The sequence below is a fragment of the Hymenobacter bucti genome, from assembly GCF_042681145.1.
GTDB classification, from domain to species: domain Bacteria; phylum Bacteroidota; class Bacteroidia; order Cytophagales; family Hymenobacteraceae; genus Hymenobacter; species Hymenobacter bucti.
Genome location: NZ_JBHUFD010000018.1, coordinates 847,875 through 963,217, shown reverse-complemented (window position 1 = coordinate 963,217; position 115,343 = coordinate 847,875). Strand labels below are relative to the sequence as shown.

Here is a 115,343-nt window from a genome sequence, read left to right as displayed (position 1 = left end):
GGGCGACGCGCAGCCGGAAGAAGTTATTCTGCTGGAAATCTATCCAGAAAAACAAAAAACCCGCGTCGATTTTGCCCTCACCAAGCAGTTTTGGGGCGTGGACGCGGTGTGCCTGACCAAAATTAAGAAGCTCGGTCGGGAGCTGTTTTACGAAAAGGACGGCCGTGAAATCCGCATCAAGCGCATCTATAACCGCATCATTTTTGATGAGTTGGACCGCTACCCCGACCTACAAACCGAGTATCACCTCACCGACGACGTAGACGTGCACTGGGTGGGCCATCCCAACTGGTTTTTCCGCATCAGCAAGTACACCTTACCGCTGATACAGAGTCAGTTCTCGCCACCAAGCTACTATTTAAATGAGCTTGAAACATACCCTACTGACCTCGAAAACTACGTACTCAAGCCGCTGTTTTCCTTTGCTGGCGCGGGCGTGCGCCTGCACATCACGGCGGCCGACCTCGACGCGCTGACCGATAAGCAGAACTACCTATTGCAGCGCAAAGTGGTGTACGCGCCCGCCATTCAGTCGCCCGACGGCATGGTGAAGTGTGAAATTCGCCTGCTCTACGCGTGGCACCCGGCTGATGCGCAGCCGCACCTGCTCACCGGCCTAGGCCGCATGAGCCGGGGCGAAATGATAGGCGTCGCCTTTAATAAGGACAAAGATTGGGTGGGTGGCACTTCCCCTTTATTCGAGAAATAAAAACTGATTTACAGCCTTTTGCCTAGGGCAGTATAACGTCTACCGTTGGCTCTGCGTAAAGCGGGGCCAACGGTTTTCTTTTTGCCTTTCCTATGTCAACGCTCGCCCAACGTGGCCTCCAAATCTCCAAAAACGCTCTTTTCAGCGCGTTCATCGGCCGCGCTTCCCGGCTGCTTACCAAGCCCCTCAAGATAGCGGCGGTGCTCAACGAGGCGGCCGATAAGCTGGTCGATAAGAATAGCAAGGACAATAAATTTGTGCAGCTGTTCCACACGGGGCATACCCTGGTGCGGCTCGTGCGCAACTATATCAGCGGCGAGTACCGCCAAATTCATACCACCACCATTGCATCGGGCCTGGGCGTACTGCTTTACGTAATCTCGCCCATCGACCTAGTACCTGATTTCATCCCGGCGCTCGGCTTTCTAGACGACCTAAGCCTGATAAGCTGGTTTATTGGTAAGTTCCACGCAGAAATTACCCGTTTCCAGGAGTGGGAACAGACGAGCGCACAAACCCTGACGCACGCCGATTCGGCCCAAGGCGACCGCTCGCTCCCTGCCGTAGCTGAGCTAGGTCACTCGTAGACTGATAAGCGCTGAAAAGCCCGTTACTTTCTGGTAGTCAGCGATATGGACTACTAGAAAGTAACGGGCTTTTTAGCGAAAGGTAGTTGGCCGCAAGGCGTAGATTCGCTCAATAATCTCGACTACTTTCATTCCATCCTGCGCATTGGTAGCGGCCGGGGCGCAGCGCAGCACGGTGTCCACCACGTTTTCAATTACGTGCCCGTGGTTGGCCGCAGAGCCCTTGTAGGTGCCGTAGTCGTTGGCAGCATTGGTAGCGGGTAAAAGCGGTAGCTCATATCCCTGCAAGTGGCAGTATTCGACTTTTTCCAGGTATTGCCCCCCTATTTTGAGCGTGCCGCGCTCGGCCACCACCGTTAGGGAGCTTTCGAGGTTACGGTCCCACACGGCAGTGCTGTAATTGAAAGCGCCGCTGCCGCCGCGCACCAGGTCAAACGTGACGAGTCCACTGTCTTCGAACTCGGTAACACCTTGATGGTTAAAGTTCTGGAACCGAGCGGCAATATTTGTGATATCACCAAACACCCAGTAGAGCAAGTCTACGAAGTGGCTGAATTGCGTGAAGAGCGGGCCGCCATCAAGGGCCTGGGTGCCCCGCCAGCCGCCCGGTTGGTAGTAGCGGGCGTCGCGGTTCCAGAAGCAGCTGAGCTGCACCAGAAATACTTGCCCTAGGTGGCCGGCCTCGTGAAGCTGCTTGAGCCACGCGGCGGGCGGCGAGTAGCGGTTTTGCATTACCCCAAATACCAGTTTACCAGTTTGTTGCGCCATTTGCAGCACCAGTTCAGCATCGGCGGCGCGCAGCGCCAGTGGCTTTTCCACCACCACGTGCAGGCCGTGGCGCAGGCCCACCAGGGCCTGGGCGGCGTGCAGGCCGTTGGGCGTGGCCACAGTGAGCACATCGGCCCCAGGACCATTTCGCAGGAATTCGTCTAGCGACGTGAAGAATGGCACATCGGTAAACTCGGCGGCCAGCTCGGACCCTAGGGCCGCCCGCTCGTCGATGAGGGCCACCAAGCGGGCGCCGGCCTGGCAGGCCACTAGCGCCGCGTGGCGCCGCCCAATATGCCCGACCCCGCAAATGGCAAAACGCACGGGTCCGGCCGCCGCAAGTTGGTCAGAACTATAAGATATTGACACAGACATAAATAGCTACCTAAATTACCCGGTGAGCCCAGTGCCATTGCAGCCAGCCGGCTACCCCGAGCAGCAACATTGTAGGCAGCAGCCCCAAAAATAGAACCCAACCCGACATCGGGCGGCTACCGCGCACCAGGGCCTTGCCGCCGGCTACCAGCGCAAACGCGCCGGAGTAAAACAGCAACAGCAGCATGGGCAGCACGACTAAGAAAGATGCTTCGCCTTCGTAGCCCCGCACGTTTTGCGCTGCTGCCTCAGCGTTAAAGACGTGCAGCTGAGCTATGTAGCCAGCCGTAATTAGCAGAAAAATGACGGCATGTACGGTATTGCGGTGAGTGTAAAGCAGACGGGCGACTTTCATGGTAATTTATCCGCCGCCCGCGGCGAAGTAACCCAGTTGCACCACCACATATTCTTGCTGCGCTTCGGTCAGGGCCGGGTGCACCGGCAAGGCCAGCACCTGCCCGCACAGGGCCTCGGCCACCGGAAACTGCCCTACTTGGTAGCCTAGGTAGGCATAAGCGGGCTGCGCATGCACTGGCAACGGGTAGTACACGGCACTCGGAATGCCCTTCGCTTTCAAATGCGCCCGTAAGGCATCGCGCGGGCCGGGGCCATCCATTCGAATAACATATTGATGGAACACGTGGCTGCTGCGCGGGTCGCGGGCCGGAATTTGCAGGCCCGGCAGGCCCGCTAGCGCCGCGTCGTAGCGGGCGGCCAGCGCCTGGCGGGCGGCCTGGGCGGTGGGCAGGTGCCGCAGCTTCACGCGTAGCAGGGCGGCTTGCAGCGTGTCGAGGCGCGAGTTGAGACCGATGCGCTGGTGGTAATATTTCTGGCTTTGGCCGTGGTTGGCGAGCTGGTGCAGGAGGGCCGCGCGGGCCGCGTCACGGGTAAATAGCGCCCCCCCATCGCCGAGGCAGCCCAGATTTTTGCCAGGAAAAAAGGACGTAGTACCCACCTCACCCACGGTGCCGGCGTAGGCCATTTCGCCCGTGGCAAAGGTGAAAGTGGCCCCTAGGGCCTGCGCATTGTCCTCTATCAGGAATACTCCAGCGGACAAGCACATAATTTTTAGGCTTTCTAAATCAGCACATTGCCCAAATAAATGCACCGCTATCACCGCGCCGGTGCGCGGTGTAATGGCCGCCCGCACGGCCGCCAGGTCTACGTTAAAGGTGTCGGGCCGCACATCGACCAGCACGGGGCGCAGCCCCAGCAGCGCCACGGCTTCCAGCGTGGCCACGTAGGTGAAGGCCGGCACGATAATTTCCGCGCCGGGCGGTAACTCCAGGCTCAGTAGCGCCAGCGTGAGGGCGTCGGTACCATTGGCGCAGGGCACTACGTGCGCATCGCCTAGCCAACTGCCCAGCTCGGTGGCAAAAGCCCGCACTGCCGGACCCTGAATAAAGGCGGCTTCCTGGACCGTGGCGCGCCAGGCGGTATCCAGCTCGGCCTGGTAAGGCGCGTGCTCGGCCGCGAGGTCAAGCAAAGAAATGGGGGTTAGCGGCAGCAAAATAGCGAATGGAAGCAACGAGCTACGCCAAAGATACCGGCCGGCTAGCGCCCTCCCCCCTCCCGTAGCAGCCAGAGCAGCTTAAGCGCATCGAGCGCCCGTAAGGACGGCCGCGCGCCGAGCAGATTACGCCGCAGCAATGGCTCGCCCAAGGCCAGCGCCGCCTGCGCGCCTGCGGCCAATCCGACACGCCGCAGGCGGCCGGCGGTTTGGGTCAAACTACTTTTTATGAGCAGGTTATCCTCGCGCAGCAAGCGCGCCAGATTGGCCACGGCTTGCTCCGACTTTTGCACGAAGGCGGCAGCTGTTTCCAGGCCAGCGTGCAAAATTGGGTTATCTAGGTGATGAATGGGCACCCCCGCCGCCGCTAGCTGCCAGCCCAGCTTCGTATCCTCGTGGCCATAGCCGCGCAGGCTTTCATTGAGCGGAAACCTCTCCAGTATTTCCTTCTTGAGTAGCAGGTTATTTACCAGCAGCTGGTCGTAGGGCGCGGCGCAGCGCGGCGCCAGCGACCGGGCTTCGCGTTGCCGGCCGTATAACCAGCGCAGCCGCAGGGCGGGTTCGGCCGGCACCTGGCTGGCGTAGCGCACGCCCCCGGCCAACACCGGCGCTTGACCTAGGGCCGCGGCGTAGCGCGCGAGGTACTGACCGTCTGGCACTTGGCTCGTATTGTCCAGCAGCAATACCCATTCTTGCTCAGCTCTGGCTACCAGCTGGTTACGAATTGCAGCACGTCCTACATTTGCTGGCAGCTCTTGGTAGAAGACCCTAGGCAACGCGGCCAGCGGCCGGTTTTGCACTCGAAACTCCTCCGCCGAATCATCGTCCAGCAGCCGGATTTCGGCCGGGCCGGGCCAGTCGGATAACTGCACCCGTAGCGAATGCACCAAGTGTGAAACCTCCCGGTTGAAAATCGGAATTAGAATGGACAAGCCAGCCATTTCGCGCGAGGTTTCGCCAAATTAGAAGCGTTTTTGCTGAAGAAGAAGCTCGGACTTTGCAACCCGAGCGCTCGCACAGCGAGCAGCAGCGTGAGATAGTGTGCTCAGCATTAACCAGATGTAAAATATTCGCTACGCGAGCGTTCGGGCTGCAAAGTCCCAGTTACTTGCGGCCAGAGTCCAATAACTGTCCGCCCTGGCAGGTGAGCACGCGGTGTGGATACCGCTCTATCAGCTGGAAGTTGTGGGTAGCCATGAGCACAGCCGTACCCGCGTGGTTTATCTCGGCAAATAGCGCCATAATCTCATCAGCTACTTCGGGGTCAAGGTTGCCGGTGGGCTCATCGGCGAGTAGCAATACCGGCTCGTTGAGCAGGGCGCGGGCGATGACTACGCGCTGCTGCTCACCGCCCGAGAGGCGATGCGGCATCCGGTTGCCCACGCCGCTGAGGCCCACTTGCGTCAGCACTTCCTGAATGCGCTGTTGCTTGCGGGCTTTGCCGCTCCAACCAGTCGCATTTAGCACAAAGAACAGATTTTCAGCTACTGAGCGGTCAGATAGTAGTTGAAAATCCTGAAATACAATGCCCAGCTTGCGGCGCAGGTAGGGCACTTTGCCAGCCGGCAGTTTGGCCAGGTTAAACCCCGCCACTTCGCCCGTACCCACCAGTAGTGGCAGGTCGGCGTACAGGGTCTTGAGTAGCGACGATTTGCCCGCGCCGGTGCGGCCCACCAGGTAGGCAAACTCGCTCTTGGCCAGCGCAAACGTGGCGCCCGTGAGCACGGCGCGCTCCTCCTGGGTCACGGTCGCGTCGCGTAGTTCAATTACCGCCTCGGTCATGGTATTTGCTTAGAGTTCGAGCTTGCGTAGCTTGCCAAATTCCAATTCCGCGATGACGGCCGCCAGCGGAATTTCCTGGCCTTCGAGCCCGTAGCGGTGCAAATCTTTGAGCGGCCGGTCGGCCCGGAAATAGGCAATTAGCACAAACTGCTCGTCGCGCAGCTGGATGTAATCCGGAATTTTGGCCTTGCCTTTTACTTTGATGATGTACACTTGGAGGAGTTATGAGTTAAAAGTTATGAGTTAAAAGATGCGAGTCACAAGATGCTTTACGCAAACTCATCACTCATAACTTTTAACTCATAACTCTACTAAGCGTTTACTTTTTTATGGTCGGCCAAAAAGGTTGCCAAGCCCTTGTCGGTCAGCGGGTGGTTGAGCAAGCCCATAATCACATTGAGCGGGCAGGTCACAACGTCGGCCCCTAGCTCGGCGCACTGAATGAGGTGCGGCACGTGGCGCACGCTGGCGGCCAGCACTTCGGTGGCGTAGCCGTAGTTGGCAAAAATCTCGATAATCTGGGCAATCAACCCCAGGCCGTCAGCGCCTATATCGTCGAGGCGGCCCACGAAGGGCGACACGTAGGTGGCACCGGCTTTGGCGGCCAGCAGGGCCTGGCCGGCCGAAAAAATTAGCGTACAGTTGGTACGAATACCTTTGTCGCTGAAGTATTTGATGGCTTTTACGCCTTCTTTAATCATCGGTATTTTCACCACTATGTTGGGGTGTAGGTCGGCCAGCGCCTCGCCTTCGCGGATGATGCCTTCGTAGTCGGTGGCAATAACTTCGGCCGACACGTCGCCGTCCACAATATCGCAGATGGCTTGGTAGTGCGCCATTACGGCGTCGGTGCCGCGGATGCCTTCCTTAGCCATCAGCGAGGGGTTGGTGGTCACGCCGTCGAGCACGCCGAGGTCTACGGCTTCCTGAATTTCGGCCAGGTTGGCCGTATCGATGAAAAACTTCATGTAAAAGAAGTAAATTATAACCGCCTGTTATTGCGAGCGTAGCGCAGCAATCGCACCTGGCGAGTGCCTGAACGGCTCGTTGTGATGCGATTGCTTCGCTGCGCTCGCAATGACAGACGAACTTTAACTAGCAGCCTAGTAGAACAAAACCGGCCCAAAGCTACGCGCCGACTGCCCAAAACCGGCAGGCAAACGCGGCTCGGGGCCGGCTGGAAAAGACAAAAAAAAGCGAGCCAAAATCGCACCGCTCAACCACCTACCCTTGCTGCCTTCCGGCCCTGGGGGAGTTCAGTAGGAGCTGGTCGTTCTGACTCGCCGGTACAAAGATAGACCGCAGATTTAACGGATTTAACGGATGGCGTAGATACGCCCCGCTACGCGGGGCTGACTAGGCTGGCTTTTAGGGGGTTATTGAGTGAAAATAATTTTTGAGAGCTGTGGCGCGGCAATAAAAAGCGGGGCTAGTTGTGCCAGCGGGGACGAAAGAGGGGTACTTTTGCACCCACTTTTACCCGGTTTGCAGAGCAAGCCAGCGCTAACTAAACCCAAAAAGTATAGCCAGCCTAGTCAGCCCGCCGCAGGCGGGCGTATCTGCGCAATCCGTTAAATCCGCTAAATCTGCGATTTTATGCAGCAAATTCTGATTCTGGACTTCGGTTCGCAATACACGCAGCTCATTGCCCGGCGCATTCGCGAGCTGCACGTTTTTTGCGAGATTCATCCCTACACCCACGCCCCCGAGCTGGCCGCGCGCATTGCCGCCGGCGACGACAGCTTGCGGGGCGTTATTCTTTCGGGCTCGCCCTGCTCGGTGCGCGACGCCGACTCGCCCAACCCCGACCTAGGCGGCATTTTGGGCCAGGTGCCCGTGCTGGGCATCTGCTACGGTGCGCAGCTACTAGCTCAACAGGGCGGCGGCGAGGTGCTGCCGGCCACCATCCGGGAGTACGGCCGGGCGCGGCTGACTTCGCTGGAGCAGGCCTCGCCCCTACTCACCGGCCTGCACCTCGATACGCAGGTCTGGATGTCGCACGGCGATACGATTAAGACCTTACCGGCTGAGTATAACATCATTGCCAGCACGCCCGAGGTGGCGGTGGCGGCCTACCAGCTGCCCGGCCAGGATACCTACGGCATCCAGTTTCACCCCGAGGTCACGCACTCGACCGAGGGCAAGCAGCTGCTCGAAAACTTCGTGGTGAATATCTGCGGCTGCGACCAAAGCTGGACGCCGGAGCACTTCGTAGACTCGATGGTGACGGCCTTGCAAAACACCATTGGCCCCGACGACCAGGTTATCCTGGGTCTGTCGGGCGGCGTGGATAGCAGCGTGGCGGCGCTGCTGCTGCACCGGGCCGTAGGGCCGCGGTTGCACGGCATTTTTGTCGATAACGGCCTGTTGCGGCAAGATGAATTTGTCTCGGTACTAAAGGCTTACGAAGGCCTGGGCCTGAACGTAACCGGCGTAAACGCCGCGCCCGAGTTCTACGCCGCGCTGGCCGGCATCTCCGACCCCGAGCTGAAGCGCAAGGCCATCGGCCGCACCTTTATTGAGGTGTTCGACCGCGAGGCGCAGAAGGTGGATGGCGCACGCTGGCTGGCCCAGGGCACCATTTATCCCGACGTTATCGAGTCAGTATCGGTGCACGGCGGCCCGGCCGTGACTATCAAGAGCCACCACAACGTGGGCGGCCTGCCCGAGAAAATGAATCTCAAAATCGTGGAGCCGCTGCGGATGCTCTTCAAAGATGAGGTGCGCGAAGTGGGCGCCACCCTAGGGCTGCCCGCCGACATTCTCAACCGCCACCCTTTCCCCGGCCCCGGCCTGGGCATCCGCATTCTGGGCGACATCACGCCCGAAAAGGTGGACCTGCTCCAGCGCGCCGATGCCGTCTTCATCAACCTCCTCAAAGAGCGCGGCCTCTACGCCACCACTTGGCAGGCCGGCGCCATGCTCCTCCCGGTGCAAAGCGTGGGCGTGATGGGCGACGAGCGCACCTACGAGCGCGTAGTGGCCCTGCGCGCCGTCACCAGCGTCGATGGTATGACCGCCGACTGGGCGCACCTGCCCTACGAGTTTCTGGCCGAGGTAAGCAACAAGATTATCAACCAGGTACGCGGTATCAACCGCGTAGTGTACGATATCAGCAGCAAGCCCCCGGCTACGATTGAGTGGGAATAAATCGCAGATTTAACGGATTTAACGGATTGCGCAGATACGCCTGCTAAAGCAGGCTGACTAGACTGACGCAGGACTGTTTCTTAGTCGGTCAACAACCCGTTTTTCGCAAAAAAGGCTGCCGCCTGCGGCAGCCTTTTTTATGTCTACACTTCTACATTTGCCAAGCCCAGCCAGCCGCGCTAGCGGCGTATCTGCGCAATCTGTTAAATCCGTTAAATCTGCGATTCTTGGTCTGGCACTGCCTCCAACATCTTCCCGACGAAGGCCCCGGCCACGCCGCTGATTGGCTGGCCGCGCATGGCCACCCGCTCAGCTACACGCGCTTATTCGAGCCGAACCCGGTTTTTCCGGCCTTGGCTGATTTTGATGGACTGCTCATCCTAGGCGGGGCGATGAGCGTGCACGACGAAGCGGCGTTTCCGTGGCTGGTCGAGGAAAAGGCCTTTTTGCGGAGCGCGCTGCGGGCGGGCAAAATTACGCTGGCCATCTGCCTAGGGGCGCAGTTACTAGCGCAGGCGCTGGGCGGCGAGGTGCGGTCGAACCCCGAGCCGGAAATCGGTTTCTGGACCGTGCGCTTCTCGGCCAAAGCCCTGACGCACTCGTTGCTGCGCGGCTGGCCCGACAAAGCCGCCGTGCTGCACTGGCACTTCGACACTTTTACGGTGCCGCCAGGCGCGCTACGGGTGGGCATGTCGGCCGGGTGCGCGGCGCAGGGCTTCGTGTGGGGCGATGGCGTCATCGGCCTCCAGTTTCACCCCGAAATGACGGAGGCCATGGTGGAAAACCTCATAGCTTTCGAAGGCCACGAAACGGCCGAGGAGCAAGAGTTCGTGCAAACGGCGGCGCAGATTCGCAGCAAGCTAAAATCAGTGTGGAAGGGACGGAAGCTACTGGAAACGCTGCTGGAAAACCTAGTGGCTCTGCATAATAGCGAGAGCGTAGCTTGACCGCAGATTTAACGGATTTAACGGATTGCGCAGATACGCCCGCCTGCGGCGCGCTGACTAGGCACTGAAAGTATGCGTAGACGATAAATTGACACGCTATTTCATACAACTATAAAAAGGTCGCCTTCTGGCGACCTTTTCCATTCCCACAGTCGCTTAGTCAGCGCGCCGCAGGCGGGCGTATCTGCGCAATCCGTTAAATCTGCGGTCTAAAAGCCCTTCGGCAAGTCAATCCCCTTAATGGTCTTATACAAGCTCAGTGCGTGCTGGTCGGTCATGCCGGCCACGTAGTCGGTGAGCAGCAAAATCTGCTCATACGCCGAGGCGCCGGCCTGCGGGCCGATGGCCCGGAACTGGTTGGGTAGCAGGTCGAGCAGCTTGCGCGAGCGGTGGTTCTCCTTCTTGTCGAAGATGGCGGACAGAAACACGTCGAGCAGGCCACCGAGCACTTCGAAGCCAGCGGCCTCAATCTCCAGCACCGGACGCGAGCGGTAAAGCTTATCGACGCTCAGCTGCTGGATTTCTTGCAAAAACTCGTAGCCGCTTAGCTCCTTAACTAGCGAGGCATCGTAGGTGCCGGCCAGGATGGCGGGCGCGTGGTGGGCAAAGCGGGTGGCCGTTTCATCGACGAGCTGGCCGATGAGCGTGGCGCGCAGGTAGCCCAGCTCCTCCTGCCAGTCGCGCCACTCCAGGCCGCTGCGGCCGCTGGTTTTGGGGCGGGCGTTGGGGGCAGCGGCGCGGAGCTCGCGCAGCAGATTTAGGCCGCGCTCGTGGTCGATGAGGCCGAGCTTGAGGCCATCCTCAAAGTCGATGATGCGGTAGCAGATGTCATCGGCGGCCTCGACCAGAAAAGCCAGTGGGTGGCGGTGGTAGAAGCCAGCCGCCACGTCTTTGGGCCGCAAGCCCAGCTCATCGGCTACCAGTTTGAAGCGGGCGTTTTCGGCCTGAAAATGGCCGTATTTTTTCTCGCTAGCCCCGTTTTGCTTTTTATCGGCATTGATAACCGACGGGCGTGGGTACTTGGTAAACGCGCCGAGCGTGGCATAGGTGAGCCCCAGCCCGGCCGAGCCGCTGCTGAGCGCCGGATACGTGTGCGTGAGGATGCGGAAACCCGCCGCATTGCCCTCGAAGTGCTGCAAATCGGCTATTTCCGCCGCCCCTAGATGCTTGATGAAACGTTCTGCTGCATCCGAGGCGAAGTAGGCCGAAATGGCGTCCTCGCCCGAGTGGCCGAAGGGTGGGTTGCCGATGTCGTGGGCCAGGCAGGCCGAGGCCACGATATCGCCGCAGTCCTGGGCGAAGTCGGGCAGCTCGTTGGCGATGCTCGGGTCGTTTTCGAGCACGCGGCGGGCCGAGAGGCGGCCTAGGGAGCGGCCCACGCAGGCCGTTTCGAGCGAGTGCGTGAGGCGGGTGTGCACGAAGTCGGTTTCGGGCAGCGGCATGACCTGGGTTTTGCGCTGCAAGCGCCGGAAGGCCGACGAAAACACCACCCGGTCATAGTCAGCGAGGTAGGGCGAGCGGCCGGGCATGGGCTGCTCGGCGGGGCGGTCGGGGTAGCGGCGGGTGGACAGGAGCTGGAACCAGGACATTTAACAATTATCAATTAACATTTAACAGCTGGCAGGAATCAGCGGCTAAATGAGTTCGTGGCCGAAGTAGCATTACCTACCGCTGAGGCAGCAAAGAACGTCAGGTAACCCGCCCTAATTTGGCAGCGTGACCGGCGGCCTCCTGTTAAATGTTAATTGATAAATGTTGAATGAAAAAGCCTCTGCTTTTCGCCTTTCTCAAAATCATTTCAGGCCTGCTGCTGGCTGGCTACGGCACCTACGAGCTCCAGCGCGATGAATACCTGTACCTCGACTACGGCCGGCACCTGGCCTGGGGCTACATCGAGGTGCCGCCCCTCACGGCCCTGCAAAGCTGGGTGACGCTGGCACTGGGCGGCGGCTTTTTTTGGGTGAAAGCCTGGCCGCTGCTCTGGGGCGCCGGCACGATATACGTGGTAGTGCAGCTGGCGCGGCGGCTGGGCGGCGGGCCGTGGGCGCAGGTGCTGGCGGGCGTGTGCTACCTCAGCACGGGCTACGGCCGCCTCAATCTACTATTTCAGCCCAATTCTTTTGAGGTGTTCAGCTTCACGCTGGCCACCTACCTATTGGTGCGGCACGCGCAGCCCGATGGGCGGCCCTGGCACCTGTACTACCTAGGGCTGGTGCTGGGCCTGGGCGTGCTCAACAAGTACACAACGTTCTTTTTTGGGGCGGCGGTGCTGGGGGCGCTGCTGCTCACGGCGCCGCGTATTTTTACCCAGCGGCCCATCTGGCGGGCGGCGGGGCTAGCGCTGCTGGTGGCTGCCCCTACCTTATGGTGGCAGGTGGCGCACGGCCTACCCTTCCGGCACCACATGGCGCTGCTGCACGACCAGCAGTTGGTAAACGTGACCCTAGGCGACTTCTGGAAAGACCAGCTGCTGATGAATCTGCCGGCGCTGCTCGTCTGGGTGCCGGGGCTGTGGGCGGCCCTGCGCGGCCGGCCCGCGCCCGCCGCCCGCGTGGCGGGGCTGGTGTACGTGGGCGGGCTGCTGATTCTGAATCTACTGCACGGCAAGAGCTACTACGCCCTGGGCTACTACCCGGCGCTGTTTGCAGTGGGCGCGGTGTGGTGGCAGGCCCGGCTGGCGGCGCGGCCCCGGTTGCGGGTGGCCCTGCTGGTACTGCCGCTGCTGCTGCTGGCCCCGCTGGTGGCGCTCATCTACCCCATCGTACCGCCGGCCCGCCTGGCGCAGCTCGGCCAAACGCCGTTTTACCAAAATCTGGAGGCCAACCGCTGGGAAGACGGCCAGCTGCACCCGCTGCCCCAGGATTTTGCCGATATGCTGGGCTGGCACGAGCTGGCCGATAAAACCTGGCTAGCCTACCAGGCCCTGCCCGACTCAACCCGCGCCCGCACGCTCATCAAGTGCGACAACTACGGCCAGGCCGGCGCCATCAACTACTACAACCGCCACCGCGCCCTGCCGGCCGCCACCAGCTTCAATGGCAGCTACTTGCACTGGTTTCCGGCCCTGCCGCCGCGCCCCTGGCGGCACCTGCTGCTCGTGGGCGAGGGCGACCCGGCGGAGTTGGCCAAGCACTTTCAGTCCTTCCGCAGAGTGGGCGAGATTACGAACCCCTACGCCCGCGAGCGGGGCATCACCATCTACCTGGGCACCGGCCCCAGCCCGGCGCTGCTGGCCCGCGTGCAGGCCGAGCGGCGGCAGGAACTGGCGGCTTGGGAAGGCGGGCTGGGGCGGTAGGGCTGCGGTGATTTTGTTTGGCTGGCTTGGCGAAGAGGCTTGCGCTTGGCTTACCCTAGTTCTGGCTGGATTAGTTTTCGAAGAATCCTACCCTGAGACCCCGCGGCCCCGTGGCGAAGGCCCAGCCCACCACGATACCTAGGCGCTGCCGCACCAGTGTGTGCATGTTTAGGTGCAAGGCATAGGCCAGCAGCAGACCATTCCGGGGACAGGATAGGATGAGGGCGAGGTCATACCAGCAGGGCACGCCGGTGCGGGGCTTAAGGTGCAAGAAGTCGGTGACGAGGTAATGCACATGGAGGAAGAACAGCCGCCACCCCGCGCCCACCGGCGGCCGCAGGCACGGCGGGCTTTTGCGCCGCCGAGGCGTTACCTATCGGTAGGGTTGCGCTGGCGCAGATGCTGTATGTTTAGCCCATTAGCGGCCTCCAGTGCTCCTAATGGCAGCCTAAGCCATTGCCCGGCTGCCGGCTACCCTAGGCAGAAGCCTGAACCATTACCCCCGCTAGCATTCAGAAAATGAACCTAAAAACCTTGCTCCTGACGGCCACGGCCGGCTGGCTGTCGCACACCGCCGCATTTGCACAATCGATTGAGTTGGTCAATCCCATCATGACCGGCTTTTACCCCGACCCCAGCATTGTGAAGGTGGGGCCGGATTATTACCTGGTCAATTCCACGTTTTCGTACTTCCCGGGCATCCCGGTGATGCACAGCCGGGACCTCAAAAACTGGCAGCAGGTGGGCAACGTCATCAGCCGGCCCTCGCAGATGAACTTCTTGGGCGACCGCATGACGCGCGGGCTGTTCGCGCCGGCCATTGAGTACCACAACGGTACGTACTACGTGACCTGCACGCTCATCGACCACAAGGGCAACTTTGTGGTAACGGCCAAAAACCCGGCCGGGCCCTGGAGCGACCCCACTTTCCTGCCCGAGGTGCGCGGCATCGACCCCTCGCTGTACTTTGAGGGCGACAAGGCCTACGTCATCTACAACAGCGACCCGCCCGGCACGCCGCTGTACTCGGGCCACCGCTCCATCAAAATTATTGAGCTGAACCCGCAGACGCTGCAAACCGTGGGCGAGGCCAAAATCGTGGTCAACGGCGGCGTGGACCTTAGCAAAAAGCCCGTCTGGATTGAAGGGCCGCACCTGATGAAGCGCAACGACTGGTACTACCTCTACGCGGCCGAGGGCGGCACGTCGGTCAACCACACCGAGGTCGTTTTCCGCAGCAAAGCGCCCCTGGGGCCGTTTGTGCCTTACGAGAAAAACCCCATCCTCTCGCAGCGCGAGCTGCCCAAGGACCGCAAAGACCCCATCACGTCGGCTGGGCACGCGCAGTTTGTGGAGGGGCCCGATGGCAAGACCTACGCCATTTTCCTGGCCGTGCGCCCCTACGAGGACAACTACTATAATACTGGGCGCGAGACGTTTATTGTGCCCGTAGAGTGGAAAGACGAGTGGCCCATGATGAACCCGGGGCCTAACGGCGTGCAGTACAGCTACAAGGCCAACTTCCCGGAGGTGAAGCAGCCCGGCGCCCGGCCCCAGAACGGCAACTTCGCCTACACCCTCACCTTTGAGAAACAGCTCGACCCGGCGCTGCTGTTCCTGCGCACGGTCGATAGCAGTAATTTTTCCCTAGGTAAAGCCAAGGGCCTCACTCTGAAGCTAAAGCCTGAAACGGTGGCCGAAACCGGCAACCCGGCCTTCATCGGCAAGCGGCAGCAGCACATGTACTGCACCACCGAAACGGAGCTGACTTTCGCGCCGAAAGCGGCTAATGAAAAAGCGGGCCTGGTGGTGTTTCAGGATGAGAAGCACTTCTACTACCTCTGCAAATCGGTGGAAAGCGGCAAGCCGATGCTGCAATTATTCAAGAGCACCGCGGATGAGAAGCAGCCGGAGCTGCTGGCGCAGGCGCCCCTTAAGTCGGCCACGGCTAGCGTGCAGCTGCGCATCAAGGCAGCGGGCGATACCTACGGCTTCGATTTTTCGGAGAATGGCAAGACGTGGACGGTGCTCAAAGACAAGGTCGATGGCAAGTTCCTGAGCACGCAGGTGGCGGGCGGCTTCATCGGCTGCCTGTTCGGGATGTACGCCACCTCGTCGGGCCAGCCCACCACCAATACCGCTTCCTTTAAGTACCTGAAATACGCGGGCAACGACCCGGTGTATAAGAAATAAGGCCCTAGGGGCGGGTAGCAGCGCACACCCGTGGCGGCCCGCCCCTTATCTATCCAATGAATTCCCATGCGTTTGTCTTTCTTTTTGGGTGCCTTTATACTCGCCGCCACTACTGCCCAGGCCGCCGGCCCCGTGCTCGTTAGCAGCCCCGACGGGGCCGTGCAGGTGACCGTGAGCGTCACGCCCCAAGGCCAGCCCACCTACGCCGTGCGCTACCGCGCCACCGAGCTGCTGCGCCCCTCGCGCCTAGGTCTGCAATTAGCCACCGCCGACCTCACGCAGGGCCTGAAATTGGCCAGCGCCGACCAGGTAACCGCCGTGGCCGACGACTACCAGCTGGCCACCGACAAGCGCGCCAACTGCCGCTACCGGGCCAACCGCCGGGTGGTGCACTTCGCGGGCCGGGCCGGGGCGCCCACGCTGAGCGTCGTGTTTCAGGTATCGAACGACGGGGTGGCGTTTCAGTATCTGATTGAAGGCAAAAGCGCCGACATCCAGCGCATTACGGCCGAAAAAACCAGCTTCCACCTGCCGGCCGGGGCCAAGGGCTGGCTGCACCCGCACGCCAAGGCCCAGACCGGCTTTGCCAATACGCAGCCCTCGTACGAGGAGTATTACCAGCGCGGCATTGCGGCCGGCACGCCGTCCACGTTGGGGCAGGGCTGGTCGTTTCCGGCCTTGTTTGAGGCGGGCGGGCGCTGGGTGCTGCTCACCGAGGCAGGCATGAGCCGCAGCTACTGCGGCACCCACCTAGCGCACACTTCGCCCGATGCCGATTACAGCGTCGCTTTCCCGCAGGCCCCGGAAAAAACGACCCCCGACGCGGCGCTGCTGCCCGAAAGCCGCCTGCCCTGGCGCTCGCCCTGGCGCGTTATCGTGGTGGGCAACTCGCTGGCGCCCATCGTGGAATCGACCTTGACCACCGACCTGAGCGCGCCCGCCAAAACGCCCCTGCTCGCCGAGGCGCCCGGCAAGTCGTCGTGGTCGTGGGTGCTGCTGGGCGATAAGAACACGACCTACGACGTGCAGCGCCGCTTCATCGACTACTCGGCGAACATGGGCTGGCGCTATTGCCTGGTCGATGCGCTGTGGGACACGCAAATCGGCTACGACAAAATGCAGGAGCTAGCGCAGTACGCCCGCTCTAAAAACGTGGGTTTGCTGGCCTGGTACAACTCGAATGGTAGCTGGAACGAAGCGCCGCAAACGCCCACCAAGGTGCTGTTTGAGGCCGAAAGCCGGCGTAAAGAATTCGCCCGCATCAAGCAAATGGGCATTGCCGGCATCAAAATCGACTTCTTTGGCGGCGATGGGCAGTCGTTTATGAACTACTACCAGGACCTGCTGACCGATGCCGCCCAGGCCGGCCTGCTGGTCAATTTTCACGGCACCACCCTCCCCAGGGGCTGGAACCGCACCTACCCCAACCTGATGACGATGGAGGCCGTGAAGGGTTTCGAATTTTTGACCTTCGACCAACGAAATACCGACCAGGAGGCCACGCACTGCGCCACGCTGCCCTTCACCCGCAACGCCGTGGGGCCGATGGACTTCACGCCCATGGCCTTTTCCGAAATCAACGGCAAGCAGCGCCGCACCTCCAACGCCTTTGAGCTGGCCTTGTCGGTGCTGTTTCAGTCGGGCATCCAGCACTACGCCGAGGTGCCCGAGGGCATGGCCGCGCAGCCCGCCTACGTGCAGGATTTCGTGAAAAAGCTACCCCCGCGCTGGGCCGACGTGAAGCTGCTCGACGGCTTCCCCGGCGAGTACGCCGTGCTGGCCCGGCAGGCGCCCGATGGCAAGTGGTACCTAGGCGGCATCAACGCCACCGACGCGCCCAAAACCATTCAGCTTGACCTCAGCAAACTCGGCCTGGCCAGCGGCACGCTCATCACCGACGGCGCCACCAACCGCAGCTTCAGCACGCGGGCGGTGGACGGCGCTAGCCTCAGCGTGACGCTGCCGGCGCGCGGCGGCTTTGTGGTGCAGCCCTAGGGTCTTGCCCGGCTCGCTACTCTAGCCCTGGGCCCGCTTTTGCTTTCTACTCGAAAACTGCTTTTATGAAACGCCCCCTGCTCGCCACCCTTTTTACCCTGCTGGCCTGCACCGGCCTGCGGGCGCAAAACCCCATTATCCGCGACGTGTTTACGGCCGACCCGGCGCCACTGGTGTACCGCGATACGCTGTTTTTGTACACCGGCCACGACACGGCTTCGGTGCAGGAAACGAACTACAAGATGCCCGACTGGCGCATCTACTCCACCACCGATATGGTGCACTGGAAAAGCTACGGCACGCGCCTCTCGCCCCGCACCTTTGCCTGGGCCACCGGCGATGCCTACGCGGCGCAGTGCGTCGAGCACAAGGGCAAGTTCTACTGGTTCGTGGCCACCTTCCACAAGAAGAACGACCAGAGCCAAGGCGGCGCGGCCATCGGCGTGGCCGTGTCGGACCGGCCTACCGGCCCGTTCAAAGACGCCCTGGGCAAGGCGCTCATCGTCAATGAAATGACCAAGGACCTGCCGCACGCTTGGGATGATATCGACCCCACCGTTTTTGTGGACGACGATAAGCAAGTGTACCTGTACTGGGGCAACGGCAGCTGCAAGTGGGTGAAGCTCAAGGATAATATGACGGAGCTGGCTGGCCCTATAACCACCTTCACACCCAAAAACTACATCGAAGGCCCCTGGGTCTACAAGCGCAAAAAGCTGTACTACCTCGTGTACGCCAGCAGCGGCACCAAGCCCGAAATGATAGAGTACTGCACGGCTTCCAGCGCGGCCGGGCCGTGGACGTACCGGGGCATCATCCAGGGCAACGTGCCCAACAGCTTCACGACCCACCCCGGCATCGCCGACTACAAGGGCAAAAGCTACTTCTTCTACCACAATGGCGCCCTGCCCACCGGCGGCAGCTACCGCCGCTCCATCTGCGTGGATGAGCTGCGCTACAACGCGGACGGTAGTATTCAGCCCATCGTGCAGACTACCAAGGGTGTAGGGCTAGCGAAATAGAAAAACCCCACCCCGCCACCCGCCGCCATCCCTTCTATATGAACTACTCCTATTTTGCCGACCTAGGCCGGCGGGCTTGCCTGCTGGCGCTTTGCCTAGGGTACCTAGGGGCCGGCAATGCGTCGGCCCAAACTCCGGCTAAAACGCGCCCAGCGGCCCCGAAAGGTGCCTTTTACACGAATAAGTACCCCAATTTGCTCCGCGAAGCGGGCTATAGCCAGGCTGACATTGACCAGAAGGTAGCGCAGGCCTACCACGACGTGTTTGAGGGGCCTAATAAGGTGTATTTCGAGGTGGGCGACTCGCTGGCCTACGTCTCGGATGTGAAGAACGAGGACGCCCGCACCGAAGGGCTGTCCTACGGCCTGATGGTGGCCGTGCAGCTCGATAAGAAGGAGGTGTTTGACCGCCTCTGGCGCTGGTCGAAGCAGCACTTGCAGCACCAGAGCGGCCCGCTAGCCGGCTACTTTGCCTGGAGCATCAACACGACTACCATGAAGCGCAATTCGGAAGGGCCGGCCTCGGACGGTGAGCTGTATTTCGTAACCAGCCTGCTCTTCGCCGCCAACCGCTGGGGCAACGACACGGGCATCAATTACTACCAGGAGGCCCGTCGCATCCTGGATGCCTCGTGGAAAAAGGACGGCACCGGCGATGTGTATAATCTCTTCAATACCAAGCACAAGCAGATAAGCTTCGTGCCCGTGGGCGAGATGTACAACTGGACCGACCCGTCGTACCACGTGCCGGCTTTTTTGGAGGTGTGGGCCGAATATGCCAAGGATGGGCACGCGCAGTTTTACCGCGACTGCGCCGATACGGCGCGCGTGTTTTTGCACCGCGCCTGCGCCGCGCCCACCGGCCTCAACTACGATTACACCGAGTTTAGCGGCCGGCCCCACGCTACCAAGTGGGCGCCGCCGGCGTTCCGCTACGACTCGTGGCGCGTGCCCATGAACATTGCCATGGACTACGTGTGGTTTGGCAAGGACCCGCGCTGGCAGCAGCAGTACGCGCAGCGCTTCCAGGGTTTTCTGCGGGCGAAGGGCCTCAATACCTTCGAGGACCAGTTCAACGTGGACGGCTCGCGGCCCGATTTTATTTTGCCGGCCGGCAAAGTGAAGAAGCTGCGGCACTCGCTGGGTCTGGTGGCTACCTCGGCCGCGGCCTCACTCATGAGCCCGGACGCCAAGCGCCTCGACTTCGTGCACGCCCTCTGGCAGGCCAAACTCGCGCCTTACGAGGACGGCTATTTTGACCCGTACTATGACGGGCTGCTGTACTTGTTCAGCCTGATGCACCTGAGCGGTAAATATCAGCTTATTAAGCCCCAAGCGGCTCGCTTACCTTCCTCGAAATGAAAAAGCTTCTCCTGCTGCTGCTGGCGCTCGGCGGCCCCTGGCGGCTACCCACTGCGGCAGGCCAGGCCCACAACCCGCTGGTGTATGCCGATGTGCCGGATTTGTCGATGATTCGGGTCGGCAAGACCTACTACATGAGCAGCACCACCATGCACATGAGCCCGGGGGTGCCCATCATGAAATCGACGGACCTAGTAAACTGGAAGCTCGTGAGCTACGCCTACGATACCCTATCCAGCGTCGATGCCATGACCCTGGCCCACGGCCAAAGCACCTACGGGCGCGGCTCGTGGGCCAGCAGCCTGCGCTACCACCGGGGCACGTACTACGTCAGCACCTTTGCCCAAACCACGGGCAAAACCCACGTGTACTCGACCAAAAACATTGAAAAAGGCCCCTGGAAGGCGGTTTCATTCCGGCCCAGCCTGCACGACCACTCGCTGTTTTTCGACGACGATGGCCGCGTGTACATGGTCTACGGCTCGGGCAAGCTCCAACTGGCCGAGCTCACGGCCGACGTATCGGGCCTGAAGCCGGGCACCACGCCCCAGGTCATTATCGAGAATGCTGGCACCCCGGCCGGCGCCACCGGTCTGCCGGCCGAGGGTTCGCAGCTGTTCAAAATCAAGGGTAAGTACTACCTCTTCAATATCTCCTGGCCGCGCGGCGGGATGCGGACGGTCATCATTCACCGGGCCGATAAAATAACCGGCCCCTACGAGGGCCGCGTGGCTTTACAAGACCTGGGCGTGGCCCAGGGCGGCCTCATCGACACGCCAGGCGGCGAGTGGTTTGCGTACTTATTCCGCGATTTTGGGGCGGTGGGCCGCATCCCCTATCTGGTGCCGGTGCAGTGGAAAAACGGCTGGCCGGTGCTGGGCAACCCAGCGGGCAAAGTACCCGAAACGCTGGCCCTGCCCGCCAACAAAAGCCTGCTACCGGGCCTGGTCGCCTCCGATGAGTTTGCGCGCCGGGCGGGCGAGCCGGCCCTGCCCCTCGTGTGGCAATGGAACCACAACCCCGACAACGCGCTGTGGTCCGTAACCGAGCGCCCCGGCTACCTGCGCCTGCGTACCGGGCGGGTTGATTCGTCGTTTCTAATGGCGCGCAACACGCTGACCCAGCGCACCATCGGGCCGGTGTGCGCCGGCACGGCGGCGCTGGATATAGCCCATTTGCAGCCCGGCGATTTTGCCGGCCTAGGGGTGCTGCAAAAGCGCTATGGCCTGGTGGGCGTGCAGGCCAGCCAGGGCGCGAAGGCCATCGTAATGGTCAGCGCCGAATCAGAAAAGCCGGTCGAAATCCAGCGACTGCCGCTGACCCAGGACAAGGTGTATTTCAAAATCGAGTGCGATTTTCGGGACCGCAAGGACGTGGCTACCTTCTTCTACAGCCTCGATGGCCAGCGCTGGCAGCCGGTGGGCGGGCCGCTCAAAATGGCCTATACGCTGCCCCACTTCATGGGCTACCGGTTTGGCCTCTTCAACTACGCCACCGAGCGGGCGGGCGGGTACGTGGACGTAGATTACTTCCGCATTGAGGACCACCTAGGGAAGTAGTAGGTAGCCCGCGCGTTAGGCAGCCGGCGGTCCCTAGGTACCAGTTCTTACTTCTCGCGTTCGGTTGCCGCTTCCACGCGCCCCAATAGCCGCACCGTGGCGTAGCCGATGAGCAGAAACGCCCAGAACACGACCGTGACGCCCCAGGTCTGCCAGTTGTGGAAGGGGTGCAGGAAGCGCTGCACGATGTCGTAGAACAGCGTGAACGGGTTGCTGAGGATATCCCAGGAATTGAAGCGCAGGTACCGCCCTAGGTACACCCCGAACGCGCTGAGGCCCAGCGCCACCGTGGCAAAGCCCCAGCCCGCCAGAAAGCCCAGCCGCTGCCGCACCAGCGTGTGCATGTCCATGAGCGAGGCGTAGGCCAGCATCAGGCCATTCCAGGCGCAGGACATAATGAGGGCCAGGTCGTACCAATACGGTACGCCAGCGCGGGGCTCGAGGTGAAAGAGGTCGGTGACGAGGTAGGGCGCGTTGGGGAAGAACAGCAGCCACACCACGCCCACCGGCAGCAGCAGCCGGGCCTTCGGCCGGTGGGCGGCCAGGTGGATGGCCGCGCTCAGGGCAAACGGAATGGCGGCCAGAAACAGATTCCAGAGCAGGAATACGAACGTCAATTGCTGCGTGAGCACCACTCGCACCGCAATGAGGACAAAGCTCAGGGCCAGCGACAAGCCCAGGGCCAGCAGCAGCGGCAGGCGGTGGCGCAGGGCGGGCAGCGAGAGGGGCATGGCGAGGGACATGAGCGCGGTACGGAACAGGAATACGCTAAAGTAAGCGGCCAGCGCGAGCAGATTGCGTTCGGGCCCCTCCCGGTGGCACGTACCTTTGCGGCAGCTAACGCGGCTACCTAGCCGTTTCAGTATCGCATGACTTACTTTTTTCGGGCCGCCCCTGCCTCGCTGCGGCGGCTCTTGCTGCTAGGGCCCTGGGCCCTGCTGCTGAGCCTGGGCGCCAGCGCGCAGGGCCAGCTCACCCGCTACCAAACGGCCAAAACCCAGCTCGACCAGGGCCGCTACGCCGTGGCCATGCAGCAATTGCAGCCCCTGACCCAGCCGGTTAATCACTTTGCCCAGGCCCCCGACGCGGCCTACCTCTACGCCGTGGCCGCCACCCGCCTTGGGCAGTGGGCCGAGGCCGAGCAGATGCTCAACCTCATCCGCAACCAGTACCCCACCTACGCGGGCCTCAACGAGGCGCTGTACCTGCAAGGCCAGGTTTCGTTTGAGCAGGGCGACTACGACACGGCCCTGCGCACCCTAGGGCAGCTGCCCGCCGAGCAGTACGCCCCGCTGCGCGAGGCCATGCAAACCAACTACTTAAGCAAGCTCAAGGACCGCGCCACCTGGCAGCGCCTGCGCCAGCGCTACCCCCAGAGCAAGCTCGTGGGCCGGCTCTACGCCGACTTCTTGCTGGCCAACGGCCCGCTGCCCGACCCCGACCGCCAGCAGCTCGACGCGCTCATCACGCAGTTTAAGCTCGACCGCAATCGCTACGCGGCGGTGCTGGCCACCGCGCCGGCCGCCCCCAAGGCCTTGCCGCGCAAGGGCACCTACAATATTGGCGTGCTGCTGCCCTTCGAATTGCAGGACAACACCTGGCAGACGCAGCGCAAAAACCAGTTCGTGACTGACCTCTACGCCGGCCTGCGCCTGGCCCAGGACTCGCTGCAGCGCGCCGGGCACCCAGTGCAGCTATTTGCCTACGACACGGGGGCTGATACGCTGACGCTGAAGTCGGTGCTGGCCCTGCCCGAGCTGGCGGGCATGGATATGCTCGTTGGGCCGGTGTATAAGTCGGGGGCCAAGCTGCTGGCCCGCTTCGCCCGCGAGCACCAGATAGTGTGCATCAACCCGCTCTCGCAGGATGCGGGCCTGGTGCTCGACAATCCTTATCACTATCTCTACATGCCCAGCGCGACCACCCAGGGCCGGCTTGCGGCGCAGTTTGCGGCGTCGGCCTTCGGCATCGGCCGCCCCGCCGTATTGCTGCACGAAGACGTGAAGGACGACAACGACTTTGCCCTGGCCTACCAGGCCGCCTACGAAGAGGCGGGCGGTAAAATCCTGGCCTCCCGCGCTTTCCGCGCCAATGACCCCGCCAGCCTCGCCGCCGCTTACACCGGCCTCGACCTGGCCGGGGCCAGCCACCTGGTGGTGGCTTCGGATGACCGTAAGGCTGGTCCGGCCGCTTTTGCGGCCCTAGGGGCGGTGCCCGGTGCCACCCGCCCGGCCCTGCTGGTGCCCGGCGAATGGCTCGACAACCCCAGCTTGGGCCTGGGCCAGCTCGGCGGCGGCAACGTGTACTACTACCACCCCAAGTATTTCGACGCGCAGCGCCCCAGCTTCCGCCGCTTCCGCCAGCTCTACCTGGCTAAGCAAAACCTGCCGCCCTCCACGTTTGCCAGCCAGGGCTTTGAGCTGCTATTGTTTTTCGGGTCGGCCCTCCAGCAGTTTGGGCCGGCTTTTCAGGGCGGGCTAGCCGCCGCGCCGCCGCTGCCGGGTGCCATCTTCGAGGGCCTCGCCTACCCCGGCGGCGCCCACGACAACCAAGTGGTGCCGATGGTGAAGCTCAGCAACCTGGAGTTTCAGTTGGTGCGGTGATTTCAGTGCTCAGTTATTAGTGTTTAGTACTTAGTCGACAAGATTCAACAAACGTTAATAACTCAGCACTAACAACTAAGCGTTAATAACTAAACACTATAAAATGACTACTTCCGAAAACCTCTTTGCCCGCGCCCAGGAGCTGATTCCGGGCGGTGTGAACTCGCCCGTGCGGGCCTTCCGGGCGGTAGGCGGCGCGCCCATTTTTATGCAGTCGGCCGCGGGGGCCTGGCTCACCGATGTCGATGGCAATAAGTACGTGGACTTCATCAACTCGTGGGGGCCGATGATACTCGGCCACGCGCCGGCCGTGGTGCTCGATGCCGTGCGCGAAGCCCTGCCGCACTCGCTTTCGTACGGCGCGCCCACTCGGCGCGAGGTCGAGCTGGCCGAGCTGCTCATCGAGATGGTGCCGAGCTTGGAAAAAGTGCGCCTCGTGAACTCGGGCACCGAGGCCACGATGTCGGCCATTCGGGTGGCGCGCGGCTACACCGGGCGCGACAAAATCCTCAAGTTTGAGGGCTGCTACCACGGCCACGGCGACTCGTTCCTTATCGCGGCCGGCAGCGGCGCCCTCACCCTAGGGGCCCCCGACTCGCCGGGCGTAACCGAAGGCGTGGCCAAGGATACGCTCACCGTTCCGTACAACGACGTGCCCGCCCTGAAGGCCGCCATCGCCGCCAACCCCGAGCAAATTGCCACCATCATTATCGAGCCGGTGGTGGGTAACATGGGCCTTGTGGAGCCTGCGCCGGGCTTTTTGGCCGAGCTGCGGGCGCTGTGTACCCAGCACGGCATCATCCTGCTCTTTGATGAGGTGATGACGGGCTTCCGCCTCGCCCCCGGCGGCGCGCAGCAGCTCTACGGCGTGACGCCGGATATGACGACCCTAGGCAAAATCATCGGCGGCGGCCTGCCCGTGGGCGCCTACGGGGGCCGCGCTGACATTATGAACCAGGTGGCCCCCGCCGGCAAGGTGTACCAGGCCGGCACGCTTTCGGGCAACCCGCTGGCCACGGCCGCCGGCATGGCCCAGCTGCGCTACCTGCACGAGCACCCCGAGGTGTACACGCAGCTGGAGGCTACCAGCGCCCACCTAGCCGACGGCACCCGCCAGATTGCCAAGGACTTGGGCCTGAACTACACCGTAAATCGGGTGGGTTCGATGTTCAGCCTGTTCTTTACTTCGGAGCCGGTCAACAACCTGGAGGACGCCAAGAAAGCCGACCTGCCGGCGTTCGGCCGCTACTTCCACGCCATGCTGAAGCGGGGCATCTACCTGGCGCCCTCGCAGTTTGAGGCGCTGTTTGTTTCGACGTCTATCACCGATGAGCTAGTGGAAAAGTACCTAGGGGCCTGCCGCGAGTCACTGCTGGAGGCGCACGGCCTTGCGGGTTAATTTCACACCGCGCCCTTCTTCACCTTTGAATTTCTGAGCTATGCGTTACCTGTGGCAACTGTTGCTTTTCCTTCCCTTCCTGAGCCTGGCTCAGGGCGAAACGCCCGCGCAGGCCAACAAAAAGCTGTTTGAACGCACCATCGACGAGCTGAACTTTCGCACGTTCGAGACAGTGTACGACAAGCACTTCACGCGCCAGAAATTCCCCGAAAACCTGCGCACCGCGGCCGCCCGGCGGGCGTTTACCAACTTCGAAGGCAATGCCGAGCTGCAAAAGCTGTTTCTGAACTACAACGGCGTGGCCGAGCGCTACAAAACGCACTTCGGCGGCGGCTCGCTCTCGCAGGCTGAGTTTGAGAAGCAACTCAACGGCGTGGTGCGCGACCGCAACTTCGAGTTTTTTATTCGCGGCCTACCGCGCGATGAGCGCTCGGCCCTCATCCGCACCGAGCAGCGCATCATCAAGCAGGCCGTGGCGCGCTTCAACGCCAGCGGCGACACGGGTCCGGCCAACGTGCCCGCCGCCGATGCCGAGCCCGAGCCCTCGCTGGCCTCGGCGCCGCTTACTACCAACGGCCCCGCCGCCGAGGCCGCCCCGGCCGCCGGCGCCAGCGAGCCCGAGCTGCGCAGCCCTGCTACCGACGCCGGGGCCGAACCCAGCACTGCCGGCCCCGGCTGGGTGGGCTACCTCACGCTGCTGAGCAGCCTAGCCACGCTGGGCCTGGGCGGCTTTGCCCTCCTAAGCGTGCTGCCCGAGCTGAGCCGCCTGCGCCGCCGCGTGCGCGAGCTAGAAGCCGCAGGCACCCAGCCCCCCGCCTACGCCGAAACCGACCCCGATGCCCCCGACCAGGCGCCGACCGAAGCGCGCCCCAGCTTCCTGAGCCGCCTGCGCGGCCCGGCCGGTGGCGAGCTGCTTACCGATAATTACGACGACGGCGATGAGGACGACGACGAGCCGGACCCGCGTCAGCCGTTGCGCTAATTACTTCCTCGTGCCTCACTACAGCGCCTGCTTGCGGCGCGCTACCCACTTATTTCCCCAGCGGGGCGGCCCCAAAACCCGCCTAATCCGCTAAAACCAGCGTAATCCGTGATTCTTACCGACCAGCAAATCCGCACCGAAATCGAGCGCGGTACCATTGTAGTTCAGCCTTATGACCCCAGCTGCCTGGGCACCAACTCCTACGACGTGCACCTAGGCCGCTACCTGGCCACCTACGACGACGCCGTGCTGGATGCCCGCCGCCACAACACCATCACCACCTTCGAGATGTCGGCCGAGGATGGCTTCGTGCTCCAGCCCGGCATCTTGTACCTGGGCGTGACGGAGGAGTACACCGAAACCCATGCCCACGTGCCCTTCCTCGAAGGCAAGAGCAGCGTTGGCCGCCTAGGTATCGATATTCACGCCACGGCCGGCAAGGGCGACGTGGGCTTCTGCAACCACTGGACGCTGGAAATCAGCGTGTCGATGCCCGTGCGGGTGTACCCCGGCATGCCCATCGGGCAGCTCATCTACTTCGGCTTGCAGGGCGACGTGCAGACCTTCTACAACCGCAAGCAGTCGGCCAAGTACAACGAGCGCACCGACCGGCCCGTGGAGAGCATGATGTGGAAAAACTCGTTTTAGCCACGGGCAGGCACTACCTAGGGGCTGCGAAGCGTTACCAGGGCCAACGCCGGCTAACCTCCACGGGGGCTCTTTCGTTAGTACGGGGGCCAGCAGTGCCCGGCTTGGCACACTAGTTGGCAATTAGAAAACCTCCATTTCTTCTCCGCATGACTTTGAAGCCTTTTTTTGCCGCCTGCTTGCTAATAGCGGCCCCCAGCGCAGCTTTTGCCCAGCAGCCCGCTACGCTTTCGGCCCCCAGCCCAGTGGCCGTGCAGGATAAAACGCAGGCCAGCCAGCGCCTCAACCCCATAATAGAGGCCCGCGCCGACCACCTAAGCACCCAGATGGTGCGCGACCTGCACCTCAACAACTACCAGGCTACCCGCCTGCGGTCCATCAACGCCGACAAAGTAGCCAAGCTCGATGCCCTTGAGCGCCAGTATGCCCGCAGCCCCAAGCAGCTCGAAGAGCAGTCGAAAGCCGTGGGCCGCGAGCGCGACAAGGAGTTGCAAGTGGTGCTTACCACCGACCAGTACACCGACTATTTCGACGCCCGCCAGCGCTACGCCCAGTTCGACAAGAACTACGCTGCTTCGGCTTCGTCGGCCATTCTCGTCAACTCCATTCAGAATCCGGCCCCGGTGCGGGCCAATGACGCCACCATCGGCCCGGCTCGTAAAACCACCCGCAACACCCAACCTACCGGGCGGCAGTAGCCAGCACTAACCATCGTGAAAACCGCTTCTGACGCTACGTCAGGGCGGTTTTCTCCTTTCTGGCCAGCCAAGAAGCTCGTGCTGCTCCTACCTGTTCAGAGCCGAGCCAATACGGTCTTGGCTAGCCAGCTCAGGCATTGGGAGGAGGTCAGGGTGAGCGTCGGGAAGTCTTCAGCCAAGTGACCGTTTGGGGCGACCTAGGCGGCGGCCCGTTGCCAGCGATTTCCTTCGGGGCCGACCTGCTCAGGTAGAGGCGGGGCCGCCCACTACTGGTTTGAGTTGCAACAACCGGTCGGCCAGCACGGCCAGCAGCACGCCGGCCAGCGGGGCCGCCACGTAGACCCAGGCGGCGGTGAAATTGCCGCTCAGCAGGGCGGGTGCCAGCGAGCGGGCCGGGTTCATGGAGGCCCCGCTGAGGGGGCCGCCCACCAGTGCTTCGAGCCAAACCGTGGCGCTGATGGTGAGGCCCACCAGCAAGCCCTGCTCGTAGTAGCTCGACGTAACCCGCAGAATAACAAGCATGAGCCAGAACGTAAGGCCCAGCTCAACGCCAAACGCCTGGCCGGCGCCGTGGGCCGGCAGCGTGGCCCCCAGCAACGAGCCGGGGCTGGCCAGCAGCCGCACTGCCCAGCTCCCGAGCCCGGCCCCCACTAGCTGCGCCAGCACGTAGGGCAGCACGCGGCGGCCCGGAAACCGGCCCGCCGCCCAAAAGCCAATGGTCACCGCTGGGTTCACGTGAGCCCCGCTCACGTGGCCGAGGCCCTGAATGATAATCAGCACAATGAGCCCAAAGGCGGCGGCCACGCCACCGTGGCCCAGGTTGTGGGCTTGCTCATCCACCACCACCGCGCCGGTACCAAAAATCAATAAAAAGGCGGTGCCGAGCACTTCGGCCAGCAAGCATTGGCGGAGGGTGGGAGTCATGCGGTGGCCAAGGGTTGAACCTAGGAGAGGCTATTTTGAGTTACTTCAAAATGGCCAGAAACAGCGGTTGTCCTTGCGAGCGCAACGAAGCAATCGTACCCAAACAGCTCGTTGTGACACGATTGCTTCGCTGCGCTCGCAAGGACGTGCGTTTTCTTATCAGCTGAAAAACAAGCGCCTACGCCACGGTGCCGCCGCAGCTGGAGCCGGCGCCCGCCGTGCAGCCGTAGCAGTGCTGATTGACCACGATGGGGCGCTGGGCCAGGGCCGCGGCGTCGAAGTCGCGGATGTGCTGGCTGGTGCTGGCCACGTGCAGGTCAAGCATCTGGTTGAAGTCGCAGTCGTAGAGGCCGCCGTCCCAACCCACCGAGATGGTGTCGCGGCACATCACGCCGGTGGCCGCCGTGGGGTTGAAGGCCGTCACGAGCTTTTCCATATAGCCTGCGTAGTTGCCCGACTCCACGAGGTAGTCGAGGAAGCGGCTCACCGGCAAGTTGGTGATGGCAAACAAGCTGTTGAACACAATGCCGTGGTCTTTGGCCAGCGCCTGCTTGAACTGCCGCTCCAGCGCCGCCTGCGGGCCGGGCATAAAGGCGCCGGCCGGGTTATACACCAAGTTCAGTACCAGGCCGCTACCGGACTGGCCGTAGCCCACCGCGTTCAGCATTTTCAGGGCCTTGATGGAGTCGTCGAAGACGCCATCGCCGCGCTGGCGGTCGGTTTTATCGGCCGAGTAAAAGGGTAGCGAGCTGACTACTTCCACGCCGTGCTTTTTGAAAAACTCGGGCAGGTCATAGTACTTTTTATTGGCTACGATGATAGTTAAGTTGCAGCGCACCAATACTTTGCGGCCCAGCTTGCTGATTTTCTCCACAAACCACCGGAAATCGGGGTTCATCTCGGGTGCGCCGCCGGTGAGGTCCACGGTCGGAATATCGGTCTGGGCCAGCGCGTCGAGGCAGAGCTGCATGGTGTCGCGGGTCATGATTTCCTTGCGGTCGGGGCCGGCATCCACGTGGCAGTGCTTGCACACCTGGTTGCACATTTTGCCCACGTTGATTTGCAGGACCGCCGGCAATACCGGCCGCAACGGAAACAGGCCCACCTCCTGCATTTTCTGGTGAAAGGGCGGCAGGTGCAGCACATCCACCACTTCCTGGCGCAGCACGGTAAGCTGAAAAGCCGAATTGGCGAGCTGGTTGCCGGTGGCCTTGAGGGATTTTATCATGGAAAGGAAAAGGCTGGCGGTAAGGCCCTAGGGTAAAAGCACGTCATGCAGAGCTGCGCTCCGCATGACGTGCTTTTGGCAATCATTTACATCGATAACTCTTTGACTTTATTCATCATCTGCACGCCGTGCACCAGCGTAGCGCCGCCGCGAATGGCAGCGGCCACGTGCACGGCCTCCATCATTTCGGGCTCGGTGCAGCCCTTTTCCAGCGTGTCGGCCGAGTAGGCGTCGATGCAGTAGGGGCACTGCACGGCGTGCGACACGGCCAGGGCGATGAGCGATTTTTCGCGAGCCGTGAGGGCGCCTTCGGCGAAAACGGCGCCGTAGTAGGCGAAGAATTTATCGGCAAATTCCTTCTGAAACTCGCCGATGTTGCCAAATTTCTTGAGGTCGGCGGGGTTGTAATACGTTTCCATGCGGGGCTTTTAAAAAAGTACGAAAAAGGACGATTTTTAGATTGCCGGCAGGCTACTCGTAGAAGTTGCGCAGCCGGCGCTGGGAAGTTAGCACCACCCAGTCGCCGAGGCGGGGCAGCAGCGCGTGCACCACCAGAATCAGGCGCCCTAGGGCCGAAATAACGGTGCGCCGCCGCCGCCGCCGCACGTGCCGCAGGATGATGGCTGCCACCTGGGCCTGCGATTTTTGCCAGCGCGGCGGGCGGTGCGCGATGGGCACAGGCTGGCCGGCCGCGTCGAGCACGCGCTTGTCGGGGTCGTTTTGGGTGAAACCGATGTGGACCACCCCGAAGTGCACGCCCGTGTCGGCTAGCTCCAGACGCAGGGTGTGGGCCAGGTTGGCCAGCGCGGCCTTGCCGGCGCAGTAGGCCGAGCCGCTCGGCATGCCGTTGAGGGCCGAGATGGAGGAGATAAACGTGACGCTGCCCCGCGCCCGAATGAGGTGCGGCAGCGCCGCCTTGAGCGGGTACACCGAGCCGTAGACGTTGCTGTCGAGCACCTGCTGAAACACGCCGGGCTGCATATCCACGAAGTACGCGCGCTGGGAAATACTGGCGTTGGTAATCAGAATGTCAAGCCGACCGAAAGCATCTATCGCCTTGGCTATTAAGCGCTCGCAGGCGGCGTAGTCGGTGACGTCGGCCACGCAGGCGGCTACTTGGTATCCCTCGGCGGCCAGGGCTTGGCGGGTGGCTTCGAGGCGCTCGGGCTGGCGACCATTTAGCACCACGGCCGCGCCCTGCTGGCAAAAGGCGCGGGCCGTTTCGCGGCCAATGCCCGACTCCGACCCCGTGATGAGGACGACCTGGCCTGCCAGCGGGCCGGCAGTTTTACTGAACATAGCCGTGGGTTTTAAACCAATCGAAGGCCTCGGCCACAGCTTGGATAATGGGTGTTTGGGGGAGCGACAATTCGTGGCGGGCTTTCTGGGCCGTAAAGTAATGGCCATCGTTGGCCACGGCCGTCATGGCCGAGTTGACCTGGGCGGCGCGGCCAGTAAAGAGAGCTCGGAGGTCGCAAATTGCCCCGTAAAAATTGGCCAGTGGCGGCGGTACGGGCCAGCGCGGCGGCGCCACCCCCAGCACACCGGCTATCAGGCCAAAAGCTTCTTTATAGCTCAGGTTCTCATTGCCCAAAATGTACGACTCGCCTACCCGGCCCTGGGTCAGGGCGTTGACGGTGGCCACGGCCACATCGCGCACGTGGACGTAGTTTTTGCCGCCTAGGGGGTAGCCGGGCAGGCGGCCACGGTGCAGCTCCAGCAGCAGGGCGCCCGAGGTGGGCCGGGCATCGCCGGGCCCCAGCATAAAGGTGGGGTGCACCAGCACGGCGGGCAGCTGCTCGCGGGCCACGGCTTGCAGCACGCGGTCGGTGGCGGCGCGCTTACCGTCCATGTAATCAAGGCCGTAGCGGCGGCCGGCGTAGGGCCGGGTTTCGTCGCCGGGCTGAGTTTTTGAGCCGAAGCCGAAAACGTTGGCCGTGCCCACGTACACGAAGCGCCCTACCCCTACGGTGCGGGCCAATGCGATAGCCTGCTCGGTACCGCCGAGATTGGCGGCGCGCACGGCCCGGCTGCGCGCCGGGTTCACCTGGGCCAGCGCGGCGGCGTGGATGATGGCTTCGCAGCCCCTGCCTACGTCGGCTAGAACCGCTCTACGGACCACACGCGCTAAGTCAAACTCGCATACTTCGATGGGCAACGACTGCAAGGGCGGCAGGGCCGAACTCGCCCCGCCGCCCGGCCGCACCAGCGCCCGCACGGGGTAGCCACGGTGCAGCAATTCGGCCACGAGGTGGCGACCTAAGAAACCGTTGGCTCCGGTTACGAGCACGCGCGGAAGTACTGGCAAGGGGCTAGCGATAGTTGAGCAGCGCCTTGTAGGTGCGGGCGATACGGGTGGGCGGCAGCTTGAGAAAGTACATGGCAAAGGCCGTGAGGTTGGCCAGCTGCACGCGCAGCCAGCCGTTGGTTTCGTACTTGCGGGCCGACACTACCACGTCGTGCGGTACGATGTAGAAGCTGGCCACCCGCCGAATGCGCTGGATAATCTCGAAGTCTTCCATGATGACGAAGTGCTCGTTGAAGCCGCCCAGCTGCTCAAATAGCGCCCGCGTCACGAACAGCGTCTGGTCGCCGCCCCGGCTCATAATACCCTTAAAACGAGTACCGTAGCTGTTAATGCGCAGCAGCGGGTGCATCGAGTCGAACCGGAAGCGGTAGCAGCCCGCCGCGTGGCCCTGCGCCACGGCCGCCGCAATGGTGGCCACGTAATCGGGGTGAATGCCCACGTCGGCGTGTACAAAGTAGAAGACGTCGCCACTAGCCTGGCGGGCACCGTGGTTCATCTGGGCGGCGCGGCCGGGCTTGGGTGAGTGCAGCACGGTGGCCCCGGCGGCGCGGGCGGCGGCGGCGGTGCCGTCGGGGCTATGAGCATCCACCACCAGGATTTCGACGGTGCAGGCCGGCGCGTGGCGGCGAAGGTCGGCCACGAGCCGGCCGATGTTGGTCGCTTCGTTGTAGGTGGGAATGATGATGCTGAGCATAGGGCAAAATTGCGACGGGGCGGCAACTTCCGGCATAATTTTCAAAAGGCTAGTACAACCTAGGGGGCGGTAACCTGCATTTTCTTTGCTTTGCCTACGAGATTGCAGCGGCCGCAGGATTGCCGGCCGGCAATCTTTAGTGCCGCTATTTCCCGTAGGTAGTCCCCAATGAACCAGTTTATGAAAACCTCGACCCTAGCCGCGCTGGTGCTGGCCGCCGGCGCGCTCACCGCCGTGGCCGTGGTGCTGCCCGGCCTCAACCCCGTGCCCACGCCCACCTACGAGATGGCGGTCACCAGCGCCCTTGTAGACCACAGTGCTTTCGACCGGCTGCTGCGTAAGCACGTCAACGCCCAGGGCTTGGTCAACTACGTGGGCTTCAAGGCCGATGAGGCGGCTTTCAACCAATACCTGGCGCTGCTGAGCAAGAACCCGCCGGCCGCCAACTGGCCCAAAGCCGACCAGATGGCCTACTGGATTAACGCCTACAACGCCTACACCATCCGCCTCATCCTCGACCACTACCCGGTGCAAAGCATTAAGGATATTGGTTCGAAAATCAAGATTCCGTTCGTCACCACGCCCTGGGCGGCCAAGTTTTTCAGCATTGGCGGCGAGAAAATGAGCCTCGATAATATCGAGCACGGCATCTTGCGCAAGAAGTTTGATGACCCGCGCATCCACTTCACGCTGGTGTGCGCCTCTATCTCGTGCCCTAGGTTGCGCAACGAGGCTTACACCGCTGCTCAGCTCGAAAAGCAGCTCGACGACCAGGGCCGCGACTTTTTGAATAACCCGGCCAAGAATAAAATCAGCAAGTCGGACGCGCAGCTCTCGAAGTATTTTGACTGGTACAAGGGCGATTGGGAAAAGAACGGGCAGTCAGTGGTGAAGTGGGTCAACCGCTACTCGACCACCAAAATCGACGCCAGCACCAAGATTACTTACCTGGAATACAACTGGAACCTGAACAAACAGTAGGCTAGCCAAACGTGAACCTCACCGCCCGGCCCCCTCTCCAAAAAAAGAGGGGGAGCCGACCGTAAATAGACGTTGTTAGACGTCAGGCTCCCCCTCTTTTTTGGAGAGGGGGCCGGGGGGTGAGGTTCCCCGCGATAGCAACAATATTTCCCTCCCCCAACAATACAAAATGAGTTACCTCGAAACCACCGCCGACGTGTACCGCCAGGCGGCCCAGGAGCCCCAGGTGGGCCTGTGCTGCACCACCAATCCCGTGTGGCAGCTGCCCGGCCTGAGCATTCCTACGCGGATGCTGAGCATGAACTACGGCTGCGGCAGCACCGTGAACCCGCGTGACCTCACCAACTCACCTACCGTGCTCTACGTGGGCGTGGGCGGCGGCATGGAGCTGCTGCAATTTGCGTACTTCAGCCGCCGGCCGGGCGCCGTAATCGGGGTAGATGTGGTGAGCGAAATGCTCGACGCCTCGCGTGACAACATGCAAACCGCTGAGCAGCAGAACGACTGGTTCCAGAGCGACTTTGTGGACTTGCGCGCCGGCGACGCCCTGCACCTACCCGTAGCCGACGAGAGCGTAGACGTGGCGGCTCAAAACTGCCTCTTCAATATCTTCAAGCTCGACGACCTCAAGCGCGCCCTGGAGGAAACCTACCGCGTGCTCAAGCCCCACGGCCGCCTCGTGATGTCGGACCCCACCTGCGAGCAGCCCATGAGCGACGAGCTGCGCGCCGACGAGCGCCTGCGCGCCCTCTGCCTCACCGGCTCGCTGCCCCTGCAGCAGTACCTCGATATGATTGCCGCGGTGGGCTTCGGCACCATTGAGGTGCGGGCCCGGCGCGCCTACCGCGTGCTCTCACCCCAGCACTACGCCACCGATGCGCTCATCTACATCGAGAGCGTGGAGGTGTGCGCCATCAAGGACCCCATGCCGGCCGATGGGCCGTGCATCTTCACCGGCCGCACCGCCATCTATTATGGTCAGGATGAATACTTTGATGACCACAAGGGCCACGTGCTGATGCAAAACCAGCCCCTGGCCGTGTGCGACAAAACCGCCGGCGCCCTGGCCGCCCTGGGCCGCGACGACGTATTTATTTCGCCCTCCACCTACCACTACGACGGTGGCGGCTGCTGCTAGCAGTTTGCTGATATAGCAAAAAACGTCCGTCATGCTGAGCGCAGCCGAAGCATCTCTACCGCTTCATCCAAGCCGTTCAACGGTGCGGTAGAGATGCTTCGGCTGCGCTCAGCATGACGGACGTTTTTTATCCTAGAATCTATTCAAGCCTATGAAATCCCTTGCCTTATTCCTCCTCGCCGCTCTACCCCTAGCGGCCGCCGCCCAGGGCCCCAAAGCCGCGGCGGCCGAGGTGCGGCGCTACGGCATCGAGGTGGCGGGCCTGCGGGTGGGCACGATGACGGCTACGCGCCAGGCCCCGGTGGGCGCCGACGTGACGTACTCGCTGGTGAGCGACGTGAAGGTAAATTTCCTGCTCTACCACCTCAAGATTTACTACCAGGTAATCAACCGCTTCCGCAACGGCCAGTTACTACTCTCGACCGTGGAAGCGCACACTAACCAGGGCGATTTTGCCTCCAAAGCTGAGTGGAAGGGCGACCACTACGACATCGTGGCCGACCAGTATAAGCACCACTACAAGGCCACCGAGAAGCAGCCCATTCGCTACGCGGTGACCAATATGTTTTTTGGCGAGCCCCCGGCGGGCCAGGCGCGGGCCTTTGCCGAATATTTTGGCGATTATTTCGCCTTGGCGCCGGGCCAGCCGGGCACGTACCGGGCCGCGCGCGATGGCCGCGAGGACGAGTACCAATACGCCAACGGGCAGCTGGTCACGATTATCAAGAAGAACCCGCTCAAAAATTTCATCATCCGCCTGCTACCCTAGCCCAGCAGCGCAAAGGCTCTAGCGGTACACTTTCTGGCCGCGTTGCAGCCAGATGCCCCAGCTCGGCGCGAAGGCGTGCACCTGCGCCGTGGGCTGATTATTAGCATTGTAAATCGGCTGACCCTCATTGATCCACTCGAAGAGGCCGCCGTAGAGGTTGCGCACGTTGGTGAAGCCGGCCTGCTGGAGCTGAGCCCCGATTTTTTCGCTGCGCGCCCCTACCGAGCAGTACACTACAATGGGGGCATCCTTGGGTAAATCGCGCACGGTGGCCAGCGAGAATTTATCGTAGCCCACCAGCCGCGCCCCGCGCAAGTGGCTGACGGCGAACTCCGGCGCCTCGCGGGTATCGAGCAATACGGGAGCCGGCTGCTGCCGCAGCTGGGCCACGCTTACGAAGGGCACCGACTGGTGGAGCAGCCCCCGCAGCATGGCCGAGTAGAGGACATTGGTGGTGGCGGGCGGCGCGGGCTTGTCAGGCTGGCAAGCTCCTAAACCCACCAACAGCAACACCCCTAGCCACCCAAAAAGCCGAGTCATAAGCAACTGATAAAATAGGCGAAACTTCCGGGTTGATTAACCGGCCATGGGTACTTGTGTGCTGTGCAACTATGGCCAAGTCATTTCAATTCCCGGCTAGCCGCTGCCGCAGGGCGTAGCCGGTGAGGGTACCAAAGCCTACCACCAGCAGCCCGTGAAACGGCAGCAGGCCGTAGCTGCCATAGTAAAGCCCCGCCGCCAGTCCCGCCAGAAAATAAAGCGTGAGCAGGCCCTCGGCCAGGGGGAGCTGGCCGGTTTCGCGCAGGCGGTAGCGGCGGGCGGGCAGCGTGGGCGAGTGGCTGGCCCCCAGCTTGGGCGTGCGCACGAAGGGCGAGGCCCGGCCTAGGAAGCCTTGCGAAACTGCCTGAGCATTACGCAACGCCAGGCCCATCGACAAAGCCAAAAACAGCCCGAACATGGGCCCAAACCAGCGGCCGGCGCGCGGCCCCGTCCGCTGCCAGGCCGTATAGTAATAATAGCCTAGGGGCAGCAGCGTGAGCACAAAGCTCGCCGCCAGCCGAAAAGCGGGCTCAAAAGCCGCCCGGTGGGCCCGCACCGCTACCAGCGGCACGCTCAGCAACGCCATCAGCAGGATAACGGCAAACACGGTGCTATTGAGCAGGTGAAACGTCGCGTGCAGCTTGGTCGCCACCGGCAGGGCCGGGGCGCGCCACACGTGGCCTAGGTGCTTGCGGGCGGTCTCGGCGGCGCCCTTGTTCCAGCGGTGCTGCTGCGATTGCAGGGCGTCGAGGTGGGCCGGCAGCTCGGCGGGCGCCACCACCTGCGGCAGGTAGCAAAAGCGCCAGCCGCGCAGCTGGGCACGGTAGCTCAGGTCAAGGTCTTCGGTGAGGGTGTCGGCGTGCCAGCCACCGGCATCCGCGATGCAGGTGCGCCGCCACACGCCGCCCGTACCGTTGAAATTGAGGAAGTGGCCGCCCGCCTGCCGGCCCACCTGCTCCACCAGAAAGTGCGCGTTCAGCCCAAAGGCTTGCAGGCGCGTCAGCAGCGAGGCGTTTTCATTCAGGTGGCCCCAGCGGGTTTGCACCATCCCGATGGCGGGGCTGGTGAAATACGGGACGACGCGCCGCAGAAAATCGGGCTCCGGAATGAAGTCGGCATCGAAAATGGCAATGAATTCGCTGTCCGTTTCGGCCAGGCCGTGGGCCAGCGCGCCGGCCTTGTAGCCCTGGCGACTGGGGCGGCGCACGTGGGTGATAGCGCACCCTAGGGCCCGGTGGTGCGCCACGCGGGCAGCGGCCAGAGCCACGGTTTCATCGGTCGAGTCGTCGAGCACCTGAATGCGCAGGCGCTCGCGCGGGTAGTCGAGGGCGGCGGCGGCATCGATAAGGCGCTCGACTACATTCAGCTCGTTGTAGATGGGTAGCTGCACCGTCACGAGGGGCCACGCGGCGGGCATGGGCGGCGGGGGCAGCGGGCTAGCCCGGCGCGCCAATCGAGTAAGCTGCCACTGCGCGAGGCTGAACCCGAGCATAAATACCAGGCACAAGCCGTAAATAACGACCAGCCCGGTTTCGAGAAAAAGCATTGTGGGTGGAGAGCTAGAGACGATAAAACGTCTGTCATGCTGAGCGAAGCCGAAGCATCTCTACCGCTTCATCCAACGGTGCGGTAGAGATGCTTCGCTCAGCATGACAGACGTTCTTTGATGTATGCAATGCAGAAGCAAGCCCTCGTTCCAAGTAAAAAGGCCGTTATAATGGCCTACAAAATTCGCAAGGAATCGGCGTGAATGAAGGCCGATGCGGCCAGCCGGCCCTCGTGCGGGCCATTCTCCAGGTTGAGCACGCCGCGGGGGCAGGCGGTGGCGCAGAGGCCGCAGCCCACGCAGGCCGCCCGCACGATGGGCTCGCCGCGCTGGGCGTACTGCTTCACGTCGATACCCATTTCGCAGACGTTGGAGCAGTTGCCGCACGAGATGCACTGCCCGCCGTTGGTGCTGATGCGGAAGCGCGAGAAGTGCTTTTGCAAGAGCCCTAGATAGGCGGCCATGGGGCAACCAAAGCGGCACCAGACCCGCGAACCCAGCAACGGGTAAAACCCTACTCCCACCACGCCCGAAAACACGCTACCAATCGCAAAGCCATAGAACTGCCCCAGCGGCCCCGTAACCACGCCCAGCGCCGGCACCGCCCCCGAGGCGCCCACCCACAGCAGCGCCGTGAGCAGCACAATCAGCCCCAGAATGGGGTACACCAGGCGCACCTCCCAGCGCCAGGCCGCACGGCTTTTGTCGGCGAGATGGCGGTAGGCGTCGCCGGCGGTTTCGGCCAGGCCGCCGCAGCCGCACACCCAGGCGCAGTACCAGCGCTTACCGTAGAAATAAGTGAGCACCGGCGTGGCCAGAAACGACATTACCACGCCCCAAAACACCATAAACACCCCTAGCCCGCCGCCGTGCAGCAGCTGCGCCACCGTGCCGGGAAAGAGGTAATCGTACTTCAGCGGCCAGAAGTAATTGAAGTAGTATTCAGGCTGCTGCAGGGCCAGCAGCAACCCCGGCAGCAGGAAGCTGATGCCCAGCTGGAAGAACATGACCGAGGCCGTGCGCGCCAGGTGGTAGCGCGAAAAGCGGTATTTCCACAGCGCCCGGCCGCCCAGCACCAGCACCGCAAGCGTGTAAAAAGTGCCGTATAGAAACCACTGGTCGGCCGCCCGGTGGCGCAGGTTTTGGCTGAACGGGTCCAGCGCCCGAATCAGGTTTTCGAGCAGCCACGGAAACCAGTACAGCACCACGTAGAAGCCCGTGAACGCGATACCCGTAACCCAGGCCACGGCGCCCCGGCTCGTGCTGGCCCGCCGCCACAAATCGTGCGGGTGCCAGCCGGCCTCGGTGCGCCCGAAAGCCAGCCAGGCCCAGGCCAGCGCGCCGCCGCTCAGCAGCACCAGCGCCAGGCCCAGGCTGAGCCGGGCGCGGCTGGCGTCGGCATCGGCGGTGGCCACTAGCAGCGCCAGCAGGCCTAGGGCTACGGCCGCTAGGGGTAGTTTTTCGCCGGGCGGCGCGGCAGCGGGCGGCGGCGGGGTGAGGGTGAAAGGTGGGAAATTAGGCATAGGATGGTGACAAGGAAAGCTTCTTCTTAAATCAGAAACTGATAAAATTTGGTCGTCATGCTGACCGCAGCGTAGCGAAGTCGAAACATATCTACCGCTTCATCCGGGCCGCTCAACAAAGCGGTAGAGATGCTTCGACTTCGCTGCGCTGCGCTCAGCATGACAGATGTTTTTTAGTCTAGGCAACTCGATAACAAGCTTAATAATCGTGCGGCCCCGCCTGCTCGCTGCGCTCGCGCTCGGACTCGCAGAGTCCAAGCTACAACCGCCCGAATAGCCCCTTGCGGCGCGGCTGGCCCACGGCGATATCCGGAAACTGCCGGGCAAACTCGCGCCGGATGGCCGGCTCGTGCTGGCGCGAAAACTCGGCGTCGAAATTGGCTGCGGCCAGTTGGGCCACCACGGTACCGATGGGCGTTTTTTCGCGCAGCCAGCGTTCCCACACGTCCTGGCGCTGGCGCAGACCTAGGGTATTTACGCCCGTTACGGCGTAGCTTTTGCGCTGAAAATTAAGGCGTAGTAGGTGCCTACCGTTGGGGTGCTGCCAGCAAAAGCTGGTGGTATCGGCGGCGGGCTGGGCAGGTACCCGGCCGTAGGTGTGGTATTCGAGGTTGAAGAATTTGGCCGAGTTGAACCACTGCCCGCGCCGGTAGGGCGTGGGCTGGCCGCAGAGGGTGTGGGCTACGGTTTCGCCCTGCATGCGGCCTGTGTACCAGAGCTGCTCTACGGCCACCTCGCCGGGGGCGGGCTGGCGGTGCTGGGCGCAGTCGCCGGCCGCGTACACGCCGGGCGCGCTGGTTTCGAGCAGCTCATTGACCAGGATGCCACGGTCGGTAGCCAGGCCGGCAGCCTGGGCCAGCGCGAGATTGGGCTGCACGCCGATGGCCAGGCCCACCCACTCGGCGGGCAGCGCCTGGCCGGTGGTCGTGACTACGGTTTGCACGCGGCCCTGGGCGTCGCCGCGCAGCTCGCGCACTTCGTTAGTCAGTTGCAAGTCAATATTTTGTCGGCGAATATGCGCTTCGAGTAGCGCCGATTCTTCGGGGGGCAGCACCGACTGCCAGTAGCGGCTTTCGCGCACCAGCCACGTCAGCCGGATGCCCCGCGAGTGCAGCATTTCGGCCAGTTCCACGCCAATGAGGCCCCCGCCCACCACCACGGCGTGGCGGATGCCGTGGGTATCGCGGGCCATCTTTTCGACATCGGGCAGGCCGACGAAGCTTTGCACGCCGCGCAGCTCCCGGCCCGGCCAGGCGGCGGGGCGCGCTAGTGAGCCGGTGGCCAGTAGCAGGCGGTCGTAGACCAAAGTCTGGCCGGTGGCCAGCTGCACGGTGCGGGCGGCAGTGTCCACGCCGGTGGCCTCGGCGTGCACCAGCTCCAGGCGGTTTTCAACCCAGAACCAGTCTTCGTAGGGCTTCACGTCGGCGTAGCGCAAGTGGCCCAGGTAGAGGTACATCAGGGCCGGGCGCGAGTAGTGGTGGGCGCTCTCGGCCGAAACCAGCGTGATGCGGGCCTCGGCCGCCAGCCGCCGCGCCGTAATGGCCGCCGTGACGCCCGCAATGCCGTTGCCAATAATAACGAGGTGCATAAGCTGCAAATGAACGCCCAAACGCGGCGCGAAGTAGCCCCACGGCCCCGGCACTTACGTAGCTACCCCGGCCCGCCGATTGCACGGCCCCGGCTGTTATTTTACATTTTCAATCCGTTTCGCTGCTTTTGCTGACTCCTTCCCCGCGCATTGGCGTGCTCATTCCGGCCCACAATGAGGCCCTATCCATTGCGCTAGTGCTGGGCGAAATTCCGGCCGGCCTGGCGCAGGAAGTGGTGGTGGTCGATAACGCCTCGACCGATGCCACGGCCGCCGCCGCCCGCGCCGCCGGGGCCACCGTGCTGGCCGAGCCCCGCCCCGGCTACGGCCAGGCGTGCCTGGCCGGGCTGGCCTACTACGCGGCCCAGCCCGCCAGCCGCACGCCGGACATCCTCGTGTTTCTCGACGGTGACCACTCCGATTTTCCCGAGGAGATGCCCGCCCTATTAGCTCCTATCCTGAGCGGCGCGGCCGAGCTGGTAATTGGCTCGCGGGCGCTGGGCCAGCGCGAGCGCGGGGCACTGCTGCCGCAGCAGCGCTTCGGCAACTGGCTGGCGACAAGACTATTGCGCCTACGCTACGGCGGCACCCACACCGACCTAGGGCCGTTTCGCGCCATCCGGGCCGATGCGCTGGCTCGCCTAGGCATGGTTGATACCAACTACGGCTGGACGGTGGAAATGCAAATAAAAGCCGCCCGCCTGGGCCTACGCGTGGCTGAAGTACCCGTGCGCTACCGCCGTCGCATCGGCACCTCCAAAATATCGGGTACCGTGCGCGGCACGCTGGGCGCGGGCTACAAGATTCTGTGGACGATTTTTAAGTATTGGTAGGCGGACGCCAACTACGCCCGACCGTTTCGTTTCAGAAGAATTCTTGGCTAACGCAAGCTGCTGCTCCGCGTAGTTTTTTGCCTCGGCCCGACGCAATCTCGGTTTATGCATTACATTTGTACCAATTAGTACAATTTTATTTCCACCCACCGCTAGCCATGACTGGCCGACCCAAAACGTTTGATGAGCACGAGGTAATCGAGCGGGCGCAGCGCGTGTTCTGGCAGCGGGGCTACTCGGCGGCCTCTACGGAGGAGCTGCTGGCCGCCATGGGCATTGGCAAAGGCAGCTTCTACCTGGCCTTTCCGGGCGGGAAGCGGGAGTTGTTTGAAAGAACAATGCAGCAGTTTCACCGCGATAGCCTGCACCAGCTGGCGCAGCGCGTGGCGGCGAGCGCGCAGCCGGTAGAGGTGGTGAAAGACTACTTTCGCCGCATCGCCACCGCCGCGCCCGACGCCCACGAAAAGGGCTGCTACCTGGGCAACACGGTGATGGAGATGGCCTCGCTCGACCCGCAGCTGCAGCAGGCCGCCGGCCAGATGCTCCAGCAGCTAGAGGCGCTGTTCTGCACGGTTATTCGGCAGGCCCAGGCCAGCGGCCAGCTCACCAACCCTACCGATGCGCGGCTGCTGGCCCGGCATCTGCTCACGCTCTGGAACGGCCTGAGCATTACCCGCCGCCTTTACCAGGATAATGCGCAGCTAAGCGAACTAATTGATTTGCAATTATCTGTGTTGACTTAATGTTTTTTTTGCTCAATTGTGTACCGATTAGTACACAATAATTGCTTGGCTTGTTTTTATTTCACTCACCCCAGTTTCTTTTGCTGATGACTCCTCAACCTCCCGTTTACTACCGCACGCTGGCCGTGGATGGCCTCGACCTGTTTTACCGCGAGGCGGGCCCGGCCGAGGCGCCGGTGCTGCTGCTGCTGCACGGCTTCCCCACCTCGTCGCACATGTTTCGGCAGCTGTTGCCGCTACTGGCCGACCGCTACCACGTGATTGCGCCCGACCTGCCGGGCTTTGGCTTCACCACCTCGCTGCCAGCCACGGAGTTTGCCTACACCTTCGGCCACTTGGCCGAAGTGCTCGACCGCTTCACCCAGGCGATAGGACTAGCCCGGTATGCGCTCTACATTTTTGACTATGGCGCGCCGGTGGGCCTGCGGCTGGCGATGGCGCACCCCGAGCGCATCACGGCCCTCATCACCCAAAATGGCAACGCCTACGAGGAGGGCCTGAGCGACGAGTGGGCCTCGGCCCGCACCTACTGGCAGCATCCCACGCCCGAAAACCGCGCCGCCCTGCGCGCCATGCACACCCCGGAGTTCGTCCAGTTGCAGTACCGCCACGGCACGCCCGACCCCGCGCAGGTGGCGCCCGAAGGCCCGGCGCTGGACCTCTGGGGCCTGGCCCGTCCCGGCCACGACGAGATGCAGCTCGACCTCATCCTGGACTATCGCACCAACGTGGCGCTGTACCCGCGCTTTCAGGAATATTTTCGCACCCATCGCCCGCCCACGCTGGCTGTATGGGGCGAAAACGACCCCTACTTTTTGCCCGCCGGGGCGCTGGCCTACCGCCGCGACAACCCCGCCGCCCAGGTGCACTTGCTACCCACTGGGCATTTTGCCTTGGAGACGCACGTGGTCGAAATCGCCGGCCTCATCCGTACTTTTCTGGCGCCCGTGCTGGGGTAGGGCGGACGGTGGACGTCAGCTAGTACTTGTTTCTAATTTGCTAATTCTCTTGTCTTTATGCAACTGCTCTCCGTAAACGTTGGCCGGCCTCAAACACTGAACTGGCACGACCGTGCCATTACGACGGCCATCTTCAAGCAGCCCGTGGCCGGGCCGGTGGCGCTGGCCGCGCTCAACCTGGTCGGCGATGCGCAGGCCGACCTGCGCGTGCACGGTGGCCCCGACAAGGCCGTGTACGCCTACGACGCCACCCACTACGCCGCCTGGCGCGCGCTGCTGCCCGCCTGGGCTGACTGGGCGCCCGGCTTGTTTGGGGAGAACCTGACCACGGACGGCCTGCTCGAAACGGCGGTGCGCGTGGGCGACGTATTTGGCCTAGGCACGGCCCGGCTGCGGGCCGTGCAGCCCCGGCAGCCCTGCCACAAGCTCAACGTGCGCTTCGACGACGCGGGCATGGCGGCGCGCTTTGCCCAGGTCGGCCGCCCCGGCATTTATTTTCGGGTTGAGACGCCGGGCCTGGTCCAAGCCGGCGACGCGCTCACCCTGCTCGAAGCGGCGGCTACTACCATCACCATTCAGGATATCTCGCAGCTGCTGGCGCGCACCGTCGAAGCCAGCCAGCTAGCCGAAGCGCTGGCGCTACCTCACCTGCCCGCCGAGGTGCGCCGGCAGCTCAGCGGCCGCTGAGTAAGCCAATAAATTGGTTTTCAGTCGAAAACAAGCTGATAAGAATTGGCAGGGTTGCCCACCCCAAATGTGGGGGCGCGACGCAACAAGCCGCCGCTTGAGTTAACCAGCCAAGCCGCTTCCCAGGTAGCTGCGGTGGCGTTACCTGAAATTTTGGGCGTACTCTTACGCTATCCCCGGTTTCAGTGTGCGGCAAATAGTGCCTGATTTTTTTATCCCCTTCTCCCGTCTCCGCACCACCCAGCTGCTAGCCCTGCTGCTGACGGGGACCGCCTACTGGGCGCTGGCCTACGCCACCCCGCGCCCGCATTTTGGGCAGTTGCTGGGGCTATTCGCGGTGGCTGGCGCGGCCTACGCTTGGTTGCTGCACACGCGGCTGCCGCTGCGCTGGGGGCTGGGGGCGGCACTGGTATTTCGGTTGCTCTGGCTGCCGGCCACCCCGGCGCTGAGCGACGATTTTTACCGCTTCCGCTGGGATGGCCTACTGGTGAGCCACGGCCACAACCCCTTCGCCGAAACACCTCGCCAGCTGCTCGCGCACCCGCCCGCCGACTCGGCTGCGCTGCCCATAACCGAGCTACGCCGCCTGCTACCGCAGCTTAATTCGCAGACCTATTTTTCGGTGTACCCGCCCGTGTGCCAGGCGCTGTACGGCGCGGCGGCGCGGGCTTTTCCCACCTCCCAAACCGGCTTTTTGGTGGTAGTGCGCCTGGCCCTACTGCTGGCCGATGCGGGCGCGGCGGCGCTGCTGCTCTGGCTGCTGCCGCTGGCCGGCTGGCCCGCCCGCCGCGCCCTGGGCTACTTGCTGCATCCGCTGGTAGTGGTAGAGGTAGCGGGCAACGTGCACATGGAAGGCGTAGTCGTATGCTTTTTGCTGCTAACGGGCGCCCTGCTGGCCCGCCGCCGGCTGGCCCTGGCGGCGGGCGCGCTGGCCCTAGCCGTGGCCACCAAGCTGTTGCCCCTGCTGGCGGTGCCGCTGCTGGCCCGGCGCCTAGGTTGGCCCCCAATGTGGCGCTTCGGGCTGGTGCTGGCGGGCAGCTTATTCCTACTGTTTCTGCCGTTTTTGTCGGGGCAGTTGCTGGGGCACCTCGGCCGTAGCCTAGGCCTGTATTTTCACAGTTTTGAGTTTAATGCCAGTGTGTTCTACGTGCTGCGGGCGCTCGGCAACTGGCTGGTGGGCTACGACCTGGTGGGCGGCCTAGGGCCACTGCTGGGGCTGAGCGCGGCCGGCCTCACGCTGTGGCTGGCGCGGCGGGCGGAGCGGCCCCCGCTGGCGGCGCTGCCGCATTGGCTGCTGCTCACACTCAGCGGCTACTTGGCCCTGGCCACCACCGTGCACCCTTGGTACCTGGTGCCGCTGGTGGCGCTGAGCTGCTTTTCGCCCCTGCGCTACGCTCGGGTGTGGGCGGGCCTGGCGGTGCTCTCCTACGCGGCTTACCGCACCCCGGCTTACACCGAAAGCCCTGCGCTGCTGCTACTTGAATACGGTGGCGTGCTGGCCTGGGCGGCCGGGGAATATTACCTAGGTCGCAGGCCTCGGGCGCAGCAGGCCAAACCCGCGGCTAGCGCCCGCGCCAGGTAGCCAGGTCCTGGGCCGAGTCTACGTCGTGCAGCGTGGGCAGCTGGGCCACGCGCAGGCCCAAGCGGGCCGCATCGGCTAGGGTATCGGGCAGCACGGTGGCGGTGCTCCAATTCTTATTGTCGAATAGCTCGGCATGTAGCTGGTTCATTCCCAGCAGGTAATAACCGCCATCATCGGCCGGGCCCACCACCAAGTCGTGGCGCAGCAGCTGGTCGAAAGCCTGGCGCAGCAGCTCGGCGCTCAGGTCGGGGCAGTCGGTACCGATAATAACCACCCGGCCTGCGCCCGCGCCAAAGGCCTCGGCGAAGGCCTGCGCCATGCGCGTGCCCAGCGAGTCGGCGGCGGGCTGCACGCGCCAGGGCAGGCCGGGCCACTCGGGCCGGGGCTTGTGCGGGTCGGCGCCGGCGGGCGCCTCGGCTAGCCACACCGTGGCCGGCACCTGAGCCGCGGCTACTGCGGCGGCGGTCAGGGCCAACAGCTCGCGGTACACGGCCAGCGCCGCTTCGGCCCCGATGCCCGCCGCCAGGCGCGTTTTCACGCGCCCCAGCACGGGCTCGCGGGCAAAGACCAGTACGTGCGAAGCAGCAGGAAGGGCAGGATTCATGCGAGCGCTTTTTAACTTGAACAACCAGAGCGGCAAGCTACGGCCGGCCCTGCAAACGCTGCCCGCCCCACCATAGCCGGCTACTATCTGCACCGCCGCCACGCCAATCCTGCCCGCCGACAAGCGTGGCAATGCCTTGCGGGCAAAAACCCCGTTGGTCAAGTACTTACGCACCAGGCTACTCACCGCGGGCGGCAATGCCCTACGCGGCCCTTATGCCCGTAGACGGCGCGCAGTTTTCCGGCCTTTCATCACCAGCCGGTCGGCTCGGCACCCCCCTAGGCGCTGCAATAATGCGCGGTGCAAACCAATGTAGATAGCCGCAGGCCAACTGAATTTAGAATGGGTCACTCCTGTCGGGCTCCCAAAATCGCGGCGTTAGCGGATAGCATTGCAGCACGGTGCCCGTAGGCAAAACGATGAACGCCATGCTATCCCGCTCGACTTTCCCCTTTTTGCTCGTCATCTGAAACGTGTGCCAGACCCGCCAACCAGTCGTCGTAACGGTTGCGGCTTTGGGATTGGCGTGCTGCACGCTGTCGAGCAGTCTACTGACAGTGAGGGCGCGCTTTTGGGCGCGGTGGTCCACCACGTCGGCCACCGCCGCCGCCTGCATCAAGGCCGCCTGGCTGTAGCCCTTCCGAATCAGGTCCTGGGCATTGATAATAGTATCATAAAAAGCGGTAGCGCGCTGCTTGTCTACTGCCCAAAGCGCTAGCTGCCGCTGCACGGCCAGCTCGCCCATGTCCTCGGCGCGCAAAGGCGTGGCGTCGGTCCACTTCAGCGGCTTATAGGTATAGTCTTCACCCGCAGTCTTTTGAATAAGCTGCGCGATGGCCGCGTGGGCGGTAGCCGGGCCAGCAGATTGGTCGCCAGACTTGCTTTTAGAACAGCCTGCTGCTACTGCTACGAGCAGAACAACGCGTAAAAAATGTTTCATCAGTGGTTAGAAATGCACCTCAGCCAGACCTAGGTGCGCCACGGCGAAGGTAGAAGCTGGGCGCCGCTCTAGCCACCGGCCCGCTAGCTCCCTTGCGGGCCGTCCGGCACCGCGGCCCCACCCATCGGAAAGACCAGGGTGAAGGCGGTGCCCTGCCCCAGCGTGCTGGCCACGGTGCGCTCGATGGCCAGCAGCTCGCAGGCCTTGGCCACGATGGAAAGCCCCAGGCCGGTGCCATCGATGTGCTTGTGGGCCAGCGCCTCGGAGCGGTAGAGCGGGTCGAAGATGCGCGCCAGGTCATCGGGCCGGATACCGATGCCCTGGTCGGTGATGGCGCAGCTCAGGTGCGAAGTACCTAGGGCCAAGGCCACGCCGATGGTCGAGCCGGCCGGCGAGTACTTGATGGCGTTAGCCAGCACGTTGTCCAGAATCAAATCGACCAGAAAGGGGTCCGAAACGATGGTCGCGCTCACCCCGTCCTCCACGTCCACCCGGATGCGCTTGGCGCTGAGGTCAGCCCGGCGGCGGTGCAGCACCTCGTGCACGCAGCTGAGCACGCTCAGCTCCTGGCGGCGCAGGCTCTTGGCGTGGTTTTCGAAGCGGGCCAGCAGCAGCAATTGCTCGACTAGGTGCGTGAGGCGGTCAATTTCGTGCATGCCCAGCGTGATGCTTTCGACGTACTCGGCCGCGCTGCGGGGCTTGCGGATGAGCACTTCGAGCGTGCCCCGCAGCACGGCCAGCGGCGTGCGCAGCTCGTGCGAGGCATCGGCCGTGAACTGCTTTTCGCGGGCCACGGCCTGCTCCACGCGGTGCAGCAGCCCGTTGATGGCGCTGGCCAGCGTGTGCAGCTCGTCGGGGCGCGGCGGTAGGGCAATGCGCTCGGCTAAGTTGCTGCGCGTGATGCGGTTGGTCGCCGCCGTAATCTGGGTAATGGGCGCAATGCTGCGCCCCGCCAGCAGCCGCGCGCCGCCAAACAGCGCCAGCAGCACCACCGGGTACGAGCCCAGCAGCACCAGGCGCAGGCTGGCCAGCACGTGCTGCGCGGCCTCCGACGAGATGGCCGCCAGCAGGTAGCCCGCCGGCCCGCCGCCCGCCGCCGCCAGGCGCACCTGCACCTGCCGGATGGCCGTGCCCCGCAGCTGCGAGTTGAAGGGCACCCGGCCGGCCGGCGTGGCATCGAAGGTGAGCTGCTCGCCCTTGAGGTTGGGCGAGCGGTCGAGCAACTGGCCCCGCGGGTCGGTTATCTGAATAAACACGGGGTCTACCTGCACCTCGCGGTGCTCGCGCTCCTCCCACTCATCTTTGTGCGCAAAGCGGATGGTGCGGCCCGCTAGGCTCACTTCCTGCCGGTGCTTGGCCACCTCGTAGCGCAGGTCGGCGTCGAGGTCGAGGTACACGCGGTGGTGCACCACTCCAAACACCACTAGGTAGGCCGCCGCCACCAGCGCGGCGGTGGCCAGCACGTAGTACAGGGCAATGCGGTCTTTAAAGCGAAGCGTCGTCATCTTGCTCTTAGTCGCGGGCGACATACCCAATGCCGCGAATGGTCTGTAAATAATCGTCGTCCTTGCTCAGGCCCAGCTTCTTACGCAAGGCGTTCATGTACACGTCGATTACGCCCGTGTTGTACTCGAAGTGAATGTCCCACACGTTCTCGATGAGCTGGCGGCGGCGGCACACCTTGCCCTTGTGGCGCAGCAGGTATTCGAGCAGCGCAAACTCCTTCTGGGTCAGGCTGATTTCCTCGTCGTGCTTGTACACCTGGTGGGTGCCCACGTCGAGCACAATGGGCCCCACTGCAAACCGCTCGGGCGGCTGCCCGGCCGGCCGCAGCTGCACCCGCACGCGCTCCAATAATTCCTCAAAATGAAACGGCTTCTTAATATAGTCGTTGGCCCCGGCCTGCAAGCCCGCCACGGTGTCGGCCACCGTGTCCTTGGCCGTCAGGAAGATGATGGGCGTCTGGTTGTGGCCGCTGCGCAGCTGGCGGCACACCTCCAGGCCGGTGAGGCCGGGCAGCATCCAGTCTACCAGCAGCAGGTCGTAGGGCTGCGCCTGGGCCTGGGCGAGCCCCTCGGTGCCGCTGCCCACCACGTCGACCAGAAAGGCTTCTTCCTCCAGGCCCTGCTTCAGGAACCGGGCAATGCCCGGCTCGTCTTCGATTACTAGTAAGCGCATGATATGCTAAACGGCAATAAGCCCCGCTTGGGCGCGGGGCCGCGCCAGGCCGCCTGCATTTTAAGCTGATTTTAAGCTTCTGCTAAGGTAGCGCTAAGGCTGCTGGGCGTTTTAGCCCCACCAAACCAATCGCCCCGCTATAGCGGCGCATATTTTCCCTTTTTATGAAAGCCTACCTTTTGGCGGCCGTAGTGGCCCTGCTCACGGCCGCCGCCCCCCACGCCCACGCCCAAACCCGCCGCGCCGCCCGCAATGCCGCCGCGCCAGCCGCCGGCCCGGCCCAGGTCCTGCCGCCCGGCAGCGCCACGGCGCCGGTAAATACCCCTACCCCCCCAGCCGACCCCAACGGCAAGCTCGACTACCGCAACCCGGCCGCCGACCAGCTCATTCCGGTGGAGGCCGACAAGCGCAAGCCCATCACCGACGACCTACAAGCCACGGTAGTAGAGCTGCTGGAGCTCTACCACGACTCGAAGCAGAGCCACTGGAACCTGCGCGGCCCGCTCTACCTGCCCCTGCACGAGCAGCTCCAGGACAATGCCGATGCCTACCTCAAATACGCCGACCTGCTGGCCGAGCGCGTGCTGCAAGTGGGCAACCCCATCGACGGTCGCACCGGCGTGGTGGCCGCCACGGCCAACCTAGGCGAGTTTCTCGGCGGCTACCTCTCCGATAAGCAGGTGCTCATCCTCATGACCGAGCGCATCACGACCGTGGCCAAGCGCGTGCGCCAGCGCATCGACCACCTCAGCAAAGTAGATGAGGTGACCTCTAACCAGTTGCAGGAGCTGAGCTACGAGCTCGACAAACACGTGTGGCAGTTCCGGGTGCACATGCAGTAGCCCTAGGTGGCTTGCGAATGCGTCAATTGCGCCGCTCAGCCCTAGACATGCTGAGCGGCGCAATTGGCCTTTGTTAAGCTGGGTACCGCGGCCTGATTAGCTCAGCTAAAGCGGCTTACTACCCTACCTTCGTGCGGCACCTTGCGCCTGCGAGGTTCTCCCAACTTTACCGTGGACTGGATTTACGCCGTACCCAACTGGTTGCTCTTTGCTTTTTGCTGCGGCGCTACGTTGGTTTTTTCGCTGGTGGGCCTGGTGCTGCTGCGGCCCTGGGTGCGGGCCCACGTGCAGGACACGGCCGAGCACAACGACCTGGTAAGCTATTTCCTGGGGGTTTCGGGCGTCATTTATGGCATCTTACTGGGCCTGGTGGCCGCGGGCGTGTGGAGCAATTCGCAGACCCTCTCGGGCCAGGTCGATAATGAAGCCACCATCACGGCGGCCCTGTACCAGGACATGGCAACGTACCCGCCGGCGGCGCGCCGGCTTTATGAGCAGGAGCTCCGGACCTATGTCAGGGCCGTTATTCACCAGGACTGGCCCGCGCACCACCAGGGCCGGATACCGCAGGCAAGCAGCACGTTGCTGCGCGCCTTCAAAAACGACTTTCTCGCCTTTGAGCCGCCCACTCCAAGGCTGCAGATAGTGCACCAACAGGCCATTAACCAAGTCAATGAGCTACTACTGGCGCATCGGCTGCGGCTGCGGGGCGACCAAGCCAATTTACCCAGCTTGCTGTGGTGGGTGCTCATTCTGGGCGCCGCCATTAACGTGGCTATCTCCTGGTTTTTTGTCGCCGCCGATGCCACCCACCAGGTAGCCCTCACGTGCTTGGTTGCCCTGCTGCTAGGGGCCCTGCTTTTTCTGACGGCGGCCATGGACAATCCCTTCCGGGGTGCTTTCAGCGTAGATGCGAGTGCTTTCGAGTCCGTGCTCTATGAGATGGTCAACTACTGACGGCCGCCGAGTGCTCATCAGCGCACCTAGGGCTGAGCAAGGGCGCCGACCGGCAAGCAAGGGCAGGGCTGTGGCTACTTCATGAAAAACAGCTGCCTACCGCCGTATTTTAGGCTTGTTTTTGTTAAGCTTTTCCCCACCAGCCCATGCTTGCTGGTTTGGGGGCATATAAGCCCAGAGCCGGCTTTATTGCCACCGCGCCAAAGGCATTCGTTACGTTACTTTTATCAAGCCTCTTCGCCATGCGTGCGCTGCTGAATTCGTTCACCATCAGTCTTTTTATTACGGCCTCTGTCGGGGTTCAGGTCAGCTGGGGCCAAACTGCACCAGCCCCGGCCTGGAACACCTCGCTGCCCGAGGCCCTGGCGCAGGCCAAAGCCAGCCAGAAGCCGGTACTGGCCGTGTTTTCGGGCTCCGACTGGTGCAAGCCCTGCATGCAGCTCAAGCAGGAAGTATTTGACCAGCCCGAGTTTGCCAGCTTCGCCCAGGACCGGTTTGTGCTGGCGCGCTTCGACTTTCCGCGCAACAAGAAAAACCGTCTCGCCCCGGCCCAGACCAAGCTCAGCGAGGAGGCCGCGGCCCAGCTCAATAAGGAGGGCGCCTTTCCGGCCGTGGTGCTGCTCTCGCCCGAGGGCCGCATCCTGGGCCGCACCGGCTACCGCCCCGGCGGGGCCGCGGCCTACGATGCGTACCTGACGCAGCTGCTCGCTAAAAAATAACGGTCTATGCTACACTCTTGGTTAGCAGTCCGTTGGTTTACGCTTGTGGTAGCTACTACGCTAGTGGGGTTGCTGCGCAGCGGCCCCGCTGAGGCGCAAGGCACGCAGGCCGCCCCGGCGCCCCGCGCCCGGGCCTACACCCGCAGCGCCCACCTCATGGGGTCGCACTTCACGTTCACGGCCGTGTCACCCGACGATTCACTGGCCTGGCGGGCCCTGCGCGCCGGCCTGCGCGAAACCCAGCGCATCGACCGCCTGTGCTCCTATTGGGATTCGACTTCGCAGATAACCAAAATCAACCGCCTGGCCGGCGTCCGGCCGGTGGTGGTCGACCAGGAGGTGTTTGACCTGATTGAGCGCACGCTGAAAATCTCGGCGCTGAGCGACGGCGCGTTCGACATCACGTTTGCCAGCGGCGACAAGATTTACAAGTTCGACAAGCAGGCGCACGCCAGCCTGCCCGACTCGGCCACGGTGCGCAATTCGGTGCGCCGCATCGGGTGGCAGAAGGTGAAACTCGACCCGGCCACGCGCACAGTTTTTCTACCCGAAAAAGGCATGCGCATCAACCTAGCGGGCATTTTGCAAGGCTACGGGGTGCGCCGCGCCCAGGAGCTGATGAAGAAAATGGGCATCGCGGGCGGCCTCATCAACGGCTCGGGCGACGTGTACTGCTGGGGCCAGCAGCCCGACGGCAGCGGCTGGCGCATCGCCATCGGCGACCCCGCCCGCCCGCAAAGCGTATCGTCGTGGCTCACGGTGAGCGACCTAGCTGTAGTTACGGCCGGCAACTACGAGCAGTATTTCACGGTGGGCGGCCGCTACTACGGCCACATCATCAACCCCCACACCGGCTACCCGGCCACGGGCCTGCGCTCGGTCACCATCATTTGCCCCGACGTGGAGCTGGCCGACGCGCTCGACGATGCCGTGTTCGTGCTCGGCCCCGAGCAGGGGCTGGCCCTGATAAACCGACTCAAAGGCGTCAGCTGCACACTCATCGATGACAGCGGCCAGACCTTGGTTTCCAAGGGCATGCAGCTCCACTCCTACCACAGCGCGGCCCCGGCGGCCGCGGCCCATTCTACTCCCAAGCCATGACTTATTCTGTACGCTTGCGCCCGGCCCTGCTGGGCTTGCTGCTGGCCGGCGCGGCCACCTTGCCCGGCTGCGTGTCGGTAGCCGCCTACCAAAAAGCCTACCTCAACGACGAGGATATGAAGCTGGCCACTAAGAAAGTGGAAACCCCCGAGGTCAACTTCGAAAGCTACCGCGAAGGCGCCGGCGGCGCCAACGGCGGCAAAGTAGGCGGCGGCTGCGGCTGCAATTAACCAGTAGGACTTTGTAGTCCGAGCGTGAGCGCCGCTCTCATCCCACACCTAGGGCCGTTTTGACGCAGATGCTCGCTGCGCTCGCGCTCGGACTACAAAGTCCAAGCTACACTGACTATTTTTTGTGAAAAACGTACTACTCTTCTGCCTGCTTGCCGCGCCCCTGGCCGCTTTCGCGCAGGCCACGCCCACGCCCAACCGCCTCGATGGCTCGGGCCTCTCGCCCAATGCGGCGCAGCTGCCCACGCCCGGCCGCTACGGCGAAACGGAAGTCGACATCCTAGGCAGCTACTACCAGCAAAGCGGCAACCACTCGGCCGTGGAGGGCGGCATCGGCAGCCAGCACCTGACCGACACGGCGCCGACCATCCTGCTCAACGTGCCGCTCGACTCGACCACCCGCCTGGCCGCCAACGTGGGCATCGACTACTACACCTCGGCCTCGTCGGATAAAATCGACCAGGTAATGTCGTCGCCCTCGGCGGCCGATGCGCGTATCCACGCCGATTTTGGCCTGGCGCGCGTGCTGGCCGACAAGCTCACCACGGTGGGCCTGGGCGCGGGCGTATCGAAGGAGTATGACTACCTGTCGTTTAACCTGCTGGCCAGCTGGGCCCGCGCCTCCCAGGATGGCAACCGCCAGCTGAGCGTGAGCGGGCAGGCCTTTATTGATAAAATCACGCTCATCACGCCCGCCGAGCTGCGGGTGGGCGGCACCCGCAACAAAAACTACGGCTCCGACAAGCGCCAGAGCTTCACACTGTCGGTGGTGTACGCGCAGGTGCTCAGCAAGCGCCTGCAAGCGTCCATCAGCATCGAGCCGGTGGTGCAGCGCGGGCTGTTGAGCACGCCGTTTCAGCGGGTCTATTTCTTCGATAGCAACCCCGCCCTAGGTGCACCCGGCGCGCTGGGCACGGCCTTGGCCGAAGTGCTGCCGCGCCTGCGCTACAAGTACCCCGCCAGCGTGCGCCTTACCTACTACGCCACCGACCTGGTGCAGCTGCGCGGTTTCTACCGCTTCTATAACGACAACTTCGGCATCCGGGCCCACACCTTCGAGCTGGAAGTGCCGGTGAAAGTGACGCCCTTTTTCACGCTCTACCCCTTCTACCGCTACCACACCCAAACGGCGGCCGACTACTTCGCGCCCTACCTTCAGCATTCGGTCAAGGACGAGTATTTCACCTCTGACTACGACCTGTCGGCCTTCTCGGCCAATAAGCTGGGCCTAGGGTTTCGCTACGCGCCGCTCTACGGGCTGGGCCGGTTCAAAACGCCTTTTGGCGGCGGCAAGATTACCAAGTTCAAGTCGCTGGATGTGCGCTACGGCTACTACCGCCAGAGCACTGGCCTCACGGCCAACATCATCAGCGCCAACCTGGCGTTTACCATGCCCTAGGCGCGGCACCGGGCGGTTTTATCGCAATTTAATTCTAGTGACTTATGCAACACGTGGAGCGGCACCACACGCACCGCCTCGGCTGGCTCCGGGCGGCCGTGCTGGGTGCCAACGATGGCATTATTTCTACGGCTAGCCTGGTGGTGGGCGTGGCCGCGGCCAATGCCACGCCGCACAACGTGCTGCTGACGGGCGTGGCGGGCCTGGTGGCCGGGGCCATGTCGATGGCCACCGGCGAGTACGTGTCCGTCAGCTCGCAGGCCGATTCGGAGCGGGCCGACCTGGCCCGCGAGCGGGAGGAGCTGCGCACCGACCCCATTGCCGAGCAGCAGGAACTGGCCGACATCTACGTGGGGCGCGGCCTGGCACCGGCGCTGGCCCTGCAAGTGGCGCAGCAGCTCATGGCCCACGATGCGCTGGGCACCCACGCCCGCGAGGAGCTGGGCATCTCCGAAGCCATTACGGCCAACCCCATTGAGGCGGCGCTGGCCTCGGCGGCTTCTTTCACGGTGGGGGCGGCCTTGCCGCTGGCTATCATTTTGCTGGCGCCCGCCACCGGGTTGGCCTGGACGGTTTCGGTCACGACCTTATTTTTTTTAGCGGCCCTAGGGGCGCTGGCCGCCTACGTGGGCGGCTCGGGCATGCTGCGCGCTGCCGCCCGCGTCACCTTCTGGGGCGCGCTGGCCATGGGTCTCACGGCCGCCGTGGGTCATTTCTTTAACGTGGCACCCTAGGCGGAGCACGCCCTGGCCAGGGTGCTTTCGGGGTCATGCTGCCCACTGAAAAGAGGCTTCTCACCGCGGTGAGAAGCCTCTTTTCAGTGGGCAGCATGAGGCGAGCAGCGCGCGCAGCTTACAGGTTCGGTCGGTCGTCCTGGCCTTGTTCTTCCAGATAGTCGGTCAGCTCCTGGCAGAGGGCGCGCATTTTGGCGGCCATTTTCTGGTCGCTGGTGGCGGTCACGATGGTTTCGGCCATCGAGCCAATGGTATCCACCACAAAATACTTCATCGCATCCGTGGGCATGTCCTTGGTCCACAGGTCTATCTTCATCGTGCCGTCAGAGTTACGGTCCCAGATGGAGATGTTGATGGCTTTGGCAAAGTGAATGTCCTGCCCCGCATCGGTGGCCTGCCAGCTAATAGCTTCTGGTACTTTTTGGTCGTCCAGCGCGATGCTAAAACGAATTTCAGACTTCTTCATCACAAATTCAAACAAGACCGCAGATTTAGCGGATTTAACGGATTTCGCAGATACGCCCGCCTACGGCGGGCTGACTAACCTAGGTGGATGACAGCTGGGATGAGGCATCGAATAACCTAACCACAGCTGGCAGTACTTCGCAGCACAAAACAGACCAACCAAATTCAGGAGCCAGCCTGCGCAGCAGGCGTATCCGCGAAATCCGTTAAATCCGTTAAATCTGCGATTAGACGTAGTTGTTGAGCATCACGGGCATCACCAGCATCAGGATGCTCTCGTTTTCGTCAGCCTGGGCGGGCATCAGCAGGCCGGCGCGGTTGGGCGTGCTTAGCTCCAGGGTGATATCTTCGGAGTCGATGTTGGACAGCATTTCGAGTAGGAAGCGGGCGTTGAAACCGATTTCCATGTCCTCGCCATCGTACTGGCAGGCCAGCGTTTCCTTGGCTTCGTTGCTGAAGTCGAGGTCTTCGGCCGAAATCACCAGCTCCGAGCCCGTGAGGCGCAGGCGCACCTGGTGGGTGGTTTTGTTGGAATAGATGCTGATGCGACGCACCGAATTAAGTATCTCGGCGCGGTTGATGGTCAGCTTGTTGGGGTTGCTAACCGGAATCACATTCTCGTAGTCGGGGTAGCGCTCGTCGATGAGGCGGCAGACCAGGCGCATCTGGTTGAACGAGAAGAACGCGTTGCTCTGGTTGAACTCGATGCGGACCGGCGTAGCCTCGCTGGGCAAGGAGCTTTTGAGCAGATTGAAAGCCTTGCGCGGGATGATGAGGTTGGCCGTTTGGCCGGCGCCCACGTCCTGGCGGCGGTAGCGCAGCAGGCGGTGGCCATCGGTGGCCACGAAGGTGACCTGGGCCTCGCCCAGCTGCACCAAAATGCCCGTCATGGCGGGGCGCAGCTCGTCGGTGCTCACCGCGAAGATGGTCTTGTTGATGGCCCGCGCCAGCGACGACGACGGAATTTCGACCGGGGCCGAGCCCTTCACCACCGGCACGCGGGGGAAGTCAGCGGCGTTTTCGCCGGCCAGCTTATAGCGCCCGTTCGAGGAGCTGATTTCGATGTTATAGGTCTCCTCGTCCAGGGTGAAAGTCACAGGCTGGTCGGGCAGGTTCTTGAGCGTATCGAGCAGAATGCGGGCGGGCGCGGCAATGCGCCCGGCCTCCTGGGCCTCGATGGGCAGCTCCGTAATCATGCTCGTTTCGAGGTCCGAGGCCGTAATCGTCAGCTTACCGGGCTCAATCTCGAAGAGAAAATTCTCCAGAATGGGCACCACGGGATTGTTCGTTACCACGCCGTTGATGCTCTGGAGCTGCTTGAGCAGGGCCGAGGACGAAACGATGAATTTCATAAATAAAAGCTAGGCAGGGGCCGAAGTTTGGGAGGCAACAAAGATACGCCCGGCAGACGGGGTTTAGAAAAACTTGTCTTTTCACGAGTTTATTCTGGCAAAAGCTGACCTTATCTAAACCTCCTTAAACAACTTTTGAATAAGTAGTTAGTGCATAGTTATCACTTTTTATCCCGGCCATCAAAATCCAGATGTCCTAGTGGGTGCGCGCCGGGCTCCTGCCCTAGGTGGCCCAGCGCAGCAAGTGATGGCCCTGGGCCCAGCCTGCGTTTAGTACAATGCCGCCGCCGGCCGGGCCGGCCCTAGGTCGCCCACGGCGCCGGCCAGCCGACTAGGCGGCCCGTGCCGCGGGCGCAACGGGGCGCAACGGGGCAGCGGGCCGGTGCGTAGGGAGGCATTCGCGTTTAGCACGCCCTTCCCTTATGAAACCGCACGTAATCTGCCACATGATGGCCTCGCTCGATGGCCGCATCATCACCAAGCGCTGGGGTGCCAACACCAGCACCAAAGCCTACGAAACCACGGCCGCCCACTTCGACGCACAAGCCTGGCTGTGCGGGCGCGTGACGATGGAGCAGGACTTCACCGACGGCCTGCCGCCCGACTTGCAGCCGGGCAGCGCGCCGCCCGACCGCCACGACTTTGTGGCCGATGCCAACGCTGAGTCGTTTGCCATCGCCATTGATGCGCACGGCAAGCTGGGCTGGGAGGCGAGCACCATCGACAACGACCACGTTATCAGCGTACTGACCGAGCAGGTCAGCGACGAGTACCTGGCCTACCTGCGGCGGCAGGGCGTGTCCTACCTGTTTGGCGGCGCGCAGGAGCTGGATTTTGCGCTGGTGCTCGACAAGCTCGGGCGGCTGTTTCCCATCAAAACCATTTTGCTCGAAGGCGGCGGGCACGTCAACGGCTCACTGCTCAAGGCGGGACTAATCGATGAGCTCAGTCTGCTCCACTACCCGGTTATCGACGGGGCGGCTAGCTCGCCCACCATCTTCGAGCAGGGCCAGCAGCCAGGGCCGGCGGCGCAACTGCGCTTGCAGCACGTAGAGCAGCTGCCCGAGGGTTTGCTGTGGCTACGTTACGCCGTAGTTAACGGCTAATCGCCAGCTACAAAGCGCAAAGCACTGACTTAAAGTCAACTGCTTACAGAATATTCATCTGAAATTCATTTTGTAATACGGGCGTCACATTGGGGTAACAGGAAACGGGGAATTTTGTACCCGTTATGCAAAATACTGCTACCAAAATCCTGTTTGTGTTCCTCTGCGTGACGCCCGCCGGCCTCGTGCTGGCGCAAACCACGGGCCGCCTCGAAGGCACCTATAAGGACGCCAAAAACCAGGAGGCCATCATCGGCGGCACGGTGCGCCTAGAAAACACCACCCTGGCAGCGCCCACCGACGAAAAGGGCCACTACCTGCTGACCAACGTGCCGGCCGGCACCTACACGGTCATCATCTCGTCGGTGTCGTACAAGTCGCTGACCCTGCCCAAGGTGGTGGTGACGGCCGGCAAAACGACAGTGCTCAACGGCCAGCTTGCCCCCGACAACACCCAGCTCGGCGAAGTAACCGTGAGCGGCGTGCGCCGCACCAACACGGAGGTGTCGGTGATTAACGAAATCCGGCAGGCCAACGTGGTGGTCAGCGGCATTTCGTCGGAGCAGATTGTGAAAACCCAGGACCGCGACGCGGCCGAGGTAGTGCGCCGCATTCCGGGCGTCACGATTGTGGACAACCGCTTTATCCAGGTGCGGGGCCTGAGCGACCGCTATAATACGGTGTGGCTCAACGACGTGACGGCGCCTAGCTCGGAGACGGACCGCAAGTCGTTTTCGTTCGACATCGTGCCGAGCTCGCTCATCGACCGGGTGCTAGTATTCAAAGACCCCTCGCCCGAGCTGCCCGGCGACTTTGCCGGCGGCCTGGTAAAAGTGTACCTGCGCAAGCCGGTTTTCAACGAAAAGCAGTTCACGGTCAACTACTCGTCGGGCTACCGGCAGGGTACCACGGGGCGCGATTTCTACACCGACCGGCCCCAGACGGGCGACGCCCTCGGCTTCGGGGCCACCAAGCGCGACCTGCCCAATGGCATGCCGCCCCTGAGCACCGCCTACCAGCAGTACGAGCGCGATTTCTACGCCAAGCAGCTCGACAACAACTTCGGAATTTTCAAGACCAAGGCCATGCCGGATATGCGCTTCAACGCGGCGTATCTGACCCAGATAAAGCTGGCCGGACTAGAAATTGGTAGCGTGTCGTCGGTGAACTATACCAACACGTACACGCACTTCAACGTCAACCGCAACCAGTTTGACGTGACGGGCGCGCGCACCGACCAGTTCCGCGACGACCAATCGACGCAGAATATTCGCCTAGGGGCCATCCAGAATTTTAGCCTGGTGCTGCCCCACGGCGGGCGCCTGGAGTTCCGCAACCTCTTTAGCCAGCAGGCCCGCAACCAGCAGGTGACCCGCGACGGCGCCGACGACAACGGCGTCATCAACCGCCGCAGCTACCTGCAAGGCTACCAAGGCCGCACCACCTACACCGGCCAGCTGGCCGGCTCGCACAAGGCAGCCGACGAGAAAACCAGCTTCGACTGGGTGGGTGGCTACGGCTACTCGGCTCGTAACGAGCCCGATTTGCGGCGCGTGTCGTACCAGATTACGCCCGGCACCGACAACGTGCCCGAAACCCAGACCGTGCTGACGCCCGCCACCGGCCAGGTCGATGTCAACAACGCCGGGCGCCTGTACCAGAAGCTGAGCGAGCACAGCTTCACGCTGAACGCCAACCTGAAGCGCACCGTGGACGTGGCCGACCGCAAGGTCGAAATCGGGGCCGGCACCTACCTAGAGTACCGCCGCCGCGCCTTTGCTGCCCGCGCCTTTGGCTACTCGCTGAACGCCGGCGGGCTGGCCGGGCTGCGCAACGAGAACGTGGGCAACATCTTCTCGCCCCAAAATATCGGCTCCGACGGCTTCCGGGTCGATGAGGACCTGAACTCGACCTACCGCTACGGGGCGCGCAACGAGCTGGGTGCTTTCTACCTGTCGCTGAATATTCCCTTCACCGACAAGCTGAAGCTAGTGACCGGCGCCCGCTACGAGCACAACCTGCAATTCATCGAAACCGGCCTCAATGGCCAGCCGGTGAGCCAGAATACGCCGACCAACTTCGTGCTGCCCTCGGCCAACCTGAGCTACAACTTCAACGCCACCAGCCTACTGCGCGCTTCTTACGGCCGCAGCCTCAACCGGCCCGAGTTTCGCGAGGCGGCGCCGTTCTTCTACTACGACTTTGACTTCAACGTGCTGAACTACGGCTCGTTGTACCTCAACCCCACTAACCCGCTGAAGGTCGCCACCATCGATAACTTCGACCTGCGCTACGAATGGTACCCCACGCCCGGCGACCTGGTGCATGTGGGGGCGTTCTATAAAAACTTCACGAACCCCATCGAGAACGTGGTGGTGCTGACCACCAACCTGGCCTACACCTTCGCCAACGCGCCGAGTGCCTACGCCTACGGGGTGGAGCTGGACCTCAAGAAGAACCTGGGCTTTGCCGGCGAGGCCTTCAAAAACCTGTCGCTGGTGTTCAACGCCTCGCTCATCAAGAGCCAGGTAACCCTAGGTGACGGCATCGTGGCCTGGAACAGCAAGCGCGCCCTGCAGGGCCAGTCGCCCTACGTGTTCAACGGTGGCCTGTACTTCAACACCCCCGACAACGCGTGGCAGGTAACGGCGCTCTACAACGTGTTTGGGCCACGCATTCTGTTCGCAGGCTCCGACCAGTACCCCGACGTGGTGGAGATGCCGCGCCACACCATCGACCTGTCGCTGACCAAGACGATTTCGCACAACCTCTCGCTGAACGCTGGCGTGCAGGACCTGCTGAACCAGCGCGTGAACCTGGTGCAGGACTACGCCCGCGATGGCAAGTACACGGCCGGCGACCCCTCGCTGGCGGGCTACCGCCGCGGCACCTACTACACAGTGGGCCTGCGCTTTAGCCTGGCGCCCCGCCCGGCCACCCCGGTACCCTAGGTGCTCTGGCGCCGGTGCAAGCCGGAACGGAAGGCCGCCAGAAACCGCGGCGCTAACCGCTCCTGGCTAGCCGCCGCTACGTTCCTCACCGCCCGTCCTCACCCACCCTACTACCTCCTTCCCCTCTACTTTATCAACCGAATTTTTCTTTTTTCAGTATGAAAAAGAACACCCTTTCCGTCGCCATGCTGGCCACGCTGCTCGGCTTGGCCGCTTGCGAAACGAAAGACATCACCCCGGCGCCCAACGTAGTGGGCAGCGGCAACCCTACGACGCCCACCAACCCGACTACCACGGCCCCGACCGTGACGGTACAGGGCGGCAACGATGCCACTTCGGGCATTACCACCAATACCACCTGGACGGCCAGCAACAAGTACCTGCTTAAGAGCTACGTGTACGTGCGCAGCGGCGCCACGCTCACCATCGAGGCGGGTACCGTCATCTTTGGCGATAAGGACACGAAGGGCGCCCTCATCATCGAGCCTGGCGCCAAAATTATGGCGATGGGCACGGCAACCCGGCCTATTATCTTCACCTCCAGCCAGCCCAAGGGCTCGCGCAACTACGGCGATTGGGGCGGCGTGATTATTGCCGGTAGCGCACCGGTCAACTCTATTGTAAATGGGGTGCTACCCCAGATTGAGGGTGGCCCATCCACTAAATACGGTGGCACCAATGCAACCGATAATTCGGGGGTATTTCAGTACGTGCGCATCGAGTTTGGGGGCGTAGCGTTCTCCCCTAATAATGAGGTAAACGGCCTGACCCTATCCGGTGTGGGCAGCGGCACCACCATTGACCACGTGCAAGTATCGTACTCGGGCGACGATGCCATCGAATGGTTTGGCGGCACTGTGAATGCCAAGTACTTAGTAACCCACCGCACCTTCGACGATGACTTTGATACCGACCTAGGGTTCTCGGGTAAGGTGCAGTTTGCGGTGTCGCTGCGCGACCCCTTGCAAGCCGACCAATCAGGCTCCAAGGCGTTTGAGTCGAACAACGACAGCGGTGGCTCGACCAACGCTCCCCGGACCTCGGCCGTATTTTCCAACGTCACGGCCATTGGCCCCATCCTAAACCCTAGCGCGGCGGTTTACAGTCCACAATACACTGCTGGCGTACACCTGCGCGCTAACTCGGCCCAGAGTCTAATGAACTCGGTGGTAATCGGCTACCCTACCAACATTCTCATCGATGGCGGCGTTACGGCGGCCACCATTGCTGCTGGCGACACGCGGTTTAAGAATAACATCATCGCCGGCGCCCTCACCAACTCAAACGCGACGGCCGGGCAGCGCAATATTCTATACATTGGCCCCGGCCTGGGCACCAGTAACCTAACCCCTAACAACACAATGAGCAGCGACTCGGCCGCCTGGGGCACCGCGGTGGGTCCGCTCACCTGGTTTAAGGCTAGCGCCAACGCCAACCGCCGCTACGCCACCGCCGACAACGTGCAGCTGCTGAACCCCTTCAGCCTCACGTCGCCGAGCTTCGTGCCCCGCACGGCGTCGCCTATCGTGAGCGCTGCCCCCGCCAGCTTCGCCGACAGCAAGCTCACCGACAGCTTCTTCACGCCCGTGACCTACATCGGGGCCTTCGACCCTGCTAACACCACCGCCAGCAATTGGCTGGCCGGCTGGACCAATTTCGACCCGCAGAACACGGACTACTAGGTTTCTCTTTCTGACCTCAGCGGGCTGCCTAGCCCCCATGCGGTACCAAAGCCAGGGCTGCCGTGCGGCCCTGGCTTTTTGTATTCGGCGAGGTCGCTAGCGGCTGGCGGCCCCGCCGCCAGCCGCCCTAGGCAACGCAAACCCGGATACTAAGCTGTTATCATTTTCCTCTATCCTGTTGGCTACGTTACCTTTTTCTTCTACCCACGGCTTGCTGGAGCAGGTGCGCCAGTGCTTGCAGCGCCGCCTGGCGCTGCCGGTGCGGGCGTGGGCGGCCAGCCAGCCCGAGGCCCAGGTGTGGCAGATTGGGGCCGCCGTGCGCCTGCTGGCCACGCCGGCGGGGCCTGGACCAGTGCCGCCCAGCCCACCCGCCGCCGACTACCCCCCGTTGCTGGTGTACGACCACGTGCCGCAGGCCCTGGGGGCGCAGCTGCGGGCTCGGGGCACCAGCTACGCCGATGCGGCGGGCAATGCCTGGCTCCAGCACCTGGAGCTGCTGGCGGGCGCGCCCGCCAGCGAGCCCGCCCTGGCGGTATCGAGCCCGGCCTGGCACGTGCAATTGCTGCGCTTGTTGTTTCAGCTGGTGCTTACGCCGGCCCTGGCAGCTTCCGCCATCCCGAGGCTGGCGGCCAGCACGCAGCTGCCGGTGGCGGTGGTGCGCCAGCTGCTGCGCAGCCTGGCCGCGCAGGGTTTTTGGCACCCCGAGGCGCCCCTAGGCGTCAGTCCGCTGCTGCTGCCAGCGCCGGCCCGGTACTGGCTAGCCCACTATGCCAGCACGCTGCGCCGCCGGCTCAATGGCCAGCGCTACCGCTCGCGCTGCCCTACCCCGGTGGCCGATTGGGCGCAGCGCGGCCTGCCCGCCGAGTGCCTCTGGAGCGGCGAGGCCGCGGCGCACCTGCTGCTCGGCTGCCCCGCGCCGCCCACCAGCCTCACGCTCTACAGCCAGCTGCCCCGCCCGCAGCTGGTGCAGCAGCTCGACCTAGTGCCCAGCCCCAAGGGGGCCATCGAGATTCTGAATGCCTTCGCGCCGGCCACTTGCTTTGCCCCCACCGACCCGCGCTGCGTACCGCCCCTACTTGTGTACGCCGACCTTTTGACCAGCGAGCACCCCCCTCACCAGGTACTGGCGCAGGCCCTGCACGCACGCTACCTAAGTAATTTGCTAGCTTAAAAGCAAGCCCTAGCGGCCCCTTACCCGAGTAGGTAAGTCCAAGGCGACTAGGAAGGTGGCTGCCAACCCAGAGTAAGGGGAAGCGCCTAGAGGTGCTGTACCCGCGTTTGCGGCCAGCGAATGCGCTGCGTTAGCGCGGGCAAAAGCGGGCGTCGCGGCCTCGCATCCGAGCGCCGGTGCCCGTGCTTAGTCTGGTTGGCCACCGCCTTTTTCCGCAAGCGCCCACGCTAAATTTTGCTGCAGAGAGCCCGGAACGTTACTTATTCACTGTCATAAAATCAATTTTATTTTATCTTTTTACCAGCGTAAGCTAGCTAGTTTTCATATACTATACTGCTTTTTAACAGCTACTTATAAATATGATTGGTAAAGTAGAGTAAGCAATACCCGGCATAAATGCATGTCCTGAAATTGGGTTAATTGTCCTTTTTAAACCACACCTAGGGGGCGTCCTTTGAGCACATTCCCGCCGCGAGGCAGGAGCTTCTCTCAATTCCCACCCTAAGTGATTACCATGAAAATCGTTTTTTTATTGGCCTTGCTTTGGCTAGGCGGCGGGCTCGCGGTTTACCATTTGCTTCCGGTTTGGACGTTAGTGGCTTATGGTTTCCTGTCGATGCTTTACCTGGCAACCTGGCTAACCTTGCGGCGTGGGTTTTACCCGGCCGAATAGACCAATCATGTTCTGCATAGCCGCCGCGCGGGCATAAAACAGGTACTCACCTGGCCACGCGGCCAGCGGAAATAGTGCAGTAGACCGGGCTTTGATAGCCAGCGGGCAGAATAAGGCACGATTGCAAAAGCGCGGGTGGCAAATGGCTAACAGAAGCCGTGGGGGAACCCCGACGAGTCCGTTCAGGACGCCAGTAGAATTGGCAGCTAAAAGACAGCTAGTATAGCTTCAGTGCAACTTTTTTCAGCGCTTTCTGTTGGTGAGTGAGTACTCACGTATCCCACCCACTAGCCATGGACCATGTTCTCAAAGTACTCGCCCAGCATTGGCACTTAACCGCCGCGCAATACGTGCATTTGCGCTTGCTATTTTCCTTATCCCTGGTACCCTTTCTGGCGACCTTGTATCTGGTGCTGTTTGATAGGCGCCAGGCCATCGGGTCCGGCGCATCCCGCGTAAAGCGGCGCATCACCACGCTGGGTCAGCGCCCCGCAGGACCACTGAGAATAACTGCCCCAAACTAACTACTCGCCACGCGCCTGGCCACGTCAGCCGTGCAAAACCCATTTGGCGGCCGCAGGGCCTCGCCGTTATCCGGCCTTGCCCACGTCAATTCCTCTTTATTACCTGGTAGCTAAACTAAATGGCCTGCCCGCAAACCAAGTGTTTGTGGGCAGGCCATTTAGTTAACAGCAGAGAGGATGGGATTCGAACCCACGATGAGCTTTTGGCCCATACACACTTTCCAGGCGTGCTCCTTCGACCACTCGGACACCTCTCTGAATGGGGCTGCAAAGATAGGCAAAAAAGTGAGGAGGTAAGAAGGGAAGGAAGCAGTGGGGTCGAAAAGAAGTCGTTTTTCTTTTTTCTTCCTCCCCATCTCCCCCTCTCACCCACCCCTACTACGGCGTGATTTCGCCGCGCAGGTCCTGGCTGAGCAGCAAGCGGGTTGCGGCCTCACTCACCCCCAGGCCCAGCACAAACATGAGCTTGGTAATCGCGGCTTCGCTCGTGATGTCATCGCCGCCAATCACGCCTAGGTCGGTGAGGTGGGCGCTGGTTTCGTAATGCCCCTGCACCACGCGGCCCTCCTCGCACTGGCTGACATTCAGAATATAAACGCCGCGCTGGCGGGCCCGCGCCAGGCACGCCAAAAACCACGGGGCCGTGGGGGCGTTGCCCGCGCCGTAGGTTTCGAGCACGCAGCCGCGCAGGCCCGGCACTCCCAGCACGGCCTCTACTACGGCCGCCGTGATGCCCGGAAACAGGCGTAGCACTGCCACGTTTTCCTCGAGCCGCTGGTGCACCCGCAGGGGCGCGCCGGGCAGCAAGCGAATGTCGTTGTCGGCAAACGTGAGACTGATACCGGCGCGGACTAGCGGGGGGTAGTTTTCACTTTTGAACGCAGCAAACTGCTGGCTCTCAACCTTTTTGGCCCGCGTGCCCCGGATGAGGATATCGTTGAAAAACAACCCTACCTCGGGTACCTGCACGGTGTGGGCCCGCGGGTGGCGGGCGGCGACTATCTCCAAAGCGGTGAGCAGGTTGCGGGCCGCATCGGAGCGCGTGCGGCCCACCGGCACCTGGGCCCCCGTGAACACCACCGGCTTGCCTAGGTGCTCGAGCAGGAAGCTGAGCGCCGCCGCCGAGTAGGCCATGGTATCGGTGCCGTGCAGCACCACAAAGCCATCGAACTCGGCGTAGTACTGCCCAATGAGTTGGGCCAGCCGCAGCCAGTCGGTGGGCGTCACGTTGCTGCTGTCGATGAGCTGCGGCAGGGCCAGCAGTTCGAGCCGGTAGGGCAATTGGTGCAGCTCGGGCACCTTGCGGTCGAGCTTGTCAAAATGCATGGGCACCAGCTCGCGCCGTTCGTTGATGACCATGCCCACCGTGCCGCCCGTGTAGATGATGAGCAGGCGCGGGGCCATAGCATCGGTGGCCTCGGCGGCAGTAGGAATGGCTAGCAGGGGCAGGTCGGCAAGGGTTGCGGGCATGGGCACAAAGAAAGGGAGCAGCGCCGAGGTAATCCACTACCCGACCTGCTCCTACCCGCGCAGCCGTCGCAAGAGCCTACTAACCTCAGCTTGCCTATGAGAGCTTACTGCGCTACCTATCCAAAAATCAAACACCTAATTATCAATGCATTAATACAAAATGCAACTATGTTTCATTTATTTGCAGTCTTAGCGAAGTGTGACAGAGTTAATAAATGCAACAATGTTATAATATTTTAAGAAATCGCTTAAATCAATTATCAATACCTTGAAATTCAGCTATTTCAGTTGCCTTGAGCTATGCTAGGCGAAAGAGTTCTTGCGCGTTGCGCGTGGTAGCAGCGGCCACGGCCTCGGGGTCTTGCCCCAGCAAAGTAGCCAAGCGGTGCAGCACCAGCGGCAGGTAGGCGGGCTCGTTGCGCTTGCCCCGGTAGGGCACCGGCGCGAGGTAGGGGCAATCGGTTTCGAGTACCAGGTGCTCGACCGCCACGTGGGGCAGCACCTTGTCGAGGCCGCCGTTTTTGAAGGTAGCCACGCCGCCGATACCCAGCTTGAATCCCCCCAGGGCAATGATGCGCTCGGCCTCGGCCACCCCGTCGGAGAAGCAGTGAAACACGCCGCGCAGCGTGCCGTCCTGGGCTTCGGCCACCAGCGCAAAGGCTTCTTCGAAGGCGCTACGGGTGTGCAGCACGATGGGCAGGTCGTACTGCTTGGCTAGGCGCAGCTGCACGCGCAGGGCTTCCTGCTGCTGCGGCAGAAAGGTTTTATCCCAGTACAAATCGATGCCGCACTCGCCCACTGCCACAAAGGGGCGCTGGGCGAGCCAGTCTTCGAGCCGCTGCAATTCTTTCTCAAACGTGGGGCCCACCGAGCACGGGTGCAGGCCCATCATGGCGTGGCAGGTTTGGGGGAAGGCCGCTTCCAGCTCCAGCATGGCGTCGATACTGGTGTGGTCGATGTTGGGCAGCAAAATAGTTTCGACGCCGGCCGCCACGGCCCGGTGCAGCGCCTCAGCGCGGTCGGGTTTGAACTGCTCGGAGTAGAGGTGGGCGTGGGTTTCGATTAACTTCATAGTCGTTAGGCGTTGTTCGCTTTTTGTTATTCGTCGGTTATTTGGCGCGCAACGAGTGCCCAGCAAACAGCGAATAACAAAACCGAACAACCAGCTTAGGGCAAGTAGCGCCGCACCCGCATGTAGGGAATTGGGCCTTTGTAGAAAATATCGCCCTCGGGCTCCAGCCCAAAGCGCGCGTAAAAAGCCAGCGTATTGTGGCGGGCATCGCACCACAGCGAATGAACGCCCTGGGCCCGGGCAGCCTCAATGGCGTGCCGCAGCAGCGCCGAGCCAATGCCCTGCCCCTGCCACGCCGCAGCGGTGGCAAATTTGCGGAAGCGCGCCACCCCGTCGGCATCCACGAACAGCGAAAGCACCGCCACCAGCTGGTCGCCTTCGAAGGCGCCGAAGTGTTGGCCTAGGTTGTCGTCGGGCAGCTTTATGTACTCCAGCGGCTTGGCGGGCCACAGCACGGCGTGGCGCAGCGCGTAGGTTTGGGCGGGGGTTATGGATTGAATAGTCATGTTTTCATGGAAGAGGACGTAGCAAATCAGATTACGCAAGAAGGCCGCAAAAGGCTCTTGAATTAGTGATAATGACGGCCTTTCCACGCTACCCCCCGGCGGCCGAATAGCCGGCGCAGCGCGAGGTGCGTAGTAAGCGCCACCGAAAAAAACTCGTACCCCACCACCACGGGCACAGCCGGCATGGGCAAGCCCGCCCGGCGCGTAGCCACCCGCAACATAAGGGCTTGGGCCCCAATTTTCAAAACCATGACCCCTAGGGCCCAGCTCGGTCGGCCGGCCAGCAGCAGGCCCACCGCCGCCAGCCAGTAGCCGCTAAACAGCACCAGCCCCGCCTGCACCCGGCCGGGCAGCGCGGCCACCCCGCGCAGCCAGCGCAGGCGCTGCCGCAGCAAGGCCGCCCACGCGCCGGCCGGCAGCGACGCGGCCCGCACGGCCGGCTCGAACAGCTGCCGGAAGCCGTAGCCCTGCGCATTCACGGCCTCAAACAGCGCGAAGTCCTCCACAATGGTGGCGGGCAGGGCCTCGTAGCCGCCGGTGGCCTGGTAGGCGGCGCGGGTCACGAGCATGTTGTTACCCATCGCCGTCATGGGCTGACCGCTGTCGGTAGCGACCTGGATGGCGGCCAGCGACAGCAGCCAATCAACGCCTTGCAGCTTAGCCAGTAAGCCGGGGCCCTGCACCACCGTGAGGCCCGTGACGGTGCCCACCCGCGGGGCCGCGTGCGCCAGCAGGCCTGGCACCCAGGTAGCGGGCACGGCAATGTCGGCATCGGTGAGCAAAAAATAGTCGGTGGTAGCGAGGTGGGCCAGGTGGGCCAGCACGTTGGCCTTGCCCCGCGCCTGCCCTAGGGTGGCGGTGATGGTAACGACCTGATAAGTACCCCCAAAGCCTTGCAGCGCGGCCTCGGCCACGGCGCGGGTGCGGTCGGTGCTGGCATCGTCGCCCACCAATACTTCGAGCAGGTGAGCGGGGTAGTCAAGGGCGCGCACACTGGCCAGGCAGCGCGGCAGGGCGGCCTCCTCGTTGCGGGCCGCGATGAGGATGCTGACGCGGGGCAGCGGGGCGGGCAGCGGCCCGGGCGCCGGGGCGCCCGCCCGCGTGGCCAGCCGCCGCATGATGTACCCCAGCCAGGCCAGCCACAGGGCGCAGTAAATGGTGCAGCCGTATACTAATACACTCATCATCAGTTTAAAGCGCCGCAAATTCGTACCCTAGGTCGCCGTAGTGCGCCAGCAGCCGGGGCAGCAAGAAGCGCAGCGAGCGACTGGCCTTTTGCGAGTCGTGCAGCACCACGATGTCGCCGGGGCGGGTGGCGGCCAGGGTCAGGCGCAGGGCGCGCTCGGGCGAGAGGTCGCGGTCGTAGTCGCGGGTGAGCAGCGACCACATAATGACGCGGTACTCGGCCCGCAGCTGCCGCAGCACCGGCCACGTGAGGCGGCCGTAGGGCGGGCGGAAGAGATTGGTAGGGTGTGGGGGAGTGACTACGGCAGTTGCCTCTTCGCCTGATAACCTGCTAACCTCGTTACCTGCTAACCCCATAACCTCCTTACTTAAAACCCGCTGGCACGCGGCTACGTCAGCCAAGTAGGCGGCGCGGGGCGTGTTCCAGGCGCTGCGGTGGTGCTGGGTGTGGTTGCCGAGGCGATGGCCGGCGGCTAGCGCGGCGCGGGCAATAGCGGGGTGGCGCCCTAGGTTATCGCCCACGCAAAAAAACGTGGCCCGCGCCTGGTGGGCCGCCAGCTGCTCCAGCACCCAGGGCGTTTCGTCGGGGATGGGGCCATCGTCGAAGGTGAGGTAGAGCCGCGGGCGGCCCGTGGGGCCGGTGGGCGCACCCCGCCACTCGCTGCCCGAAAAAATGGGGCGCAGCCAGGCGGGCGGACGGGTGAGGGGGGAATTAATTATGAAGTATGAATTAAAAATTATGAATTAGCCCCCCCTGGCACTTACTACCTGAAGCGGGCACCACGTTACGACAACCTTTTATCGTTATTAGCGAACGTACACCGGGCACTGCGAAAGTAAGTGCCCGCGGCAAAAGCCAGCCTTTCCAGCCACCGCAGCCCAACTCATAATTCATAATTTTTAATTCATAATTCCCTCCTCCCCCGCCATGCCTCGCAAGTCTTTTTCCGAACTCATCAACAGCCCCGGCATGCCCGTGCTCGTGGATTTCTACGCCGACTGGTGCGGCCCCTGCAAAACGATGGCGCCCATTCTGGAACAAGTGGCGGCCCAGCACGAAGGCAAGCTGCGCATCATCAAAATCGACGTGGATAAGAACCCCGCCGTGGCCCAGCAATTCCGGGTGCAGAGCATTCCCACGCTCATTCTGTTTCACAAAGGCCAGCCCGTGTGGCGGCAGGCGGGCGTGGTGCCCGCCGCGCAGCTCAACCAAAGCGTGGGCGCCTATTTGTAAGCCACCGCGGCCCAGCAAGTAAACTAAACGCAACGCCGGGGCGTTGGCGACAAACCGCGCTCCGGCGGTAGTTACTTTGCGGTATGAGTCAGTTTTTGCTACGCAATAGAGTATTAATTAGCTTATTACTTGTGTTATTACCGGGCTTGAGCCTGGGGCAAGCACGCCATATTCTTAGCGGTATCGTGCGGGCCGCCGATGGCACGGCCCTGCCCGGCGCCACGGTGGCGGTGCCGGCCCTAGGGCTGGGCACCGCCACCGAAACCGACGGCACCTACCAGCTGAGCCTGCCCGCCGGGCCGCAGCAAGTAGTGGTGTCGTTTGTGGGCTACACCACCCAAACGGCCGACGTGAAGCTGACCCGGAACCAGCGCTATAACTTCACGCTGGCCACCAGCCAGAGCGAGCTGGGCGAAGTGGTGGTGCAGGGCCAGCAGTCGCTGAAAGACAAGCTCACGAGCACCCAAATGGGCGTTGAGCACCTTAGCGTGCGCGAAGCCAAGCTGCTGCCGGCGCTGTTTGGCGAGGTTGACATTCTGAAAACCTTGCAGCTCAAGCCCGGCGTGCAAAGCGGCGGCGAAGGCACCAGCGGCCTGTTTGTGCGCGGCGGTTCCTCCGACCAAAACCTGATTCTGCTCGACAACGTGCTGGTCTACAACCCCAACCACTTGTTCGGGTTGTTTTCGGTGTTCAACTCCGACGCCGTGCAGAGCGTGGACTTGTATAAGGCGGGCTTTCCGGCGCAGTTCGGCGGGCGGCTCTCGTCGGTGGTCGATGTGAAGCTGCGCGAGGGCGACCGCCAGAAATTCACCACCTCGGGCGGTATCGGGCTCATTTCGTCGCGCCTCAGCTTCGAGGGGCCGATTAACAAGGGCAAAGGCTCGTTTTTGGTGAGCGGGCGGCGCACGTACTTCGACATTTTCACCCGCGCCCTCAACCGGGCCAACGCAAACAAGGAGGACTACAGCCCCATCCCGGACTACTACTTCTATGACTTCAATGCCAAGGCCAACTACAGCTTGGGCGAGAAGGACCAGCTGTTTTTGACGGGCTACCTCGGGCGCGATATCTTCGGTTTTACCTCGCCCAACGGCTTTAAATCGAATTTTACCTGGGGCAACACCCTCGGCGTGCTGCGCTGGCAGCACGTGTTTTCGCCGAGGCTCACGCTGAATACGTCGGCCGCCGTCACGTCGTACAAGTACGACCTCAACAACAGCATCGACCAGTTTAGCTTCAGCCTGGGCTCCACTATTCTGGACTACACCCAGCGCGCCGACCTCGATTACGTGCCCAACGAGCGCCACACTATAAAGGTGGGCGCGCTGCTCACCGAGCACCAGTTTGGGGTGGGCCGCTTGCAGCGCAGCTCGCAGGACAACACCGTCAACTACGGGTCTGACGTCAACTACACCGGCCAGGAAGTGGGCCTCTACGCCTCCGATAATTTCAAGGCCAGCGACAAGCTGCAACTAGAGGGCGGGCTGCGGCTTTCGGGCTTTAGCAGCGGCACCAACACCTACGGCGGCCTCGAGCCCCGCGCTTCGGCCCGCTACTCGCTCTCCGACAAGGTGGCCCTCAAGGGTAGCTACGCCCTCATGTACCAGTACACGCACCTGGTATCGAACTCGGGCGCCTCGCTGCCCACCGACATCTGGTACCCCTCGCGGCTGTCCGTCAAGCCCGAGCGCTCGCAGCAGGTGAGCACCGGCGCGAGCTTTTTGCTCGGCGGCGGCAAGTACCTGCTCACCAACGAGGTGTATTATAAATGGGCTAAAAACGTAATTGATTTCAAGGATGGCGCCCAGATTTTTGCCAACAACGACCTCGACTCGCAGTTCCTCTTCGGCCGCGGCTGGGCCTACGGCAATGAGCTGTACTTGGAGAAGAAAACCGGTAAAACCACCGGCTGGATTGGCTACACCCTGGCCTGGACCAAGCGCAACTTCCCGCCCCAGCTCGGCACCACGGGCATCAACAACGGCCAGGATTTTTACCCCAACTACGACCGCCGCCACAACCTCAACATCGTGGTGCTGCACCAGCTCAGCGCGCGCATCAACCTCACCGCTAGCTTTGTGTACACGAGCGGCGCGCCCACTACGCTGCCCCTAGGTCGGTTTGCGTTGCAGGATATTTACCAGGGCGGCATCCAGGCCGTGCCCGTGTATCCCGACCGCAATTCGTACCGCCTCATCCCCTACCACCGCCTCGACCTAGGCATGGTGTATAAGCTGCGCCCCTCGCGCATCGGCGGCGACCGCGACCTGACCTTCAGCATCTACAACGCCTACAACCGGCGCAATGCCTACTTCATCTACTTCGACCAGCTCCGCAACCGGGCCACCGACCAGATAACCGGCTACGCGGCGCGTCAGGTGTCGCTGTTCCCGTTCATTCCGTCGGTGACGTACAATTTCCGCTTCTAGACCGCAGATTTAACGGATTTAACTGATTGCGCGGATACGCCCGCCTGCGGCGGGCGGGCTTTTTTTCTTTCTTTCTTGGGAGAATTGGCTGTTTTGGTTTTAGTTTTTGGCTTTGGCTTTGATTTTTAGGTATGAATAGGCTTGTTAGTAAGAGGGTAGGTTTTGCGATTTTGGCCACTGGCTTGGTAGGTGGACTAGCGGCTTGTGGCAGCTTGCAGAAGGACATTAACGTGCCGCTGCCCTACTATGCCAACCAGCTCGTAACCGAGTGCTACCTGGAGAACGGAATGGTGCCGCGCCTCACCGTCACGGAGTCGGTGCCCTATCTGGATAATGGCCAGGCGGCCGCGGCCGGCTCTTTCATCCTGAAGCTGCCCGGCGGCCAGAGCATCCAGCTGCCTACCGACGTGAGCGCCAAGCTAGTGCTGCCCGATGGCCGCACTATGAACCTCATTTTTTTGCCGGGCCTGGACCCGACCACGGGCAAGTATTTTACCCACATCGGCACGGCGCCAATTACGGCGCGGGCGGGCCAGCAGTTTGCGCTGGATGTGCAGGACCAACGCGGGCGGCACGTCACGGGCACGGCCGTGGTGCCCACGTTCATCCCCATCGACTCGGTTAAGTACAAGTTTAATACCCTGAGCGGCGCTGAGCGCAAGGCCTACTTCCTCACCAAGTGGACCGACCCCGCCGCCGCCACTGACTACTACCGCCTGATGCTGCACAAGGGCCGGCCGGCCAACAACTCGGAGCGCGATAACGACATCACCGACCGCCTCTTCAACGGCCAGTCGTATGCCCAGGTCACGCGCTACAACTTCGACCCCAACGACACCGTCACGGCCACGCTCTACCACGTCGACTCGCTCTATTATAGCTTCCGCCAATCGACCCGCGATGCCCGCAACGCCAACGGCAACCCGTTTGGGCAGCCCTCAGGCATCCGCAGTACGGTGCAAGGCGGCATCGGCGTTTTTACGGTACTCGTAAAAGACCAGAAAACGCTGATTTTAAAGTAGCATACCACCTGTTTTGTAGGGAGCGGGCTGGCCCCCGCCCGGCGTTGTTAAGCAAGCGTATTCTTAACAACGCCGGGCGGGGGCTAGCCCCGCTTCCTACGAAATATGCCCCTAAGCGCTTATTCGGCCGCCAGCACGGCCTTCATAAGCGCCGTGAGGCGGGGCTCGGCCGCGGCCGCGGCGGCCAAAATATCGGCAATTACCACCGGCTTGAGCTGGCCAGGATAGCAGAGGTCGGTAATGACCGACACCGCCAGCACGGGTAGCCCCAGGTGGCGCGCCGCGATGACTTCGGGCACGGTGCTCATGCCCACGGCATCGGCCCCGATGGTGCGCAGGTAGCGGTACTCGGCCGGCGTTTCGAGCATGGGGCCGGGCACGGCCGCGTACACGCCGCGCTGGGTCGTATTATTTTGGCCTAGGGCCACGGCGGCCGCGCGGGCGCGCTCCAGCAGCGCCGGGTCGTAGGCGGCGTACATATCCGGGAAGCGCGGGCCGAGCTCCGCTTTGTTGGGCCCGATGAGCGGGTTGCCGGGCAGCAGGTTGATGTGGTCGTCGAGCAGCATCAAATCCGAGATTTGAAACTCGGGATTGAGCCCACCGGCCGCGTTACTCACAAATAATTGCTTGATACCAAGTAGCTTCATTACCCGCACCGGAAACACCACCTGCTCCAGCGAGTAGCCCTCGTAGTAGTGGAAGCGGCCTTGCATCACCACCACGTTCTGGCCGCTCAGCGTACCTAGGAGCAGGCGCCCGGCGTGGCTTTCCACCGTACTCACCGGGAAATGCGGAATATCTGCGTAGCTGATTTCGTGTTGAATAGCAACTTCTTTCGCCAGCGCCCCTAGCCCGGTGCCGAGGATAATGCCGGTGCTGGGCTGAAAGTGCTGGGTTTGGCTTTGGATGAAGGCGACGGCTTCCTGAAGGTGTTGCATTATTATTGACAGTTAAGAACGTTTGTCATGCTGAGCGCAGCGAAGCATCTCTACCGCTTCATTGGACTACTTTGACGAAGCGGTAGAGATGCTTCGCTGCGCTCAGCATGACAAACGTGTTTTAAGACTTATTTAAGCGGATACCTACTGCACCGTCAGCCGGTCGTTCTTCGTATCAGCGTCCATGTACAGGCCGTGGTCGAATGAGACGGCGCGCACGGCTTTGCCGGCCGGCACCGTGATGCTGGCCTGCTGCTGGTTGGCGCGCCAGAGGTCGGGCGTGCGGTGCAGGGTTTCGGTGCTACCGTCGGCGTAGTCCACTTTTAGGTCAACCGGCACGGCGAAACCACCCACGTTTCGGAGCGTGATGGTCGTGCCCTGGGCCGTTTTATCGGCTTTGGTGAGGGCCAGGTCGATGTAGTTATTGGTGAAAAACCAGTTCTGGAAAAACCAGGTCAGGTCCTGACCCGAGGCGTTGCTCATCGAGTTGAAATAATCCCACGGAATAGGGTGCTTGCTGTGCCAGCGGTCCATGTAGGTGTGCAGGCACTTCTTGAAGAGCTCGTCGCCAAGCATATCCTTGAGGGCCAGGTAGCTGAGCGACGCCTTGCCGTAGGAGTTATTACCGTAGCCGGCCTTTAGCTCGCTGCTGGGCGTGATGACGGGCAGGTCCTGGGCCGTGCTGGGGTTGTTTATCCAGCTATTCACCCGAAACTTACGGTAGAACTCGTCGGCCGCCGCGGTGCCGTTTTCGGCCCTTCCGATGAGTAGTTCGAACGTAGTGGCCCAGCCCTCGTCCATGAAGGCGTAGCGGCTCTCGTTGATGCCCATGTAGAACGGGAAGTACGTGTGGGCAATCTCGTGGTCCTGTACCAGCTGCGCGAATTTCATATCGTCGGCGGGGCTGTCGTTCACCATCATGGGGTACTCCATGTCGGCAAAACCCTGGAAGGCCGTCATCTTCGGAAACGGGTACGGCACGCCCGGCCAGTTACGCGAAAACCACCCTAGGGCGTTCTGGCTGAACTTCACGGAAGAGTGAAAGTCCTTGGTCGAGTCGGCAAAGGCGGCCTGCACGCTGGCCCGGCGCTTGGTGGCGGGGTCCACGATTACGCTGGCCGCATCCCAAACGTAGTGGTCGCTGAGGCCCACCGTCATGTCCGAAATATCGGTGGCCTTCCACACCCAGGTGTTCAACGACTGCTGGGCGGTGATGCTCTTTTTGGCCAAGTCGGCGGCGGTGGCCACGTGAATCAGCGCGTCGCTGGTCATCGATTTTTCGAGGCGCTTGGCCGCGGCAGGCTGGAGCACCTGCTTGGGATTTTGCAGCGCGCCGGTGGCCCACACGATGTAGTTGGCCGGCGCTTGCACGCGCAAAGTATAGTCGTTGAAGTCGTTGTAAAACTCCTTGCTGTCCAGGAAGGGCAGCCGGTCCCAGCCCGCGTAGTCGTCGTACACAGCCACCCTAGGGTAGAAATAAGCCAGGAAGTACGTGGTTTTGTCAATCATGCCCTCGCGCCCACTCTGCACCGAAATCGGGAAGTGCCAACTAAAAGCCAGCCGCACCGAGTCGTGCGGCGCCAGGCCGCGGGGCAGCGCGATGGTTTGGGCGGTAGCGCTACCGCGGCCGTCGTAGGGCCGTGCCCGCCCGCCCACGGCAAACGAGTCGATGGCCACGCCGCTCGTAATGTAGTCGGCGCCAGCGTCGCTCTCGCGGGCCACGCCGGGCTGGTGGATATTCTGAATGAGCCGAATAACCAGGCTCTTGAGCGTATCGGGGCTGTTGTTGAAGTACGTAATCGTCTCGCGCCCTCGAATGTCGCGGGACGGCGGCGCGGCCTGCACCGTGATGTCGTAGCGCGCCCGGTTTTGCCAGTACTTGGGGCCGGGGCGGCCATCGGCAGCGCGGGTGCCTTTGTCAAAGGCCCGCTTGATGTCGCGGGGCTGGTAGAGCGTGGGGGTGGTTTGGGCGGTGGCGGCGTGGGCGAGGCCGGCCAGCACGACGGTGCCAAGAAGTATTCGACGCATGGGTAAGCTAAAAATCAAAAATCGTCTGTCATGCTCATCTGGCGGCCCGAAGGAAGCATCTCATCAAGTCAGAACCTTACCTGATGAGATGCTTCCTTCGGGCCGCCAGATGAGCATGACAGACGAGTTGGTAACGAACAAATTACTCAAGAATAACTACTTAATCTCCAGCTCATACGGCAGCCGCGCTTGCACGCCGCGCATCTGCATGAGCTGCTGGTACTGGCGCACGGCGGGGTAAAGCGGGCCGAGCTTGGCTTGCAACAGGCGCGCTTCAGCGGCAGCTTGGTCTTCGTCATCACCCCCGAAGAAGCGGCTGAAAAGCTTCTCGGTCGATGACTTCTGGCGCGGTAGGCGCTGCACTTTGTAGTCGTCAGCCTTGAGGTGGGCGCGGTTAGCGGCGATTTTTAGCGCGTCCTCATACGAACCCAGCACATCGACCAAGCCGATTTGCTTGCCCTCGCTGCCGCTCCACACGCGGCCCGAGGCGATGCGGCGCAGGCGCTCGACGGGCATGTGCCGACCTAGGGCGGCTTTGCTGGTGAAGTCGGCGTATATCTCGTTCACTTCCAGCTGCATCTGCTGCTTTTCGTAGGGCGAGAGGGCGCGGGTAATGGTGGGCAGGTCGGAGAACTTGCCCGTCGTCACGCGGTCCACGGTAATACCCAGTTTATCAGCCAGTAGCGGCTGAATATTGGGCAACACGCCGAACACGCCGATGCTGCCCGTGATGCTGTTGGGGTGGGCCACGATGGTATCGCAGGCCATGGCAATGTAGTAGCCGCCCGAGGCCGCCACGTCGCTCATGCTGGCGATAATGGGCTTGACTTTCTTGGTCAGCAACACCTCGCGGTAAATGATGTCGGAAGCCAGCGACGAGCCGCCCGGCGAGTTGATGCGCAGCACCACGGCCTTCACTTTATCATCGAGGCGGGCCTTGCGGATGGCTTCGGCAAACTTGTCGCTGCCGATGTTATCATCTGACCCTTTGCCGGTTACGATATCGCCCTCGGCGTAGATAACGGCGATGCGGTTGCCGCTTGTGTTGCCTTCTTTCTCGTCGGCTTTGTCAGCGTCCTGATATTCGCTTAGGGACACGAGGCCGGGCTTTTTGTCTTTGGCCAGGCCCAGCTTGCCGCGCAGGTAGTCCTGCACCTCATCGAAGTAGCCGAGCTTGGTCACCAGCTTCAGGCGTAGCGCGTCCTTGGCATTGTGCACCAGCATCGAGTCCGAAATCACCTTCAGACGCGGCTCGGGTATCTGGCGGCTGGCGGCCACCTGACCGAGCATGTGGCCGTTGAGCGAGTTGAGGTACGACACCGTTTGGTAGCGGGCCGAGTCGGAGAAGTTTTCGCGGAAGAACGGCTCCACGGCGCTCTTAAACGAGCCTACCCGGAAGATATACGGCTCAATGCCAGCCTTATCGAACAGCCGCTTATAAAACATCACCTCTGAGCTCAGGCCATTAAACTCCAGCGTGCCCTGCGGATGCAGATAAATCTGGTCGGCCACCGAGGACAGATAATAGCTTTTTTCGGAGGCGATTTCGTGGTAGGCCACGATGAATTTGCCGCTTTTTTTAAAGTCGAGTAGCGCGTTGCGCACCTCTTCCAACGAGGCCATGCCGCCCTGCACCAGTTGCAGGTCGAGCAGGATGCCCTTAATATCGTCATCGGTTTTGGCCCGGCCGATGGCTTCTTTCAGATTCACCAGCCCAGTAGTGGCCTGGGCGCCCCCTAGGGGATTAAAATCAGCGCTTTGCGCCCGCTCCGAAATCGGCTTATCAAGCTTCAGCTCCAGCACCGAATTGGCCGCCACCGACTTATCAGAGCTGCTGCGGCCAATGATTGCGCCCAGCCCCACGAGCAGCAATACGCTGAGCACCGAAAACAGCACCAGTCCCACCACGGTGGCCAGTACAAACTTAAAAAATTGCCTCACAAGACCGCAGATTTAACTGATTTAACGGATTTCGCAGATACGCCCGCCTGCGGCGGGCTGACTAACTTGGGTGGCAAGATACGGCCGCCGGTTTCTGCTACCTCTATCGCGGCGTGCGCCGCTACATTACACCGCCCTTACTCGCCCAATGGTAGTCAGCCCGCCGCAGGCGGGCGTATCTGTGAAATCCGTTAAATCAGTTAAATCTGCGATTTAGTAGGTGTATTTTTCTTGCCACCAGCTGCGCAGGCGCTCTCGTATTTTGGCTTCCAGCGGGTTGTCGCCGGGGTCGTAGAAGCGAGTGCCGCTGAGGGCGTCGGGCATGAATTCCTGGTAGGTGAAGTTGCCCGCGCCGTTGTGCGAGTACTGGTACGTATCGCCGTAGCCTAGCTCCTTCATGAGCTTGGTGGGCGCGTTGCGCAGCGGCACCGGCACGGGGTGCACGCCCTGCGCCCGCACCTGGGCCTGCGCCGCTCGGATGGCCGTGTAGGCGGCGTTGCTCTTGGGCGAGGTAGCGAGGTAGATAACGGTTTGGCTCAGAATCAAATCGGACTCGGGCAGGCCGATGACGGTGCACGCCTGGAAGCAGCTCTGGGCCAGCAGCAGGGCGTTGGGATTGGCGTTGCCGATGTCTTCGGAGCTCAGAATAAGCAGGCGGCGGGCGATGAATTTGACGTCTTCACCGCCCTCCAGCATCACGGCCAGGTAGTAGAGCGCGGCGTTGGGGTCGGAGCCGCGGATGCTTTTAATAAACGCCGAAATGACGTCGTAGTGCATCTCGCCGCCCTTGTCGTAGCGCGCGATGGGGCGCTGAGCCGTCTGCTGCACGGCGGCATCGGTGAGCTGCACGCGGCCAGTGGCGGGGTCGGGCGGCGTGCTTTGCACCACCAGTTCCAGCAGACCTAGGAGCTTGCGGGCGTCGCCGCCGCTGAAGGCCAGCAGGGCATGGTCTTCGACGACATCGACGGGAATTTTGCTTAGTACCTCGTCTTCGGTCAGCGCCCGGCGGATGATTTCGCGCAACGTGTCAGCGCTCAGCGCCTCCAGCGTGTACACCTGGCAGCGCGAGAGCAAGGCCGGAATCACCTCAAACGACGGATTCTCAGTAGTGGCGCCGATGAGCGTGACAGTGCCGTTTTCGACCGCTCCCAGCAGTGCATCCTGCTGGGCCTTGCTAAAGCGGTGAATCTCATCAATAAATAGTACCGTGCCGGCCTGTTTCTTGGCCCGGTCAATGACTTCACGCACGTCCTTCACGCCCGCGTTGATGGCCGAGAGCATGGCGAAGGGGCGCTGCAAAGCCTCGGCCAGCAGCAGGGCCAGGGTGGTTTTGCCCACGCCGGGCGGCCCGTAGAGGATGAGCGAGGGCAGGCGCCCGGCGGCCAGGTAGCGGCGCAGCACGCCGTTTTCGCCCAGCAGGTGGGTTTGGCCGGCGTAGTCGGCCAGGCGGCGCGGGCGGCGGCGCTCGGCCAGCGGGGCGGTGGTGGGGTTATCGAAAAGCGAGGCCATGGGCAGGTAACTAGCGCGTAGTAGCGCGAACTTTGTAGTTCGCGTTCGTCCGGATTCCCGTTAGCGGACGCGGATTACGAAGTCCGCGCAACTACGCGCTACCGCTCCGCTCCTATGGTTTCTAAGTTTCGCCTGCACACGGCGCTGTTCCTGGTTTCGCTCATCTACGCTGGCACCTATAGCTTGGCCAAGGACATCATGCCGCACTACATGCAGCCGCTGGGCATCGTGACGCTACGCATTGCCGGAGCGGCGCTGTTTTTTGCGATAATCAAGAGCGTAGTGGCGCCCAACGATAAAATCATGGGCCGGGCCGACAATGTACGGGCCGTGGCCTGCGGCCTCCTAGGTATCGCGCTCAACCAGATTTCCTTCTTTGCGGGCCTCAACCTCACCACGCCCATCAACGCCTCGCTGCTCCAAACCATCTCGCCCATCGTGGTGGTGCTGGCCTCGGCGGTACTGCTGAGCGAAAAAATCACGCCCACCCGCATACTGGGCATCGTGCTGGGCGCGGCCGGCGCAGCGGCCCTCATTCTCAGCCGGCCCAGTACCGGCAAAATGCCCGCCGATGCGCTGCTCGGCAACACGTATTTATTGGTAAATGCGGCCGTATTTGGGCTGTACCTGGTGCTGGTGGCGCCGCTCATGCGCACCTACCACGCCTTTACGGTGCTGGCGCGCATCTTTTTAGTAGGCGCCATCGTGGTGGTGCCCCTAGGTCTGCCGCAGGCCATTGCGGCCGACTACGCGCACTTCCCGCTCTTTATCTGGGGCGAGCTGGGCTACATGATTTTCTTCCTCACCATCCTGGCTTACCTCTTGAATAACTGGGCCTTGAAGTACGCTACGCCGGCCCTGCTGGGCGTGTACATCTACTTGCAGCCAGTGCTGGCGGTGCTCATCGCCGTGAGCCTGGGCAAGGACTCGCTTACTTGGGATAAAGCCTGGCAGGCGGCGCTCATCTTCGTGGGCGTGTGGCTGGTAGGTCGCAAGCCGAAGGCGGCGGCGGTGCCCGCCCCCAGCCCAGTCGCAAGCTGAACCGTAGCGCCCGCGGCCCAATGGTGCTGGTTAACCAAGTTCAAAAAGCCTCGTTGAGTACGCAGCGAGGCTTTTTTACGCCCGCTAAGCTTCATTATTCCTTCATCTTAAGATGACCGAAACTTCTAATCCCCGGGCCACGGCGGCCGGCACGCTCATCGCCCTAGGTATCGTGTACGGCGATATTGGCACCTCACCGCTCTACACCGTGCGGGGCGTATTTGAGGGCCGGGCCGTGAGCGAGGCCGTGGTACTCGGCACCGTGTCGGCCGTTATCTGGACGCTCACGCTGCTCACTACCATCAAGTACGTGCTCATCGCGATGCGGGCCGACAACAACGGCGAGGGCGGCATCCTGTCGCTCTACGCGCTGCTCCAACGCCTCAATTACAAGTACCTGTACCTGCCAGCCATCGTGGGGGCCGCCGCCCTGCTGGCCGATGGCGTCATTACGCCGCCCATCTCGGTGTCGTCGGCCATTGAGGGGCTGCGCATCTTGCGGCCCGAGCTCGAAACGGTGCCCATTGTGATAGTTATTCTGCTGGGGCTGTTCACCATTCAGCAGTTCGGCACGGCCATTATCGGCAAGCTGTTTGGGCCGGTTATGCTGGTGTTTTTCACGATGCTGGCGGTGCTAGGCGTGCAGTTTCTGGTGAAAGACTTTAGCATTTTGCGGGCCTTCAACCCCTACTACGCCCTGCACATGCTAGCCAGTGAGCCGGGCGGCTTCTGGCTGCTGGGCTCCATCTTTTTGTGCAGCACCGGGGCCGAGGCCCTGTACGCCGACATGGGCCACGTGGGGCGGCCCAACATCTACGTGTCGTGGGGCTTCGTGAAAATATGCTTAGTGCTCAACTACCTAGGGCAGGGCGCGTGGCTATTGCAGCACCTAGGGCAGCCGCTCGGCGACCGCAATCCGTTCTTCGCCATGATTCCGGCCTGGGGCCTGCTGCCGGCCATCGGGCTGTGCACGCTGGCGACCATTATCGCCTCGCAGGCGCTCATTTCGGGCTCGTTCACGCTCATCATCGAGGCTCTGCGGCTCAACTTTTGGCCCAAGGTTAAGATACTATATCCCACCGACTTGCGCGGGCAGGCCTACGTGCCGTCGCTCAACTGGCTGCTGTGCGCGGGCTGCGTGGGGGTGGTGCTGTATTTCCGCGAGAGCTCGAATATGGAGGCGGCCTACGGGCTAGCCATCACGTTTACCATGCTCATGACCACGGTGTTATTGGCCTTCTACCTGCACCTGCGCCAGGTGAGCTTCATCTGGATAGCGCTGCTGGTACTGGTCTATTTCGCCATTGAAGGGTCGTTTTTGGCGGCCAACCTGCGCAAGTTTCCCGAGGGAGGCTACGTGAGCGTGCTCATGAGCCTGCTGCTACTGGCCGTGATGGTGAGCTGGATACAGGGCGCCCGCCTGCGCGACAGCTTCATCAAGTACGTGCCGCTGGCCGACTGGCTGCCCCTGCTCAAGAAGCTGAGCGCCGACGAGTCGGTGGCCAAATACGCCACCCACCTCGTGTACCTTACCGATTCGGCCGACCCGGCCCAGGTGGAGCGGGGCGTAGTGCACTCTATTTTTCAGAAAAGCCCCAAGCGGGCCGACGTGTACTACCTCATCCACGTCATCACGACCGACGAGCCTTATACCAAAGAATATCACGTCGATATGGTACTGCCCGACGACCTCGTGCGCATCGAGTTTAAGCTCGGTTTTCGGGTGGACCACGCCATCAACTACATGTTTCGGCAGGTGGTGACGGACCTGGTAAAGGCCAAGGAAATCGACATCACTTCGCGCTACAATTCGCTGCGGGAGAAAGACGTGGTGGGCGATTTTCAGTTCGTGCTCCTCAACCGCACCCTGCCCTATGCGCAGTCGCTGAGCGCCTGGCAGCGGCTGGTGGCGCGGCTGGCTGGCAGCCTGCGCTGGCTGGGCGTCACGCAGCAGGAAAGCTTCGGGCTCGATAACTCGTCAGTCACGTTCGAGAATATCCCGCTGCTCGTCCCCGAGCGGCCCGAGCTGGTGCTGACGCGGGTATAAGTCGCTTTTGGGTTAATGTAAAAGGCATAGAGACGTACTAGTTGGAGTCTGGCGGCAGAGTGCACCACTCAGCAACACCAGACTCCAACTAGTACGTCTCTACTTCGCTCAGTCCCTACTCAACCCGTAATTAGAGCATAAGCCAGCCGTAGAATATGCTAACGGCAAACTTTGCTTCGGCTTGGCCGTTAGTCTAAACTAGTTTTAAGCTGGCTAATTACCTCATGAATTTTACCGGGAAAAACATCCTCATCGTTGGTGCCTCTTCGGGCATCGGCCTGGCTACGGCCCAGCTACTGCACGACGGCGGCGCCACCCTGTTCACCGCCTCGCGCCACCTTTCGCCCGAGCTGGCGGCCCTAGGTGCCACGCATCTGGCCTACGATGCTACCCAGCCTGTAGGCGCGGCGTTCGATGCGCTGCCCGACGTGCTGCACGGCCTCGTGTACTGCCCCGGCTCCATCAAGCTGCGGCCCTTCGAGCGCGTGCCGCTGGACGACTTTCGCGCTGATTTTGAGCTCAATGTGCTCGGTGCGGTGCAAGCGCTGCAAGCCACCGCCAAGCGCCTCAAAAAAGCCGAGGGCGGCGCCTCGGTCGTGCTATTCAGCACGGTAGCGGCGGCCGTTGGCATGAGCTTCCACACCAGCATCGCCACCGCCAAAGCCGCCGTGGAAGGCCTCACCCGCGCCCTGGCCGCCGAGTACGCCGCCAGCGGCTTGCGCGTCAATTGCCTGGCGCCCAGTCTCACCGATACGCCCCTGGCCGCCGCCCTGCTCAACACGCCCGAAAAAGCCGAGGCCGGCGCCAAGCGCCACCCCTTGCAGCGCGTGGGCCGGGCCACCGACCTAGCCGGCATGGCCGCCTTCCTGCTTTCCGACCAAGCCACCTTCATCACCGGCCAAGTATTGGCCGTGGACGGCGGCATGGGCAAACTGAAATAACCACAGAAAGTAGCTTGGCCTTTGTAGGCCGAGCGCGAGCGCAGCTCGCATCCGCGTTAGGAATACGGTCCAAACGTGGGATGCTCGCTACGCTCGCGCTCGGCATATAAAGGCCAAGCTACATCTTTCTTACGTCTCTATGAAAATCACCCTTTTCTGGCACCGGCGCGACTTGCGCTTCCAGGACAATGCGGGTCTGGCCGCCGCGCTGCAAAGCGGGCACCCGGTGCTGCCGCTGTTCATCTACGACCAAACCATTCTCGAAAAGCTACCTAGGGACGACGCGCGCCTCACCTTCATCTTCGACCAGGTAGAGCGCCTGGGCCAGGAGGCGTACGACGCGGGTGGCGGCTTTGTAGCCCGCTTTGGCAAGGTGCCAGAAATCTTCGAGCAACTGCTCAAGGACTACGACGTAGCCGCCATCTACACCAACGAGGACTACGAGCCCTACGCCACCGAGCGCGACACCGCCATCGCTAAGCTCGCCGAGCAGGCCGGCGCCGAGTTCAAAGCCTTCAAGGACCAAGTAATTTTTGCCAAGGACGAGGTGCTGACTAAGAACGGCAAGCCGTCCAAGGTATTCGGCGCCTACTCCAAGGCCTGGCAGGCCAAGGCGAAGCCAGAGGACTTCGAGCCGCACCCGTCGCAACGGCTCTTTAAGAGAGAGAACCTGGCGGCGCTTAAAGCTGCCGATAAGAAGCGCCCTACCCTAGCAGACCTGGGCTTTGAGCGGCACGAGCAGCCCACACCGCCCGCCAAGCTGCCCGCGGCCGACGTGGTGAAGAACTACGATAAAAAGCGCGATTTTCCGGCTGATAACAAGGGCACCACGCACATGTCGGTGCACCTGCGCTTCGGCACCGTGAGCGTGCGCCAGCTCATGCACCAGGCCCAAGAGGTAAATATCAAGCTCTTAAATGAGATGATATGGCGCGACTTCTTCATGATGCTGCTCTGGCACTACCCTAACACGGCGGAGGAGGCCTACGACCCCAAGATGCGCGACCTTCCCTACCGCGACGACCCCGAGCAGTACAAGGCCTGGACGGAAGGCCGCACCGGCTACCCGCTCGTGGATGCGGGCATGCGCCAGCTCAACCAAACGGGTTACATGCACAACCGCGCCCGCATCGCGGCGGCGGGCTTCTTGGTCAAGCAGCTCTTCATGGACTGGAAGCTCGGCGAGCATTACTTCTCCGAAAAGCTCATCGACTACGACATGAGCAACAACGTCGGCAACTGGCAGTGGATGGCCGGCACCGGCGCCGTAGCCGCGCCCTGGTTTCGGGTGTACAGCCCCGACAGCCAGCAGAAGCAGTACGACCCCGACTATAAGTACGTGAAGCAGTGGGTGCCCGAGTTTGGCACCGACAAATATCCCGCCCCAATAGTAGACCACAAGTTCGGCCGCGAGCGCGCCATCGACGCCATCCGCAAGGGCCGTAAGTAGCGCTTATTGTACCGTGGAACCTGCGGGTCCGCGCGTGAGTAGCTCACTGCTTAACTACCCACGCGCGGACCCGCAGGTTCCACGGTACAATAAGCGCTAGTAGCTGAACCGCAGGGCCGAGCCAGTGGTTATACGGGCATGGAAACTACTGCTCTCAAAGCCGCTTATCTCGACTACCTGCGCCGCCACGGCCACGCGCCCAAAACCGTGTTTGCCTTCGCCGATGCGCAGGGGATTTCGGAGGGCGAATTCTACCGCTCGTTCGCGTCTTTCGCCGCCATCGACCGCGAAACCTGGGTCGATTTTGGCCGCGACGCCCGTGAGCAAGCCGCCCAGGAGCCTGCTTGGGAGGGCTACAGCAGCCGCGAGCGCCTGCTGGCGTTTTACTACACGCTGCTCGAAATTCTGAAGAACAACCGCAGCTTCGTACTGCTCACCCTAGGTCGCTCGCAGAAGCGGCAGCCGGCCATTGTGCCCAAGGTGCTGGGTCAGTTTGAGGCTGATTTCAAGTTCTTTATTGAGGAGCTGTTGCACAGCGGCCGCACCACGGGCGAGGTAGCCAGCCGGCCGTTTTTGCAGGATGGCTACGGCCGCATTTTCATGCGCCAGCTCCAATTCATCCTGCTCTACTTCGTGCGCGATGAATCGGTCAACTTCGAGCGCACCGACGCTGCCGTAGAGAAAGCCGTGACGCTGAGCTTCGACCTCGTGGGCCGCAACACGTTTGATTCGGCCCTGGACTTCGGGCGGTTTTTGCTGCACAAGCGCGCCTAGGGCAACACTTTTGATTACGCATTATAGATAAACGTCCGTCGTGCTGAGCTTGTCGAAGCATCGCTACCGCACCGTTGAACGGCATTGCAACGGTGCGGTAGAGATGCTTCGACAAGCTCAGCATGACGGACGTTTTTATCGTTACTAACTAGCACTACCATGTCTGACCAACCCCAGGAATCGCTGCCGACCTCTAAAGTGGCCCGCGCCGCCCGCTTCGCCAAAACCGGCTTTAAGGTAGGCGCCAACTACGTGCAGCACTACGCCAAAAAAGCGGTGGGCGCCGACTCGGCCATGGCCGACCTGCACCAGGCCAACGCGGAGGAGCTCTACGGCACGCTCAGCGAGATGAAGGGCTCGGTGCTGAAGGTGGCCCAGATGCTGGCGATGGAAAAAAACCTGTTGCCCCCCGCCTACGCCGAGCAGTTTCGGCAGGCGCAGTACCAGACGCCGCCGCTATCGGGGCCGCTGGTAGTGAAGGCCTTTCGCGATGCGTTTGGGCATTCGCCGAGCGAAGTATTCGACGAGTTTGACCCGCAGGCGCGGCAAGCGGCCAGCATCGGGCAGGTGCATTTCGCCCGCAAGCTGGGCAAAGATTTGGCCGTGAAAGTGCAATACCCCGGCGTGGGCGCGAGTATCCGGTCCGACATTGCGATGGTGAAGCCGGTGGCGCTGCGCATCATGGGGTTGAAGGAAGAGACGCTGCGGCCCTACATCGCCGAGGTCGAGGCACGCTTGCTGGAAGAGACTGATTATAAGCTCGAACTGAGCCGCGGCCAGTCGGTGGCGGCCAAGTGCGGCCACCTGCCACACTTGCAGTTTCCCACCTACTACCCAGCCCTGTCGGGGGCCCGCATCCTTACGATGGACTGGCTGCCCGGCCAGCACATGAAGGAGTTTTTGGCCGACAACCCCAGCCAGGAAGTACGCAATCAGCTCGGCCAAGCCCTCTGGGATTTTTACCAGTACCAGCTGCGCGAGCTGCGGCAGCTGCACGCCGACCCGCACCCCGGCAACTTCCTCTTCAGCCTCACCAACGGCGGCACCGTGGGCGTGCTCGACTTTGGCTGCGTAAAGGACGTACCGGCGCTAGAGCAACAACAGTTCCTGGCCCTGCTCGACCCCGCTACCCTCACTAACCCGGCCCGCCTCGAAGCCCTGCTCACCGAAGCCGGCATCCTGCGCCCCGGCGACGCGCCGGCCCTGCGCGAGATGTACCTGCGCACCCTCACCCAATCGCTCGGGCTGGTGGGCCGCCCCTTCCGCGAGGACACTTTCGACTTCGGCGACCCGAGCTACATGCAGAGCCTCTACGCCCTCGGCGACGACCTGATGCAGGACAAAGACCTGCGCCAGCAGCGCGAGCCCCGCGGCTCGGCCCACTTCGTGTACCTCAACCGCACGTACGTTGGCCTGTTTTCACTGCTCACCGACCTAGGCGCTGTGGTACGCACGGCGCTGCCGGCCGGGGCCTAGCGGGCGGCTTCCAGCTCCAGGCTAGCCATAATAAAGGGCCCCACGCCCTTAAAATCGTTTTTCTTGAGCGGCTCGCTCAAATAGTAGGCGTAGGAGCCATCGCGGTAGGGCGAGCCGCCGAGGCCGCCCACGCTCACGGTGCCGGTGAGGGCCACCGTACCGTCGGGCTCGGTTTGCACAAACTGGCGCAGGATGCCGGCGTAGCCCCGGTGCGCTACCACGGCGTATTTCTTATTGAGGTACCCTAGGCGGACGCCTTTAGCCAGAGCGTAGACGAACATGCACGAGCCCGACGCCTCCACATAGTTGCCGGCGCGCGCGCCCTGGTCTGTGACTTGAAACCAGCCGCCAGTTTTGGCATCCTGGTAGCGCGCCAGCACCGGTGCCAGCCGCTGCAAGTCCTTGATTAGCTGGGCGCGCTGCGGGTGGTCTCGGGGAAAATAATCGAGCACATCGACCAGCGCCATCGCGTACCAGCCCATGCCGCGGCTCCAGAAATTGGGCGATTGGCCGGTGGTTTTATCGGCCCATTTCTCGGTGCGGCTTTCGTCCCAGCCGTGGTAGAGCAGGCCGGTTTTGGGGTCTACGAGGTGTTTTTCGACCAAGGCAAACTGCTGGGCTACGTGGTCGAACTCGGCTGGCTCTTGAAATACCTGGCTGTACTCGGCGGCGAAGGGCTCGGCCATGTAAAGGCCATCAAGCCACACTTGGCTGGCATATTTTTTCTTGTGCCAGTAGCCGCCTTCGCTGGTGCGGGGCTGAGTCGCTAGCTGCTGGTGCAGCAGTTGCGTCGCCTGCCGATACACGGCCTGGCGCGGGCCCGGCGCCCGCCCCAGGGCCAGCAGCACCCGCCCGGTGTTGATGTTATCAAGGTTATAATCCGCCACCTTATACCCCAGGATGGTACCGTCGCCGGGCAATGAATAGTCGAGGGTGCGCACCACGTAGTTGTGGTAGTGCGGCAGGCCCGTACGCTGGGCTACCCGCTCGATGGCCAGCAGCAGCAGGCCCTGCTCGTAGCCCCAGCGGGCCGCTTTGTTTTGGGCTAACCCCAGCGAATCGGGGTACCAGCCCATGAAGGAGTCGGCCATGCGCTGCGACCAGGGCTTAGGCGCAGTGGGCTGGGCCAGAGCAGCGGTGCTGATTAGCAGGCAACTAAGAAGTCTAAAGAGCATAATCAAAGTAGTTTGGACGCTATGAGTCTGGGGGCGAGCGCAACGGGCATCTTGCGTTCAAATCTATCCAACCGCAGATGCGAGTTTCGCTCGCGCTCGGACTACAAAGCCCAAGCTACTGGCTGAGTTACGGCATCTTTTGCAGGCCTTCCCAGCGCACTTGCCAACCTTTCGGAATGCCGGGATTAGCTTCTTGGCAGCCGTCGTAGCCAGCGCACATGAGGGCCACGGCGGCGAGCAGGCCACCGTTGCCGGGCAGGTAGAGGGGTAGGCGGCCTTCCTGGTAGTTGTGGCCGTTGGGCAGGTAGGTATTGGTTCGCACCGGCATTAGCAGCGCGTCCACGGCGCGGTCGGGCAGCCCTAGGCGGGTGGCGGTCATGGCGGTGAGGGGAAAATCCCAGCCCCAGGTTTTGTCCCAGCTCCAGTCTTGCCACACGAGGTCGAAGGTGCGGCGCATGGTGGCCGCATCTTGCTGGCCGGTGGCGGGCATGAAGCCCAAGGCGCCCAGCACGGCGGGGTGGTCGGTTTTATACTCGGGGTTGGTGTAGGAGTCAGGGGCGCTTTCGGCGGCCAGGTACACGCCGCCCGCCTGGGGCAACTGGGCGAGCTTGGCCAGCACATCATCCCACTTCGGGTTGCGCGGCTGACCTAGGCGCTCACGCCACTTCTGCGCCGTTTCCAGGGCCCAGTGCCAGTACACTAGCTCGAAAGTGGGGTTAAAAGTATCCTCGGCCTTGAACCGCTCCTGGGCCGGAATCACGCCTTTGCCCAGGATGTAACGGCCCTTGTCCTTTTCAAAAAACGGGTACGACGCCATGAACTCCGCCGTCTGGGTCACGCGCTCCTGATACAGCTTCAGCGTGGCCGCATTCGGGTGGGCGCGGTAGGCCTCTTCAGCAAAGTAGATAGTGTGCGGCTGCTGCCACAGCAAAAACGCACCCACCGACGACGGCCCTTCGGCGCCCCAGGGGTCGGTCATTTTTTGCCAGCGCCAGCCGGCGTAGCCCTGGCGCTGCGCGATGGCGCGGGCCTCAGCCTGCACGTCGGGGCGGGCGTACCAAGTCAGGCTGCGCTCCAATATTTCGGGGCGGCCCCAGAGCGCGAAGTGAGCGGCGTGCCACCAGTGCATTTCGAGGTGCGGGCGGCCGTACCAGCTATTGAGTAGCAGGCCAGTTTCTTGCGGCGGCTGCGAGCCGGCATTGTGCACCTTGGTGAGGTACTGCGAGAGCACAATGCGCCGCTCCAGCTCGGCGGCCCTAGGGTCGGGGGTACCGCCAAAATCGACGGCGCCGCCGCTGCGCCAAAACGCCTGCCACTGCTGCTGGCTGTTGGCACGAGTGGCGGCAAAAGTGGGCGCGCTGGCCGGCTTCCTAAGCGTAAAAAGCGCGCTTATTTCCAGCGAAGTACTTTGGCGGCTCGGCGTGAGCACAAACTCGTGCGGCCGGCCGGGCGCCAGCGTGGCCGCGCCCGCCCACCCTAGGGCCACAAAATAGCGCGTGGTATCGAGCTGATGCGTGAGCAGGGCGCGGCCGACTTTTTGCTCCGCAATGACCGAATTATGAGCTTCCTTATGCGAATAATCGGTGGCCATATCGGCCCAGCCGGCCGTGGGAAAGGGGAAGCGCAACGCCACTCGCAGCCGCCCGGCTTTCAGCAGCTCTGAGGTGACTCTGACCGCCACCGCATCCTGCGTTTGATGGCCCACCGTGACCACGTCCACGGCCGTGCCTTCGACCGTGAAGTGGCTGCGAATTTCGCCCGTCCACGGGTTCAGTTCCTGGCGGATGTTCTTGATATCCGGCACGGTGGCGGGCTGGCCGTTTTTCTTCAGGATAAGAAACCCTAGGTTGCCCAGCTGCAAGCGGTGCGGGTTGGCCCGTAGGTAGTCCACGGCCTCCTTGTTGCCGGGCGTTTTTACCTGCACTGAGTAGCTCACGGGCTGGCCGTTGAAGGTGTAGGTACGCAGGCTTTGGTCAAATTTATAGCCCTGAGTATTGGAGAAGCGGTGCCATCCCCACTCCGATTCGGTGCCTAGCGGCAGGCCCTTCTCATAGTGCAGCGGGAAAGTTTGCAAGCCCGTCACATCGGCCGTAAAGGCAAACTTGCCGTTGCCCACGGACAGTGAATTGAGCGAGTCGGTATTGGTAATAATGACCTTGTGACGCTCCACGAGCGCCTGGCGGTCAATAGGCGTTTGCTGCGCGGCCAGGGGCAGCGTGGCAATAAGCAATAGCCCGCTGACGAAGGCAGCACTAGTATTATTCATAAAATTTTGAGTTAGCAAAACACAGTTGTCATTGCGAGCATATTGCGCATCAAGCAAAGATGAAGCAATCGCAACCGAACGGCACGCGTACATCACTCGTTTTGATGCGATTGCTTCGCTGAGCTCGCAATGACAACCGACCTATGAAAAGCAGCTTCTTCAAGTCAATCACGAGCCAGCGTCACACTCATCAGGCCAATTACCACATCATTCGCCAACGCTCGCACGGTTAGGCTTTTGAGCTTTTTCCTAGGATCGAGCGGTAGCTCCAGCACGGTGGCCGCGCCGCCCGCTATCGCCTTCGTGCTAAAGCCTTTGATGCTGATGTAATCCTTAAAGTCGTTGGTAATGAGGCCGGTTTTGAGGTGCACGCGGTAGGGCTTGGGCGCGCCCAGGCGAAAGGCGAAGCCATCCTCCACGTAGTCCTGCTCGATGGGCCACCAGGTATCGGGGTTACGCAGGGGCAGCGTGGCGGTAGTGCCATCGGCATAGGTTACTACTACTTCACCGTTAACAAACTGGCTCTGCATAGCGCTGGTGCTGCCGGCCAGCAGCAGCACGGCGCGGGCGGCCCGGCCGCGCATCGGTAGCGTGGCCTCATGCGGGTAATTATCCCATTGCGACACGAACAGGATATTCTTAGCGCCCGCCGCGCCCGGCGTGCGCAGCGGCGCGCCCGTGGGCAGGCGGATTTCATTTTGGGCCCCAGCCGCCCGACGTAGGCCACTGTCGTCGATATCGGCTTGCGTGAGCGGGTAGCACCAATTACCGATGCCCTGGGTAGGCAGCTCCAAAGTAGCCGTAGTGGCGCGCGGACTCAGGTATTTCTGCTGAAAAATCTGCGTTACCTGGTCGTTAAAGACTTTGGTCAAATCCACCGTTTCCCAGCAGGCGGGGGAAGCGGGGGTAGGCGAGGCGGGCGGTGGCCCGGCTATGTGCAGGCACAGCGGCACCCACCACGTCAGCTCGCCCTGGGTCACTTGCGCAAAGGCGGTGCGGTGGCCGGGCGGGCCAGCGGCCTGCGCAGTGAGGGTGTGAAGCGCTAGCTGCGAGTGCTGCAACGTACGCTGCGGGTCGGTGAGTGGGCCCAAGGTGGCGTGGGCAAACTGCGCGGCGAAAGCCGCGCCGGGCGCCACCGTTTGCTCGGCCGGGGTGGCGTCGGGTGCGTCGCCCTGCCACTCAATTTCGACCACGTAGCGGGCGGCGGGCGCACTGCTGATTTCCAGCAGCGGCCGACCCACGGCGCTGGCTAGGTTATGCCAGGTGGCCGGCGTACCGTTCACCGTCAAAGACTTGATATGGTCGGCACGAGCAGGCACCTGCAATTGCAGAGCCAGCGGTTTGGCAAAATTTGGGGTGAGGTCGTACGTTTCGCGCTGGCCCCGGCGATGAAATGCGAAGCGCACGTCGGGCACAGTGAGGGCGGCCGAATCCCAGGCGGCAGGCAGGCCGGGGCGCACGCGCAAGGTATCGTGCAGGGCGTCGGGGCGGATACCAAACAGGCCCTCGACCAGCGAGCGAGCGGCCACCCCGATGGGGTCGGCGAAGTCGCGGTACAGCTCGCTGCGGTTGGCGTCATAGAAAGAAATCTGCTGGAAATTGCCGGGGCTGCTGCCTAGGTACATACTTTCGAGCAAGGCGCTTTTCCAGAGCAGAAAGGCTTCCTCGGGCTGGCCGCCCTGCCAGCGGGCCAGGCTAGTGTGCAGGTTTTCGGCCAGCACCACGTTGTTTAAGGACCAGTCGTAGGGCTGCCAGTTGGTGGTGGAAAGCAGGTAGTAACCGGCATCGGGCAAGCCAACGGCGCGCACCGGAATGTGCGGAATTTCAGCGTCCACGTAGCGCAGCGCCTGGTAGGCCTGGAAGGCGTCGGGCACTTCCGAATCGAGGGCGTGGTAGATGGTCCAGAGGCCGGCGCTGGGGTGCAACGCCTTCAGCCCTAGAGCATCCTGATATTCGGCGTACCACCCTAGGGCTGGCAGCCAGAGGCGCTGACCCAGCGCGGCGCGGATGCGGGCGGCCTCCTGGCGGTAGGGCTCGGGGTCTTCGCGTAGCAGCGTGGCCAGCTCGGCGGCCCGCTGGTTGGCGAAGTAGTTGTAGGCAGAGGTGTGGGTCACGGCGCCGCCGCTGTACTGCAAGGCATCGCTGGCCCAAATGGCAGCGTAGGCGTCGTAGAGGCCGTCGCCGTCGGGGTCGAAGTTGCGCTTTTCCCAGGCCAGGTGGCGTTGCAGGGTGGGCCACAGCTCGCGGGCCAGCCCTAGGTCGCCAGTCCAGCGCAGGTGGCGCAGCAGCGCGTCGATAAATACCAGGTTCATGTCGTAGTGGTGGGGCCGAAACTCGCCGCCGGGGTTGCGGGCGATGTAGCCGCTGCTGAACACGGCCGTGCCCAGCTTTTCGAGCTGCCGGGCTCGGTGCAGGGCCGTATCGGGCGTTACCGGGCCGGTGGCCGGACTAGTCAACTGCGACTGCGCGTAGGCCCGAAAGTGCTGCGCGGCGCGGTCGGCCCAGCCCAGCGGGTCGGCGGCGTAGGGCCCGCGCCAGCCGTTGAGCCGGATGCGCCAGGCCACCGCGCCGTGCAGGTAGGAAGGCGCCTCCCAAATAGCATCGGCGGCCAACGCCAGGGCGCCCCCTAGGGTATTAAGATACGGATCAGGCGTGCTGACTACCACCCGGTTAGCCAGCACCACGCGGGCCGCGGCGGCGCGGGCAAAGGCCACGGGCAAAGCTTTATAATCCAATACTTTATCAGATTCCGGCTTTTGCACCGCGAAGTACAACGGCTGGCCAGCACGCACTGGCAGCACGCCCACCACCACCGCCGCGACCGCCGCCCCCGATGAGGCCAGCAGCTGCGCCGGCGACTCTTGCTGCGCCGCATTTGCCAGGCGAAGCTTCGCCGCGGGCGGCCCTACCCCGACCAAAACCTTGGGCGCGGGCGGGGTGGCCGGCGCCACCTTGGGCGGCTTGTCCCCTACCCCATACAAAAGGCTGAACGCGCTGCCAGTCAGCGTAAACACGTTGCCTTGGCAATACTCCGGCTTGAGGTAAAAACTCGATTCGGGGTCGGCGCCTAGGTCGCCATCGCGGCTGAATTTCTTGCCGGTGGCCCCGCCGAAGGCCCACAGCAGCTGCACATTTTGGGCTGGCGCATTTTTGGGCAGATTTTCGAACTGCGCCTTCACCAGCACGCCCTCACCAGTGGCCGAGGCCAGCACTTCGAGGTGCAGCCGGCCGGCGCCCAGCAGCGGGTCGGTGATGTCGTACAGCATCGTGCCCGGCCGGTAGCGGGCGGTGATATTTGCGGCTTGTATCAGCCATTTGCTCTGGCCATTAGCCAGCAGACCAAACTTCAGGTTTCCACCCATGCCGGGTAGGTAGAGGGCGAATTCGGGCAGGTCGCCGGCCTCGACGCGGAAGGCCGTATTGGTGCCATAGAGCGCCCGGTTGAAGCGATGCGTGCCGTTGGTAATGACAAAATCTTGGCCCTCGGGGTGGTAGCGCAGGGTGCGCGGCTGGTTGTGCCAGAGCGGCGGCGTGGGCTGCGCCTGCCCTACCCTACCTAACAACCCCAGGAGCACCAAAAACCACGTGCATTTTAGCGTCATCAATCGAGCTGTAATTGGGTTAGTACCAGGCCGGGGTCGAGCAGATACACCCGGATGATGGCCGGCCCACCGGCCGCCACCTGGTGCCGGGTTTGGCCCTGCGAAAAGCCGCGCAGCACGTTTTCCTTCCACTGCGGCGAGTCGGCGGGCACGTTCACATCCACCACTTGCGGCGGACCGTCGTTGACGGTGAGCGCGTAGTGCAGGCCCCGGCCGGCGTACAGCCCAAAAGTGGGCAGACAGCGCACCGCAATACTGTGCGCCCCGGCCGACAATTCAGCCTTATACTCCAGGTAAGGCGCGCGGGCTAAGTTGGCCACGGTGAAAGAAGGCACGTCGTAGGGCAGCCGCGTTAAGCTCTGGTCCTCAATACCTAGGCCGGGCAGCAAGGCTAGCTTCTCGCCAGCAATTTCCTGCTTGTTGGTAAAGGCCGCCGCGGCGATGCGGCGCGGTTCGGGCGCGGCCCGTTGGGCCACGGGCGCGGCTTTGCCCGCGGCTAGTAGGACGGGCGTGGCCACGGGCGGCAGCTCAAATATTTTCTGGTCGCGGGGGTGGGCGCTCATCATACCGGCCCATTTGCCGCCGGCTAAGTCGTCGTTGTAGCGGCGCGTTAGGGCTTGGATTTGGTCGTGGGCGGCCTGGGCTTTTTGAGCATACCCTAGGGCTTCGTCCTGGCCGCGCTGGGCCAGCGAGAGGCTGCGGGCGGCATAGAATACCTTTTCGTTCAGCAGCCGCGCGCCTTGGATGGGGTACAGTACCAGCTCAAAATAAGCGGCTTGCAACGCGGTCGGCACCCGCTTTTGCAGGGCCTCGGCGGCGGCGGCAATCTTCTGATAATGAGCTAGTCGCTGGTCTTGCTCGGCTTCCGTGAAGGCGACGCCGAGCAGGTGCTCGGGCTTGGCGGCCTGCGCCAGGCGGTAGTACTCCTGCTTGAGGCCGGCGATGGCCGGGGCCAGCTGCGGGCCAAACGTGGCCGCGGCCCAGCGCCTAGGGTAGTCGGCGGCGGTGGCGGGCGTCCAGCGGTCCACATTCCAGGCCAGGTCGAGGGCAAACTGGGTTTCCAGCTCGGCGGGCTTGATGTCGCCCACGTTCACCACCCACAGGCGCCGGGCCCCAAGGGCGTAGGCTTTGCTGAGCTCGTAGCTCACCAGGGCCGGCGAAATACTCGACAGCCAGAGGTAGTCTTGCGGGGCGCCCCAGTACGAGAGGTGGTAGTAGACGCCGCTGCCGCCGCTGCGCTTTTGATCTTCTTTATCAGACAGTTGCCGGATGTAGCCGTGGTTGTCGTCGGCCCACACAATGGTCACGTCGTCGGGCAGTTTCAGGCCAGCCTGGTACAAGGTCAGCACCTCTTTATAAGGACAAAAAATCTGGGGCACGGGCTGCTGGTGGTAGGCCCCAAGCAGGCGGCGCTGGTCGGTGATAATGCTATCGAGCAAGTGGACTTTGGCGGGGCGGCTGGGCGGGCCGGGCATGCTGCCATCGTGGATGCCGCGCATGCCCACCGTGTACACCGATTCGTAGGTGGCGGCGGCCTTCACCCGGTCTTCCCAGTAGCTATACATCTGGGGGCCGTTGAGGTCATAGCGCCAGGGACCGGGCTTTTGGCCGTACTCGGCCGCGTAGTTTTCGGCCCACTCAAACACGTTGTTACGCAGCATGGGCTCGCAGTGGCTGCTGCCCACTACAATGGCGTAGCGGTCGGCCTGCACGGGGTCGGCGGGGTAGTGGTAGAAGGCCTTGGTGCCGGGGTGCATGGCGGGCCAGATGTAGTTGGCCTTCAGTCGCAAGAGCAGCTCAAAGATATGCGCGTAGGTGTTCGGGCCAATGTCCTGCACGTCCTTATCGAGGTGGCGGGCGGCCCAGGGGCGCAGGCCCCAGTCCTCATCATTGAGAAAAATGCCGCGGTACTGCACCGCCGGCGGGCCCGGCGCCAGCCGGCCGGGCGCCACGTACAGGGCCGCGTGGTGCGCCGGGGCCACGTCGGCCCACCACACCCAGGGCGACACGCCCATGCGCCGCGCCACCTCAAACACCCCGAAAGCCGTGCCGCGCCGGTCGCTGCCCGCAATCACCAGGGCCCGCGGCACGCCCGGCAAAGGCTGCTCAACTACTTCTATCACAAAGCTTTCCCACTGCCCGCGCAGGTGGTCCGTTTTGAGCTTGCCGCTCGCCACGAGCCTATCAATGAGCGCCGACTGGCCCAACGTACCAATAAGCACGGCCGGGCCGGCCGGCACCCCTACCCCCTCGCGCAGGGCCGGGCGCACGCCCGTCACCAGGGCTACGTCGCCGGCAAAGGCCTCAGCAGCCACGCGCACCACGGCCGCATCGCGGGGGTCAATGCAGAGCGGCGCGGCCCAGTGCGCGTGCACCAGCGGGAAGTTTTGGGTGGTAAAGGCAGTTGTTAGCGGAGCCGTGAGGGGGCCTTGCGCGTAGGCCCACTGACCAGCCAATGCTAGCCAGCCAACAAGCATTATTCTATAAATCAACAATTTATTTAGACGCATGAGGTAGGATTAAGGCGTGGGCGCTACCGCTGCTTTTTCATAAATCTCCACTTCCACCAGCCCCAGCGTGCCGGCTGGGCCGGGCTGGTCGGTGGCGGCGGTGGGCACCTTCGGCGTTTCTAGCTCCGTGATGTTGAAGGCGTCTTTAGCCTGGGTGGCCCCTACTAATTCGATGCGCAGTACCTGCCCGGTGCGCGGCGGAAAAACGGCCGTGAAATACCCTAGGCTGCGCGCGGTGGTACCTCGAAACACCTCCTGCCCATCCACCAAAATGCGGAGGGGGTAGGTGCTGGTGCGCCAGCCCGTTAGCTTGAGGGCCACTTCGCTGATGGGTGCGGGGCGCGCCAGCGCGTACTCAATCCAGGGCTTGGCTTCCTGCTTTGCGCTTATCCATTCGGATAGCTCGTTGTCGTCAAAACTGAACGCGGCGTTGGCCGCGTTAGAGCTGGTCGTCACGCTTTTGACCGGTACCGCCACCCGCGACGCTATGAACGACGGCCCCGCCGGCGTGGGCCCACGCTGCAAGCTCACCGGCAGGTCGTGGCCCGGCAGCTGGGTAGCGAGGCCATCGCGCACCGCTATCGGCTGCGATTTGAGGCTAATGGCGGCTGACTTAAGCCCCTCGGCGGTGGCGGTAAGGGTGATTTTGCCGGCCTGCATGGTGCTGCGCACGAGCACGCGGTTCACGCCGCCTTCCACGGGCAAACTCTTCGCCAATATGTAGTTGCCCGGCCCCTGGGCCAAGCCGCCGCGCCACTCGGCCGGGCCGCTGAGCGCGAAGCTGACCATATTTAGGGCCGTGGGACAACGGCGGCCCTGCGCATCCACGGCCTCGACTTGCACCAGGGCGAGGTCGGCGCCGTCGGCGCGCAGGCCGCTAGGGCTAGTAGTCGGCGTGAGGCGCAGGGCCACGGCGGGGCCGGCAGTTTGGTGCTCGGCTTCGCTGAGCTTGTGGCCCGCCGCGTCGTAGCTCACAGCGCGCAGCGTACCGGGCTGCCAGGCTATGTCTTTGAAGGTAAATAGGAAACGGTAATTCTGCTGCCCAAATCCCAGCGACTTCCCATTAAGAAACAGCTCGACCTTTTCGCCGTTCGACACCACTTCCACGTTCTTCACTACCCCCGCCGCGTAGTTCCAGTGGCCGATGAGGTGGGTGCGGGCGTGCTCGGGCTCGACCCAGCCATCCCACATCACCTGGTGAGCGTAGTAGCCGTCTTTGGCGATGCGCAGGGCATCGACCTCGCCGCTACGGCGGTAGTTTTCTTCGCCCCGGTAGTGGGTGTTGGTATCCGAAAACACGATGTTGACGCCGCCCGCGCTGCTGCGGGTGCCGGTGCCGGGCCGCTCGCGCCAGTAATCGTACCAGCGGATGACGTCTTCGCGGGCTTGCGAGTCCTGGTTGCGGTTGTATTCGGCGGCGTTGGCGCCTTTGTAGGGCGGGCCGGCGCCGTCCTTGTGGTAGGGCGGCGAGAGTTCGTCCCAGTACTTGCGCAGGGCTTCGTCGCGCGAGTACTCCATGGCCCACAGCGGTTTGCCGGCGCTTTTATTGATGTAGAGCATCTCGCCGCCGTACTCGGCCTGCGCGATGTCGAGCATCTCGCGCGAGCCGATGGCCCGGCCGCCGTGCGGGTCGTACTGGTCCCGAATAGCCTTCAATTCCTGCATGTGGGCAGCGCTGATGCTCTCGTTGCCGCCCTCATAAAACAGGATGCTCGGGTTGTTGCGGTTGTAGATGATGGCGTCGCGCATCAGCTCCAAGCGCTGGCCCCAGCGGCGGTCGCTCACGTCCTTTTCGGCGTCGCCGGCGGGCATGGCCTGGGGCAGCCCCACCCTATCGCAGCTCTCGATATCCTGCTTCCAGGGCGTCACGTGCATCCAGCGCACCAGGTTGGCGTTACCGCTCACCATCAGACCGTTGCTGTAGTCCGAGAGCCAGGCGGGCACCCCTAGGCCCACGGCGGGCCACTCGTTGCTAGTGCGCTGGGCGTAGCCGTGCACTTGCAGCGCGCGGTCATTGAGCTTGATGAGGCCGCCCGCAAACTCCGTTTTGCGGAAGCCGGTGCGGGTTTGCACTTCGTCCACTACTTTGTTATCAATCAACAACCTAGTCGAAACGGTGTACAGGTAGCCGTAGCCCCAGCTCCAAAAGTGTGCGTCAGTGAGGCGGCCCTGGGCGCGCACGGTGCGGGTTTCGCCGGGCTGCAAGGTCGTTGTTTCGCCCGGCAGCGTGCCCACGGTTTTGCCCGCGCCATCGGCCACGGTGGCCGCGTAGGTGAAGGTGCGGGCCGCTGCCCCCTCGTTCTTGACCTGCGCCTCGGCCACCACCGTGGCCTGGCCGTGGGCCACATCGAAGTCCTGCGCATACACGTACACGCCGGTCGTACCTAGGGCCGCAAACAGCGGCAGCGTCTGGTGCAACGGGCTCATTACGTGCAGGTACACGTTTTTGGGGATGCCGCCGTAGTTGGCGTTGAAGTTGCGGTTACTCCACTGGTAGGCCTGGCCGGTGGCCTTCTCCTTGTAGTCCCAGTCGCTGTCGGTGCGCACGGCCAGCACGTTGTCCTGACCTGCGGGATTCAGAAACGGCGTGAGGTCGTAGCCCACGGCCATCACGCCGTTTTCGTGGCGGCCCAGGGCGTGGCCGTTCAGGTAAAACTCGCCCGCCAGCCGCACGCCCTCAAACTCCACAAATACCTTTTGGCCCGCCGCGCCGGCCGGCAGCCGGAAGTGCTTGCGGTACCAGGCCACGCCGGTGCTCAGGTCTTTAATGTCCTTGCTAAAGGCCTCGTCCTCGTTCCAAGCTTGGGGCAGCGTCACGGCGCGCCAGCTTTTATCCGCGAAGCCGGGGGCGGCGGCGCCGGCCGGGTCGCCGACCAGCACGCGCCAGCCAGGGTTGAAATTGTACTGCGCTCGGGCCGGAGCCGGGGCCGCCGCCACCGGGGCCAGGCTACCCAGCCACAGCAGCCAACCTAGGCTGCGCCAGCGGCAAAGAAGGGACGAACTCATACGCAGCAGGGTGGGAAGGGGTAGGCGAAGAACGCGCCCTCGGCGGCGGCCACTCTCCTGTACTGTGCGGGTGGCCCAGTCACCAAGCCACAGGCCGGCTTCCGACGAGGTGCTCTCGTTGAAAACCGGCCTGTGGCCTGGCGGCTACGCCAAATTTTAGCGGCTCGCTACTCGCCCACGTGCACGTAGGGCGAAGCCATGCGACTGATGGGCTGGTAGTCGGTGAAGTCTATGTCGGGCGACAGGTAGCCGGCGCGCACGGGCTCCTCGCGCAGCAGGTCGGTGCTGAGATACTTCTTGTTGCTGTCGCAGAGCAGCGTCACCACGGTGGCGTCGGGGCCCAGCTCGGCGGCCAGGCGGATGGCCCCGATGACGTTGGCGCCCGACGAGATGCCCACCGCCAGCCCCAGTTGGGTGGCCAGCTTTTGGGCCACCAAGATAGCGTCGCCATCCGAAGCCTGCACCACGGCGTCGAGCTCGTCAAGCTTCACGATGGCGGGGATAAACTCATCCGAAATGCCCTGGATGCGGTGCGAGCCCACCTTGTGACCGGTGGTGAGAGTCGGCGACTCGGCCGGCTCCAGGGGGTGAATGCGCACGCCCGGAAACTGCGCCTTAAGGTAGTGCCCGGTGCCCATAACGGTGCCGCCCGTGCCCACGCCCGCCACAAACGCATCGGGGCGCCGGCCCACGCTGGCCAGCTGGGCCGCGATTTCGGGGCCCGTGGTGCGGGCGTGCGCCTCGGCGTTGTAGCAATTCTCAAACTGCTGGGTCAGGAAGACGCGGCCATCGGCGGCGGCCATTTCCTCCGAGAGCTTGATGCTACCGAGGAAGCCGCCCTGCGCCTTGCTGATGAGCGTGACCTCGGCCCCGAGCGAGCGGATGATGTCAATGCGCTCGCGGCTGAGCCAGTCGGGCATCAGGATGCGCACGGGGTGCCCTAGGGCCTTGCCGATGGCCGCAAACGCAATGCCCGTGTTGCCGCTGGTAGCCTCCACAATGGTATCGCCGGGCTGAATTTTGCCCTGCTCGTAGGCCTGCTGCAAGATGTAGAGCGCCATCCGGTCCTTGAGGCTGCCGGTGAGGTTGTAGTGCTCGCACTTGACGAAAATGCGGCCCGGCTGGCCTTTGTAAGTGTAATGCAGCGCCAGCATGGGCGTATTGCCCACGAGGTGCCAGAGATGGGCAAACTTATTGGTAACGGCCGAGGGCAAGGGCGCACCAGCTACAACGTCTTGATACATGGTATAGATTAAAATGAGGAGCTACCTAGGGAGTCGTTGCTTACGGTCGTTCGCAACCGTATGCAACGACTCCCTAGGTAAGCGCTGCTATTTGGCTGCAAATAACTGAGCTAATTTGGCTTGCAGCTCCTCCCCGCGCAGATTCTTCGCAATTACTTTGCCCTGCGGGTCCACCAAAAAATTCTGGGGCACGGCCGCAATGCCGTATTGCAGGGCCACGGCGTTCTTCCAACCTTGCAGGTCGGAGAGTTGAGTCCAGGCTAGGCCGTCGGTTTCGATTGCTTTCAGCCAAGGTTCTTTTTTGGCGTCGAGCGACACGCCCACTACCTCAAAGCCTTGGCCGTGGTACTTGCTGTACATGGCTACTACGTTGGGATTTTCCTTGCGGCAGGGGCCGCACCAGCTAGCCCAGAAGTCCACCAGCACGTATTTGCCGCGGAAATCACTCAGCTTCACTTGCTTGCCAGTGGCATCGGCCTGGGCAAACTCGGGCTTGGTACCGATGGCCGTTTTGTCCCAGGTAGTCATAAACTTGCTGACGCTGCGGCCCGGCGCCGAGGCTTTGGCCGCGGGGCCCAGCTGCTTATAGAGCTTGCTGGCTTCGTCATAGTCGGGGAAATCGACGAAGCGCCACTGAATTACCGAGGCCGCCACCAGCGAATTGGGGTGCGCCTGCACGTAGGCTTCGGCCACTTGCTTCGACTCGGTACCTAGGGCCGCAAAGCGCTCGTCGGCCTCCTTGCGGGCTTCGGGCGTGGCTTCTTTGGCGCCGGCGGGCGTGGCCTTGGCCAGCATCTCGTAGATGGGGCCGGCCTTCTGGGTGATGGCCCGCCACTGCGCGTCGTAGCTGGCGTACTCGTCCTGCGTGGCCGAGCCCTTAATCACGGCCGGGGCCTTGGCATCGGCGGGCAGCTGCACGGCTACGGGGCGGTTTTCGAGGAAGAAACCGGCGTAGCGCTTGGCGGCCGGCACCTGCACCGCTACCCAGCTAGGCTCGACCAGCCGGCCCCGGAAGGCGAAGTGGCCACCCTGCACGGTGGTGGAGTCTTTGTAGCTCGTCTTGTCATCTTGGCGGTTCAGGTACACCTTGGTGCCGTCGGGGGCGGCTACCTCACCTTGCAGGGCGTAGCCGGGGGCGGCCGGCTTGGGGCGGGCGGCGGGCGTTTTTTTCTGGGCAGCGGCCGGGCCGGCGGCGAGCAGGGCTGTGCTCAGTAGCAAACCGGTTAGGTTACGGGAATAGGTCATGGTTGGGGAGATAAAAGGGCCGGGTGGCGTAGGGTAAATGGAAGCCGAAGTATCACGCTGTTTCGCATTCAGGACTCTCGCGAAAAGCGACTGTCCTTGCGAGCGCAGCGAAGCAATCGCATCATAACGAGCCGCGCAGGTGCGATTGCTTCGCTATGCTCGCAATGACAGCCGCTTTCTAAACAATACCTAACATAGCTAATAACCAAGGTTCTGCGTCAGGACCGGGTTGGCGAGTAATTGCGTAGCCGGGATGGGCCACACGTTGTCGTTGGCATCCCAGGTGGTGCCTTTGTAGGGACTTAGGACCGCAGCCACGCGGCCCGTGCGGATGAGGTCAAACCAGCGGTGGCCGTACTCGGTGAAGAGTTCCAGCCGGCGCTCGTTTTCCACGGCCAGCAAGGCATCGGCCGAACCTAGGGTAGTAGCGAGGGCGGTGGCGCCGGCGCGGGCGCGCACTGCATTCAGGTCAGCGATGCCGCTGGCGATGTTGCCCTGCCGGATGCGCGCCTCTGCCCGGATGAGGTACTGCTCGGCCAGGCGCAGCGCCACGCTATATTCGGTGGTGGCGCCGGCATTGGGCGTGGCCACGCGCTGCTGGTATTTAAGGGGGTAGCGGTAGGTGGTGCCGGCCACGGTGTAGGAGCTGGCCCAGGTGGTGCGGCGGTTGTCGGGCGTGCCGAAGGCGTTGTACAACGTATTGGTCAGCTGGTAGGTAGCAGTGGGGGCCACCGTCAGCGAAGCCGGCACAAAGTAGCCGGCCTCGTAGGTATTGGTCGAGATGGTGCCCGCGCGGCGCACCTGCCAGATGGCTTCCAGGCTGCTGGCCAAAAACGCTAGGTTCAGCGCCGGCAAGGTGTAGATGCCCGTCTGGGCCAGCACGGCGGTGGCCTGGGTTTCGGCGGCGGCCCAGTTTTGCTGGTAGAGGTACACGCGGGCCAGCAGCGCCGTGGCGGCGGCCTGGTTGGCGCGGGTGCGCTCGTTAGCCACGGGATAGGCAGCGGGCAGCAGCTTTTGGGCATCAAGCAGGTCGAGCACCACCTGGGCGTACACGTCGGCCTTGGGGGCGCGGGGCAGCGCGCCGCTCACCGTGTAGTCAGGGTTGAGCACCAGCGGCACATCACCAAATATATTGGTGAGATAGAAGTAGTTGAAGGCCCGCAAAAACTTGGCTTCGCCCAGCAGCTGGGTCCGCAGGCTGGCCGTGAGCGTGGTGCTGCCCGTGAGGCCGGCCACCGCCGTGTTGCACTGGTAGATGTTGGTGTAGGCCTGGCTCCAGAGCAGGCTGGGGCCGTTGCCGGCCGGGTTTACCTGGTTCAGGCGGTACTCGTCGAAGGTGGTGCTAGCGTAGAGCAGCTCATCGGCGGCCAGCCCTAGGAAGGTCGAAAGGGCCGCGTCGTTAGCGATGCCCGGAATATTGGTGCCCCGCGAGGTGAGGCCGATGTAAATGCCAAGCACGGCCGCCGTAGCCGAGGCATCGGCCGCGTACACGTTGGTGTCCACGACCTGGGTCGGCGGCGGGCCCACGTCCAGGAAATTGCACGAAGCCAAGCTCAGCAGGGCCGGCACTACCAGCCGGCGCGAAAAACGGGTAAGGGATTGCATGAGATAAGTAAAATCTTAGCCAACAATTAGATAGACACCTGGAGGCCGCCCGTGAGCAAGCGCATGGGCGGCAGCGCGAAGAGCGGCACCTCGGGGTCGAAGCCGTTGTAGCGGGTGATGGTGAACAGGTTCTGGCCCTGCACGTAGAAGCGCACGCCCTGCAGGTGCAGCCCCTGCACGGTGGCGCCGGGCAGCGAGTAGCTCAGCGACAGCGTTTTGAGGCGGATAAACGAGGCGTCGCCGAACACCGTGGGCGAGTTGGTGTAGTTGAAATACGTGCTGTAGGCGGTGCCGAACGACGAGGTAGCCTTCGGAATGTCGGTCACGTCGCCGGGCTTTTGCCAGCGGCGCAGCGCGTCGGTCGTCCAGTTGCTCAAGCCCTGGCCGGGAGGCCCCTGAGGCACGTAGCTCTTGGCCGTTTGCTTGGTGAACTGGAGGAAGAAATCGAGGCTGAAACCTTTGTAGGAGAAGCTGTTTTGCAGGCCGCCGTAGTACTTGGGGTAGCCGTTGGTGCGCACCTGCGTCGAGAGCGCGGGGTTGGAGGTGAACAGGCCGGTGGGGCTCACGTAGGCGCCGCTGGCCTGGCCAGTGCCCGGGTCGATGCCGGTGTAGTTGTAGAAGCGGGTCAGGGTCGTGGACTCGCCCAGCAGGAACTGGCCCGCGTAGGCCGAGGCCGCGAGGTTCGGGAACTCCAGCAGCTCGTTGCGGGGCACGGTGAGCGTGGCGGCCGAGGTCCAGGTGAAGGTACCGGTTTGCACGTTGGTCGTGTTCAGGCTAAACTCGAAGCCCCGGTTCAGGACCACGGCCGGGAAGTTGGCGGTGATGCTCGAAAAGCCCGTTTGGCTCGGAATGGCGAAGCCCACCAGCTGATTATCCGAGATGCTACGGTAGTAATCGGCCGTGAGCAAAATTCGGTTTTTGAGAAAGCCCAGCTCGATGGCGAGGTCGAGCTTTTTCACATTTTCCCAGCGGAAATCAGTGTTACCCAGCCGGGTCGGCACCAGGCCCAGCAGCGCGCCGTAGGCTTGGCGGCCCGTCGATTGCAGCGTGGAGAGGTAGTCGTAGTAGCCGGCGGTACCCAGGTCGTTGCCCGTGATGCCGTAGCTAGCCCGCAGTTTGCCGAAGCTGAGCGCCGGCAGCGTATTCTTGATAAACTCCTCCTCCGAAAACACCCAGGCCGCGCCGCCCGCGCCGAAGTTGCCCCAGCGGTTATTAGGACCAAACTTGGACGACCCATCGCGCCGGAACGTGCCGTTAAGAATGTACTTACCCTTGTAGTTGTAGTTGAGGCGCCCAAAAACCGACTCGTAGCGGTAGCGGAAGGCGTTGTCGGTGTAGTAGGTTTTGGTGCTGGCGGCGGTCAGGTTTTGGAGTACCGCATCGCTGATGTAGTCGGTGGCCGCCACGTAGAGCTGGTCGGTGGCCGTTTCCTGAAACGTGCCGCCGGCCAGCGCTTGCAGTTCGCCCTCCCCGATTTTGCGGTTGTAGGTCAGCTGCGGCTCAGCGATGTAGGTGGTGGTGGCGGCGTTGGCAAACTCGGCCGAGGCCTTCACCGCCCCATCGAATGGGCTGACGGCCGCGGCGGGCCTAGGGCTGAACTGGTCCATAGTCAGCCGGTTGAGGCCGGCGCTCACCTTGGCCGCCAGGCCCGGCAAGATGGTGTAGCTCACGGCCAGGTCGCCGAGCAGGTTGCGGCTCGTGTTAGTGATGCCGCGCAGGGCCAGGGCGTAGGGGTTGGTGAGGCCCGATACGAAGTTGAACGTGCCGTCGTCCTTATAGGGGTTATAGTTGGGCGGCAGCGTAATAAGCGTCGTGAAGTCCTGCGCCGCCTGCCGGTTGCTGGTTTGCACGTAGCCCATGGAGGCATCGAGGTGCAGGCGCCCGTTGGCCGACGCCTGGTTGATGGCCACGCGGCCGTTGTAGCGGTTGCTGGCGTAGTCGCCCAAGTAGATGCTACCCTGGTGGCGGTAGCCGCCGGTGAGGGCGATGCGTGTGAGCGGCGTGCCGGCCGTGTAGCTGGCCTGCGCATCAGTCACGGCCGCCGTGCCGCCAATCAGCGTTTTCTGCCAGTCGGTGTAGCGAGTTTGGTCGAAGGAAACGAGGTCGGGCGCGTTGCTGGCCGTGGGCGTAATGCCATCATTAGCAAAGGCTTCGCGGCGCAGAGCTAGGTACTGGTCGGTGTTGAGAAAATCGACGAGGCGGGTGGCCCGGCCGGCGCCGGTGTACACGTTCACGTCGAGCTTGCCCTGGCCGGTTTTGGCCTTTTTGGTCGTGATGAGCACCACGCCGTTGGCTCCGCGCGAGCCGTAGATGGCGGTGGCGTCGGCGTCCTTCAGCACGTCGATGCTGGCAATGTCGGCGGGGTTAATGCTGTTGAGCGGGCTGTCGTAGCTGCCATTCTGGGCGAATGCGCCAAAGGCGGCGAAGCTGTTGAGCCCGCTGGCCGCATAGGGCACGCCATCGACCACGTACAGCGGCTGGTTACCCCCTAGGAGCGAGTTTTGGCCCCGAATCTGCACGTTCATCGTGGAGCCGCCGAAGCCGGTGGAGGGCGTCACGAGCACGCCCGCCAGGCGGCCCTGCAAGGCCTCGATGGGGTTGCTAACCGGCTGCTGGGCAATAGTTTTAGCGTCAATGGTAGCCACCGAGCCGGTGTTTTCGCGCTGGGTGGTGGTACCGTAGGCCACTACCACCACGTCGTCGAGCTTGCTCACGCCGCGCCGGAGCTGCACGGCAATGCTCGTTTGGCCATTCAGGGGTACTTCCTGGGCCTCGTAACCCACGTAGCTGAATATTAGCACCACGTCGGGGCTGGCCACCGTCAGGTTGTAGTGGCCGTTGGCGTCGGTGGCGGTGGAGGGCGTCAGCGCGCTGGCCGATTTCACGCGCACCGTCACGCCCGGAATAGGCTCGTCGTTTTCGTCGCGCACGATGCCCGTAATCTGAATGGGCGCCAGTACCGCCGCCCGGCTGGCCGGCTTCTGCTTGACAATAATCGACTTATCCTCAATAGTGTACGTGAGCGCCTGGCCGGCAAAAATCTGGTTCAGCGCCTCGGTAAGGGTAGCGTGCTGCAAGTTGAGCGTCACGGGCCGGGCGGCCTGCACCATCTGGGTATTATATAGAAAGGTGTAGCCGCTCTGCTGCTCTATTTTGCGCAGCGCTTGGCTCAGCGGCACGTTGCGCTCCACGAGCGTGATGGTTTGGGCGGGCGTGGCCGCCTGGGCATACGAGGCGGTGTGTAGCTGCCCGGCGCCGAGCAGCAGGCCCACGGCAGTGGCCTTCGACAGGCGCCCCAGGGGCCGCCCGGCGCCCAGGCCCAACTGAGAAAGCAAAAGGGTAGAATTCCTCATCGTCAACGGTTTGGTGAAAAAAGCAGAAAGGATAGCAAGAATCAGCTGCGCCCTGGCGGAAACCAGGCGCAACCCGGCCCTAGGTAGGGCGGCGGGCAAACGAGGGTGGGAAAGGGGTAGGTAGAGCGCTACCTAGGGCTGCACCGTGATGCGGCGGCCCTCGGTGATAAAGTGCACGGCGCCGGTTAGCTCGAGCACGCGCAGCACGTCGGCCGCGTCTTTGTAGCGGGATATTTTCCCGTTAAAATCCTTGTTGGTCAGCGTGCTTGGACATCGCACGTCCACATCGTACCAACGGCTCACTTGGCGCATAATGGCCTCGATGGGCTCGTCGTTGAACACGAAGTAGCCGTTTTTCCAGGCCACGGCGTGCTGCACATCCACCTCCCGCACCTGGATGGTGCCATCGGGCCGGGGCCGCGCCTGCTGGCCCGGCCGCAGCAGCGCCTGCTGCGCGCCCAGGTTCAGGCGCACGGCGCCTTCGAGCAGCGTGGCGGCCAGGGCGGGCTCGTCGTCGTAGGCCTGCACGTTGAAATGGGTACCTAGGACCGTAATCTCGGTGCCGCGGGCGGCTACTTTAAAAGGATGCCGGGCATCCTTGGCCACTTCAAAATACGCTTCTCCGGTCAGCTCCACGCGCCGCTCGGCCCCAGTAAAGGCTACTGGGAAACGCAGCGACGAGGCCGCATTCAGCCACACCTGGCTGCCATCGGGCAGGGTGAGCTGGTACTGGCCACCGCGCGGGGTGGCCACCGTGTTATAGAGCAGGGGCTGGTTAGCGGCGAGGGTGCCAGCCGCGTAACTCAGCTGGCCATCAGCCGTTTTTTGCACCTGGCTGCCGCCCTGCCGGGCCAGCATACCTAGGTGGGCTTGGTCGAGCAGCACGGTCGAGCCATCGGCCAGCGTAAGCACGGCCTGGTTGCGGCCGGGGCGCAGGGCCACCGGCGCGGCCGGGCGGGCGGCGGGCCGCCGCACCACAGCGGGCGCCGCGCGGTGCTGCCAGTTCCAATACCCCCCTACCCCAGCCACCAGCAACACCACAAAAGCCAGTAGCGCGGCCCACGACGGGCGCCGCCGGCGGGCGGGTGCGGGCACGCCACTCCGGCGCAGGCGCTGGAAGATAGCGGCTTGCGTAGCCGCTTCGTCACCGTGCTCGACCTCCTGCCAAGGCAGGTCGGGCAGGTCGGCGGCCCCTAGGTACGCTTCAAAGCGGGCCCGCTCGGCGGGCGTGGCCGTGCCGGCTTGGTGCTTTTCGTACAGGTCTAGGTAGGCTTCCTCGGTCATGGGGCGGCGCGTCTACCTAGAAAGAGTAGTTTTCGGCCCCCAACACACACACTTGAGGTAAAGAAAAGGTAATTATTTTTTCACAAGCCCCTAACTCAGTAATTTGCAGCGTCTAATTTTTACTTGTCAGCTTTATATTTAGAGAACCGAGTTGTTCGTTTTTTAGCGGCCAGGCTCGGTTTCCGGCTCACCCCCGCCCTCGCCCGTCATGCCCATTCCGGATGCTGCTTTGTGGGAAGCCATTCAGGCCGATGATACGTCGGCCTTCGCGACGCTCTACGAGCGATACTGGCGGCGCCTGTTCACGGCCGCCTACGACCGCCTGCCCGACCGCGAGGCCTGCGAGGAAATCGTGCACGACATCTTCCTGACGCTCTGGACCGAGCGGGCGCGCTTGCAGATTCAGGCCTTCCCGGCCTACCTAGGGGCGGCCGTGCGCTACCAGGCGGCGCGCCACCAGCGGGCCCTTAGCACCAGCCCGCTGCGCTACGCCGACGCCCTCGACACCCTGAGCACCGCTGCTGACTACAACCACGGCGAAACCCAGCTGCTGGGCCTCGACCTGGAGCAGCGCCTGGCCACCGCCCTCGGCCAGCTGCCCCAGCGCTGCCAGGAAATCTTCCTGCTCAGCCGCATGCAGCACTTTTCCAACGATGAGATTGCCGAGCGCCTGCACATCTCGCGCCGCTCAGTGGAGAACCAGCTCACTACGGCGCTGCGGCATTTGCGCCTCACACTCAAGTGCATGGGCGTGGTGTGGCTGGTGCTGCACGTGGGGTAACAGACGCTTTGTGCAAAAAGGGGTAGGGTGCGGGGCTTGCCCCGCCCGGCGTTGCTAAGTAGTCGACTAGCGCAACAACGCCGGGCGGGGGCAAGCCCCGCACCCCACTGCCTGACGAGGATAAACAAAAGCGGCCGCCCTAGGTAGGGCGGCCGCTTTTGTTATAGGCTGAGGTGCCAGACTAGTAGCCCGCGTTCTGGTCGTAGAGGCCGGGGGCGGCGCTGAGTTCGTTTTGGGGCACGGGGTAGAGCAGCAGGTTGGCCGTGATGGGGCGGGTGATTTTGTTGCTCACGTCGTCTTTGGGCACCCAGGCGTTCATCACGTCCAGGGCCAGGCCCGAGCGCACGAGGTCGTTCCAGCGCAGGTTTTCGCCGGCAAACTCGCGGCGGCGCTCCTCCATGAGGGTGGGTAGGGTGAGGGTGGTGAAGGCGGGCTGGGCGGCGCGCGTGCGGATGGGCGTGAGCAGAGCGGCCGCGTCGGTGGCCGAGCCGCCGATGCCGCGCACCTGGCATTCGGCCTTCATCATCAGAATGTCGGCGTAGCGCATCACGATGAAGTTGATGGGCCAGTCGCCCCGGCCCGTACCGCGGCCGGTGGCGCTGAAATACTTCTTGTAAAACGAGCGGGTTTCGGTGATGCCCATGTAGGTGTAGCCCGTCTGGATGTTGAACGCCTTCCGGGTGTCGGTGGCCGCGTAGGAGGTGTTGACCAGGTCGTTGGAGCAGGGCTTAATTTCGACCGAGCCGGCCGTGAACGTCAGGCCATTCAGAGTGTAGTAGGTATCCGGAATTACGACGTTGGGGAACGAGCCGCCCAGGCCCAGCGACACGTTCGAAACGTACTGAATATCAAACACTACTTCGGCGTTGTTCTCGTTGTTGTACGCGAACACGTTGTTATAATTCGGCAGCACCGAGAAACGCCCGCTGCCGATGATGTCGTTGAGCAGCGGCAGCGCCTTGTCGTACTCGTTGCTGGCCAGGCCGGGGCCGTTGATACCGTAGGTGGGGCCCGAGCGGGTGAGGTAGGTGAGCGCCAGCAGGCCTTCGGCGGCGTACTTGGTGGGCCGGCCCAGGTTGGCGGCCGTGTAGGTGGCGGGCAGGTTGGCCACGGCCGTTTGCAAGTCACTCAGGATGAGCTCGTACACCTTGGTTACTTCGCTGCGCGGCGTGGCGGCCACTTCCTGCGGGCTAAGGGCTTTGTCAAGCAGCGGCACCTTGCCAAACTTCCGCACCAGGTCGAGATACATGAAGGCCCGTAGAAACTTCGCCTCGCCCTCGTAGCGAGTGCGCAGCGAGCCCGTGACGGCGCCATTGGCGGCCAGCTGGTCGAGCAGGGTATTGGCCCGGAAAATGGTCAGGTAGTCCGAAGTCCAGGCGTCGGCGACGTAGGGGTTAATGACCAGCAGCGAGGCCGAGAAGTTGTTAATGGGGTCCCAATCGCGCGAGCCGATAGCGCTGATGGCATACATGTTATCCGAGCGCGCTTCCGACAAAATCACTTCCCGGTCGGGGTAGCCGCGCAGGGTGTTGTACACGGCCGACATGGCCTGGTCGAAGTCGGTCGCGGTTCTGTAAAACGTGTCTACCGACCCGTTGGAGATGGGCACCTGGTCGAGGTCCTTTTCGCAGCCGCCCAGCGCGAGGCTGCACGCGGCCGTGATGAGTAAGAATAAACGCTTCATGGGGAATTCTAGAAAGAGAGGTTGAGGCCCAGCACCAGCGACTTAGCCAGCGGCAGCCCGCCGTAGTCGGAGCCCGACACGAAGTTGCCGGTGTTGCTGGTGTTCACGGCGTCGGGGTTCAGGCCGCCGTAGTACTTGTCGTGGCCGAAGAAGTTTTCGGCCGTCACGTAGAGGCGGGCGCCTTGCGCCACGCGCTTGTTAATGACGCGCCCTAGGTCGTAGCCCAGCGTGATGGTGCGCACCCGGAAATAATCGGACGAGTACAGCCAGTCGGTGTTGCGGATGAAGCCGAAGCTGCCGGTGGCTTTGCCCTTCACGCCGTCGCCGGGGTCTTCGGCCGAGAACCAGCGGTCGCGCACGCGCCCTAGGGCGTTTTCCTTGTAGCCCACGCTGGTGCGGTCGATGGCGCGGCCTAGGGTCGAGTAGATTTTGCCGCCGTTCTGGCCCTGCACCAAGAAGCTGAGGTCGAAGCCTTTGTAGCGCATGGTGTTGGTGATGCCCCAGGTGTACTTAGGGTTGGGCTGGCCTACTACCTGGCGGTCTTTGCTGTCGATTACGCCGTCGCCGTTGTAGTCTTCGTAGCGGGGGTCGCCGGCGGTTTGGGCGCCGAAGCGGGCCACCCTACCGTCGATGTCAGACTGGCTGAGAATACCAATCTGCTTTACCACGAAGAAGCTGTAGATGGGCAGGCCCACTTGCAGAATGTTGCTGGGCGTGTCGAGGCCGTTGGGCACTTCGATGGTGGCATCGCCGGGCCCTAGGTGCACTACTTTATTCTCGTTGTGGCTCAGGTTGAGCGAAGTAGTCCAGGAGAAAGCGCCTTGCAGGTTGCGCGACGATACTTCCAATTCCCAGCCCTTGTTCTGCACCTCGCCGATGTTGGTGAGGTAGTTGGTGTAGCCCGAGCCCGAAGGCACCGGCACGTTTAGCAGCAGGTCCTGGCTGGTTTTGGTGTAGTAATCGGCCGAGGCCGTAATGCGGTTCTGGAACAAGCCAAAATCCAGGCCCACGTCCACGGTGCGGTTGCGCTCCCACTTCAGCAGCTCGTTGGCGGCGCGGTTGGGCGCCTGGCCAGTCGATTGCACGCCGGCGTTGCCGCCGAAGGTGTAGTTGTAAAAGCCCAGCGTGGCAATGCTGCTGTAGTCGCCGATGTTGTTGTTGCCCGAGTAGCCGAGGCTGGCCCGCAGCTTCAAGTCGCTGAGCGTGTTGTTGATGGGCTCCATAAACTTCTCTTGCGAGATGCGCCAGCCCGCCGACACGGCCGGGAAGATGCCCGAGCGGTTCTCGGCCCCGAAGCGCGACGAGCCGTCGCGCCGGATGCTGGCCGAGAGCAAGTACTTGCCATCGAACGAGTACTGCAAGCGGCCGAAGTACGAGAGCAGCACGTTTTGCGCCTCCGTATTGGCCGACGACACGATGATGGCCGCGGCCCCGTTCAGGGTGGTGACGTTGTTGTTGATGTAGCCGCCCGAGGAGGACAGGCTCGCGTCATTTTCGAGCTTCGAGAAGTTGTACGACTGGCCCAGCAGCACCGTAAAGTCGCTCTTGCCCACCACTTTGCTGTAGGTAGCGGTGTTTTCGTTGGTGAAGGTGCGGCGGTGGTAGGCGCTGTAGGAGCCCGTGGCCAGCGAGGTGGTGAGGGTGCGGGGGGGCGGCGCAAACGACTTGGAGGTCACGTCGCTGTTGTCGAGGTTCAGCGTCGAGCGCAGGCGCAGGCCGGTCACGGGCTCGTACTCGGCGTAGGCCGTGCCTAGGGTCCGAAACGTGCGGCTATCGCCCTGATACGCCTTGATAACGGAGATGGGGCTGTTCGTGGACACGCCCCAGCGGTAGGGCTCGTTTTTGCCGTAGGACGTGTTCACGCCGGCCGTATCTTCCACGATGGGCGTTTCGGAAAGCAACTGGTGAAAGCGGTTGTCCTTGCCCTCGATGCCGGGGTCCACGGAGATGGAGTAGGTCGGCGTCAGATTCAGGCCAAACTTAAACTTGTCGTTGGCCTTCACTTCCACGTTGGCACGGGCCGAGTAGCGCCGGTAGTCGGTGCCGATGGCGAAGCCCTGCTGCCGGTTGTAGTTGCCCGATACGTAGTAGTTGACGTTGGGCGTCGAGCCGGCCGCGCTCACCTGGTAGTTCTGGGTGCCCCCGGTGCGGTACAGCTGGTCCTGCCAGTCGATGTACTGCAAGCCGGGGTGGCCCTCCTGCGCCCAGCGGTCGTCGAGCATCAGGTCGGGGTTCACGTTATTGCCGGTGAGGCCCAGGATGGCGCGGCGCTGCGCGGTGGTTTGGCTGGCCGTGCGGCCGGCCGCCGAGCGCACCCAGTTGCCGTTGATAATCTCGGTGGCCCGCGAGGCCCACTCGTCGCCGCTCAGCAGGTCGAGCTTTTTAGCGGCCCGCGAAATGCCCGCGAAGGCATTGACGCTGATTTGGGCCTTGCCGCTCTTGCCGCGCTTGGTGGTGATGAGCACCACGCCGTTGGCCGCCCGCGAGCCGTAGATGGCGGCGGCGGCGGCGTCTTTCAGCACCTCAATGTTCTCAATATCATTGGGGTTGATGTTGTCGAGCGGATTGCCGGTGCTGTAGCGCCCGCCGCCGTTGGGCGCGGCCTGGTCGAGCGGGAAGCCGTCAATCACGTACAACGGCTCGCTGCCCGCCGTGATGGAGCCCGCGCCCCGCACCCGCACCGAGAAGGCGCGGCCCGGAATACCCGACGTCTGCTGCACCTGCACGCCCGCCAACTGGCCCACCAGCGCCTGGTCAACGCGGGTGATGGGGCGCTCCTCCAGCTTTTCCGCGTTGAAGGTGGCGATGGCGCCGGTGATGTCGCCGCGCTTTTGGGTGCCGTAGCCCACCACCACCACGTCGTCGAGGCTCTTCGAGTCCTCGTTCAGCTTCACGTTGATGGCGCCCGGCCCCGTGAAGTTGTGTTCCTGGGTGCTGTAGCCCACGAAGCTAAATATCAGCGTGCCCGCCTTGTCGGGCGCGTTCAGCGAGAAGCTGCCATCGGGGCCCGAGGTGGTGCCGCGAGTGGTGCCCTTGAGCACTACCGTCACGCCGGGCAGGCCTTCGCCGTTGGCCGAGGTGATGCGGCCGGTTATCGGCCATTCGGCCACGGCGCGGGGGAAGGTGGAGTGGGCCAACGCGGCCACCGGCGCCACGCCCGCCAGCAGCGCCGGCAGGCAGCACACTAGCAGCCGACGACGGGGCCAAGTGTATCGTTGTATCATGGGTAGAGGGTGGGTTTATAAAGACAGAATGGGCGAGTGAGTGATGA

Annotated in this window: 92 protein-coding genes, 1 tRNA gene and 1 other RNA gene (1 of these 94 only partly in view); 44 read left to right on the top strand and 50 right to left on the bottom strand. The window is 62.7% G+C overall.

The window, feature by feature from the left end; genetic code table 11:
- Positions 1-709, top strand: the 3' portion of a protein-coding gene (locus ACFSDX_RS23075; RefSeq protein ID WP_382317922.1) for a hypothetical protein. Its footprint begins 482 nt before the window's first position; only the last 709 of its 1,191 coding nucleotides appear in the window; its start codon lies off the left edge, out of view; it ends in the stop codon at positions 707-709.
- 92 nt (positions 710-801) lie between these two features.
- The gene (locus ACFSDX_RS23070; protein ID WP_382317920.1) at positions 802-1,296 is read left to right on the top strand and encodes a YkvA family protein; all 495 of its coding nucleotides are present in this window, start codon (positions 802-804) and stop codon (positions 1,294-1,296) included.
- A 72-nt stretch (positions 1,297-1,368) separates the two neighbouring features.
- Here ACFSDX_RS23070 and ACFSDX_RS23065 read toward each other — a convergent pair whose 3' ends face one another.
- From ACFSDX_RS23065 to ffs, 8 genes are all read right to left on the bottom strand, one after another.
- The gene (locus tag ACFSDX_RS23065) at positions 1,369-2,439 is read right to left on the bottom strand and encodes a Gfo/Idh/MocA family protein (protein WP_382317918.1); all 1,071 of its coding nucleotides are present in this window, start codon (positions 2,437-2,439) and stop codon (positions 1,369-1,371) included.
- 10 nt (positions 2,440-2,449) lie between these two features.
- Complete coding sequence (locus ACFSDX_RS23060; protein WP_382317916.1) at positions 2,450-2,794, bottom strand: hypothetical protein; 345 nt, start codon at positions 2,792-2,794, stop codon at positions 2,450-2,452.
- Between the two features lie 6 nt (positions 2,795-2,800).
- A complete protein-coding gene (locus ACFSDX_RS23055; RefSeq protein WP_382317914.1) occupies positions 2,801-3,949 on the bottom strand; it encodes a DegT/DnrJ/EryC1/StrS family aminotransferase in 1,149 nt (382 codons plus the stop codon).
- Between the two features lie 44 nt (positions 3,950-3,993).
- Positions 3,994-4,890, bottom strand: coding sequence for a glycosyltransferase family 2 protein (locus ACFSDX_RS23050; RefSeq protein WP_382317912.1), 897 nt, complete (start codon positions 4,888-4,890; stop codon positions 3,994-3,996).
- Positions 4,891-5,053: 163 nt separating this feature from the next.
- Positions 5,054-5,731: a cell division ATP-binding protein FtsE gene (locus ACFSDX_RS23045; protein ID WP_382317910.1), complete on the bottom strand. Its 678-nt coding sequence runs from the start codon at positions 5,729-5,731 to the stop codon at positions 5,054-5,056.
- Positions 5,732-5,740: 9 nt separating this feature from the next.
- The gene (locus tag ACFSDX_RS23040; protein ID WP_382317908.1) at positions 5,741-5,944 is read right to left on the bottom strand and encodes a fructose-6-phosphate aldolase; all 204 of its coding nucleotides are present in this window, start codon (positions 5,942-5,944) and stop codon (positions 5,741-5,743) included.
- Between the two features lie 98 nt (positions 5,945-6,042).
- On the bottom strand, positions 6,043-6,699 hold the full coding sequence (gene fsa, locus ACFSDX_RS23035; protein ID WP_382317906.1) for a fructose-6-phosphate aldolase: 657 nt from the start codon (positions 6,697-6,699) through the stop codon (positions 6,043-6,045).
- Between the two features lie 222 nt (positions 6,700-6,921).
- Positions 6,922-7,018: signal recognition particle sRNA small type (ffs, locus tag ACFSDX_RS23030), an RNA gene on the bottom strand.
- Positions 7,019-7,327: 309 nt separating this feature from the next.
- Between ffs and guaA the strand changes: the two genes are divergently transcribed.
- Positions 7,328-8,881 carry a glutamine-hydrolyzing GMP synthase gene (guaA, locus tag ACFSDX_RS23025; RefSeq protein WP_382317905.1) on the top strand — a complete coding sequence of 518 codons (1,554 nt, stop codon included), beginning with the start codon at positions 7,328-7,330 and terminating at the stop codon, positions 8,879-8,881.
- Between the two features lie 227 nt (positions 8,882-9,108).
- Positions 9,109-9,828, top strand: a complete 720-nt coding sequence (locus ACFSDX_RS23020) for a type 1 glutamine amidotransferase (RefSeq protein WP_382317903.1) — start codon at positions 9,109-9,111, stop codon at positions 9,826-9,828.
- Positions 9,829-10,037: 209 nt separating this feature from the next.
- On the opposite strand, the gene dgt is transcribed toward ACFSDX_RS23020, so the two are convergent.
- Positions 10,038-11,417, bottom strand: coding sequence for a dGTP triphosphohydrolase (gene dgt / locus ACFSDX_RS23015; RefSeq protein WP_382317901.1), 1,380 nt, complete (start codon positions 11,415-11,417; stop codon positions 10,038-10,040).
- A 170-nt stretch (positions 11,418-11,587) separates the two neighbouring features.
- Between dgt and ACFSDX_RS23010 the strand changes: the two genes are divergently transcribed.
- Entirely contained in the window at positions 11,588-13,123 is a 1,536-nt protein-coding gene (locus ACFSDX_RS23010; protein ID WP_382317899.1) for an ArnT family glycosyltransferase, read from the top strand.
- A 70-nt stretch (positions 13,124-13,193) separates the two neighbouring features.
- Here the strand turns inward: ACFSDX_RS23010 and ACFSDX_RS23005 are convergent, their stop codons facing one another.
- Positions 13,194-13,418 carry a hypothetical protein gene (locus ACFSDX_RS23005; RefSeq protein WP_465262262.1) on the bottom strand — a complete coding sequence of 75 codons (225 nt, stop codon included), beginning with the start codon at positions 13,416-13,418 and terminating at the stop codon, positions 13,194-13,196.
- 224 nt (positions 13,419-13,642) lie between these two features.
- Between ACFSDX_RS23005 and ACFSDX_RS23000 the strand changes: the two genes are divergently transcribed.
- The 5 genes from ACFSDX_RS23000 (at position 13,643) to ACFSDX_RS22980 (ending at position 21,253) form a co-directional block, all read left to right on the top strand.
- Complete coding sequence (locus tag ACFSDX_RS23000) at positions 13,643-15,316, top strand: glycoside hydrolase family 43 protein (RefSeq protein WP_382317895.1); 1,674 nt, start codon at positions 13,643-13,645, stop codon at positions 15,314-15,316.
- Between the two features lie 66 nt (positions 15,317-15,382).
- On the top strand, positions 15,383-17,311 hold the full coding sequence (locus ACFSDX_RS22995; protein WP_382317893.1) for a glycoside hydrolase family 97 protein: 1,929 nt from the start codon (positions 15,383-15,385) through the stop codon (positions 17,309-17,311).
- 65 nt (positions 17,312-17,376) lie between these two features.
- Positions 17,377-18,333 (top strand): glycoside hydrolase family 43 protein, encoded by a 957-nt coding sequence (locus tag ACFSDX_RS22990; protein WP_382317891.1) that lies wholly within the window; start codon positions 17,377-17,379, stop codon positions 18,331-18,333.
- A 38-nt stretch (positions 18,334-18,371) separates the two neighbouring features.
- Positions 18,372-19,694, top strand: coding sequence for a glycosyl hydrolase family 8 (locus ACFSDX_RS22985; protein ID WP_382317889.1), 1,323 nt, complete (start codon positions 18,372-18,374; stop codon positions 19,692-19,694).
- Positions 19,691-21,253: a glycoside hydrolase family 43 protein gene (locus ACFSDX_RS22980; protein WP_382317887.1), complete on the top strand. Its 1,563-nt coding sequence runs from the start codon at positions 19,691-19,693 to the stop codon at positions 21,251-21,253. The genes ACFSDX_RS22985 and ACFSDX_RS22980 overlap by 4 nt, the downstream gene beginning before the upstream one ends.
- A 47-nt stretch (positions 21,254-21,300) precedes the next feature.
- Here the strand turns inward: ACFSDX_RS22980 and ACFSDX_RS22975 are convergent, their stop codons facing one another.
- Positions 21,301-21,996, bottom strand: coding sequence for a DUF1361 domain-containing protein (locus tag ACFSDX_RS22975; RefSeq protein WP_382317885.1), 696 nt, complete (start codon positions 21,994-21,996; stop codon positions 21,301-21,303).
- Positions 21,997-22,122: 126 nt separating this feature from the next.
- Between ACFSDX_RS22975 and ACFSDX_RS22970 the strand changes: the two genes are divergently transcribed.
- The 5 genes from ACFSDX_RS22970 (at position 22,123) to ACFSDX_RS22950 (ending at position 27,583) form a co-directional block, all read left to right on the top strand.
- Positions 22,123-23,856, top strand: coding sequence for an ABC transporter substrate-binding protein (locus ACFSDX_RS22970; protein WP_382317883.1), 1,734 nt, complete (start codon positions 22,123-22,125; stop codon positions 23,854-23,856).
- Between the two features lie 103 nt (positions 23,857-23,959).
- The gene (gene hemL, locus ACFSDX_RS22965; protein WP_382317881.1) at positions 23,960-25,255 is read left to right on the top strand and encodes a glutamate-1-semialdehyde 2,1-aminomutase; all 1,296 of its coding nucleotides are present in this window, start codon (positions 23,960-23,962) and stop codon (positions 25,253-25,255) included.
- Between the two features lie 40 nt (positions 25,256-25,295).
- A complete protein-coding gene (locus ACFSDX_RS22960) occupies positions 25,296-26,237 on the top strand; it encodes a hypothetical protein (protein WP_382317879.1) in 942 nt (313 codons plus the stop codon).
- A 108-nt stretch (positions 26,238-26,345) separates the two neighbouring features.
- Positions 26,346-26,885, top strand: a complete 540-nt coding sequence (gene dcd, locus ACFSDX_RS22955) for a dCTP deaminase (RefSeq protein WP_382317878.1) — start codon at positions 26,346-26,348, stop codon at positions 26,883-26,885.
- Between the two features lie 149 nt (positions 26,886-27,034).
- Positions 27,035-27,583, top strand: coding sequence for a hypothetical protein (locus tag ACFSDX_RS22950; protein ID WP_382317876.1), 549 nt, complete (start codon positions 27,035-27,037; stop codon positions 27,581-27,583).
- 243 nt (positions 27,584-27,826) lie between these two features.
- Here ACFSDX_RS22950 and ACFSDX_RS22945 read toward each other — a convergent pair whose 3' ends face one another.
- The 6 genes from ACFSDX_RS22945 to ACFSDX_RS22920 form a co-directional block, all read right to left on the bottom strand.
- On the bottom strand, positions 27,827-28,507 hold the full coding sequence (locus ACFSDX_RS22945) for an MIP/aquaporin family protein (protein ID WP_382317874.1): 681 nt from the start codon (positions 28,505-28,507) through the stop codon (positions 27,827-27,829).
- A gap of 178 nt (positions 28,508-28,685) precedes the next feature.
- Complete coding sequence (gene arsS / locus ACFSDX_RS22940; protein ID WP_382318226.1) at positions 28,686-29,732, bottom strand: arsenosugar biosynthesis radical SAM (seleno)protein ArsS; 1,047 nt, start codon at positions 29,730-29,732, stop codon at positions 28,686-28,688.
- A gap of 89 nt (positions 29,733-29,821) precedes the next feature.
- Positions 29,822-30,154, bottom strand: coding sequence for an arsenosugar biosynthesis-associated peroxidase-like protein (locus ACFSDX_RS22935; RefSeq protein WP_070742308.1), 333 nt, complete (start codon positions 30,152-30,154; stop codon positions 29,822-29,824).
- A 52-nt stretch (positions 30,155-30,206) separates the two neighbouring features.
- Entirely contained in the window at positions 30,207-31,034 is an 828-nt protein-coding gene (locus tag ACFSDX_RS22930; protein WP_382317872.1) for an SDR family oxidoreductase, read from the bottom strand.
- Positions 31,024-32,025: an NAD-dependent epimerase/dehydratase family protein gene (locus ACFSDX_RS22925; RefSeq protein ID WP_382317870.1), complete on the bottom strand. Its 1,002-nt coding sequence runs from the start codon at positions 32,023-32,025 to the stop codon at positions 31,024-31,026. Before ACFSDX_RS22925 ends, ACFSDX_RS22930 begins: the two co-directional genes overlap by 11 nt.
- Positions 32,026-32,047: 22 nt before the next feature.
- Positions 32,048-32,737 carry a TIGR04283 family arsenosugar biosynthesis glycosyltransferase gene (locus ACFSDX_RS22920; protein ID WP_382317869.1) on the bottom strand — a complete coding sequence of 230 codons (690 nt, stop codon included), beginning with the start codon at positions 32,735-32,737 and terminating at the stop codon, positions 32,048-32,050.
- A 285-nt stretch (positions 32,738-33,022) separates the two neighbouring features.
- Between ACFSDX_RS22920 and ACFSDX_RS22915 the strand changes: the two genes are divergently transcribed.
- The 3 genes from ACFSDX_RS22915 (at position 33,023) to ACFSDX_RS22905 (ending at position 35,625) form a co-directional block, all read left to right on the top strand.
- Complete coding sequence (locus ACFSDX_RS22915; protein WP_382318225.1) at positions 33,023-33,718, top strand: DUF547 domain-containing protein; 696 nt, start codon at positions 33,023-33,025, stop codon at positions 33,716-33,718.
- Between the two features lie 169 nt (positions 33,719-33,887).
- Positions 33,888-34,856: an arsenosugar biosynthesis arsenite methyltransferase ArsM gene (arsM, locus tag ACFSDX_RS22910; RefSeq protein WP_382317867.1), complete on the top strand. Its 969-nt coding sequence runs from the start codon at positions 33,888-33,890 to the stop codon at positions 34,854-34,856.
- Positions 34,857-35,007: 151 nt separating this feature from the next.
- The gene (locus ACFSDX_RS22905) at positions 35,008-35,625 is read left to right on the top strand and encodes a DUF6134 family protein (protein ID WP_382317865.1); all 618 of its coding nucleotides are present in this window, start codon (positions 35,008-35,010) and stop codon (positions 35,623-35,625) included.
- Between the two features lie 18 nt (positions 35,626-35,643).
- On the opposite strand, the gene ACFSDX_RS22900 is transcribed toward ACFSDX_RS22905, so the two are convergent.
- From ACFSDX_RS22900 to ACFSDX_RS22885, 4 genes are all read right to left on the bottom strand, one after another.
- Entirely contained in the window at positions 35,644-36,165 is a 522-nt protein-coding gene (locus ACFSDX_RS22900) for a rhodanese-like domain-containing protein (protein ID WP_382317863.1), read from the bottom strand.
- An 85-nt stretch (positions 36,166-36,250) separates the two neighbouring features.
- The gene (locus tag ACFSDX_RS22895) at positions 36,251-37,711 is read right to left on the bottom strand and encodes a cellulose synthase family protein (RefSeq protein WP_382317861.1); all 1,461 of its coding nucleotides are present in this window, start codon (positions 37,709-37,711) and stop codon (positions 36,251-36,253) included.
- Positions 37,712-37,887: 176 nt separating this feature from the next.
- On the bottom strand, positions 37,888-39,234 hold the full coding sequence (locus ACFSDX_RS22890) for a 4Fe-4S binding protein (protein ID WP_382317859.1): 1,347 nt from the start codon (positions 39,232-39,234) through the stop codon (positions 37,888-37,890).
- A gap of 259 nt (positions 39,235-39,493) precedes the next feature.
- Positions 39,494-40,822 carry an NAD(P)/FAD-dependent oxidoreductase gene (locus ACFSDX_RS22885; protein ID WP_382317857.1) on the bottom strand — a complete coding sequence of 443 codons (1,329 nt, stop codon included), beginning with the start codon at positions 40,820-40,822 and terminating at the stop codon, positions 39,494-39,496.
- Between the two features lie 128 nt (positions 40,823-40,950).
- Here ACFSDX_RS22885 and ACFSDX_RS22880 point away from each other — a divergent pair, with 128 nt between their 5' ends.
- The 5 genes from ACFSDX_RS22880 (at position 40,951) to ACFSDX_RS22860 (ending at position 45,626) form a co-directional block, all read left to right on the top strand.
- Entirely contained in the window at positions 40,951-41,655 is a 705-nt protein-coding gene (locus tag ACFSDX_RS22880) for a glycosyltransferase family 2 protein (protein ID WP_382317855.1), read from the top strand.
- A 158-nt stretch (positions 41,656-41,813) separates the two neighbouring features.
- A complete protein-coding gene (locus ACFSDX_RS22875; protein ID WP_382317853.1) occupies positions 41,814-42,398 on the top strand; it encodes a TetR/AcrR family transcriptional regulator in 585 nt (194 codons plus the stop codon).
- An 86-nt stretch (positions 42,399-42,484) separates the two neighbouring features.
- Positions 42,485-43,357, top strand: a complete 873-nt coding sequence (locus ACFSDX_RS22870; RefSeq protein ID WP_382317851.1) for an alpha/beta fold hydrolase — start codon at positions 42,485-42,487, stop codon at positions 43,355-43,357.
- A gap of 57 nt (positions 43,358-43,414) precedes the next feature.
- Entirely contained in the window at positions 43,415-44,044 is a 630-nt protein-coding gene (locus tag ACFSDX_RS22865; protein ID WP_382317849.1) for an MOSC domain-containing protein, read from the top strand.
- A gap of 199 nt (positions 44,045-44,243) precedes the next feature.
- Entirely contained in the window at positions 44,244-45,626 is a 1,383-nt protein-coding gene (locus tag ACFSDX_RS22860; RefSeq protein ID WP_382317847.1) for an MptA/MptB family glycosyltransferase, read from the top strand.
- Here the strand turns inward: ACFSDX_RS22860 and ACFSDX_RS22855 are convergent.
- From ACFSDX_RS22855 to ACFSDX_RS22840, 4 genes are all read right to left on the bottom strand, one after another.
- The gene (locus ACFSDX_RS22855; protein ID WP_382317845.1) at positions 45,607-46,230 is read right to left on the bottom strand and encodes a TIGR04282 family arsenosugar biosynthesis glycosyltransferase; all 624 of its coding nucleotides are present in this window, start codon (positions 46,228-46,230) and stop codon (positions 45,607-45,609) included. The two genes, ACFSDX_RS22860 and ACFSDX_RS22855, sit on opposite strands and share 20 nt — an antisense overlap.
- A gap of 337 nt (positions 46,231-46,567) precedes the next feature.
- Positions 46,568-47,170 carry a hypothetical protein gene (locus tag ACFSDX_RS22850; protein ID WP_382317843.1) on the bottom strand — a complete coding sequence of 201 codons (603 nt, stop codon included), beginning with the start codon at positions 47,168-47,170 and terminating at the stop codon, positions 46,568-46,570.
- Positions 47,171-47,253: 83 nt separating this feature from the next.
- A complete protein-coding gene (locus tag ACFSDX_RS22845; RefSeq protein ID WP_382317841.1) occupies positions 47,254-48,699 on the bottom strand; it encodes a sensor histidine kinase in 1,446 nt (481 codons plus the stop codon).
- The gene (locus tag ACFSDX_RS22840; protein ID WP_382317839.1) at positions 48,683-49,348 is read right to left on the bottom strand and encodes a response regulator transcription factor; all 666 of its coding nucleotides are present in this window, start codon (positions 49,346-49,348) and stop codon (positions 48,683-48,685) included. The genes ACFSDX_RS22845 and ACFSDX_RS22840 overlap by 17 nt, the downstream gene beginning before the upstream one ends.
- A 164-nt stretch (positions 49,349-49,512) precedes the next feature.
- Between ACFSDX_RS22840 and ACFSDX_RS22835 the strand changes: the two genes are divergently transcribed.
- The 7 genes from ACFSDX_RS22835 to ACFSDX_RS22805 all read left to right on the top strand — a co-directional run bounded on the left by ACFSDX_RS22835 (position 49,513) and on the right by ACFSDX_RS22805 (position 55,330).
- A complete protein-coding gene (locus tag ACFSDX_RS22835) occupies positions 49,513-50,190 on the top strand; it encodes a Dps family protein (RefSeq protein WP_382317837.1) in 678 nt (225 codons plus the stop codon).
- A gap of 171 nt (positions 50,191-50,361) precedes the next feature.
- The gene (locus ACFSDX_RS22830) at positions 50,362-51,147 is read left to right on the top strand and encodes a bestrophin-like domain (RefSeq protein ID WP_382317835.1); all 786 of its coding nucleotides are present in this window, start codon (positions 50,362-50,364) and stop codon (positions 51,145-51,147) included.
- A gap of 242 nt (positions 51,148-51,389) precedes the next feature.
- Positions 51,390-51,866 carry a thioredoxin family protein gene (locus ACFSDX_RS22825; RefSeq protein ID WP_382317833.1) on the top strand — a complete coding sequence of 159 codons (477 nt, stop codon included), beginning with the start codon at positions 51,390-51,392 and terminating at the stop codon, positions 51,864-51,866.
- Positions 51,867-51,911: 45 nt separating this feature from the next.
- Complete coding sequence (locus ACFSDX_RS22820; RefSeq protein ID WP_382317831.1) at positions 51,912-52,967, top strand: FAD:protein FMN transferase; 1,056 nt, start codon at positions 51,912-51,914, stop codon at positions 52,965-52,967.
- Positions 52,964-53,197: a DUF4266 domain-containing protein gene (locus ACFSDX_RS22815; protein WP_382317829.1), complete on the top strand. Its 234-nt coding sequence runs from the start codon at positions 52,964-52,966 to the stop codon at positions 53,195-53,197. Before ACFSDX_RS22820 ends, ACFSDX_RS22815 begins: the two co-directional genes overlap by 4 nt.
- 124 nt (positions 53,198-53,321) lie before the next feature.
- Entirely contained in the window at positions 53,322-54,596 is a 1,275-nt protein-coding gene (locus ACFSDX_RS22810) for a DUF3570 domain-containing protein (RefSeq protein ID WP_382317827.1), read from the top strand.
- A 44-nt stretch (positions 54,597-54,640) separates the two neighbouring features.
- Positions 54,641-55,330, top strand: coding sequence for a VIT1/CCC1 transporter family protein (locus tag ACFSDX_RS22805; RefSeq protein ID WP_382317825.1), 690 nt, complete (start codon positions 54,641-54,643; stop codon positions 55,328-55,330).
- 118 nt (positions 55,331-55,448) lie between these two features.
- Here ACFSDX_RS22805 and gldC read toward each other — a convergent pair whose 3' ends face one another.
- The 3 genes from gldC to ACFSDX_RS22790 all read right to left on the bottom strand — a co-directional run bounded on the left by gldC (position 55,449) and on the right by ACFSDX_RS22790 (position 57,558).
- Entirely contained in the window at positions 55,449-55,796 is a 348-nt protein-coding gene (gldC, locus tag ACFSDX_RS22800) for a gliding motility protein GldC (protein ID WP_382317823.1), read from the bottom strand.
- 226 nt (positions 55,797-56,022) lie between these two features.
- Positions 56,023-57,147 (bottom strand): DNA polymerase III subunit beta, encoded by a 1,125-nt coding sequence (dnaN, locus tag ACFSDX_RS22795; protein ID WP_382317821.1) that lies wholly within the window; start codon positions 57,145-57,147, stop codon positions 56,023-56,025.
- A gap of 270 nt (positions 57,148-57,417) precedes the next feature.
- Positions 57,418-57,558 carry a hypothetical protein gene (locus ACFSDX_RS22790; RefSeq protein ID WP_382317820.1) on the bottom strand — a complete coding sequence of 47 codons (141 nt, stop codon included), beginning with the start codon at positions 57,556-57,558 and terminating at the stop codon, positions 57,418-57,420.
- Between the two features lie 11 nt (positions 57,559-57,569).
- On the opposite strand from ACFSDX_RS22790, the gene ACFSDX_RS22785 reads away from it, so the two are divergent.
- From ACFSDX_RS22785 to ACFSDX_RS22770, 4 genes are all read left to right on the top strand, one after another.
- On the top strand, positions 57,570-58,253 hold the full coding sequence (locus ACFSDX_RS22785) for a dihydrofolate reductase family protein (protein ID WP_382317818.1): 684 nt from the start codon (positions 57,570-57,572) through the stop codon (positions 58,251-58,253).
- 125 nt (positions 58,254-58,378) lie between these two features.
- Entirely contained in the window at positions 58,379-61,204 is a 2,826-nt protein-coding gene (locus tag ACFSDX_RS22780) for a TonB-dependent receptor (protein WP_382317816.1), read from the top strand.
- 158 nt (positions 61,205-61,362) lie between these two features.
- Complete coding sequence (locus tag ACFSDX_RS22775) at positions 61,363-62,886, top strand: T9SS C-terminal target domain-containing protein (protein ID WP_382317814.1); 1,524 nt, start codon at positions 61,363-61,365, stop codon at positions 62,884-62,886.
- Positions 62,887-63,064: 178 nt separating this feature from the next.
- Positions 63,065-64,057 carry a type IV toxin-antitoxin system AbiEi family antitoxin gene (locus ACFSDX_RS22770; RefSeq protein ID WP_382317812.1) on the top strand — a complete coding sequence of 331 codons (993 nt, stop codon included), beginning with the start codon at positions 63,065-63,067 and terminating at the stop codon, positions 64,055-64,057.
- A gap of 1,366 nt (positions 64,058-65,423) precedes the next feature.
- Here ACFSDX_RS22770 and ACFSDX_RS22765 read toward each other — a convergent pair.
- From ACFSDX_RS22765 to ACFSDX_RS22740, 6 genes are all read right to left on the bottom strand, one after another.
- Positions 65,424-65,511: transfer RNA gene (locus tag ACFSDX_RS22765), tRNA-Ser, on the bottom strand.
- A gap of 121 nt (positions 65,512-65,632) precedes the next feature.
- Positions 65,633-66,724, bottom strand: a complete 1,092-nt coding sequence (locus ACFSDX_RS22760) for an asparaginase (protein WP_382317810.1) — start codon at positions 66,722-66,724, stop codon at positions 65,633-65,635.
- 298 nt (positions 66,725-67,022) lie between these two features.
- Positions 67,023-67,796: a TatD family hydrolase gene (locus ACFSDX_RS22755; RefSeq protein ID WP_382317808.1), complete on the bottom strand. Its 774-nt coding sequence runs from the start codon at positions 67,794-67,796 to the stop codon at positions 67,023-67,025.
- 95 nt (positions 67,797-67,891) lie between these two features.
- A complete protein-coding gene (locus ACFSDX_RS22750; protein WP_382317806.1) occupies positions 67,892-68,302 on the bottom strand; it encodes a GNAT family N-acetyltransferase in 411 nt (136 codons plus the stop codon).
- 62 nt (positions 68,303-68,364) lie between these two features.
- Positions 68,365-69,489 (bottom strand): glycosyltransferase family 2 protein, encoded by a 1,125-nt coding sequence (locus ACFSDX_RS22745; protein ID WP_382317804.1) that lies wholly within the window; start codon positions 69,487-69,489, stop codon positions 68,365-68,367.
- 4 nt (positions 69,490-69,493) lie between these two features.
- Entirely contained in the window at positions 69,494-70,162 is a 669-nt protein-coding gene (locus tag ACFSDX_RS22740) for a polysaccharide deacetylase family protein (protein WP_382318223.1), read from the bottom strand.
- 253 nt (positions 70,163-70,415) lie between these two features.
- Here ACFSDX_RS22740 and trxA point away from each other — a divergent pair, with 253 nt between their 5' ends.
- The 3 genes from trxA to ACFSDX_RS22725 all read left to right on the top strand — a co-directional run bounded on the left by trxA (position 70,416) and on the right by ACFSDX_RS22725 (position 74,172).
- Positions 70,416-70,721, top strand: a complete 306-nt coding sequence (gene trxA / locus ACFSDX_RS22735; RefSeq protein ID WP_382317802.1) for a thioredoxin — start codon at positions 70,416-70,418, stop codon at positions 70,719-70,721.
- A 131-nt stretch (positions 70,722-70,852) separates the two neighbouring features.
- A complete protein-coding gene (locus ACFSDX_RS22730; protein ID WP_382317800.1) occupies positions 70,853-73,150 on the top strand; it encodes a TonB-dependent receptor in 2,298 nt (765 codons plus the stop codon).
- A 212-nt stretch (positions 73,151-73,362) separates the two neighbouring features.
- Positions 73,363-74,172 (top strand): DUF4249 domain-containing protein, encoded by an 810-nt coding sequence (locus tag ACFSDX_RS22725; protein ID WP_382317798.1) that lies wholly within the window; start codon positions 73,363-73,365, stop codon positions 74,170-74,172.
- 119 nt (positions 74,173-74,291) lie between these two features.
- On the opposite strand, the gene ACFSDX_RS22720 is transcribed toward ACFSDX_RS22725, so the two are convergent.
- The 4 genes from ACFSDX_RS22720 to ACFSDX_RS22705 form a co-directional block, all read right to left on the bottom strand.
- The gene (locus ACFSDX_RS22720) at positions 74,292-75,110 is read right to left on the bottom strand and encodes a purine-nucleoside phosphorylase (protein WP_382317796.1); all 819 of its coding nucleotides are present in this window, start codon (positions 75,108-75,110) and stop codon (positions 74,292-74,294) included.
- A gap of 144 nt (positions 75,111-75,254) precedes the next feature.
- The gene (locus ACFSDX_RS22715; protein ID WP_382317794.1) at positions 75,255-77,138 is read right to left on the bottom strand and encodes a M1 family metallopeptidase; all 1,884 of its coding nucleotides are present in this window, start codon (positions 77,136-77,138) and stop codon (positions 75,255-75,257) included.
- A gap of 156 nt (positions 77,139-77,294) precedes the next feature.
- Positions 77,295-79,079 carry a signal peptide peptidase SppA gene (gene sppA / locus ACFSDX_RS22710; protein ID WP_382317792.1) on the bottom strand — a complete coding sequence of 595 codons (1,785 nt, stop codon included), beginning with the start codon at positions 79,077-79,079 and terminating at the stop codon, positions 77,295-77,297.
- 213 nt (positions 79,080-79,292) lie between these two features.
- Positions 79,293-80,588 carry a replication-associated recombination protein A gene (locus ACFSDX_RS22705; protein ID WP_382317791.1) on the bottom strand — a complete coding sequence of 432 codons (1,296 nt, stop codon included), beginning with the start codon at positions 80,586-80,588 and terminating at the stop codon, positions 79,293-79,295.
- Positions 80,589-80,702: 114 nt separating this feature from the next.
- Here ACFSDX_RS22705 and ACFSDX_RS22700 point away from each other — a divergent pair, with 114 nt between their 5' ends.
- The 6 genes from ACFSDX_RS22700 to ACFSDX_RS22675 all read left to right on the top strand — a co-directional run bounded on the left by ACFSDX_RS22700 (position 80,703) and on the right by ACFSDX_RS22675 (position 88,317).
- Entirely contained in the window at positions 80,703-81,629 is a 927-nt protein-coding gene (locus ACFSDX_RS22700) for a DMT family transporter (protein WP_382317790.1), read from the top strand.
- 112 nt (positions 81,630-81,741) lie between these two features.
- Positions 81,742-83,676 (top strand): KUP/HAK/KT family potassium transporter, encoded by a 1,935-nt coding sequence (locus ACFSDX_RS22695; RefSeq protein WP_382317788.1) that lies wholly within the window; start codon positions 81,742-81,744, stop codon positions 83,674-83,676.
- 224 nt (positions 83,677-83,900) lie between these two features.
- Entirely contained in the window at positions 83,901-84,617 is a 717-nt protein-coding gene (locus ACFSDX_RS22690; protein ID WP_382317786.1) for an SDR family NAD(P)-dependent oxidoreductase, read from the top strand.
- A gap of 139 nt (positions 84,618-84,756) precedes the next feature.
- Positions 84,757-86,067: a cryptochrome/photolyase family protein gene (locus tag ACFSDX_RS22685; protein ID WP_382317784.1), complete on the top strand. Its 1,311-nt coding sequence runs from the start codon at positions 84,757-84,759 to the stop codon at positions 86,065-86,067.
- 138 nt (positions 86,068-86,205) lie between these two features.
- A complete protein-coding gene (locus tag ACFSDX_RS22680) occupies positions 86,206-86,841 on the top strand; it encodes a TetR family transcriptional regulator C-terminal domain-containing protein (RefSeq protein WP_382317782.1) in 636 nt (211 codons plus the stop codon).
- A 159-nt stretch (positions 86,842-87,000) separates the two neighbouring features.
- Complete coding sequence (locus ACFSDX_RS22675; RefSeq protein WP_382317780.1) at positions 87,001-88,317, top strand: ABC1 kinase family protein; 1,317 nt, start codon at positions 87,001-87,003, stop codon at positions 88,315-88,317.
- Here ACFSDX_RS22675 and ACFSDX_RS22670 read toward each other — a convergent pair.
- The 10 genes from ACFSDX_RS22670 to ACFSDX_RS22625 all read right to left on the bottom strand — a co-directional run bounded on the left by ACFSDX_RS22670 (position 88,314) and on the right by ACFSDX_RS22625 (position 109,607).
- Complete coding sequence (locus ACFSDX_RS22670; protein ID WP_382317778.1) at positions 88,314-89,492, bottom strand: glycoside hydrolase family 88/105 protein; 1,179 nt, start codon at positions 89,490-89,492, stop codon at positions 88,314-88,316. The genes ACFSDX_RS22675 and ACFSDX_RS22670 overlap by 4 nt on opposite strands.
- Before the next feature lie 127 nt (positions 89,493-89,619).
- Positions 89,620-91,758, bottom strand: a complete 2,139-nt coding sequence (locus ACFSDX_RS22665) for a hypothetical protein (RefSeq protein ID WP_382317776.1) — start codon at positions 91,756-91,758, stop codon at positions 89,620-89,622.
- 164 nt (positions 91,759-91,922) lie between these two features.
- Positions 91,923-95,360, bottom strand: a complete 3,438-nt coding sequence (locus ACFSDX_RS22660) for a DUF4450 domain-containing protein (RefSeq protein ID WP_382317774.1) — start codon at positions 95,358-95,360, stop codon at positions 91,923-91,925.
- Positions 95,360-97,837: a glycosyl hydrolase 115 family protein gene (locus ACFSDX_RS22655; RefSeq protein ID WP_382317772.1), complete on the bottom strand. Its 2,478-nt coding sequence runs from the start codon at positions 97,835-97,837 to the stop codon at positions 95,360-95,362. Before ACFSDX_RS22655 ends, ACFSDX_RS22660 begins: the two co-directional genes overlap by 1 nt.
- 42 nt (positions 97,838-97,879) lie before the next feature.
- Positions 97,880-100,876, bottom strand: a complete 2,997-nt coding sequence (locus ACFSDX_RS22650) for a glycoside hydrolase family 2 protein (protein ID WP_382317770.1) — start codon at positions 100,874-100,876, stop codon at positions 97,880-97,882.
- 167 nt (positions 100,877-101,043) lie between these two features.
- On the bottom strand, positions 101,044-102,120 hold the full coding sequence (locus tag ACFSDX_RS22645; protein WP_382317768.1) for a PLP-dependent cysteine synthase family protein: 1,077 nt from the start codon (positions 102,118-102,120) through the stop codon (positions 101,044-101,046).
- Positions 102,121-102,207: 87 nt separating this feature from the next.
- Positions 102,208-103,365 (bottom strand): redoxin domain-containing protein, encoded by a 1,158-nt coding sequence (locus tag ACFSDX_RS22640; protein ID WP_382317766.1) that lies wholly within the window; start codon positions 103,363-103,365, stop codon positions 102,208-102,210.
- A 198-nt stretch (positions 103,366-103,563) separates the two neighbouring features.
- Complete coding sequence (locus ACFSDX_RS22635; RefSeq protein ID WP_382317764.1) at positions 103,564-104,970, bottom strand: RagB/SusD family nutrient uptake outer membrane protein; 1,407 nt, start codon at positions 104,968-104,970, stop codon at positions 103,564-103,566.
- Between the two features lie 26 nt (positions 104,971-104,996).
- Positions 104,997-108,305 carry a TonB-dependent receptor gene (locus ACFSDX_RS22630; protein ID WP_382317762.1) on the bottom strand — a complete coding sequence of 1,103 codons (3,309 nt, stop codon included), beginning with the start codon at positions 108,303-108,305 and terminating at the stop codon, positions 104,997-104,999.
- Positions 108,306-108,455: 150 nt separating this feature from the next.
- Positions 108,456-109,607, bottom strand: coding sequence for a FecR family protein (locus tag ACFSDX_RS22625; protein ID WP_382317760.1), 1,152 nt, complete (start codon positions 109,605-109,607; stop codon positions 108,456-108,458).
- A gap of 208 nt (positions 109,608-109,815) precedes the next feature.
- Here ACFSDX_RS22625 and ACFSDX_RS22620 point away from each other — a divergent pair, with 208 nt between their 5' ends.
- Entirely contained in the window at positions 109,816-110,388 is a 573-nt protein-coding gene (locus tag ACFSDX_RS22620) for a sigma-70 family RNA polymerase sigma factor (RefSeq protein WP_382317758.1), read from the top strand.
- A gap of 181 nt (positions 110,389-110,569) precedes the next feature.
- On the opposite strand, the gene ACFSDX_RS22615 is transcribed toward ACFSDX_RS22620, so the two are convergent.
- Positions 110,570-112,072, bottom strand: a complete 1,503-nt coding sequence (locus ACFSDX_RS22615; RefSeq protein ID WP_382317757.1) for a RagB/SusD family nutrient uptake outer membrane protein — start codon at positions 112,070-112,072, stop codon at positions 110,570-110,572.
- 8 nt (positions 112,073-112,080) lie between these two features.
- Entirely contained in the window at positions 112,081-115,296 is a 3,216-nt protein-coding gene (locus ACFSDX_RS22610; RefSeq protein ID WP_382317755.1) for a SusC/RagA family TonB-linked outer membrane protein, read from the bottom strand.
- Positions 115,297-115,343 lie beyond the last annotated feature (47 nt).

Coding starts and splice junctions, on each gene's coding strand:
- ACFSDX_RS23070 (WP_382317920.1), top strand. CDS start 802: ATGTCAACGCTCGCCCAACGTGGCCTCCAAATCTCCAAAAACGCTCTT.
- ACFSDX_RS23065 (WP_382317918.1), bottom strand. CDS start 2,439: ATGTCTGTGTCAATATCTTATAGTTCTGACCAACTTGCGGCGGCCGGA.
- ACFSDX_RS23060 (WP_382317916.1), bottom strand. CDS start 2,794: ATGAAAGTCGCCCGTCTGCTTTACACTCACCGCAATACCGTACATGCC.
- ACFSDX_RS23050 (WP_382317912.1), bottom strand. CDS start 4,890: ATGGCTGGCTTGTCCATTCTAATTCCGATTTTCAACCGGGAGGTTTCA.
- ACFSDX_RS23045 (WP_382317910.1), bottom strand. CDS start 5,731: ATGACCGAGGCGGTAATTGAACTACGCGACGCGACCGTGACCCAGGAG.
- fsa (WP_382317906.1), bottom strand. CDS start 6,699: ATGAAGTTTTTCATCGATACGGCCAACCTGGCCGAAATTCAGGAAGCC.
- guaA (WP_382317905.1), top strand. CDS start 7,328: ATGCAGCAAATTCTGATTCTGGACTTCGGTTCGCAATACACGCAGCTC.
- dgt (WP_382317901.1), bottom strand. CDS start 11,417: ATGTCCTGGTTCCAGCTCCTGTCCACCCGCCGCTACCCCGACCGCCCC.
- ACFSDX_RS23010 (WP_382317899.1), top strand. CDS start 11,588: ATGAAAAAGCCTCTGCTTTTCGCCTTTCTCAAAATCATTTCAGGCCTG.
- ACFSDX_RS23000 (WP_382317895.1), top strand. CDS start 13,643: ATGAACCTAAAAACCTTGCTCCTGACGGCCACGGCCGGCTGGCTGTCG.
- ACFSDX_RS22995 (WP_382317893.1), top strand. CDS start 15,383: ATGCGTTTGTCTTTCTTTTTGGGTGCCTTTATACTCGCCGCCACTACT.
- ACFSDX_RS22990 (WP_382317891.1), top strand. CDS start 17,377: ATGAAACGCCCCCTGCTCGCCACCCTTTTTACCCTGCTGGCCTGCACC.
- ACFSDX_RS22985 (WP_382317889.1), top strand. CDS start 18,372: ATGAACTACTCCTATTTTGCCGACCTAGGCCGGCGGGCTTGCCTGCTG.
- ACFSDX_RS22980 (WP_382317887.1), top strand. CDS start 19,691: ATGAAAAAGCTTCTCCTGCTGCTGCTGGCGCTCGGCGGCCCCTGGCGG.
- ACFSDX_RS22975 (WP_382317885.1), bottom strand. CDS start 21,996: ATGTCCCTCGCCATGCCCCTCTCGCTGCCCGCCCTGCGCCACCGCCTG.
- ACFSDX_RS22970 (WP_382317883.1), top strand. CDS start 22,123: ATGACTTACTTTTTTCGGGCCGCCCCTGCCTCGCTGCGGCGGCTCTTG.
- hemL (WP_382317881.1), top strand. CDS start 23,960: ATGACTACTTCCGAAAACCTCTTTGCCCGCGCCCAGGAGCTGATTCCG.
- ACFSDX_RS22960 (WP_382317879.1), top strand. CDS start 25,296: ATGCGTTACCTGTGGCAACTGTTGCTTTTCCTTCCCTTCCTGAGCCTG.
- ACFSDX_RS22950 (WP_382317876.1), top strand. CDS start 27,035: ATGACTTTGAAGCCTTTTTTTGCCGCCTGCTTGCTAATAGCGGCCCCC.
- ACFSDX_RS22945 (WP_382317874.1), bottom strand. CDS start 28,507: ATGACTCCCACCCTCCGCCAATGCTTGCTGGCCGAAGTGCTCGGCACC.
- ACFSDX_RS22935 (WP_070742308.1), bottom strand. CDS start 30,154: ATGGAAACGTATTACAACCCCGCCGACCTCAAGAAATTTGGCAACATC.
- ACFSDX_RS22930 (WP_382317872.1), bottom strand. CDS start 31,034: ATGTTCAGTAAAACTGCCGGCCCGCTGGCAGGCCAGGTCGTCCTCATC.
- ACFSDX_RS22920 (WP_382317869.1), bottom strand. CDS start 32,737: ATGCTCAGCATCATCATTCCCACCTACAACGAAGCGACCAACATCGGC.
- ACFSDX_RS22915 (WP_382318225.1), top strand. CDS start 33,023: ATGGCGGTCACCAGCGCCCTTGTAGACCACAGTGCTTTCGACCGGCTG.
- arsM (WP_382317867.1), top strand. CDS start 33,888: ATGAGTTACCTCGAAACCACCGCCGACGTGTACCGCCAGGCGGCCCAG.
- ACFSDX_RS22905 (WP_382317865.1), top strand. CDS start 35,008: ATGAAATCCCTTGCCTTATTCCTCCTCGCCGCTCTACCCCTAGCGGCC.
- ACFSDX_RS22900 (WP_382317863.1), bottom strand. CDS start 36,165: ATGACTCGGCTTTTTGGGTGGCTAGGGGTGTTGCTGTTGGTGGGTTTA.
- ACFSDX_RS22895 (WP_382317861.1), bottom strand. CDS start 37,711: ATGCTTTTTCTCGAAACCGGGCTGGTCGTTATTTACGGCTTGTGCCTG.
- ACFSDX_RS22890 (WP_382317859.1), bottom strand. CDS start 39,234: ATGCCTAATTTCCCACCTTTCACCCTCACCCCGCCGCCGCCCGCTGCC.
- ACFSDX_RS22885 (WP_382317857.1), bottom strand. CDS start 40,822: ATGCACCTCGTTATTATTGGCAACGGCATTGCGGGCGTCACGGCGGCC.
- ACFSDX_RS22875 (WP_382317853.1), top strand. CDS start 41,814: ATGACTGGCCGACCCAAAACGTTTGATGAGCACGAGGTAATCGAGCGG.
- ACFSDX_RS22870 (WP_382317851.1), top strand. CDS start 42,485: ATGACTCCTCAACCTCCCGTTTACTACCGCACGCTGGCCGTGGATGGC.
- ACFSDX_RS22865 (WP_382317849.1), top strand. CDS start 43,415: ATGCAACTGCTCTCCGTAAACGTTGGCCGGCCTCAAACACTGAACTGG.
- ACFSDX_RS22855 (WP_382317845.1), bottom strand. CDS start 46,230: ATGAATCCTGCCCTTCCTGCTGCTTCGCACGTACTGGTCTTTGCCCGC.
- ACFSDX_RS22850 (WP_382317843.1), bottom strand. CDS start 47,170: ATGAAACATTTTTTACGCGTTGTTCTGCTCGTAGCAGTAGCAGCAGGC.
- ACFSDX_RS22845 (WP_382317841.1), bottom strand. CDS start 48,699: ATGTCGCCCGCGACTAAGAGCAAGATGACGACGCTTCGCTTTAAAGAC.
- ACFSDX_RS22840 (WP_382317839.1), bottom strand. CDS start 49,348: ATGCGCTTACTAGTAATCGAAGACGAGCCGGGCATTGCCCGGTTCCTG.
- ACFSDX_RS22835 (WP_382317837.1), top strand. CDS start 49,513: ATGAAAGCCTACCTTTTGGCGGCCGTAGTGGCCCTGCTCACGGCCGCC.
- ACFSDX_RS22825 (WP_382317833.1), top strand. CDS start 51,390: ATGCGTGCGCTGCTGAATTCGTTCACCATCAGTCTTTTTATTACGGCC.
- ACFSDX_RS22815 (WP_382317829.1), top strand. CDS start 52,964: ATGACTTATTCTGTACGCTTGCGCCCGGCCCTGCTGGGCTTGCTGCTG.
- ACFSDX_RS22805 (WP_382317825.1), top strand. CDS start 54,641: ATGCAACACGTGGAGCGGCACCACACGCACCGCCTCGGCTGGCTCCGG.
- gldC (WP_382317823.1), bottom strand. CDS start 55,796: ATGAAGAAGTCTGAAATTCGTTTTAGCATCGCGCTGGACGACCAAAAA.
- dnaN (WP_382317821.1), bottom strand. CDS start 57,147: ATGAAATTCATCGTTTCGTCCTCGGCCCTGCTCAAGCAGCTCCAGAGC.
- ACFSDX_RS22785 (WP_382317818.1), top strand. CDS start 57,570: ATGAAACCGCACGTAATCTGCCACATGATGGCCTCGCTCGATGGCCGC.
- ACFSDX_RS22780 (WP_382317816.1), top strand. CDS start 58,379: ATGCAAAATACTGCTACCAAAATCCTGTTTGTGTTCCTCTGCGTGACG.
- ACFSDX_RS22775 (WP_382317814.1), top strand. CDS start 61,363: ATGAAAAAGAACACCCTTTCCGTCGCCATGCTGGCCACGCTGCTCGGC.
- ACFSDX_RS22760 (WP_382317810.1), bottom strand. CDS start 66,724: ATGCCCGCAACCCTTGCCGACCTGCCCCTGCTAGCCATTCCTACTGCC.
- ACFSDX_RS22755 (WP_382317808.1), bottom strand. CDS start 67,796: ATGAAGTTAATCGAAACCCACGCCCACCTCTACTCCGAGCAGTTCAAA.
- ACFSDX_RS22750 (WP_382317806.1), bottom strand. CDS start 68,302: ATGACTATTCAATCCATAACCCCCGCCCAAACCTACGCGCTGCGCCAC.
- ACFSDX_RS22745 (WP_382317804.1), bottom strand. CDS start 69,489: ATGATGAGTGTATTAGTATACGGCTGCACCATTTACTGCGCCCTGTGG.
- trxA (WP_382317802.1), top strand. CDS start 70,416: ATGCCTCGCAAGTCTTTTTCCGAACTCATCAACAGCCCCGGCATGCCC.
- ACFSDX_RS22720 (WP_382317796.1), bottom strand. CDS start 75,110: ATGCAACACCTTCAGGAAGCCGTCGCCTTCATCCAAAGCCAAACCCAG.
- ACFSDX_RS22715 (WP_382317794.1), bottom strand. CDS start 77,138: ATGCGTCGAATACTTCTTGGCACCGTCGTGCTGGCCGGCCTCGCCCAC.
- ACFSDX_RS22705 (WP_382317791.1), bottom strand. CDS start 80,588: ATGGCCTCGCTTTTCGATAACCCCACCACCGCCCCGCTGGCCGAGCGC.
- ACFSDX_RS22700 (WP_382317790.1), top strand. CDS start 80,703: ATGGTTTCTAAGTTTCGCCTGCACACGGCGCTGTTCCTGGTTTCGCTC.
- ACFSDX_RS22695 (WP_382317788.1), top strand. CDS start 81,742: ATGACCGAAACTTCTAATCCCCGGGCCACGGCGGCCGGCACGCTCATC.
- ACFSDX_RS22690 (WP_382317786.1), top strand. CDS start 83,901: ATGAATTTTACCGGGAAAAACATCCTCATCGTTGGTGCCTCTTCGGGC.
- ACFSDX_RS22685 (WP_382317784.1), top strand. CDS start 84,757: ATGAAAATCACCCTTTTCTGGCACCGGCGCGACTTGCGCTTCCAGGAC.
- ACFSDX_RS22680 (WP_382317782.1), top strand. CDS start 86,206: ATGGAAACTACTGCTCTCAAAGCCGCTTATCTCGACTACCTGCGCCGC.
- ACFSDX_RS22675 (WP_382317780.1), top strand. CDS start 87,001: ATGTCTGACCAACCCCAGGAATCGCTGCCGACCTCTAAAGTGGCCCGC.
- ACFSDX_RS22670 (WP_382317778.1), bottom strand. CDS start 89,492: ATGCTCTTTAGACTTCTTAGTTGCCTGCTAATCAGCACCGCTGCTCTG.
- ACFSDX_RS22665 (WP_382317776.1), bottom strand. CDS start 91,758: ATGAATAATACTAGTGCTGCCTTCGTCAGCGGGCTATTGCTTATTGCC.
- ACFSDX_RS22660 (WP_382317774.1), bottom strand. CDS start 95,360: ATGACGCTAAAATGCACGTGGTTTTTGGTGCTCCTGGGGTTGTTAGGT.
- ACFSDX_RS22655 (WP_382317772.1), bottom strand. CDS start 97,837: ATGCTTGTTGGCTGGCTAGCATTGGCTGGTCAGTGGGCCTACGCGCAA.
- ACFSDX_RS22650 (WP_382317770.1), bottom strand. CDS start 100,876: ATGAGTTCGTCCCTTCTTTGCCGCTGGCGCAGCCTAGGTTGGCTGCTG.
- ACFSDX_RS22645 (WP_382317768.1), bottom strand. CDS start 102,120: ATGTATCAAGACGTTGTAGCTGGTGCGCCCTTGCCCTCGGCCGTTACC.
- ACFSDX_RS22640 (WP_382317766.1), bottom strand. CDS start 103,365: ATGACCTATTCCCGTAACCTAACCGGTTTGCTACTGAGCACAGCCCTG.
- ACFSDX_RS22635 (WP_382317764.1), bottom strand. CDS start 104,970: ATGCAATCCCTTACCCGTTTTTCGCGCCGGCTGGTAGTGCCGGCCCTG.
- ACFSDX_RS22625 (WP_382317760.1), bottom strand. CDS start 109,607: ATGACCGAGGAAGCCTACCTAGACCTGTACGAAAAGCACCAAGCCGGC.
- ACFSDX_RS22620 (WP_382317758.1), top strand. CDS start 109,816: ATGCCCATTCCGGATGCTGCTTTGTGGGAAGCCATTCAGGCCGATGAT.
- ACFSDX_RS22615 (WP_382317757.1), bottom strand. CDS start 112,072: ATGAAGCGTTTATTCTTACTCATCACGGCCGCGTGCAGCCTCGCGCTG.
- ACFSDX_RS22610 (WP_382317755.1), bottom strand. CDS start 115,296: ATGATACAACGATACACTTGGCCCCGTCGTCGGCTGCTAGTGTGCTGC.